The following is a 113,381-nucleotide window of genomic DNA, read 5'->3' as shown; positions in this document are numbered from 1 at the left end:
CAAATTGCTGCTCCAGTTCTGATTGCTGCTTGCGCGTATCGTTCACCAGTTGGTTCAGCTCCATAAACAGCTTCGACTCCTCAGACCCTTCCACTTTTGCCGTTCCGTTAAGGTCTTTGGCGTCGGCCTCTACGGCGATCTTGCCTTCCTCCAGCACCAGCATCAAGCCGTTCTGCTGGTCCAGTGCTATGCGGTAGAACGTCGGCTCCTCCACCTTACCCGAGAAGGTAAAGGTCCCCTCGTCGCTCAGTTCGGCGGTGTCGCGTGGCTCAAAGCTCTGCTCCCCCAGCTCAAAAAGGTATATCTGCCCGGGTGTGGCGTTGTTGAGCTTGCCCTGTATGGTATAACTGCCTTCGCCGTTTGTGGCAGGCTTGTTTCCCTGGCAACTGGCAAGTATAACAGCAGCGGAAGCTACTGCCAACATGTTCTTTAACTTCATGGTTAGCTATTTTAGGCGTTCAGTTTCTCTCTTAACAATTGGTTTGTCACTTTCGGGTCGGCCTTTCCCTTGGTCTTCTTCATGATCTCCCCCATAAACATCCCGATCAGCGACTGCTTGCCGGCTTTGTACTCCTCCACTTTGGCGGGGTTCTCAGTCAGCACCTGCTGCACAATCTGTGCCAGCTCGTCAGTATCGGATTCCTGCAACAGGTTCTGCTCCTCGGCTACACGTTGCGCTGAATACTCCGGGTGCTCCAGCATGAAAGGGAATACTTTCTTGGCTGCCACCGAGTGACTTACCTTGTTCTCATCTACTAAAGCAATAAGCTCCGCGATTTGTTCCGGCTTCAGCGGGAAGTCCCTGATGTGCAGCTGCAGCTCGTTCAGGTATGACTTTATAGGGCCCATCACCCAGTTAGAAGCCGCTTTATAGTTTTTGGTGTGCTTGGCCAGTTGCTCAAAGTATAAAGCGATCTCCTTGGCGTCAGTCAGCACGGCGGCATCGTACTCCGGCAGGCCGAACTCGGACACAAAACGCTTATACAACTCCTGCGGCAGGCTTGGCATCGCCGCCTTCACAGACTCCAGCCACTCCTGCTCAATCACCAGCGGCGGAAGGTCCGGCTCCGGGAAGTAGCGGTAATCGTTCAGCGTTTCCTTGGAGCGCATGGCCGTGGTGGAACCGGTGTTGGCATCGAAGTTACGCGTTTCGCCGTCTACCTTACCGCCGTTCTCCAGCACCATGATCTGGCGCTCGATCTCGTGCTCGATGGCACGCTGCACGTTGCGGAAGGAGTTCATGTTCTTCACCTCCACCTTGGTTCCCCAAAGCGGTGAGTCCTTCAGCATTACCGAGATGTTAGCGTCGCAGCGAAGCGAGCCTTCCTCCATGTTGCCGTCGCAGATATCCAGGTAACGAACCAGGCGCTTGATCTCGATCAGGTAATTATAGGCTTCCTCCGAATCACGGATATCCGGCTCCGACACGATCTCGATGAGCGGCACGCCGGCGCGGTTAAAGTCCACCAGCGTCTCCACCTCACCCGGCAGGTGCATCGACTTACCGGCGTCTTCCTCCATGTGGATGCGGGTAATGCCGATCTTTTTCTCTTCGCCGGCAGCATCTTTAATCAAGAGGTGGCCGTGGGTACAAATCGGGGTTTTGTCCTGCGTGATCTGGTAGCCCTTCGGAAGGTCCGGATAGAAATAGTTTTTGCGGGCGTACACGTTATACTTCGTGATCTCGCAATTCGTAGCCAAACCCATTTTCACGGCCATCTCCACCACGCGCTTGTTCACGCGCGGCAGGGTGCCCGGGTGGCCCAGCGTGATCTCGCTCAGGTTGGTGTTGGGCAGCATGCCGTATTCTGTCGAGTCGGAGGAATAGGCTTTGCTATCGGTTAACAGCTGCGCGTGTACTTCTAAACCTATAATGGCTTGATACTTATCTCTTATCGCTTTATCCATTTCTTTATAATGATTAATGAAGAATGAAGAATGACTAATTTATCACTCTCCATTATTCATTATTAATTAACCATTAATCATTGTTTTTATAAGTTCAACCGCTTTAGCAGGCACGGCACTCAGGCCAGCGGCATCTTTACCTCCCGCTGTGGCATAGAAGGGTTGTCCGCCGCCGCCGCCCTTAATTTCCTTGGCCAGTTCGCGCACCAGCTGGCTCGCGTTCAGATTCCTGTCCTGCACCAGGTTATCCGATAGCATCACCGCGATCTGAGGCTTGCCATCGATTTCGGCGGCAAGTATAAGCACGAGGTTCTCCACGACCTGGCGCATGTCGAAAGCCAGCTTTTTGAGGTAGTCGGCAGAGCTCAGGTCCACGCGCTCGGTGATCAGGTTAATTCCATCCAGCTGCTGCGCTTTCTGCGCCAGTGTTTCCTTCAGTCCGCTCAGTTGCTTCAACTCAAAGGCCTCCAGCTGCTTTTGCATGGCTTTTAGGTCGTCCTGCATCTTCTGTACCGCACCCGATACGTTGCTCTGCGTATTCAGCACCTCGCGCACCGCATTCAGCTCGTTCAGTTGCTGCTGCATGTATTCTTCCGCTGCCTCGGCTGTAGTGGCCTCTATACGGCGCACGCCCGCGGCCACAGAGCTTTCCGAAATGATCTTAAAGTAACCAATGTTGCCGGTGTTGTGCACGTGCGTGCCGCCGCAAAGCTCTACAGAGTAATCGCTGCCGAAGGTAATCACACGAACAAAGTCGCCATACTTCTCTCCGAACAAAGCGGTGGCGCCCATGTTTTTGGCTTCGTCAATCGGCACGTTGCGACGCTCATCCAACGGAATAGATTGGCGCACGCGCTCGTTCACGATGTGCTCGATTTCACGAAGCTCTGCCTCCTCTACCTTCGCAAAGTGCGAGAAGTCGAAACGTAGTATTTTCTCGTTTACCAGCGAGCCGCGCTGCTGCACGTGGTCGCCTAAAACTTTTCTTAAGGCAGCATGCAGCAAGTGCGTAGCCGAGTGGTTTTTACGGATCATATTGCGGCGCTCCGCATCGATCTCCGCTCTAAAGCCAGCCACCAAATTTTGGGGTAGTTTGCTGGTGATATGCAGGATAAGGTCGTTCTCTTTCTTCGTGTCGAGTACCTCCACGCGTTCGCCGTCCGCTAGCAGGTAACCCACGTCGCCTACCTGTCCGCCGCTTTCAGCATAGAAAGGCGTCTTGTCCAGCACCAGGTGGAACTCGCTCTTGTTCTTGGCTTTCACCTGGCGGTAACGCACAATGTGGGAGTCTGTCGTGTCGCAGTCGTAGCCCACGAACTCGTTGACTACGTCCGGCTGCAGAATCACCCAGTCGCTTTGCTCGGTGGCGGAGGCGTTGCGGGAGCGATTTTTCTGCTGCTCCATCTCTTTGCCAAAGCCTTGCTCATCTACTTTCAACCCCTTCTCGCGGGCGATCAAAGCGGTCAGGTCCAGCGGGAAGCCGAAGGTGTCGTATAGTTCAAAGGCGGTTTTGCCGTCGATGGTGTTGTTGTGCTGCTTGAAAGTCTCCTCCAGTGCATCGAGACGCTTCAGGCCGTTCTCCAGCGTGCGGAGGAACGCATTCTCCTCTTCTTCAATCACGCGCTGCACAAAGCCCAGCTGCTGCTTGAGTTCCGGGAACACGTGCGCGGTCTGCTCGGCCAGCACCTCAGTCAGCTTGTATAAAAATGGCTTCTTGAAATCCAGGAAAGTGAAACCGTAGCGCACCGCACGACGCAGAATACGGCGGATCACATAACCAGCCTTGTTGTTAGACGGCAGCTGCCCGTCGGCAATCGTGAAAGAAATAGCCCGGATGTGGTCGGCAATTACGCGGATGGCAACGTCTGTCTTCTCGTCCTGGCCATACGTTACGTCGGCTTCTTTGGCAATAAACTGGATCAGCGGCTGGAATACGTCCGTATCGTAGTTGGAGCGCTTGCCCTGGATGGCCATGCACAGGCGCTCAAAGCCCATGCCGGTATCTACGTGCTGGGCAGGCAGTTTAACCAGCGTGCCATCAGCCAGGCGATTGAACTCCATGAATACGTTGTTCCAGATCTCCACCACCTGCGGATGGTCTGCGTTGACCAGTGTTTTGCCGTCTACGCTCGCGCGTTCCTCATCAGAACGCAGATCGATGTGGATTTCCGAGCAGGGACCGCAGGGGCCGGTATCGCCCATCTCCCAGAAGTTGTCCTTTTTGTTGCCCATCAGGATGCGGTCTTCTGCGATCATGGTCTTCCAGATGTCATAGGCCTCCTGGTCCATCGGCAGGTTCTCCGACGCGTCGCCCTGAAACACGGAAACGTATAGCCTGTCCTTTGGCAGCTTGTATACTTCCGTCAGTAACTCCCACGACCACTCGAGCCCCTCTTTTTTGAAGTAGTCACCAAACGACCAGTTGCCCAGCATTTCGAACATGGTGTGGTGGTAGGTGTCGTAGCCTACCTCTTCCAGGTCGTTGTGCTTACCACTCACCCGAAGGCACTTCTGCGTATCGGCCACACGCTTAGAGGGTGCGGGCTTGTTGCCCAGAAAATAGTCTTTAAAAGGCGCCATGCCCGAGTTGATAAACATCAGGGTGGGGTCATCCTTTACCACGATAGGCGCAGAAGGCACGATCTGGTGCTGTTTGGAAGCGAAGAAGTCCAGGAACTTTTGTCTAATCTCAGCTGAGTTCATGTATGATTGTTAAGCCTTTAGATACTTAGTGCTATACTTGTTGTTTAAGAGCGAAAAATATCTAATTTTTGCCAAACGGTAATACCTCTTTAACAGCGGTTACCAACAAGCACAATAAGGGCAAAAGTAGCATATTTAGCCGTAATCAGGAACTATTGCACAAAAATTACGCCTGCTTTGCCCGATTAACCATACAGGATTATGCCATACAAGGAAAAAGAGATAGAGAAGCAGTATTATACCATCGGGGAGGTGGCCGCCATGTTCGACGTTGCCCCCTCGCTGATTCGTTTCTGGGAAACCGAGTTTGAGCAGCTGAAGCCCAAAAAGAATAAGAAAGGCAACCGCCAGTACACGCAGAAGGACATTGAGACGCTGCGCACCGTGTACCACCTGGTAAAGGAGCGCGGCTATACCATACAGGGCGCCCGCGAGGTGATGAAAAACAAGCCGGTACAGGCCAAGGACAAGATGGAGATCGTGGAATCCCTGGAGAAGGTGAAGGCGTTTTTGCAAGGCATCAAGGAACAACTGAACACCAAAGCCTAAAAGCTGCGTAGTTCTTTACCTATGGTAGAGGAACAGAATATTTACGAGCTTGCCATCACCCGCCTGCCCGGCGTAGGGGCGCAGCTGACGCGGCAGCTGGTGAGCTACTGCGGATCGCCCAAAGCTGTTTTTGAGGCTCCCCCGGTTAGGTTGCAGAAGATTCCGGGCGTTGGCCCGAAACTCATCCAAAGTATAAAGGAGAACGCCAGAGGCACCTTGCTGCAGGCGGAGGAATGGGTAAAACGGGCCGAGGCAGAGGAGGTGCAACTGCTGTTCTATACTTCGCCCAGGTTCCCGGACCGGCTCAAGCAGATCCCGGACGCGCCCACACTTTTATACTTCCGGGGCAATGCCAACCTCAACCAGCACCGCATCATCAGCATGGTAGGCACCAGGCAGATAACCAGTTATGGCCAAGCGGTAACCGAGCGGATTGTGGAAGAACTGAAGCCTTTTAACGTCATGATCGTGAGCGGACTGGCCTATGGGGTGGATGTGGTGGCGCACCGGGCCGCGCTGCAGGCCGGTCTGCCCACTGTTGGGGTGATGGCCAGCGGGCCCGAAACCGTTTACCCGGCCGTGCACCGCAAGTATGCCGAGCGCATGCTCTCGCAGGGAGGCTTGCTTACTGAGAACCCTTTTGGCACCAAGCCTGACGCTCCGCGCTTTCCGGCCCGTAACCGTATCATTGCCGGTATGAGCGACTGCACCATCGTGGTGGAGGCCGCCATGAGAAGCGGCACGCTCATCACCGCTGACATTGCCCACAGCTACGACAAGGAAGTCATGGCGGTGCCCGGTAACATCACCTCCCCTGTCTCAGAAGGCACCAACCACCTGATAAAGTCCCTGAAAGCCGTGGCCTATACCTCGGTGCAGGACCTGGTGGAACTATTGAACTGGGACCTGGAAGACGAAGCTGCACAAAAAAAGAAAGTCTCCGCTCCTGCTTTTGACCCCGCTGAATTTAATACCGATGAGTTGAAAGTGCTGCAGGTACTGCAGCAAACCCGTGAGGAGCACATGGATAACCTGAGCTGGAAAGCGCAGGTGCCGGTTAGTCTTTTAGCCTCGGTCCTTTTAGGACTGGAGTTTAAAGGAATGGTGAAAGCGTTGCCGGGCAAGCGGTTTATGCTGCTCTGATTTAGTTACTCGTTATTTGAGTTGTGAGCATCTGAGGAAGGACAGGTTGCGCCGGCTCAAATCGTGTTCGGTCAATTCAGCCACTTAACTATTTATTCATCAATCACCCTTTCAGCTCCCGGTATACCTGCTCATACTGTGGCACAGGCACGCCATACTTCGCTGCCTCCCGCACTACATAGCCGGTCAGGTTTTCCAGTTCTGTCTCTTTACCCTGTGCAAAATCGCGCTCCATCGAGGAGGTGACATGCTGCTGCATACGCTCCACCACCGCCAGATTTTGCTTCACCAGTTCAGCTGGCAGAATCACACCTTTGGCTCTGGCGACCTCCATTAGCTCGAGCGTCAGTTCCTGAAACTGCGCTCTCAGGGCAGGCTGCTCCACGATCTGCCCCATCGGCTGGTGCGTAAGCGACGTGAGGCTGGCTACCGGCGAGATGAAAGAGAACTTCTCCCATACTTTCTCTTCCACTTCCTGTTCGTAGTGCTCGTGGTTGATGCCGGCTTCATCAAACAGGCGCTTCACCTGCTGCAGCTTTTGCTGTGGAAGCCTCGGATTCCCCCAGATCAGGCGGTTATATTTGCCCTGCACCTGTACCACGCCAGGTTCTTTTATACTTGAGATGATGTATACGCAGCCCCACAGCACCTGCGCCTCCGGAAACCGTTGCTGCAGGTATGCTATACTTTCCACGCCGTTGAGCAAAGGAAGTATAACCGTATCAGGACCTATAGTTTCAGCTAGCTGCTCGGCCACCTGTGCCAGCCCGTAGCTTTTGACGCAGAAAAGTATAAGGTCAAGCTTCCCAAGGCTCGATGGATCAGCAGTTACCCGGTCAGGATGCACCGTCTGCACCTCTTCATCCAGCTCCAACCGCAGGCCTTCCTGCTCCAGCTTCTCTTTATGCGCTCCGCGGGCTATAAAGCTGATTTCATACTTTTCATCGCCGGCAAAGCGCTGTGCAAACTTGCCACCATAGTAGCCTCCTACACCGCCTATGCCGACAACGGCTATTTTATACTTTTCCATAGTCTTTATTATTCTAACCCGTGCTTACGGTCTGCTATCACTTTCTCGAAATCCCACTCCACCCGCTCCTGGAACTGCTGACGGCGCACGTTGCATCCATCTTTGGTGCAAATGGCGCAGGAGGTCTCAATACAAGGGTCGGTATGAATAAAAAGCTCGATGCTGGGATCTATCTTTTCGCGTACCACGTCGGCCACTGCCTCTACCTCGTCGTGCGCCTCCTGCACGTTCAGGTACCAGGGCAGCGTGAGATGGCAGTCGATGTGGAGGGTAGAACCATACTTGATGACGCGCAAGTTGTGGATGTCTATCCAGTTGGGGCGGCGATTCTGGTTCAGCACCTGCACAATGCGCTGCAGCAGCTCATAATCGGCCTCATCCATAATGCCGGCGATGGAGGAACGCAAAATGCGGTAGCCGGTGTACCCGATCATCAATCCAAAGAGAATCGCCACTGCACTATCGAGCCACACCATGCCGGTGAGGTAAATGAGCAGCAGTCCGATCAGTATACCCGCCGTGGAGTAGGCATCGGTTTTCAGGTGTTTGCCGCCCGCGGCCAGCACCAGCGAGTTGTTTTGCAGGCCCTTTCGCTCTGTGATGTAGCCCACCGCATAGTTTACCACGCCAGAGGCTGCTATCAGCAGGATACCGATGTCGAGCTGGTGCAGCGGGATCGGCTTAATCAAATTAAGAATGGATTTAACGATGATGGCGCCACCGGCCACCAGGATAAGTGCCCCCTCCAGCGTGGCGGCCACAAACTCGATCTTGCCGTGGCCGTAGGGGTGGTTTTCGTCGCGCGGGCGGGCGGAAAGTACCAGACTGTAAAGTGAGAAAGCGCCTGCCACCACGTTGATGATCGACTCCAGCGCATCGGTCAGGATGGCGTTGGAGTTGGTTAGGATAAACGCCAGGAACTTAGCAGCCAGCAGCACCACTCCCACCAGCACCACAAACAACTGCAGCCGTATGTTCTCGCCCAGGCTATGGATTTTTTTTCTCAAAAGTGCGCTTACTTTTTGTCAGGGAAGCTTGAACCCCGAAAGCCGGGGCTGCTGTAAAGGTACGAATATAGGGCGCCAATGCCTATTGGCTGGATTTATACTTTAAAAACGGCAAAAGCATTCAGCAGCCGTTACTCCTCCAAGTAGCGGCAAAGGCACTGCGCTAAAATGTACGTTAATCGTCCAGCGTGTCGCTCAGGTCCAGCCAGTTCGGGTTCATCGACTCGATCAGGTAAATGGTCGCGTCTTTGCTCTCCCCCTTTAGCTGCTGCTCCCTGCTCAGAGCCTCGTCCTCTACCTGGTAGTGCTCGTAATACACCAGCTTGGCCGGCTGGAGCGTGGGGCTTGCGTCAGGAGCAGGCGCAGCCTTGGCAAGCGAGAGCTTTTGCAGGTCTCCTGCTACGCCTATTTCAACATTCGCGCGCGGTTGATCGCCAAATATGTATACAAAGTAATGTGGCTCCTGTGCTTGCATAACTGTACCTCCTTTTCGTTCTAAATATACGGTGCGCTGGCGGCGGCGTTGATGCCGGAGCAGCCTTTTCTGCCTAAAAATTACTAACGCTGATTTGGGGGATATCTTATAAGCGGCACCCGTTTTCCGATCCTCCCGTAAGTATAAGTTTATGCTACCCTTGGGTGCATTCTTTTCGCCTATGGATATTCTGAGAAGGGACTTTGCAACAGTGACTGTTTACCGGGAAGGGAGCCTGCTAGAGGTAACATGGCACCGCCAGACCACCGACGAGGAATTTAAGGAAGCTTATTCGCTGAGCCTGCAAACTGCTCTGCAAGAGGAGCTGCGTTATTTCCTTTCGGATAACTCGGCTGGGGTAAACCTGGTGATGGCCATGCAGCACTGGGTATCGGCCTATGCTTCCGGCATCATTGAAAACCTTAAGATAGAGCGCTACGCCCGCGTAGTACCGCCCGATGCCTTCCAGGAGGTCGTATCCTATAAGATGTACGAATGCATCAACCAGCTAAAACAGAACCAGCTGGAGTTTCGGGTGTTTTATAGCAAAGACGAAGCCTATAAATGGTTGTTGAACGGAGCGCAGCAGCGCGCTTAAATAATGGAAACGACGTATGGCCCTCAATCCAAAGCTGGAGAAGATCTTAGAGAAAGTATATGAGCCAAGGCAGCGCTACGACCAGCACTATGCAGGAAAGGATATCACTTACATCACCAATGAGCTGGGGGAGCCGGTCACGCTGTTTATCGGCAGGCGCAATGAGGACGGAAGTATAGCCGGGGAGCGCTACGTGCGCAGGATTGTGCGGCAGCCGCAGGGCAACATCATCCTGAAAAGCCACTGGGAGAAGAAAGGGAGCGTAAGCCGCAGCTGAGGGCTACAGCTCCTCCAGGTCAAAGTCCCTGCCCTTGCCATACTTGAGCAGGTCGTTGAGCAGGTATTTCTCCAGGGTCAGCAGGTCTTTTACACGGTACTCGTTCTCCTCCGGCATGTCCACCACCTGGAACTCAAAAGTTTCCCCGTAGTTCGTTAGCCTGTACTTCTTGCCCCTGCGGAGATTGTCTATGGAAATGGCCATGTGCTGCTGTTTCTGCGGATAGTAATGTCGGCAAAGATACGAGCCGCGCCAGCAAATCCCTTACCGGCACCAAAATAAACGGCTCCCGCTGCCACTTTATACTTTAACGTATAGCCGAAGCCGCCCTACAGCCGCCATAACGTATGGTTTGCCTATCTTTGCAGAAAACAAGGATACTGTGTTAGAGATAATTTATGAGGATGCGCATTATGTGGCTATTAACAAGCCGAATGGTTTGCTGGTGCACCGCACGCGCATAGCCGAAGAACAGAAGGCGTTTGCCCTGCAGCTGCTGCGCGACCAACTAGGCTATCACCTGTACCCGGTGCACCGCCTCGACCGAGGGACCTCCGGCGTGTTGCTCTTTGCCAAAGCACCGGAGGCGGCAACGCCGGTGGTGCAGGCCTTTGAGGCCCGCGAGCCCGATAAGACCTACTTTGCCATCGTGCGCGGCTACACACCCGAGGCCGCCACCATCGACAACCCCATCCGCCCCGATAAAGACCATAAGCACAAAGCGCCGCAGGATGCCGTGACGCATTACGAGCGACTGGCTACCGTAGAGTTGCCGATACCGGTTGGCCGCTACCAGACCTCTCGTTATAGTTTGGTAAGAATAAAGCCTGAAACTGGCCGTATGCACCAGATTCGCAAGCATTTTGCGCACATCCGGCACTACATTGTGGGCGATAAGCGCCATGGCGACTGGCGGCATAACAAAATGTTTTTGGAGGAGTTACAAAGCCCGTACATGCTGCTGCACGCCGCAGAGCTATACTTTAAGCACCCCTTCACGGGCGAGGCGGTAAGTATAAAAGCGCAGCTGCCGCACAACACGCTACGCCTCTGCCAGCAGTTTGGCTGGAGCCAGGTGCTGGCAGCGCAGCAAGCACTGCCGCAGCCGCTGCCACAGTTTACGGAGTGTTAAGAAAGCGGCGCACCATCTCTATCTGCGTACGGGCCACCAGGTCGCTTTTGGAATCAGCATTCAGCACCGTCAGCATGTAGGCCATCGGCGAGAGGCGCCAGTCCTGCACCACCTCCCCATTTTGGGAGCGATACACCGGCTTGAAATTCTCGTTGAGGGGCAAATGCATGCTGGTACATACTTCCGTGGCGCGCCTTACGGCATGGCTCAGTTCATCCATACTTCCGCAACCGTGCTGCTGCAACAGGTCTGTGGCATAGCAGGTCAGTTCCTTATCGGCAAGGCTATCCAGGAAATTCTCCAGCGGCGTGTAGGTCCGGGTTTGTTCAATGGTCACTAACATAGCTAAGTATGGCTATAAGATGGTACGCAACAACACTACGCTGCCTTGGCTTTCCGCAGGTCGCGGAGGCGCTCCAGCAGGTCGCGCTCCTCGGCGCTCAGGCTGGTAGGCAGCGTTACCTCTATTCTTACGTAAAGATCCCCGTGTTGGCTGGCGTGCCCGTAGCGCGGCATGCCCTTGCCCCGCAGCCGCAGCGTTTTGCTGCTTTGGGTCCCCGCCGGGATCTTCAGCTTCAGGGTACCGCTCATGGTGTTTACCTGGGCCTCGCCGCCAAGTATAGCGGTATACATATCCACGGGTAGCGATACGGTTAGGTCATCCCCGTTACGCTCAAAGCGGCGGTCAGGCAGCACATGTACGTTAATATATAAATCGCCGGGATCTCCTCCTGCCGGGCCGGGCGCCCCTTTCCCCTTGATGCGCAGCACCTGCCCATCGGCCACGCCGGGCTTGGTAGTTATCCGGAGCTGCTGCTCGTTCACATTCAGGAGGCGGCTGGTGCCGGTAAAGGCCTCCTGCAGCGTAATTTCCATGTCGGCCTGGTAATCCTGGCCTTTCCGGGCTCGCTGGCCGCCACCAAAGCCGCCGCGCGCACCGCCGCCGAAAAACTGCTCAAAGAAGTCCGAGAAGCCACCTCCTCCTCCACCGCCTCCGAACATATCGCTGAAGTCACCGCCCCGGAAGCCGCCACCAGGCCGTCCGCCATAGGGCTGCCCGGCGGGCCCACCCTGCTGGAACTGCCGCCAGTTGGCGCCCAGCTGGTCGTACTGCTTCCGCTTCTCCTCGTCGCCCAGCACTTCATACGCCTCACTAATGTCTTTGAACCGCTCCTCAGCCTGCGGATTGTCCTTGTTCTTGTCAGGGTGATACTTCTTGGCCAGCGCACGATAGGCCTTCTTTATATCTGCCTGCGGTGCATTTTTCTGTACGCCCAGAATCTTATAGTAGTCCTTGTATTCCATTTTACTCAACGGTTTCTATATCATACGTCATCTGTGCTGCAGGTAGTTCTTCCTGTGCCAATGGGAGGAAGTATAAACCTGCGTAGCTCACTGCAGTTGTATGTTCATGGGTATCAACACAGGTGATGTGGCACCCATCCCTTACGATTGATACATAAAACGTTATACCTCTAAACCTAGTAAAGAGGTGCAAACGCAATCTATCATGATCGACAAGATTCAAGGTGAAATATTTGAAAAGCTGATCTCCCAGACAAACAGAGTCGTTTTTTCTTATGATGTGGAGGCGGGTGCCATTACGTACCTGAACAAGGCATTCAGCTACGTTTGGCGGCGCACCCCGGAAAGCGTGTACAGCAACCCGGGTATTGTCTTCAACCTCGTTCATCCGGAGGACAGGGAATTCCTGGTGCAGGAATACCACGAACTGCTGCAGGGAATCATCAAGAATAACCTGGAGTTCAGAATCATACTTCCCGATAAATCCATAAAATGGCTACAGTTGTTCCCTGAGCTGCTGGTTTTAGCGGATGGCAAAAAGTATGTAGCCGGTTTTCTGGATGATGTTACGGTAGCCCGGGATAACATAGGTACCCTGGAGAAGTTTGGGGCCAAGAAAAATTCAATCCTGGAGATCCTGTCCCACGACCTGGCGGGTCCGCTGGCCAATATCCAGGCCCTGTCAGACGTGCTTGCGCAAAGTACAGGACAGTATCAGAATGCGGAGGTGAGCAAGGTGATCCGCATCATCCGGGAAAGCAGCGAGCGAAGCGTGCGCCTGATCCGTGACTTTGTGCAGCAGGAATTCCTGGAGTCCTCCCATTCCGGACTGCTCAAGAAAAGGATAAACCTCGTTTCCAAAGTAGACAACATCATCGAGCAGTACAAGGAAGGTGAGAAGCACATTCAGAAGGACATCCGGTTCACCTACTCGGGCACCAGGTTTTATGCCTTGATAGATGAAAACAAGTTTATGCAGGTCATCAACAACCTCTTCTCCAACGCCATTAAGTTTACCCCCGACAACGGCGTCATCTCCATCGACCTGAGCGAGAAAGAAGCCACTATACTGATAACGGTAAAGGATACCGGCATTGGCATCCCCGAACGCTACCATGGGGAGTTGTTCGATAAATTTACCAAGGCCAGGCGGGAAGGGCTACGGGGAGAACCATCCACAGGGCTGGGAATGTCTATCATCAAAACCATTGTGGGGTGGCACAACGGCCGCATCTGGTTTGAGAGCAAGGAAAATGTGGGAACTACCTTCTACATAGAACTACCGAAGGACTAAGCCGAAGGCTTCAGAGGCGTCCAATCCATGGATTTCCTGCCAGAGCTCCTGCATGCAGCTTTCGTTTGAAGGCCTGGTGCAGCTGCTCTCGAAGTCATTCACCATGCTGAAAACCTGCATGCAGCTTTCGTTTGAAGGCCTGGTGCAGCAGTATAAGCAAAAAAAAGAAGCACCACTTGCATGGTGCTTCTCCTGTTTAGGTATTGCTTGTACGTTAGATCGTGTCTGTTACCACTAGCAGGGCGTGAATGATACCCGGGAGCACGAACAGCAGCGTCAGGATAATGTTGATCCAGAACGAAGTGCCGATACCGTCGTGCAGGAACACAGCCAGCGGCGGAAGTATGATGGCAAGTATAATCTCCACTACCGAGGTGCGCGACCCGCCTTGGCGCATCATTTCCTTCACCTCCTTCTTCAGTTCCTTTTTCTCCGCTTTGGTCATGTCGGCCAGGCGCTCTTTGGCCATGGCCAGCGCCTCGGCTTCTGCTACGGTCATCTCGCGCTCTTCCAGTTTTACCTCTTCTTTGGCGGCAGGGGTCTCTACCACAGCTGCAGATTTGCGTGGGGCAACCGCAGGAGCTGGCTTGGTGGTGGCCTCCAGCACTGGCTCAGCGGCGGCGGCCTCTTTCTCCTCGGCAGCGGCAAGGGCAATCTCAGCAACAGACGGGGCCACGGGCTCCACCTCGGCAACCTCCGGAGCCGGGGCCGGCTTCTCTTTTACCGTGCTATAGGCCTCCGGCTTACCCGGTGAAAACTTATAGTATTCTGCTGAGCTACAGGAAAAGAGGAATTGCCCTAATGCCAGTACCACAACCAAATGGAGTAAATTCTTAATTCTCATAGTCTTTCTTTCAAGTTAAACATTTACGAAATGTGTATAATAGCCTCTTGTGCAGGAGCATGGAAGGTTGATCATACTTTAAATACTACAAATGAAGATATTTTGTTTTCCTTATACTGGATTTTCATCCTCCCTCCTCAGCTTTATACGCTGAGATTATACTTTTCAGGCTGCGCAGGATCGTTTGCTGCACCTGCTCCCACTGCCTGCCGCCCCTTTCCGGGAACTTCTGGTTTACCTCCAGCTCCACGCCCGCGTACTGCTCCTCCGTGAACCTGCGGCGCAGGTAAGTCGGGAAGCCATCGGCAATGCCAAGGTACGGATAGTTGAAACGCACCACAAGCTCCGGTCCCTGCTCCTTCAGCGCTTTTTTCCAGGAGCGGCAAAAATCGCGTTCGCGCCTGCGCCTCGGGTCGTAGAGCAAGCCGATGTCTGCCTGCCGCTCCTCCCCGTCCAGCACCGGGGTAAAGCTGTGCACCGAAATATGCAGCACCTGGTGCCCTACCATCGTCAGGTCTTCTATCAATTCCTCCACCCGCTCGCGGTAGGGTTGGTAGTGCTCCTTCAGAATCTGCTCCTTCTCTCGCTGAGGAAGGCCCCGGCTGATAGCTGAGAAGAGGCTTTTGTGGTGCGGGGAGCGGTTCAGTTCCACCAGCAGCCGCGAGGTGGTGGAGTGAAACGTTTTATCGGCTACTACTTTCAAGGTTTCCAGGAGTTGCAGCGCGCCCTTATCATATCCTCTGTGCGACTGCAGTAGCTCCTGCTCTGCGGTAAAAAGTCCTGCATAAGCCGGCGGGATATCGTTGCCGCCGTGCTCGCAGGTAATTAAAACTTTTAGCATGGTGTATCAGGTAAGAAAACGCTCCCTTTCTGCAGGCACTCCGCCAGCTGACGGTACACCTCCCGGATCTTTTCTTCTGAAGGCGCATCGCCTACAGCGTCCAGTATCCGCTTGGAAAGGTTGCCACGGGAAACAATAACATGTAAGGCATTGGCCACCTCCGGCTGGTCCTCCAACACCAGGACCTCCTGCACCAGGTGCTTCCAGAGCTCCCCAACAGTGCAGCTCTCCTGACATTCGAGGCCAAACAGGCGGATGTAACCCGGATCAGTCAGTATGGCTTCCTGGCCTTTGGCAATCACTTCTAAAAATATAGCGGAGAGCCGGTCCTCGTGCCAGGCTTTCAGGTCGTGCAGCGGCACCCAGCGTTCGGCTATGAGCGTCTGCAGCACCGTCACCACAGCCTGCAGCACCGCCATGTCCGCCACCGGGCACTCCTGTATATCCAGCAGGCGGATCTCAATCGTGTTGCGCCCGAAGCGGGCGATGGCGCCCCGCGAGTTGAGGAACTCCTCCTGCAACGTGCCCTCCGGGTCGTGCGGGGCCACCTCGCGGTACATGGGCTGCAGCACCTGCTCCTCGTAGTCAGCTTTCGTGAAGACAGCCTCCGGGATCACTTTGCCTGTGATGCGGGGCAACTTCCGCTGGTTCTGTCGGTATACTTCCAGCCGTGCGTCGGCCAGCCCTGTCACTGCGGCATCCAGGATAGGCGTGGAGGCGCTGAGCGCCGGCATGATAGGCAGCAGCACCCGGATAGCGGCATGCAGTTTTTCAAACTCGGCATCATCGTAAAAAGGCAGGTTCAGGTGCGTGCTTTGCAGGTTGGCCCAGCCATGGCCCCGACAGTCGAAGATACGGTTATAGGCTTCGTACACGGCATTGTGCTCGTGCGGCCACAGCTTGGTGTCGGTGTAGGGGTTCATGAGCGGGTGCGCACCGGTGGGCAGCAGCATAGCGTCATACTTCTCCAGCATCCGGTTTATCTTGTGCACGTGCGCCTGAAACTTCTCCTGCAGCCGCGCCAGGCTTTGCACGGGGCCCTGCGTCTTCAGTTCCACCACGTGCAGCACCAGCTCGTTGCTCCAGGCAATATCGCCGAATTCCACGTCCGATAGGTATTCGCCCACCTCGTCGTAAATCAGCTTATCCGTAATGGGCAGCACCTGCAGGCTGCCCTGCTGCACGATCATGTACTCCAGTTCCACCCCGAATCCCTCGAAGAGGTGCAGTGTCTTTTTGGTGCTATCCTTCGGTTCTGCCGTTTCCATTCTTGTGGTTGTCTATGCGTTGCTTTATTGATTTGATGATGGCGGTATAAAGCTCCTTTTTCAGGATCTTATCCTCTACCCCGGCATCTATACTAGGGTTGTCGTTCACCTCAATTACGTAGGCCTTGCCGTCTATCTCTTTCACATCCACACCGTAAAGCCCGTTCCCGATCAGGTTGGCCGCTTTCAGGGCCGTGTGCAGCACATGAAACGGCACCTGCTCAAAGGGGATCACCTCGCCGTCGCCCTCCTCGTCCTGCTTCTTGCCATTCCAGTTGTAGATCTGCCAGTGCCCTTTGGCCATGTAGTACTTGCAGGCATAAAGCGGCTGCTTGTCCAGCACCCCGATGCGCCAGTCGAAGTCGGTGGGCGTGTACTCCTGCCCTATGATCAACTCCGAGGTCTCCAGCATCTTGTTCAGTTCCTCCTTCAGCTCCTCTTTATTCTTGGCCTTCACCACGCCCTGCGAGAAGGAGCTGTCGGGCAGTTTGAGCACGCAGGGCAGCCCCAGCTCATCCTCTACCTGCTTGCGGTTATCCTTGTGGATGATCATGGTTTTTGGAATAGGAACTTTTGCCTTCGCCAGCAACTCGGCCAGGTATACCTTGTTGGTGCACCGCAGGATGGATACCGGGTCATCGATCACCACCAGCCCGTCGGCGAAGGCTTTTCGGGCAAAGCGATAGGTATGGTGGTTCACAGCCGTCGTCTCCCGGATAAAGAGCGCGTCGAACTCCGGCAGGCGGCGGTAATCGTCCTTGGTGATCAGCTCGGTGTAAAAGCCCATGCTATCGGCGGCGTCCACGAAGTGCTGAATGGCCCGCTCGTTCGATGGCGGCGCTTTTTCCTGTGGATCTATTAGTATAGCCAGATCATAGGCTTTGCGGTTGATGCGGGCACCGGAGAAACGCTGGCGCGCAAAGTAAGCCTTGGCGTAGCTCTTCAGGTATTTGCGGTGCTCCTCCTGCACCTCGTTGATCGGCACCTGCGAGATGCTCTGCAGCACCCAGTTATCCTTGTAGACAAACTGCGCCCGCAGCAGCGGCGCCTGGAAGTGGTCGTGTAGGGCCTTGCACAGCTTCTCATACTTCTGGGCCAGGTTCTGACCGAAGTAGATGCTCAGCGTAAAGCTATCGGAGCGCAGCCCGGAGAGGCTCTTTTGGATCAGGTCCTCCATCTCCACGGTAATGGCGCGCACAATGGTGGGGCTTTTCAGGTCCTGCATAGTGGTAACACTGGGGATGGGCTTGTGGCCCCGCGCCTCGGCCAGCAGCGACACGTAATACCCGGCGCTCTGGTAGCGGTGCGAGCGGCACAGGTTAAAGATGCGCGCGCTGCGAATATCGGTGTAAGTAGAACTGGTAAGGTAGGTCTGGGCATCGACTACCTCGGTATCTTCTATCGCCTCCTCCCAGTCCTTGGGATAGTCGACTATAATTATTTTTCGCATGATTTAATCTTCGAGGGGTTCATAGTGCGCGGGAAGTATAGCCAGCAGGTTAGCATCGTAGGTGGCCATACCCAGCATAATGGAGTTGACAAGGTGCGTACCCTTCACTTCGTAGTAGTTGTCTCCAAAGTAGGGGTTCTCCCGGTAAGGGTCTGCCACTACAATGCTTTTCTGGTCCTCCCCAAAGCCGCACAGCACCACAAAATGCCCCATCGGGTAACCCTGCACATCATCGTAAATAGAGTTTCCCTGTTCATCGGCGAACTCGCGGGCGCTTTGGTAGAGGTAAGTGGCGCTTAGTCCTGTGAGGAGCGGGATGTTTGCGTCGAAGTATCTTTTTAGCAACTGCTTGTTCAAGTCGCGGCAGCGCAGCTCGCCGCCCAGCCGCAGAAACTCGATGTAAGCCTGCGTGGCGCGGTGCAGCTTCGGGCTCTTTTTATACTTTAGCTGCTCCTCCAGTTTAAGTATGATTTCCTCGTTGCTCAGCCCGATCCAGGAGGGATCGAACACGAACATGTTGTAAGTATAAATGCGGACGCGGTATCCCCGCTTAAGCGCGTGGCAAGCCAGCAAAACTTCGAGCGTGCCCCCCTCGTCCAGCGAGGGCACCTCCTTTATGACATCGGCCAGTGAGATCGGATCTTTAAAGTAACGGTACACGGCGTGCAGGCTTGTGGGGCCGCAGGTGGAGTCGTCGGGTTGGGTGTGGATTTTTATCGGGATCACTTAAAAACTTCTGGCTTAAAAATGGCACAACAATGTGTCTTTTATACGCTGCAGCAACCATAAGTTTTTGAATATATTAAAGATAATACGTGTTAAAGCAAAGGTGCCCTGCTACAAAGACGCGGCCGAAAATTGGCATTCCCCGATAGATAGTTTATATTAAGGTGAAAATGCGTCTGATACTATGAGTTGGAGCTTCAGAATAGGCAACCGTAACCGTATTGCCCTTGCCTTGGGGATTGTATTCCTGATCATTTTACTGGCCAATTGGTTTGTGAGCTACAGCATGACCAAAGTGAGCGGGCAGTTTAAGTCCGTTTATGCCGACAGGCTGGTGCCGGCGCTGGATATCTCGGCGATGCAGGAGCGCTATTACCAGAACCGGCTGCTGCTGGAGGAGCACCTGCTGGCCACCTCGCCGGAGGAGGAGCAGCGCATTATGGCGGAAATAGAACGACACGAGGCCGAGCTGGACTCCCTGCTGCGCAAGTTCCAGGCCACCTACCTCACCACGCAGGAGAGCCAGGACCTGCAGGCTTACCTGGAGGCGGATAGAAACTATGCGAAGACCCAGCAAACCATTCTTGTAAAAAGCCACACCGGCGATAAAGCAGCGGCCATGGCCCTGTTTCGGCACGAGGGAATGGCGGCGTTCCAGAAGCTGCTGCAGCCCCTGCATGCACTCAGCCAGCTGCAGGAGCAGGTGGGCCAGGAGCTGTATGAAGACGCCGAACGCCAGATGAAAACGCTAAAGGTGCTCTCCTACCTTGTGATTGCACTGGCCGTTATACTTGCCTTACTGGTGGGCACACTGCTGCAGTCCTCCCGCAAACTCAACAACATAAAACCGCAGAAATACCACCTGAACTAAAAAGCAAGTGGCTGAGGGAATCTGTTAGGATTTCCTCAGCCACCGGCTTTACTCGTTTGGCATACTGCGCTAAAAGCCAGTATCCTATTCCTCAGTGAGCTTCTCGTAGGCCTGCTGCACGCGCGCAAAATTGAAGGCCTCTACCAGTTGCTGCATCTGCCCGGCTATCTGGTCGTTACACAAGTTGCCGATGCTGCCTTCGTGGGTATGGGTGGCCTCCGCCGGAGCCTCAAAAGTGCCGGCCTCGATCTGCTCGCCCACCGCTTTATAGGCATCCCGGAAAGGCATTCCCTGCAGCACCAGTTCGTTCACGGCATCCACGCTGAAGAGGTATTTATACTTCTCGTCCTGCAGGATATTGTCCCGCACCTGCAGCTGCTCGGCCATGTAGGCCATCATCTGCAGACAGCTCCTGAGCTCCTGGAAAGCCGGGAACAGGCTCTCCTTCAGCAGCTGCATCTCGCGGTGGTAGCCTGAGGGCAGGTTGATGAGCAACATGCTGATGTCGGTGGGCAGGGCCTGCAGCTTGTTGCATTTGCCGCGCAGCAGCTCGAACACGTCCGGGTTCTTTTTGTGCGGCATGATGCTGGAGCCGGTGGTCAGGTGGTCAGGGAGCGTAACAAAGCTGAAGTTCTGGCTCATGTACAGGCACAGGTCCATGCTCATGCGGGCCAGAGTGGCGGCCACGGCTGCCAGGGCTACCGCCACCGTGCGTTCGGTTTTGCCACGGCCCATCTGCGCGTACACCACGTTATAGTTCATACTTTCAAAGCCCAGCAGATCGGTGGTCAGTTGGCGGTTGAGCGGGAAGGAGGAGCCGTAGCCAGCCGCAGAGCCCAGCGGGTTTTTGTCGGCTATCTTATAAGCGGCCAGCAGCAGCTGCATGTCGTCCACCAAGCTCTCGGCATAGGCGCCAAACCACAGGCCAAAGGACGAGGGCATCGCCACCTGCAGGTGGGTGTAGCCCGGCAACAGCACGTGTTTATACTTCTCGCTCTGGGCCTGCAGCACCTCAAACAAAGCCTGTACCTCCTGCACCACCTCCTGTAGCTGGTGGCGGAAGTACAGCTTAAGGTCTACCAGCACCTGGTCGTTGCGTGAGCGGCCGCTGTGGATCTTTTTGCCCGCCTCACCCACTCTTCTGGTCAACTCCAGCTCTACCTGCGAGTGAATGTCCTCCACGCCGGTCTCAATGGCAAACTCACCTGCTTCTATACTTTTGTAAATGTTCTTCAGCTCTGCCTGCAGCACCTGTAGCTCCTCTGCCGTGAGCAGGCCGATACGTTGCAGCATCTGCGTGTGCGCCAGCGAGCCCAGCACATCGAAGCGCGCCAGCTCCATGTCCAGCTCCGCATCGCGGCCAACGGTAAATTTCTCTATCTCAGCGGCTACCGCCGTGTTTTTCTGCCAAAGCTTCATACTTTTCAATTTTGAATGCGTGATTGAGTGGATGAGTGAATTAATAAGTATTGGATGAATGATGAAAGAATAAAAGCTTTAAGTATGGCTTATTCAGATTATCTGCATCAATAATTATTCATTAATCACTCGTCATTAAGAAATTACTTTCTCCAGCAACTCGATGTAAAGATTTATACCTTCCTCTATCTCCTGAAGGTAAATAAATTCATCGGCCATGTGGGAACGGCCGGAGAAGCCCGGACCCATTTTGAGCGATGGAATCGGCAGCAGGGCCTGATCGGAGGTGGTGGGTGAGCCGTAGGTTTTGCGGCCCAATTGTATACCCGTTTGCACCAGTGGGTGCTCCATCGGAATGCTGGAAGGCTTGAGGCGCATGGAGCGCGGCTTTACCTCCGCTTTTACATTTTGCTGTATCGTTTCAAGCACTTCCTCCAGGGTGTAAGCGTCCGTCAGGCGCACGTCCACGGTAAAGGAGCAGGTGTCGGGCACCACGTTATGCTGCGTACCGGCCTGTACTACCGTTACGCTCATCTTTACCGGACCCAGGTGCTCCGATACCTCCGGGAACGTATAGCTCTGAAACCACTGAATATCCGGAAGCGCTGCGTAAATGGCGTTGATACCTTCCTCACGGGCGGCGTGCCCGGCTTTGCCCTGGGCAATGCAATCAAGTACCATCAGTCCTTTCTCGGCGACGGCCAGGTGCATTTCGGTGGGCTCTCCTACAATAGCTGCCTCCAGGGGACCAAGTTGCGCAAGTATGCTTTCGATGCCGTTTCGCCCGCTGATCTCCTCTTCTGCCGTGGCCGCCAGCGCTAGGTTATACGTTAAATCCTTACGGTTGTAGAAGTATAAAAACGCAGCTACTAGCGACACCAGACAGCCTCCGGCATCGTTACTGCCCAGGCCATAAAGCTTTCCATTCTCTATACTTGCCTCAAATGGATAGCGCGTGTAGCCGGCATTGGGCTTTACCGTATCGTGGTGCGAGTTGAGGAGCAGCGTGGGCAGCTCTGGGTTATAATATCGGTTAAAGGCCCAGACGTTGTTCTGCTCGCGGTGTACGTTCGCTACCCCATGCCTTTTCAGAAACTGCTCAATCAGAGCAGCCGTCTTGTCTTCTTCCCGGCTAAGAGAAGGGGTTTGAATCAATGATTTAAGAAGTTCTACAGCCTCGTTGTAGAGGTTTCCGTCAGTCATGCTTTGGTGTTGTAATTATTCGTTTTTATAAAGCTGCTCGGCTTTATGAGAGGATGTTTTAATGCCCTTGATCATGGCAGAGCTAAAGCCGTGGTGCTCCATTTCGTTGAGTCCGGCAATGGTGCATCCCTTCGGAGAAGTAACCTTGTCGATCTCGTTTTCGGGATGGCTCTGGAAATGAAGCAGCAAGGATGCTGCACCTTTTGCCGTTTGTGCTGCCATGCGCAGCGCATCCCCGGCATGGAAGCCGATTTCGGTGCCCCCCTGCGTTGCCGCGCGTATGGAGCGGAGGAAGAAAGCAATGCCGCAGGCACAAAGCGCGGTGGCAGAAGTCATCAGCTCCTCCTCTATCTCCACCGTCTCCCCAACGGCCTGGAAGATTTGCCGCACCAGCGCCTGATTCTCCTCTGTCGCCTGACTTCCGGCAATACAGGTCATCGACTCACGGATGGCAATGGCCGTGTTGGGCATGGCTCGGATCACCTGTACCTCTTTACCCACACGCTGCACAATATCGGCCACCTTCACCCCGGTCACAATGGAAACGAACAGGTGGCGCTGCGGATCAACTACAGCGGCAATAGCATCGAGCACACCGTTGAGCTGTTGCGGCAGGATGCTCAGTATGATGATATCGGCTGCCGCCACTGCCGCCTCGTTATGGCTGGTTACCTGGTAACCTTCCTGCGCCAGGCTTTCGAGTGAGCGAAGGTTGCGGCGGGTAAGAGTGATGTCGCTTGCCTGGTGCAGACCAGAGGCAACGATTCCCTTAGCCAGGGCCACACCCATGTTGCCGCCGCCTATGATGGCTATTTTCTTGCTTTCTGTCGATTTACTTGTCATTGCTGCTGTTTTAGAAAAGGGCACTTTGCCATAATAGCAATATAAGCAATTTTAGCATGCCATGTAGCAACCCGGCGTGACACAGCTAATTGAGCTACAGCGTAATCAATGTTCCTGCCTGTCCTCCTCCGGCTGCCATCTGCGCGATAGCTGCAGCGTCGCCAATCTGTACCGCGTGTACTCCCTGTGCCAGCGCGGCAAAGGCATTATCGAGTTTTGGTACCATACCGGCACTTACCACACCCTCTTCTTTCAGCGTTTTATACTTTTCAGCAGTGATGTGCGGAATAACAGACTCCTCATCCTCGGCATTCTGCAGCACGCCTTTTTTCTCGAAGCAGTACATCAGTTGTACTTTATACTTCGTCGCCAGTGCCGTAGCCAGCACAGAGGCAATGGTATCGGCGTTCGTGTTGAGCATATTGCCCTGGGTATCATGGGTGAGTGGGGCAAAGACAGGTGTAAGCCCTGCCTCTATCATGGCCTCCAGCGCGGGCACGTTTATACTTTCCGGGCCAGACACATCGCCTACAAAACCATAATCAATTGTTTTAACAGGCCGCTTTTGTGCCGGAATAATGTTGCCGTCAGCGCCGGTAAGGCCAATGGCGTTGCAGCCAAGTGCCTGCAGCTTGGCCACCACCTGCTTGTTCACCAAGCCGCCATACACCATCGTTACCAGCTCCAGCGTTTCGGCATCCGTAATGCGGCGTCCTTCCACCATTTTAGGCGTAATGCCCAGTCGCTGGCCAAAGGCAGAAGCAATTTTGCCACCGCCATGTACCAGCAGTTTTGGACCCGGCAAAGCGGCGAAGTCCGCCAGAAACAACTGCAGCCGCTCCGGGCTGTCCAGGATGTTGCCGCCTATCTTTACTATGATCATTATTATTGACAAAAGACTGTTTGACAAAGGACAAAGATGATAAAAGAAATTATGACAAAGGACAGCCATATAGGATTGACTGGTCTTTTGTCACAAACTCCTTTGTCTATTGTCTCTTATAAAGCTTCCAGCATGCGCTTGAGCACGGCCTGGGCCGCGAAGGTGCGGTTATTGGCCTGCTCGAGTACCAGCGAGTTTGGCCCGTCCAGAATCTCATCGCTCAGCTCCACGTTGCGGCGCACCGGCAGGCAGTGCATCACTTTGGCATTGTTGGTTGCCTGCAGCTTCTCGTTCGTCAGCATCCAGCCTTCGCCGTCCGTGAGCACCTGCCCATACTCAGAATAGCTCGACCAGTTCTTTACGTACACGAAATCGGCATCCTGCAGCGCCTCCTGTTGGTTGGTCGTCACAGTGGCGTTTTGGGTGAACTCCTCAGCCAGCTCATAGCCTTCCGGGTGCGTGATCACCAGGTCTACGTCGGCCTGCCCCATCCACTCGGCAAATGAGTTGGCCACGCACTGCGGGATTGGCTTGATATGCGGTGCCCAGCTCAGCACTACTTTCGGGCGCTTGCCGGCAGCGGCATTTTCTTTGATGGTCAGCAGGTCGGCCAGGCTTTGCAGTGGGTGGCGGGTGGCAGATTCTAAACTCACGATAGGCTTTTGGCTATACTTAATGAACTGCTGCAGTAGCTCTTCGTTATAGTCCTCATCGCGGTTCTGCAGTTTCGGGAAAGAGCGGATACCGATGATGTCGCAATACGCACCCATCACGGCGGCGGCTTCTTTGATGTGCTCCACCGTGGTGCCGTTCATCACGGCTCCCTCCCGCGTCTCCAGCGCCCAACCTTCCTTGTCCAGGTTCATCACGATCACATTCATGCCCAGGTTCTGGCCGGCTTTCTGCGTGCTCAGGCGCGTGCGCAGGCTTGGGTTCAGGAAAATAAGGCCCAGCGTCTTGTTCTCGCCGAGGACTTTATACTTGTAGGGGTTTTCTTTCAGGTGCTGCGCTTCCTCCACCAGCTGGTTCAGGTCGGCCACATCGTGCACAGAAGTATACTTTCTCATTAGATGGATTGTGGTTCGGTTTGATAAAGGATAGCCTCGAAAGCCTCCAGGAATTTCTCTACTTCGCGCAGGCCAATGCCCAGCGGAGGCAACAGGCGCAGCGTATTCTTATCAGACGAGGAGCCAGTGAAGATCTGGTATTCCTCCAGCAGCTGCTTGCGGATAGGGGCGCATGGCTTGTCGAGTTCCACACCGATCATAAGTCCCTGGCCGCGCACGTCTTTAACACCTGAAAACTGGCGCAGCTCGTTCATCAGGCGCTGCCCAATGTGTTGCGCGTTTTCCATCAGGTTCTCCTCCTTTATCACTTCCACTACGGCCAGGGCTGCGGCACAGGCCAGGTAATTGCCGCCAAACGTAGTGCCCAGCATCCCATGCTTGGCCTCAATTTCCGGGTGAATCAACACACCGGCCACCGGGAAGCCATTGCCCATTCCTTTGGCCATCGTGATCAGGTGCGGCTTGATATCCGCGTGTTGGTGGGCAAAGAACTTGCCCGAGCGTCCGTAGCCCGATTGCACCTCGTCCAGGATCAGCAGCGCGCCCACTTTCTCACAACCTGCCGCAAGCGCTTTGAGGAAGGCCGGCTCCGGCAGTTGCACGCCACCCACACCCTGTATACCCTCCACAATCACGGCGGCCAGTTCGGGGCCATGTTCCTGCAGAGCCGAACAGAAGGCCGAAATATCGTTCAGGGGTAGAAAAATGATGTTATCCGTCTTGTTGATCGGCGCCTGAATCTTGGCGTCGTCGGTGGCGGCCACGGCGGCAGAGGTACGGCCATGGAAAGCGCCTTTAAAAGAAATGACTTTTTTACGACCTGTCTGGAATGAGGCCAGCTTCAGGGCGTTCTCATTGGCCTCGGCACCTGAGTTGCACAGGAAAAGGCTGTAATCTTCGTAGCCGCTGAGTTGGCCCAGTTTCTCAGCCAACTCCTGTTGCATCGGTATCTGCACCGAGTTAGAATAAAAACCAATATCGTAGAGTTGGCGCGCGATGCGCTTTACATAGTGCGGATGGCTGTGACCGATGGAGATAACGGCATGACCGCCGTATAGGTCGAGGTAACGCGTGCCTTTGTCGTCCCAGACGTAGGCGCCTTGTGCCCGAACGGGCGTGATATCGAAGAGCGGATAAACATCAAATACGTTCATGCTGTGAAGTATGATTTAGAGGTAAGAGGTTAAACAATAAAGGAAATACTCGACGTACATATATTTAATTGTTGATGGTTGTATTGTTAAACTGTTGTTCAGGTCTATAAGCTGAATCGAATAACTAATAACGAGCAACGCATAACGATCTTAAAAGGCCGATGCCTTCAGCCTTAGCCCCGCCTGCTCGTTTAGCCCGAACAGCAGGTTCATGTTCTGCACGGCCTGGCCGGAGGCTCCTTTCAGCAGGTTATCGATCAGGCTGGTGATGACCAGGTAATCGCCTTCCTTCTGCAGGTGCAGCAGGCATTTGTTTGTGTTCACTACCTGCTTCAGGTCCGGGGTGCTTTGGCTGATGCTCACGAACGGATGGGTACTGTAAAAGCTAAGGTAAAGTTGTTCTGCCTCTTCCTGGCTTAGCCCGCAGCGGGTATAACTGGTGCAAAGTATGCCACGGGTAAAAGGGCCACGGTACGGCACAAAGTTTATACCTGGCAATGCATTGGTTTGCATCCCCTGCAGGGTACGGCGGATCTCGTGCAGGTGCTGGTGGTTGAGGACTTTATAGTTGGAGATGTTGCCGCTGCGCCAGCTGTAGTGCGAGGTGGCACTCAGGCTCTGGCCAGCACCGGTACTACCCGTGATGCCACTTACGTGCACTTCCTCGGTCAGCAGGTTTTGCTGCGCCAGCGGCAGCAGCGCCAGTTGAATAGCGGTGGCAAAGCAGCCGGGGTTGGCGATGCTGTGCGCCTGCTTTATACTTTCGCGCTGCAGTTCCGGCAGCCCATATACAAAATCTCTCTCACAGCCACTTACTACCGCTTCCTTCAAGCTTTCATTCCAGCGGAAGTCCTGGCTCAGGTCGATGATTTTTACACTTGCTGGCAATTGCGCAGCCTCTAAAAACTGCTTTGCCGCCCCATGCCCTACACACAAAAACAGCACATCCACGCCCTGCTGCAACTCGTCAGTAAAGTATAAGTCTGTATCCCCGAACAGGTCTTGGTGCGTATCATATACCGGCTTGCCGGCCTGGCTGTTGCTGTGCACAAAGGCAATTTCTACATTGGGGTGGTGGAGGAGCAGGCGCAGCAGTTCGCCGCCGGTATAGCCTGCGCCGCCTACAATGCCTGCTTTTATACTTAATCCGCCCATTCCGCTGTGTTGTTTACTGTGTGGTACATTTTGGTTTGGTTGCCGAAGATCTTGGCAAAGCCTTTCACGTCGTCGGAGGTCCAGGCGCGGTTCATCTCGCCGTAGCTGCCAAACTTATCGCTCATCAGGTCGTGTGCGCTCTCAATGCCCTGCACCTGGAAGTGGTAAGGCGCTAGCTGCACAAACACTTTTCCTGTTACGTTTTGCTGGGTGCTCTCCAGGAAAGCCTCGATGTCGCGCATGGTCGGGTCGAGCAGCTGCCCCTCGTGTAGCCAGTTGCCGTACCAGGCCGACAGCTGGTCTTTCCAGTAGAGCTGCCACTTGGTAAGCACATGCTTCTCCAGCAAGTGGTGCGCCTTGATGATGACCATCGGGGCGGCCGCCTCAAAGCCCACACGGCCTTTAATGCCGATGATGGTATCGCCTACGTGCATGTCGCGGCCAATGGCAAAGGGCGCGGCCAGCTCCTGCAGGTACTGGATGGCCTGTACCGGGTGCTCAAACGATTTATCATTAACGCCTTTCAGTTCGCCCTTCTCAAAGTGTAAGGTCACGCGCTCCGGCTCGGTTTTGCTCAGTTGTGTAGGATAGGCCTCCTCCGGCAGCGGCAGGTGCGAGGTCAGGGTTTCCTTGCCTCCCACGGATGTTCCCCAGATGCCCTTGTTGATCGAATACTGCGCCTTCTGGAAGTCCATCTCCACGCCATGCTCTTTCAGGTAGGTGATCTCCTCTTCGCGCGAGAGTCGCTTATCGCGGATCGGGGTGATGATCTCCACCTCAGGAATCAGCGCTTGGAATACCATGTCGAAGCGCACCTGGTCGTTGCCGGCACCGGTACTGCCGTGAGCCACATAGTCGGCTCCTATACTTTTCGCATGGTTGGCAATGGCGATGGCCTGTGTTACGCGCTCGGCGCTCACGCTCAAGGGGTAGGTGTTGTTCTTGAGGATGTTGCCGTACACCAGGAAGCGGATGCAGCTGTTATAAAAGTGCTCTGTCTCGTTGAGGTGGGTGTGCTGTTTTACGCCCATCGCGTAGGCCCTGCGCTCAATTTCTTTCAGCTCCTCTTCCGAGAAACCGCCGGTGTCTACAATGGCTGAGTATACTTCCAGGCCGAGCTCCTGTGCCAGGTAAATGGCGCAGTAGGAGGTGTCGAGGCCGCCGCTAAAGGCTAAAACTACTTTCTTCATTTCTATGTTTATACTTGCTGATGATGCGAATTTATACTTTTAGAGTGCTCATTTCAGGGTTATGAAGACCCGACTGCTGCTGTCCTGGCTTCTGGCGGTGGCGCAACCAGCGCTCGTTCACACTACTTTGCTTGGGCGCGGGCTTTTTCTCCACCACCGGCAGGGCCATAAAATCCTTCTCTTTGGTCGGATCATAGAGCATGGCGGTGCAGAGGCAGTTTGTGCGGTTCTTGCTCTGCAGGATCTCGAAGTTTACGCAGCTGCGGCAGCCCTTCCAGAACTCCTCATCGTCGGTCAGCTCGGAATACGTAACAGGCGTGTAGCCGAGGCTGGAGTTGATGCGCATCACGGCCAGGGCCGTGGTCAGGCCGAAGATCTTGGCATCGGGATACTTGGTGCGCGACAGCTCGAATATCTTCTTCTTGATCTGGCGCGCCAGCCCGCTCTTGCGCAGCTCCGGCGACACGATCAGGCCCGAGTTGGCCACATACTTGCCGTGGCCCCAGGTTTCGATGTAGCAGAAACCGGCCCAGCTGCCATCGGGGTGCAGCGCGATCACGGCTTTTCCTTCCAGCATTTTCTGGGCAATGTAATCCGGGGAGCGCTTGGCAATGCCGGTGCCGCGCGCCTTAGCCGAAGACTCCATCTCGGTGCAGATTTGCAGCGCATGGATAATATGTTGCCCTTGGGCAACCGTCACGATGAATGCAGGTTGATCCATTCTTATCTAAACTATAGCCATGCTGCCAGGGAGCACAGCTCATTCAGCTTTAAAAAATTAAACCGGAATTAAATAAATGCATCGGCAAAACGGGCAAAAGCCGGAAAGCCATAAAACGTGATGCAGGAAAATTGTGGATGGATGACTACCGCATAGGCAGTCGGGAAAAACGCAGGCTACCGCCTGTAGCGGACCGCAGGATTGATAGCCCTCAAAACTACCCTTTCGGAAAAGGCAGAAAAAGTCGCACCCACCGTGTCTGGAGAGTGTTTTATCATGTCAGATGATAAAAGCGCCTTTTTTTTCATTTCGTTTCTAGAGAATAGTGGGTCGTTGTTATACCCTAATTAGCAATGCAAATGTTTCGTAATAGAAATGGCAATTGCAACTAACGGCGTAAGATTGTTTAAAAATTTATACTTCAGCAGACATTAACAACAATCCTATACTTTAAAAGCTGCTCCCTCTATACATTCGGAACGCTATTAAAGTTCGGGCGCCATACTTCTAAGGCAAAAAATGTAAATTGCGGCCGCAATAGCCCCTGCGGGTTAGACGCACTTAAACGTTGCTGGCATGAAAAACCTCTCTATCAGAGTTATCATTGGTATCCTCTTCTCGGCCATCGGCCTGGTGTCGCTGTTCTTTACCCGGGATGCGCTGATGGCGGCTATCTGGTTGAGCTTTGGCAACGGGCTTATACTTTCGGACCTCCGGTTTACCGGTGTGGATGAGCGGGGGAACGAATATGTGAAGCCAATCCCCAGGGTGCGCACCTATGCCGCCATCCTGCTCATCGTATTTGCCGTGCTGCTGCTTATCTTCCAGATCTTCCTGGACCTCCAGCAGCCGGGAGCGGCCGCAGCGCTATAAACTCAGATGCGGCTCTGCAGGACAAAGTCCACATTTATGATCTGCTGCTCCCGCTTTAGCCGAAGCTTAAGCTTACGCCCGGGCTTGCTGTCGAGCATGTTCAGCAGCTCCTGCAGCTGCAGTTCCTGACAGTCTCTGCCGTTTATGAGTAGGATCTGGTCGCCCGGCTGCATGCCCACCATCTTAGCCGGTGAGTCCTCCACCACATTGGAAACCACGTAAAAATTGGCCCCTGGCAGCGGCGTGCTGATCTCAAACCCTGCCATGTTATAGTTGAAGGGCTCCTTAAACCTGCGGTTAGGGAGGAGTGTGATGCGCTGGTGCGGGTAATCGAAGATGACCGTGAAGCGTTTGAGGATGGCGGACCCCAGGTTTCCGTTACGGCCGGCAATGTTGAGTGCCAGCTTCACCGCCTCCTCGTCAGGGTAAGAGGCGGTCAGGTTCTCCAGTTTATACTTGCCCAGGCTGAAGCCCTCCAGTCTCCCTATTTTACCATTTATATCCCCCCCCAGGCCCCTGCCCAGGTAGGCCTGCATCACCTTTGGGGGTAGCGTCAGTCGCTCGTTGGTGGGCAGGTAAAGCGAGAGGCTGTGGCTGGCGCCAGTATCCACGATCAGCTTCACGTCCAGCGAATCGCCATTGTGCTGCCTCACCGAGCCATACAGGTAGGGTTTAGAATCCTCGATGTGCAGGGGGTATTCCTCCGCCCTTCGTTTCTTCTTTAACTTAACATCAGGCCTGTAGAGGGTTATGGTCTCGCTGCTATAGTTTATCTTCACGATAAAGTTCTTGAAGATATCGTAGCCGATGATGCCGTGCACGGGCATCCCCATCCGCATGGAAAGGTCAAAGACATCCTCCAGCAGCACATACACCGTATGGTTATCGCCCCTCACCCCGGGCATGTACATGTTGTTGCCGGTACTGTGCAGCGCCTCCACGGTGTAGCCCTCCCCCAAGCCCCTGATCTTGATCCGGTTGAACTCGTTCAGGTCAAGGGAGTCAGAAAAATACAACTGCGTGATCAGTGTGTTGCGCACCCCGGAATCCAGGATGAAGTTGAGGGGCCGGGAGTTGTTGATCCGCACCGGAAGCACGATGAGGTTGTGCACCAATTTGAAGGGCAACACAATCTTGCTACGGTTCGAGGTAAAGTAAACCGTATCGGGCTGCTCCGGTTGCTGCGCCTGTACCTTGGTAGCGGGCATCAAGAGAAACAGGCAGGTTAGGAAAATCGCAAAGAAACCGGCTTTTCTCATAGGCTGGAGATTGGTTTGTAAAACCTTCCGTTCATTTCCTTATTATACGGTTAAGTCCGCAAAGCGGGGATGGCTTTACTCCCTGAAGTATAAGATGTTACGACTTTATTTCCTAAGGCGCAGGCGAAGGTACAACGGTAGGTGAGATGGGCTCCCTCCCCGCCAGCTAATTCCAGGCTTGCAGGCTCAGAAAGACTTCCATCCCCTGCTTCCCGCAGAATTGAACTCAGCTAATAAAGTATAGCTTACCGGCTATACCTGCATCCTTTCCTCCCACGGCCCTGCATCAACTGATTTGCATAAATCCCATCCCAAAAAACTATAGGCAAGGCTTACCTCAGGCGCTTTTAGCCATTTTCACGTGAATTTGGCTCAAAAAAATAGTACCTTAAGGTATCACCTCATCTGACACTATAGCATAAACTTATACTTTTCTAATACATGCACTACATCGACCTTTCTATTTTCGTGCTATACATGGTAGCCATGCTGGGGGTGGGTTTCTACTTCCTGCGGAAAAACAAAGGGGCCGAGGATTATTATGTGGGTGGGCGGAGCATGAGCAGCAGCCACATCGGCCTGTCGGTGGTAGCCACAGACGTGGGCGGCGGCTTCTCCATCGGACTGGGCGGTCTTGGCTTTGCCATGGGCCTCTCGGGCTCCTGGATGCTGTTCACGGGTTTGCTGGGGGCCTGGCTGGCGGCGGTTTTCCTAATCCCGAAAGTAAAGAGCAACCCGGCTTTTGCCAATTTCTTCACCTTCCCGCAGATCTTCGGCTATTACTTTAACGCGCGGGTGGCGCTGCTGGCGGGCATTATCTCGGCCATTGGCTACACCGGCTTCACCAGCTCCCAAATCCTGGCGGGCGCCAAACTGGCCAGCGGCACCTTCATCAACCTCGACCTGAACACAGCCCTGCTGATCATGGGCATCATAGCCGTGGTGTATACTGTGATGGGTGGCATGAAGGCTGTTATTTACACCGATACCATCCAGTGGATCATCCTGATGGGCGGGCTCATCTTTATCGGCATACCGGTGTCTTTCCTGGCTGTGGGAGGTATAGAAACACTTGACTTCTCCCGTCTCCTTAGCCCCACTTACCTGGCCGAGCAGGGAGGCAGAAGTATGGCGGCTATTCGGGCCACCCTCCCGCCTGAGTTTCTGAGCCTGACCAGCATCACCTGGCAGCAGATCGTAAACTGGGGCATCACCATCATCCCGATCTGGTTTGTGGGCATGACGCTATACCAGCGCATATATGCCTGCCGGGATGAGAAAACGGCCAGGCGCGCCTGGTTCATCGCCGGGCTTTTCGAATGGCCTATTATGGCGTTCATGGGCGTTGGGCTGGGCATGCTCTCGAGGGTGGCCGCCGAGCAGGGGATGTTCGATGCCCTGGGCGCCGGTGCCGTGCTGGACCCTGAGTCCGGACTGCCGATGCTGCTGCGCACAGTGCTGCCGGTGGGTTTGATGGGCCTGATGCTGTCGGCCTACTTCTCTGCCATCCTTTCCACCGCCGACAGCTGCCTGATGGCTTCGTCGGGAAACATTGTGACGGATGTGCTGAGCCACTTCTTCAAGATCGACCCGGACTCCCCCAAAACATTGCGGCTCTCGCAGTTGGTGACGCTGCTGGTGGGCTGCTTTGCGCTATGGCTGGCCACGATGATGACCAATGTGCTTGACCTGATGCTCTACTCCTACGCCTTTATGGTGTCGGGGCTGTTTGTGCCGGTGCTGGGGGCGCTGTTCTGGAAAAGGCGCAGCAGCGTGGCTGCGTTCTGGGCTATGCTGATCGGCGGCGTGGTAACGGTCACGCTCCAGGTAAGCACCCTGGCCTCTCCCGCCCCGGATGCCGACCTCACCGGCCTGGCCCATACCTTACACCCCTACTTTCCGTCTGAGGTGAGCCAGAGCTGGCTGAGCTTAAGCGGGTTTGAGCTGCGCGAGTTGGTGCAGCGAACACTTTCTGCCCACAGCATCGTACATATCTCGTGGCTGGGCCTCACATTTGCCCTGCCCTTTCACCTCGACCCGAACCTGTTTGGCCTGACGGCCTCGCTTATAGTTTACATCACACTAACATTTTTGTATCCTGACAAAAAGAACAACACACCATGGCAAACAACAACGGCATCAGCTACCAATACTATACTCCGGCAAACCACGCAGCCCTGAACCAGGACGAAGTGCTCGATTTCCTTTTTGAGCACCTGGATGAGTATGGCGACAAGCGGGAGGATATTGCCAAATGTATGGAATATGCCCTTTCGGAAGCGGAAGGCAAAGGCGGATCGGTGTTGGTAGCCCGTGAGAACGACCACGTAGTGGGCGCCCTGATCCTGAACAACACCGGCATGAGCGGCTATATACCCGAAAACATATTGGTGTACGTGGCGGTGCACGGCAGCACGCGCGGAAAAGGCGTGGGCAAAGGACTGGTGCAACTGGCTATAGACAACACCCAGGGCAGCATTGCGCTACACGTGGAGCCGCAGAACCCGGCACGTCACCTGTACGAGAAGCTTGGTTTCTCAAATAAGTATTTGGAGTATAGACTAACGAGATAATATGGCAGTTCTGAAGCTGTACCACAACAAACTACAACACAACTACAACCACCTCGATGAGGTTTTCCGGGAGCACGGCATCGACTGGGGCATTGTCACCAAACTGCTGTGTGGCCACGAGAAATTCCTAAAAGAGGTGCTGGCCCTGGGCGTGAAAGAGGTGCACGACTCGCGGGTGACAAACCTTAAAGTAATCAAACGGATGGACCCCAGTGTACAGACCGTGTACATCAAGCCGGCCCCCAAGCAAAGTATACCGGACATCATCCAATACGCCGACGTGAGCTTTCAGACGGAGCTGGAGATTATCCGGCTGCTCTCGGAGGAGGCGGTGCGGCAGCAAAAGCTGCACAAGATCATCATCATGATCGAGATGGGCGACCTGCGGGAGGGCGTGATGGGCGAAGAACTGGTAGATTTTTACGAGAGTGTGTTTGAGCTGCCCGGCATCTCGGTGATCGGGCTGGGCGCCAATTTTAACTGCCTGCACGGCGTTATGCCCACGCAGGACAAGCTCATACAGCTGTGCCTGTACAAGCAGATCATCGAGGCCAAGTTTAACCGCGAGATCCAGTGGGTGTCGGGAGGCACCTCGGTTACCATTCCCTTGCTCTTCAACCACCTGCTGCCAAAGGGCGTGAACCACTTCCGCATTGGCGAGGCGCTGTTCTTTGGCCTGAACCTGTTTACCAACGAGACCTTTGAAGGGATGCACGACGACGTGTTTGAGCTGGTGACAGAGATTATTGAGCTCACCGAGAAACCGATGATCCCGAGCGGGGTACTGGCCGAGAACCCCAGCGGCGAGAGCTTTGAGGTGGATGAGAGCCTCTACGGCAAAACCTCGCACCGCGCCATACTCGATGTGGGCCTGCTCGACATCAACCCCAAGTTCCTGATTCCGAAGGAAGAGAACATCAGCGTGATCGGGGCCAGCTCAGACATGCTGATCGTAGAGCTGGGCGAGAATGCGCAGAACTTTAAGGTAGGCGATGTGCTGCGCTTTAACCTGCGCTACATGGGTGCCCTGAGCGTGCTCAATTCGCGCTACATCGAGAAGGAAGTCGTACGATAGATTGCGTCGCTTTCACTCTTGCCGGAGGCCGCTGCTCCTACTTTAAGCAGTGGCTTCCGGCATTTTATACATTTGGCCAATCCGATCAGCGCCATGCCCCACAGCCCCCGACAAGGCATCACACAACATTTATATTGCCTGTAACGTCTTAATCAACAAGTATAACTAACGCCTCCCTGCTTTGAACGAGACCGCTACCACCAAACCGAAGCTATACCACCGCATCATTTACCCGCTCCTGGATTTTATCCGGGCGGAGTCCTTCAGCGGCATACTTTTGCTGTTCGTCACCCTTGTGGCCCTTGCCTGGGCCAATTCCCCCTGGGCGGAAACTTATGAGCAAGTATGGAATACACCTTTCACTATTGCTTTAGGAGATTATGGTTTAACCAAAGCTGCCATCCTTTGGATAAACGACGGCCTGATGGCCATTTTCTTCTTCGTGGTGGGGCTGGAGATAAAGCGTGAAGTGATGGTGGGCGAGCTCTCCTCTTTCCGAACGGCCGCTTTTCCGGTGATGGCGGCGCTAGGCGGTATGCTGGTTCCGGCAGGCTTTTTCGTGCTCCTGAACCTGGGCGGAGAGGGCATTTCCGGCTGGGGCATCCCCATGGCCACCGATATCGCCTTTGCTTTGGGCATACTGACACTGCTGGGCCGGCACGCGCCGCTATCGCTCAAGCTTTTCCTCATCGCCTACGCCATCGTGGATGACATCGGAGCTGTGCTGGTGATTGCGCTGTTTTATACTGCTGAAGTTAATTTCCTGAGCCTCTGGGTCGGTTTCCTGTTGTTCGGGCTGCTGCTGGTGGGCAATGCCCTTAAAATGCGCAACATCTGGATCTATTCGCTAGCAGGCGTGGTGATGTGGGTGGCCTTCCTGCTGTCCGGGGTGCATGCTACCATTGCCGGTATACTGCTAGCCATCACCATTCCGGGCCGCTCTAAAATCACGGAGCAGGAGTTTATAACGAGTACCGGCGAGATCGTGGAGGACCTTCATACCTCGCACCTGGCTGAAACAAGTGACCCGGACCAAAGGCCAAGTCGCGAAGCCTACCAGGGCGCTGTCTACACCATCGAGGCCAACTGCGAGGAAGCGCTCTCGCCGATGCATCGCCTGGAGCACTCGCTCCACCCCTTCGTCGCTTTCCTGATCATGCCCATTTTTGCGCTGGCGAACGCGGGCATTTTTATCAACGCCGATCTGGTGAACAGCTTAACTGCTTCCGTTCCGCTGGGCATCATACTTGGCCTGGTGCTGGGTAAGCCGCTCGGGATTCTTTTCTTTGCCTGGTTGGCCTCCGCCACGGGTATAGCCGCCAAACCAAAGGCTTTTAGCTGGATGCAGTTGTTTGGCGTAGGCCTGTTGGGTGGCGTGGGCTTTACCATGTCTATCTTTATCGCCAATCTGGCCTTCGCCGGGTCAACCATACTGCCACTGGCGAAGCTGGCCATACTTTGCGCTTCTGTGGTGGCGGGTGTAGTGGCCTACCTGCTACTTCGTTTTTCTGGCAGGAAGGCAATGATGGATGATGTGAATGTATAACTTCTGTTGCTGGATGATCTGGGTGAACAGAAGGGAGGGAGTCTGTTCTGTATTCACGTCTCCCCCCTGCTGTACCTTCCCCTTTATGCGGTTGCGAGGCCTGAAAAATAAATTAGTTTAACACCATAGGTGCCTAAAACGAATAATCAGCAGCCCGCAAGTATAGCCGGAAAGCAGCAGCAAGTATATTCGTGACTAAACCAAACAGCCTGCCTTGGATTCAAGACAGGCTGTTTGGACATATTCCTTATAAGTTGGAGATTAAGGGGACAGCAAAGCATCCAGAAAGCCCATGTCTTCATCCTTCTTCTTAAATACCAGCAACGGTATATCCAGGTCATGGCGCAGGATCTTCTCAGTTACGCTGCCCAGCACAAAAAGCGCCGCCGCCGACATACCCTTTGCCCCGATCACGAGCAGGTCGGCACGGTTACGTTTAGCCTCCACCACCACCAGCTCCCCGATATCGTCTTCGTCCTCCTGGCGCACCAGCGCAAGCTCCGTCCTGCCGCCCATTTGCGGGAAGCGCTGGGTCAGCTTTTCATACTTCCCCTGGGCAAAACCACGCATGCGCTCATCAAAAGATTCGTAACTCATGCCCAGGGTGCGGTAACCGGTAGGCACCTGGTATGCGTGCAGCAGCACCACCCGGATGTCCGTCTTCTCGTTGGCCACCTGCAACACGCGCTCCACGGCCATTACACTGTAGTCCGAGAAGTCGGTGCTCACCACCACGTTACGTAGCCTCGGCTCAGTGTTCTCCGGCACAAACAGCACGCTTATCCTGCCGGTGCGCAGCACTTTCTGGGCCAGCACGCCTGTGCCACGCAGGCGCAGCTTCCGGCCCATCAGCAGCAGGTCTATCTCTTTTACCTTGGCCCAGTGCAACAGCTCCTTTAAAGGTGTCCCCTCCTCCACCAGCACCTCTACATGCACCTGCGGCAGCTGCTGGAAGGCAGGCCCTACCTTTGTCATGATCATCTCCCGGATGCCCTCATCGGCCGGCAGCCCCGAGCGCTCCAGGCCATGCAGCAGTTCACTTGGCACCTCCAGGCTTTTCTCCACATGGATGAAGTATACGGTTCCTATATGCAGTTCCCGGCTAATAAAGGCTGCGTAGTGCACCATGGAGTCGTCCATGGCAGTGAGGTCGAGCCCCACCATCAGTCGGTTGATTCTATTCATAGTAGTAATCGTTGTTGGTTGTAGTTCGCAAAAAGCATACAATACCAGCCTGAGCCAGCCCTTATCTGTAACATTATAGGCGCTTCCTGGTAAGTATGCTTATACTTCATACGTCAACAGACACAAAACATATTCAAAAACCCGAATCTCATGCTGTACGCCATCCTTTTGGGTCTCTTCATGGCTGCCGTCGCCCCCCTGCTGCACCGGCTTCTGGGGCGTTGGGTGGCAGTACCGATGGTGTTGGTGCCGCTGCTGCTTCTCGGTTTGTACCTCTCCTTGATGCCAGAGGTGCTGCAGGGGCAGGCGGTGGTGCAGCAGTACGCCTGGGTGCCTGAGCTTGGCGTTAACCTGCAGTTCCGGCTCGATGGGCTGAGCCTGCTGTTCGCGCTGCTCATTTCCTTCTTCGGGGCGCTGGTGATGTTCTACGCCAGCGGCTACCTGGAGGGGGACCCGCTGCTGGGCCGCTTCTACCTTTACCTCACCCTGTTCATGACAGCCATGCTGGGGCTGGTAACCTCGGATAACATCTTCGGGCTATTTCTATTCTGGGAACTTACCAGCATCAGCTCTTACCTGCTTATCGGGTATAAGCAAGCCGAGAAAGAGGCGCGGGTGGCGGCGTGGCAGGCGTTGCTGGTAACCGGCCTTGGTGGCCTGGCCCTGATGGCCGGCCTGATACTGATCAGCCTGGCGGCGGGCAGCTATACGTTCAGCGGGTTGCTCGAGCAGCGGCCCGAGGTGCTGGGGCACCCGTTCTACCTGCCAGCAGTCATCCTCATCCTTATTGGATGCTTCACCAAGTCGGCGCAGTTCCCCTTCCATTTCTGGTTGCCCAACGCCATGGCGGCCCCTACCCCAGTGAGTGCGTACCTGCACTCGGCCACCATGGTGAAGGCCGGAATTTTCCTGCTGGCCAGGCTCTCCCCGGTTCTTTCGGGCCCGGATGTATGGCAATTCTCACTGATGGCGGCAGGCGGCATTACGGCCCTGCTGGGGGCTATACTGGCGCTGCAGCACACAGATCTGAAAGCTATACTTGCCTACACAACCATCAGTGCGCTGGGGCTGCTGGTAACCATGCTGGGCATCGGCACGGATGAGGCCATCAAGGGGATGCTGGTTTTTTTGCTGGCACATGCCCTCTACAAAGGCACGCTATTCCTGGTAGCCGGCGGCGTCGACCACAGTACCGGCACCCGCGACCTGAACAAGCTCCACAGCCTGGGCAAACAGATGAGGTACACCGGCACGGCGGCATCGCTGGCAGGGCTCTCCATGGCCGGCGTTATACCGTTCCTGGGCTTTGTGGGCAAGGAGCTGCTTTATGAGGCCTCCCTGGAGAATTACCTCATGCTGGGGATAAGTTTGGTAACAGGTGTGGCCTTTGTAGCTGTGGCCATTCTCATGGGCTACCGGATCTTCTGGCGCAAAGGGGAGAAAAAAAACCAGGTGCCCCCCCATGCCAGCTTCCGGTTATACTTCCCGCCGCTGGTTTTGGCCACTGGAGGACTGCTGCTGGGGCTGCTGGTTAGCTCGGTACCGCTGACGCTGCTGCAGCAGGGCGTGCGGGCGATCTCCGCTGACCCTACGCTGGAACTCAAACTGAGCCTGTGGCATGGCTTCACGCCGGTGCTGGGGCTGAGCATCCTCACGCTGCTGCTTGGCTTGGCCCTGTACCTGTACTTGCCCAGGCTGCGGTACCGCGCCACGGCGCTGCAGCCCCTGTACCGTTTTGGCCCCAACGCTATCTACCACAGGCTTTTCGAGCAATTCCTGCACGGCTCAAAGTCTTTCATACTCTGGCTTCAGGACGGGCGCCTGCGCAGTTACGTGATGTATATCATGTTCTTTTTCTGTGGTCTGCTGCTCTACGTACTCTGGCGCGACACCCCGGGGATTGATTTCAGAGAAAGGGTCTACCAGCTGCACGAGGTACGGCTGTATGAGCTGGTGGTGCTGTTCCTGGTCATCTCGGCGCTGGTGTACCTGCTGGGCACCCGGTCAAGGCTCACCTCCATTGTGGTGATGGGTTTGATCGGGTACTCTGCCGCCCTGTTCTACATCCTTTTCGGAGCGCCTGATGTGGCTGCCACACAGTTCCTCATCGAAACGCTGACGGTGGTGATCTTTGTACTGCTGCTGCACAAGCTGCCGGCCTTCATCTACCTCTCGCACCAGTTCATGAAGTATAAGTTCATTGCCATCTCCGTTGTTTTCGGGGCACTGATGACCTACGTAATGCTGCTGGTGCAGCAGCAGGCCGTCGACTCAGAGCTAAAGGAATACTATGGCAAGGCCAGTTACCTGGAGGCACACGGCCGCAACATTGTCAACGTGATCTTAGTAGACTTCAGGGGGCTGGACACGCTGGGGGAGATCACGGTGCTGGCTGTGGCGGCGCTCGGCATCTTCTCGCTGCTGCGCCTTAACCCGGAGAAAGGAGGCAAACCATGAGAACCATCATCTTCGCCACGGCCATACGCTACCTCACGCCGCTCTTCCTGCTCTTCTCGGTCTACATCCTGTTCCGGGGGCACAACCATCCGGGCGGCGGGTTTATTGGTGGTCTGATCGGCTCGATCGCCTTCGTGTTCCACGCATTGGCGCATGGCTCCGACCGCACCGTGAACACTTACTTCCGGATGAGAGTCTACAGCCAGGGCAAGCAGCCGGAGCATGACACGCCCCAGTATATGTGGGATCTGGTGCGCGCCAATACCTGGAGGAGGTCTGAGGAAGTAACCCCTTCCAATTGGCGCTACTACATCATCCGGGTAAGGCCGGCGTACATGATGGCCCTGGGCTTGTTCATGGCAGCCACCAGTGGGGTGCTGGGGCTCCTGCAGGGAAAGCCTTATATGTCCGCCATTTGGTTGGAGGGGAAGCTCCCGATTATCGGGACGCTGGGCACCCCGACCCTGTTCGATGCCGGGGTGTACCTGCTGGTGCTCGGCATGGTCCTGAAAATGGTTTTTACAATGTCTAAAGAATAGAGAAGAATGGAAACGCTGCTTCCGTTGATGGTAGGAACGCTCTTTGCCGTGGGTTTATACTTTATCCTGCACCGGCACCTGTTCAAGGTGATACTGGGCCTCATCCTTTTCGGGCTGGCCACCAACCTGTTCCTGTTCGTGATCGGGGGGCTTAGCCGGGGCGGCAGCGCCATCATTAACGAGGAGCACACCATTGCTACCGAGCCCTACGCCGACCCGGTGCCGCAGGCGCTCCTGCTCACCGCCATCGTGATCGGCTTCGGGATACAGGCTTTCTCCATCGTGCTCATCCGCCGGGTATACATGACCTTTAAATCTAACAACCTCGACGAGCTTCAGAAAGAGAATGAGGCGCAGTAGGCAGTGCCGCCGCCTTTATCCGGAAGGCATCCTTCCGAAACGCCCCTGCGTTTACGCAACAGAATTATTACGCTAACCACACTTTATGCCATCAGACTTATTGCTCGTATTGCCTTTGCTGATTCCGCTTTATGGTGCCCTGCTTTGCCTGGCATTCTGGCAGCGGGAGCAGTGGATGGCTGTAATGGCTGGGTTGGCGCAGATGGTGTGGCTGCTATCTACGGTGTTTCTGATGCAGCGGGTGCTGGCGCAGGAAGTGATCGCTACCCAGGTGGGTAACTGGCCCGCCCCCTACGGCATCACCCTGGCAGCAGATGTTTTCAGCGCGCTGATGCTGGTAGCTGCCGCCGTGATCGGCCTGTCGGTGTACCTCTTCTCCCTGCAGGGGCTGGATGTAACGCGCAGGCGCTTTGGCTATTACCCGTTGCTGCTGCTGCTACAGATGGGCGTGAGCGGCGTTTGCCTTACCGGTGACCTGTTCAACCTGTACGTGTGGTTCGAGGTGCTGCTGATCTGCTGTTTTGCGCTGCTGAGCCTGGGCGGCAGTAAAGGGCAACTGGAGGGGGCCATCAAGTATGTGACGATCAATTTCCTGGCATCGGGGCTGCTGCTCTCAGGGGTGGGCATCACCTACAGCCTCTTCGGCTCGCTGAACCTGGCAGAACTGGCCCTGCTGGTGCGGCAGCCGGAGCACCCCAACCTGCCTCTGCTAAGTATGGCCAGCGTCTTTTTCCTGGTTGGCTTCGGCGTGAAAGCCGCTATTTTCCCGCTTTTTTTCTGGCTGCCTGCCTCCTACCACACGCCGCCGATCGCTATCTCCTCATTTATTGCCGGGCTTATCACCAAGGTAGGCATGTATACGCTGATCAGGCTGTTCACGCTCCTCTTCATCAGCGACCTGGGGTTTGTGCTCCCGCTGCTGGCCCTGCTTGCCGGCTTCACTATGCTGATCGGGGTTATTGGCGCGGCGGCCCAGACCGATTTTAAGAAGATTCTCTCCTTCCACATCATCAGCCAGATTGGGTACATGCTGATGGGGCTTGCCATTTACACGCCGTTGGCTATTGCCGGAAGCATCTTCTTCATCATCCATAACATCTTCGTAAAGACCAACCTGTTCCTGATCAGCGGGGTGGTGGCGCAGCGTTACCGCACTTTCTCACTCAAAAAACTGGGGGGCGTGTACCTGCTGCAGCCGGTGCTGTCGGTCCTGTTCCTGCTCTCGGCCCTTAGCCTGGCGGGCACGCCGCCGCTCTCCGGCTTTTGGGGCAAGCTGATGCTGGCCCGGGCTGGCCTGGAAGCTGGTAACTATACCTTGGTGGGTGTTTCGCTCTGCGTCAGCCTCATCACCCTCTTCTCCATGACCAAGATCTGGAACGAGGTTTTCTGGAAACCCAGGCCGTTGGCCGTCAAAAAAGACACTATTATGGCGCCTGTTAACCCGATCCGGCTCTGGCAGCTGTACCTGCCCATTGTGCTGCTGCTGGCTTTTATACTTTTTATAGGTCTGTATGCACGGCCGCTGGTGCGGCTCTCGGAGCGGGCGGCAGACGGGCTGCTGCACATCGATACGTATACAAATACAGTACTCTCTAATAACAAAGTAAAATGATTGCTCAGTCATGAAGCTACTTCTCCTACATATTGTGCTGGCGGCCATGGTGGTGTACGTTTACTTTCAGTACCCCGACCCGCAGGTGCCCTACACCGCCCTGAGCACGACCCTGCTGTTCATGGTGCTGTTCCTCTTGCTCTGGCTGAGCTCGTACTTTTACCGCCGCTCCTACTTCCGGAAAGTACCGAAGCTGGTATACTTTATCCTGTTCTTCTTAAAGGAGCTTCTCATAGCCAACCTGAGAATCGCTTATGACATCATGACGCCGAACTACCGCTTGCAGCCAACGGTGATGGCGTTTCCCCTCAAAGCCCAAACCGATCTGGAGATTTCCATTCTGGCAAACATCATCGGGCTGACGCCCGGCACGATCAGTCTGGACGTGAGCGAAGACCGCAAAACGTTGTATGTGCATACGTTATACCTGAAGCATGGCGACGTAGAGCAGCTGAAACTGCATATTAAGAATGGTTTCGAACGAATGATCTTAGAACTGACCGCATGAGCTTTTTCCATATAACGCTAATTATTGCCATGATCATGCTGAGCGTCTGCCTGCTGCTCACTGCCATCCGTTTTGCCATTGGCCCCACCCTGCCCGACCGTGTAACGGCCTTCGACCTGTTTGTGGCCAACGTGATCGGCATCATTGTGATCTACACGGAGCTTACCCGCAACGAGGATTTTATAGACGTGGCCATGATCCTGTCGCTGTTCGGGTTCCTGGGATCCATCTCGTTTGCGTATTACATCATGAGGATAACAAAATAAACGATGGAAGAAAGTATAGACTGGGTACTGGTAAAGGAGATTATAAGCTGCGTGTTTATACTTGTGGGCGTGGGATTCATGCTCATCGCCTCCATAGGGCTGCTGCGCTTCCCCGACTTTTACATCCGCATGTCCGCTATTACCAAGGGCTCCACGTTGGGTGTAGGCCTGATCATGATGGGCATGGCGATTTACTTTAACCAGCCCGGCGTGCTGCTGAAAGTGCTGGCCATCATCGTGTTCACTTCCATAACGGCACCTGTGGCAGCCCACGTAATAGGGCGCACCGCCGTGCAGAACAGGATTCCGTTCTGGGAGAAGACCAACCTGGAGGAGTTTAAGGCATACCTGGTAAAAGCGCACCTGGAGCAGCTGGTTAGCCACGATAAGTATCTGGAGGAGAAGGCTAAGATGGAGAAGGAGATGGGTGATGCTGCTGGTGATAACGTATAAACGGCCTGACAGACTCGGCATACGTATGGTGCGACTCCACGGAGGTAAGGATATGGTCGGGATAAGTTAGCGCCGTCAGCCGCCCCCCGAACACGCAACCGGTATCAATGTTAATGGTATTGTTGCGCCAGCTTGGCTCGTGCACCGGTGTATGGCCGTATACCACGATCGCTTTCCCGCAATATTCAGCGGCCCAGTCCAGGCGGATAGGCAGCCCTTTGTCGTCAGTTTCGCCGGTGGTGGGGCCGTAGAGGCAGAGCTCCCGTACGCCTTTGGTGTTGCGTCCGTGAAGGCGCTCCTCCAGCCCGGCATGCGCGACAACCAGCCGCCCCTCGTCCAGTATCACATGGTGCGGCAAAGTGCTCAAGAAATGCTTTACCCGCTCCCGGAACACCGCGTCGTACGACTCCAGCTGCGCCTTTGTCAGCTCCAGCCCGTGCCTTACCTGCACGTTGCGGCCCAGCAGCAGGCGCAGCAGCTTGTCATCATGGTTCCCGCTTACGCAGTAGGCGATCCCCTGCTCCGCCATGTCCATCACCAGGCGCAATACCTCTGGCGAGTTAGGTCCGCGGTCTACCAGGTCGCCTACAAAAACAGCTTTGGCTCCCATGGGTGGCACCACCTCATACTTGGACTCCACCTTATCAAAATGCACCTGGTAGCCCAATTGCCGTAGTAGCTCCATCAGCTCGTTAAAGCAGCCATGCACATCCCCTATCACATGGAAAGGCCCATGCTCCTCCGTAAGTTCTAGATTAAAAAAAGGATGATCCACCCCTTTGCCCATACACACTTTGTTACGTTAAACATACGCGCTGTAAGCAGCGCCTCTATATTAACAGCGAAAGCCCGCCTGAGGTTAGCCCCGGGCAAACATTTTTCAAAAAAGGCCTGATTAAAAGAGTGCAAAAATAAATTGGCCTTCGCTACGGGTCTTCCTACTTTTGCAGGGATATAGACCAAACACTTTCAGGTAGTTCCGCACATAATGCCCTCTTCCTACAAAAAATCTAAAATACCGCTGCTGTGGCTGCGCCGCCATACCTCCGACCGCGAGTTCATGCTTATCTCGAGCGTACTGGTGGGCCTGACGGCCGGCGTGGCTGCGGTCATCCTGAAGTCGCTGGTGCACTATATACAGCTGTTGCTGGCCTACGGCAACCGCCTGCTCGACCAACCTTACTGGCTTGTGGTGTTCCCATTCATAGGCATCCTGCTCACCGTGCTTATCGTCAGGGTATTCTTTAAGGGTAGCATCGGGCGCGGCACGGCAAATATTCTGTTCAATATCTCACAGAAATCAAGCCTGGTGGAGCGGCACAAAATGTTCTCGCATGTGTTGACCAGCGCCGTTACGGCCGGCTTTGGCGGATCGGCTGGCCTGGAGTCGCCCATCGTGGTCACGGGCTCCGCCATTGGCTCCAACTATGGCCGCGAGTACCACCTCAACTACCGCGACCGCACCCTGCTGCTGGCCTCAGGAGCCGCTGCCGGTATCGCCGCCGTGTTCAACGCGCCCATTGCCGGTGTGCTGTTCGCCATTGAGGTGCTGCTGACCGACATCAGCATCTCCGCCTTTATCCCGTTAATCATCGCGGCGGTGGTAGGTGCCCTCAGCTCCAAAATCATCCTGGAGGAAGACATCCTCTTCAACATCAGCAAAACCGAATTTTTTGCCGCAGAGCATGTGCCGTTTTATGTGCTGCTGGGCATACTTTGCGGAATGGTCTCGGTGTACTACACCCGGATGGCGTTGCGTGTGGAGGAAATTTTCGAAGATTACCGGGCCTCCGCCTTTAAACGCGCCATCATCGGAGGAGCTTTGCTGGGCCTGCTCATCATGCTGTTCCCGCCACTCTTCGGGGAGGGGTACGACAGCATCCGGCTGCTGGAGCGCGGGCAGGCGCAACTGCTGCTGCAGGACAGTTGGCTGGCTTTTTTCGGCACCAACGAGTGGCTTTTACTAAGCTTTGTGGGGGCGCTGGCGCTGGTAAAAGTCTTTGCCACCACCATCACCATCGCCTCGGGCGGTAACGGCGGCAACTTTGCCCCGTCGATGTTTGTGGGGGCCAGTACGGGTTATTTTTTCTCGCGCATCATCAACATGCTCCACATCAGCAACCTGCCCACCAGTAGCTTCTCGATGGTGGGCATGGCCGGCATACTGAGCGGGGTGATGCACGCCCCGCTTACCGCCGTCTTCCTGATCGCGGAGATAACGGGAGGCTATACCTTGATGATCCCGCTGATGATAGTGGCGGCCAGCTCGTTTGCCTTGGTAAAGTATTTTGAGCCTTATTCCCTCGATACGAAGAAACTGGCGCAGAAAGGCCAACTGCTCACCCACAACAAGGACCGCACAATCCTGCGCATCATGAAGATACAGCACCTCATCGAGACGGACTTTCAACCGATTTCGCCCGAGGCCACACTAGGCGAGTTCGTGGAGGTGATCGCCCATTCGCGCCGTAACCTCTTCCCGGTGGTAACAGCAGACGGCAGACTGGACGGCGTGATCCTGCTGGAGAACGTGCGCGAGATCATGTTCAAGACGGAGAAGTATGACACGGTGAAGGTAAAGGAGCTGATGATCAAGCCGCCCGCCATTGTGCAGTACGATGATAGCATGGCCGACGTGATGAAGAAATTCGATGAGTCCGGCGCCTGGAACCTGCCCGTGCTACAGGGTGGCATTTATCTTGGCTTTGTCTCCAAATCCAGCATCTTCACCAAATATAGAAAGCTGCTGATCAAGACGACGAATGTGAATTAATTTTGAAGGAGCGGATGAGCGAATGACTTTAGATAGATACTATTCACTCCTAAACTCCTTCTCTCATTGAGATTTCCCTTTCCGCCACAGCTCCCCATGCCTGATCTGCAGCGGTGAGGGGATGTTGTTGTGGTAGAGTTGCCCGGTTCCCAGCCCCTGGGGTAGGGTGATGCCATACTGCGCCGTGAACTGGGCAATCGCGTTGAGGCCGATGTTGGATTCAAGCGCGGAGGTCATCCACCAGCCGATCCCAAGCTCCCCGGCCATGCGTATCCACTCGGCGCTGGCGGCCAGGCCTCCCACCAAAGTTGGCTTCAGGATAATGTACTGCGGCTTTATACGTTCCAGCAAGGCCGCTTTTGCCTGCGGCTCCTGCACCCCGATCAACTCCTCGTCCAGGGCGATGGGCAGGGGCGTGTAGGCGCAGAGCTGCGCCATCTCCTGCAGCTGGCCCTGCTTTATAGGTTGCTCGATAGAATGTAGTTCATACTTTGCCAGGCGCTCCAGCTTTTTAAATGCCTCCTGTGGCGAGAAGGCGCCGTTGGCATCCACGCGCACCGTCAGGCGGTCCGCCCCTGCTACCTCTCTTATACTTTGCAAAATCTCCAGCTCTGTGGTAAAGTCCAGGCTGCCGATCTTCAGCTTCAGGCATGTATACCCCGACTCCAGCTTCTGCGCTATCTGCTGCTGCATAAAGCTCCGGTCGCCCATCCACACCAGTCCGTTTATCGGGATGCCCTCCTCACCACGGCTGAAGGCATTGTCGTAGAGCAGGCCCTTGCCGCCGTTTCCCAGATCCAACAGCGCAGTTTCCAGCGCGAAGCGCAGCGCGGGCCACTCCTGCAGCCCCAATTCCTGCGGCAATTCTGCCTCCATACCAAACTCCACCTGCCGGTTATTCACCAGCTCGGCTACCTGCTGGAGCTTGTGTGCTATCTCGGGTCGGAAATCTATACTTAGCCCTGCCAGGGGAGCGCACTCGCCGGTGCCATGTACTTCTGACGTTTGTGCGTCCCACACCTTGACAAAGTATACTTTGTGCTCCGATATGGCGCCGCGGCTGGTGCGGGCATCGAACTTAAACTGTAGCGTATGCGGGGAAAAGCTTAGTTGCAGGTTCATGTTATGGTGCTGTTTAAGGGGGTAAGATAAACCATAATCACGGGATTTACCGTAAATGAACAACAAAGAACCACTATGAAAGATTTGGCCTGCAGCTGTTGTACTGACGCAAACATATGAAGGACGACCTTCTTAGCAGCCTAATCCATTTATGCCCACACATCATTCCGCATCAAAAACCAGCACCATGAGCATACTAGCCGCCTCCGCCACGCAAGAAGTGCTACGCGCGCGTTTCAATAAAATCCGGCAGCGCACCGAGTTAATCTGCAGCCCCCTGGAGCCGGAGGACACGGTGGTGCAGCCCATTGTGGACGTGAGTCCGCCCAAGTGGCACATAGCCCATACCAGCTGGTTTTTCGAGACGCTCATACTTCAGGAGCACCTGCCAACGTATAAAATCTTCCACCCCCAGTACGCCTTCCTGTTCAACTCGTATTACAACAGCCTCGGCAGCCGCGTGCTGCGGCACCAGCGCAGCACCATTACCCGCCCGCCCCTGCGCGATGTGCTGGCCTACCGCTCATACGTGAATGAGCACATGAACGAGCTACTGCAGGAGCTGCCGGAGGAGAAGATCATAAAGCTCCTGCCGCTACTGGAGCTGGGCCTGCAGCACGAGCAGCAGCACCAGGAGCTGCTCATGACCGACATCAAGTATATCCTGGGCACAAACCCCATGCTGCCCGCCTACCTGCCGCCGCCAGAGCCCCAGGAGCAAAGCATAAAAACCGAGGCCAGGTTTCTGGAAGTGCCGGGCGGGAAGTATAAAATAGGCTACCAGGGCGACGGCTTTTGCTTCGACAACGAGCTGGGCGTGCACGAGGTGCAGGTAGAGGATTTTGAGATCATGAACCGGCTGGTCACCAACGGCGAATACCTGGCGTTTATGCAGGACGGCGGCTACGGCGATTTCAGGCACTGGCTGGATGAAGGCTTCGCCATGGTGAAGGAGCAGCAGCTGGAGGCCCCACTGTATTGGGTAAAGCAGGGGGATGCATGGCACCGCTTCACGCTGCATGGCCTGCAGCCAGTAGACTTGAACGAGCCGGTATGCCACCTGAGCTTCTACGAGGCCAACGCCTTTGCCAACTGGGCGGGCAGGCGCCTTTTAACGGAGTTTGAATGGGAGGCCGCCACCCAAGTATACCCGCCGCAAAACGGCAACTTTGTGGAGAGCGGGCTGCTGGAGCCTGCTGCGGCAGACCCGGCGGCAGATGGCGTGCAGCAGCTCTACGGCGATTTGTGGGAATGGACCTACAGCGCCTACCACCCGTACCCCGGCTTCTCCAAAGCTCCCGGGGCCGTGGGCGAGTACAACGGCAAGTTCATGATCAACCAGATGGTGCTGCGCGGCGGCTCCTGCGCCACCCCCGAGAGCCACATCCGGACCAGCTACCGTAATTTTTTTCACCCCGACAAGCGCTGGCAGTACAACGGCATCAGGCTGGCCGGCAAAAAATAAACACATGTATATCACCACAACCTCTTCCCCGATGGTAGAACTCAGCCGCCAGCAGGATGGCTCCCACGACTTAACCGCCTTTGCCCGCGATGTGGCCGAAGGTTTACGCCAGCCACGAAAGACGCTTCCCTCCCGCTATTTTTACGATGGCACTGGCAGCAGGCTTTTCCAGCAGATCATGGAGCTGCCCGAATACTACCTAACCCGCAGCGAGCTGGAGGTGCTCACGCAGAACAAGTATGAGATGGCACAGCAATTCTCCCGGCAGGGTTTTTTTCACCTCATCGACCTGGGCGCCGGCGATGCTCTCAAGACCAAAATCCTGTTAAAGGAGCTCTCCAACCAGCAAAGCGAATTTGATTATGTGCCGGTGGATATTTCCGGGGACGCCATGCGGCAGCTTTCGGGGAGCCTGCGCCAGGAGCTGCCTCAGCTGCGAGTAGAAGCCGTGGTGGGCGAGTACTTCCAGGCGCTGGAGTGGCTCCAGGAGCACAAGTCGGAGCGCAAGGTGGTGCTGTTCCTGGGCTCCAACATCGGCAACTTCAGGCCGCGGGAAAGTATAAATTTCCTGTCCAGCATCCGAAGCTACCTTCGCCCCGGCGACCAGTTGCTGATGGGCGTGGACCTGCGCAAAAATCCTGAAGTGATATTAAAAGCCTACAGCGATGCCAGCGGCGTGACCGCGGCCTTCAACCTGAACCTGCTGCACCGCATCAACCGGGAGCTGGGAGCTGATTTCAACGTGGATCAGTTCTGCCACCACGCCCTGTATGACCCGCAGGAAGGCGTGATGCGCAGCTTCCTGGTCAGCAAAACCAATCAGGAGGTGCATATACAAAAGGCTGGTGTAACCGTGCATTTTGATGCCTGGGAGGCCATTCATACCGAGAATTCCTGCAAGTACACCATCCCGCAGGTAGAGGAACTGGGGCGGCAGTGCGGCTTTAAACCAGCATCCGTTTTCTACGACAGCCGGAAAGGCTTTGCAGATGTGCTCTTCAGCATAGACTAAAAAAGCTATACTTTTAGAGACACAAAGTATGTGGCTTTAAACTCCCAAAATCTCTAATTTCTAAATTCTCTAACTTAAACCATGGAGGTCATTTCGCTAGCTGCCGGCAGCAGTTACTTCAGGAGCCCGGAGGCGGCCACTGAGGCAGCCATTGCGGCGCTGCAGAACGGTAAAACATCTTATGGCCCCACTGCGGGCACGCCGTCTCTGCGCAAAACCATCAGCCAAAAGTATAAAGCCGATGGAATAGTGGTGCACCCGGAACAGGTGCTGGTAACGCCCGGGGCGAAACAGGCTCTTTACAACCTATTCACGGTGCTGCTGAAAGAAGGTGATGAGGTAGTGGTACCCACGCCGGCCTGGTTCGGCTTTCAGGAATTGCTCAGGTATAGCCCCGCTACTGGTATAGCTTTGCCAACCAGTATCTCCGAAGGATATAAACTGACCCCTGACATGCTACGCAGCACGCTCACGCACCGCACCCGCATCCTGCTGCTCACCAACCCCGGCAACCCAACCGGACGTATGTATACAAAGCCGGAGCTCGAAGCGCTGCTGGAGGTGGTAAATGAATTCCCGAACCTATACCTTATTTCCGATGAAATATATGACCTTGTTACTTACGGCAGGCCTTTTACTTCTATCCTTTCCTGCCAGGGGGCAAAAGCGGCAAGAACCATCGTCGTAAATGGTTTCTCTAAGTCTTTTGCCATGTCGGGCTGGCGGCTCGGTTTTATACTTGGCCCGGAAAGCGTGCTAAGGAGATGCATTGATTTCCAGCAGGCCACCCTCTCTGGGGTAAGCGTTTTTGTACAGGATGCTGCCGAGGCAGCCCTTAAGGCACGTGCGCGAGAGCTGCCGCCAATGCAGGAGGTGCTGGCAAAGAACCGCGAGATCATGCAGAAAGGCCTGGATGCGATTCCGCACGTGAGCTACTACCTCCCCGACGGCGCCTACTACTTCTTTCCGGACCTCAGCTACTACCTTAACTACACCAGCATCACCGGCGAAGTGCTTAAAACCACGCCTGACCTCTGCCGCTACCTCCGTGGCTGCTATAACCTCGAGCTTGCCCCCGGCGACAACTTCGGGGCTCCCGGCCACGTGCGCATGTCCTTTGCCATTGAGCCAAACCGCCTGCAGGAAGCCATGCAGCGCCTCCGGCAGGGACTGGCTCTTCTGATTTCGGATGACAAGGAACGGTAATGCGTGGTTTACTACACGGGATAGATCCTTACATGGCGGTGTCAGCAATAAGTGGCCACCTGGAAGAGTGCTAAAGTATAAAATGAGAGTGCATTTAGGCCGATTCTGAGGCTCAAACAACCTTCATGATCGGTGAAATCCTACGTGAGCAAGCGCTAAAGTCGGTTATTTACACTAATTTTGCGGCCTTATTCGTAACCTCATTGCCGCATGGATATTCCTGAATACAAGCAACACTTCTCTAAAAACTTTACCCTCGCCTACCCGGTGGTGCTGAGCCAGTTGGGCCATATTATGGTGAGCGTTATCGATAGTTTGATGGTGGGCCAGACAGGAACAATGCCGCTGGCGGCTGCCTCGCTGGGCAACAGCATTTTTACCATCACCATGGTTTTTGGCCTAGGGGTGTCCTACAGCATCACACCGCTCATTGCCGCCGCCGACGGCCGCCGCAACTATACCCGTATCTCGCTGCTACTGCTCAACGGGCTTATATCCAACGTGCTGCTGGGCATCCTGCTTTTTATTGCCGGCTATTTCCTCTCGCCGCACATTACCATACTTGGCCAACCGCCGCAAGTAGTGGAGCTGGCTATTCCCTACATCAACGTGCTGTTCCTCTCCATGGTGCCGCTCATGGTGTTTCAGGCCTTCCGGCAGTTTGCAGAGGGGCTCTCGCTTACGAAGCAGGCCATGTATATCTCCATCCTTGCCAACGGCCTCAATGTTATCCTGAACTACATCCTAATTTTCGGCAAGCTGGGTTTTGAGCCGATGGGCCTTTTAGGCGCAGGCTGGGCAACGCTTATCTCGCGCGTCGTAATGGCCTTTGCCATGGCCGGCTGGGTTATGTATGCCAAACGGTTCGAGGTGTTCCGGCACTTCCTGCGGCTGCGCCACCTGTCCTTGATCCACATGTACCGCATCTTTAGGCTGGGCCTGCCTATCTCAGGCCAGATGATCTTCGAGATGGGCGCCTTCAGTTTCTCTGCGATCATGATCGGGTGGCTGGGAGCCAATGAGCTGGCCGCGCACCAGATCGCCATTAACGTAGCCGCCGTTACCTACATGATGGCCAGTGGCATAGCCGCCGCGGCCACCATACGCGTGGGCAACCAGAAAGGACTCGGAAACTTCAGCGCCATGCGTATGGCCGGCTACAGTAACCTGATGATGGGCGTGGTCTTTATGATCGGCAGCGGCCTGCTGATGGTTCTCTTCAATGAGCTTATCCCCATGCTGTACATTGATGACCCGGAGGTGATTCAGCTGGCCTCTGGCCTGCTGGTCATCGCGGCGCTGTTCCAGATCTCGGACGGCGTGCAGGTGGTGGGGCTCGGCGCGCTCCGCGGGCTGGAGGATGTACGAATCCCGAGCCTCATCTCGTTACTAGCTTACTGGGTGGTAGGGCTGCCCGTGGGCTACTACCTGTGCTTTAAGGCCGGCTTTGGTGCCGAAGGGGTTTGGATGGGGCTGCTGTCCGGGCTATCGGTAGCCGCTGTACTGCTCACGTTGCGGTTTAGGAAATTAAGTAACCACCTGACACTCAGCTAAAGTACAAATTTCGGGCACTTTTTGCCTTTGACGGCTGTTGCCGTTCCAGAAACAGTATCAACTTTTAGCCAAAGTCCTACATGTTTACCTTTACCCTGTTCCTGTCATTCTGGGCAAGAATACTGCTGCTACTGCTTTCCCCGGGAGCATCTGCAGCAGCGCCGCCAGCTACAAGTATAGCTGCAACTCCTCCTATAGAAAGTGCTACAAGCGAGCATGTTGTGTGGTCTACCGGTCGCCGATTGAACTGGGAGGATTTTAAGGGCCAGCCCGATGACTCTAACCCTCATCATGCGCTCACGGCAGCCAACCTGGCCGTGAGCGCCAGCTGCAAAAACAACCAGTATACCTACACGGTTAAATGCGTTTTCCTGCCACAGCAATCCTGGTCCAAGAAAAAAAACTCCGAGAAGCTGCTGGCACACGAGCAGCTACACTTCGACCTGACAGAGGTGCATGCCCGCCAACTGCGCCACGACCTGCAGCAGATCAGCTGCGCCAACCTCAAGACAAAGTTGAGCCTGGTGGTGAACGAGGCCTTTAAAAGGTGGAAAGCAGAGCAGGATCTGTTTGATGAGGCATCCCGCCACGGGCTGGACAAGGAGGAGCAGCGGGTATGGGCTGCCAGGATCGAGACCCGCCTGAAAAAACTGGAGGCTTACCAATAGTATCACCGGTAAGCCTCCAAAGTATAAACGTATAGAATCAGCTCTTGGTAATTAACTGGCCGGACCTAGGTTCGCGCTGGCAGGACCTGTTATTACGTTGCCGAACGGATCGAAGCGCGAGCCGTGGCAGGGGCAGTCCCAGGAGCTTTCCACGCTGTTCCAGCTGACCACGCAGCCCATGTGCGGGCACACGGCCGAGCATTGGTGCCGTACGCCCTCCTGGTCGCAGTACACGGCTACCTTTTGCGCCCCCTTGCGCATAATGCGGCCCGTACCGGGCAGCACGTCCATCTGGTCCTCCACCTCACCGGGCGTAACGTAGTCTTTATACTGCGCTGCCACGTTAATATTCTCCTTTAGGAACTCTCCCGCTGATTTAAGGCTCGTGCGAGCCGGATCGTATAGTTTGGCCCATGGGTTTGGCCGTTCCATGATCAGGTCAGTGAGGAGCATGCCGGCAATAGTTCCGTGCGTCATGCCGTGGCCGGAGTCGCCGGTGGCAATATACACATTGTCCTCATCGCCGGGGTTGCGGCCAATAAAGGCCAGGCCATCCACCGGTTCGTACACCTGCCCCGACCACACGTATTTTACTTGCTCGGCCATCGGAAACTTCAGTCGCGTCCAGTCCTCCAGTCTTCTGAAGCACGCTGCCGGATCGTGGTTCTGGCCCGTCTTATGGTCCTCGCCTCCTACTATCAGAATATCAGAACCTGCATCACCCACCGAATCTTTTTGTAGACGAATGTAGTGATAGGGGTCTTTCATGTCCCAGTACAGGGCGTCCGGAACAGAGTCTTTCGGCACCTGCACCCCAATGGCATACGTGCGGTAGGGCGCCTGTTTGGTATGGATAGTCAGCTTGTCGTTCACCGGCGTATTGGTGGCCACCACCAGATGGTTGGCCGAAACAGCATAATCGCTGACAGTGACCGCCATGGCCACGGGTCCGGACCTGAACTCCTTTACATGAGAGTTTGTGAAGATCATCCCGCCATTGTCAATGATCGCGTTGGCAAGGCCGTTGAGGTACTTCATGATGTGGAAACGCCCCTGGTTCGGATAGTGCAGGCAGGGGAAGGTGGTTAAGGTATCCACGGGGCAGTGCTTGCGCAGCACCACATCATGCCAGCCGATCTGCTGCAAAGCCTCCAGCTCCTGCATTAGTTGCTGCTCTTCCTCCTTTGTGGTGGCAAACAGAAAGCCGTCTACCCTGGTAAAATCGCAGTCAATCTTCTCATTACTGGAAATTTCTTCAATCTTATCGATTGCCTGTCCGTGGCTCTGCGCGGCAAGGCGGGCGCCCTCTTTCCCGAAAAGCTTGATGAGGTTATAGAACTGCTCGTCCAGCGCGTTGGAGAGGTGCGCCGTGGTACGGCTCGTCTCCCCGCTCCCGATATCCTTCGACTCGAGCACCACTACCTTTTTCCCTTCCTTGGCTAGCAGGTAGGCCGTGGTGAGCCCGGCAATGCCCGCACCCACCACGCACACATCGCACGTTACATTCTCGGCCAGCACCTGCGTGGCTGGCAGTTGCACCTGGTTCATCCAAACGGACATAGTGGCTCCGGATTCCTTTTTCATAGTTCTTATTTTGTACGAATGGCAGTTTTAACAGGCCTTGCCAAAGAGGAAAGGCCGGTTGCATAGGAGTACGAAGCAGGTCCGCTTATGTTGCTAACATGCGTTTACAGGCCGCTATTGCATGCAATTTGCAACGGCAAGCGTACTTTAAGGCTGGTATAACTGGACAGGTTCGTAACTTATCCTTATCTTGAGCAGCATCAACTAAAAAGAAGAATACATGCACGCACCCGCACAAACGATGGAGCAGATAAGCTGGCAGGAATTCGAGAAAACAGATATTCGCGTAGGCACGATCGTGGCGGCGGAGGAATTTCCGGAGGCACGTAAACCCGCCTATAAGGTACAGGTAGACCTGGGGCCGCTGGGTGTTAAGAAATCAAGTGCGCAGATAACCAAGCTGTATAAGCCGGAGGAACTGATAGGCATGCAGGTGCTGTGCGTCACCAATTTGGGCAAAAAGCAGATCGGGAGCTTTATGTCGGAGGTGCTGGTAACGGGTTTTGCTGATGAGAACGGCGATATTGTGCTGGCACGGCCGGCTGGCAAAGTGCCGAACGGCAGTAAACTGATGTAGCCTACTGCGCCTGTAGCTGCTCCCTATCCTTCTCCGGTATATTGCGCCCTGGTTTGCCTTTGACGGCCTGTGCCTTCGACTCACGCATACTCAGGGTATCCACCACAATTTCGTAGAGCACGTCCATCTCGCGTAGGTTCCGGAGGTAGTAGTTATAGGTATCCTTAAACTGCTCCTGCGTAACATTGTACTGCTCAAGTATTTTCTCCTGCTCCTGGTTATACGTCATCAGGGCCGTATCAGGGTATATTACGCTAGACTCGATGAGCGCTTCCGCTGTGTGGATATCGGCCAGGATACGCACCAGCTTCTCCTGAGGGATCATGTCCTTCGGTTTCTGGTTGTCCTGGGGCTGGCAGCCGAGCAGGCTGAGGCAAAAAAGTATAGAGAAAAGTCTTTTCACGGATGCATATTACGAGTTTATCGCTTAATTTTAAAATCAGACTGCAGCTTACCTTCTCATGAGAGAGCTTGTAAAGAAGCTACGAAAGTACGAGATCCGCATCCGCAAAGCGATTACCACGCAAATGCAGGGCGATTTCCAATCTGTGTTTAAAGGCACGGGGCTGGAGTTTGACGACGTGCGCGCCTACCAGTACGGCGACGATGTGCGCTCCATCGACTGGAACGTATCGGCCAAGGGGCACGGCACTTTCGTGAAAACCTACCGGGAAGAGAAAGAGCAATCAGTTTTTCTGATGCTGGACGTGAGCGCTTCGCAGCGGATCGGCACCGGCCTGCAACAGAAGCTGGACGTGGGCAAGGAGATCTGCGGCGTGCTAGCCTTATCAGCAGCGCGGCAGCAGAGCCAGATCGGCATTATCTGCATCTCCGACAGGAAAGAGAAGTACCTGAAGCCCGCCAAAGGCATAGAGCAAGCCTACTCCATCATAAAAGCTCTGGACGAGCTGGTGCCCAAATCGGCCAAGACAAACCTGGCCGCAGGTATAAAACTGACGCTAGACATCATCAAGCGCCGCAGCATCATCCTGCTTCTCTCCGACTTTATCGACATCAACTATGAAAAAGAGCTGAGCATGCTGGCCCGCCGCCACGACCTGATTGTGCTCCACCTGCGCGATGTGCGGGAGCAGCAACTGCCGGCCATGGGCATCGTGCCGATACTGGATAAAGAAACCGGCCGCACGCTGTGGCTCAACACCTCGGGCAAGGAGTTTCAGGAGCGTTACCTGGCACAGTATCAGGAAAACCAGGAGCAGCTCATGCGCCTCTGCCAGAAATACCAGGCCAATTACCTGGCCATCAACACCAACGATGATTACGTGCCACAACTGGTAAACCTGTTCAGGCTCCGGAATAAGTCTACAAAGAAAAGTGCGTAAACTGATCCTCCTTCTGCTCCTGCCCCTCTGGCAGCTGGCCGCGCAGGCACAACAGCCGCTTACCCCCGAAGGCCGCTTCAACCGCGACACCATCCGCCTGGGTGAGCTGGTGCAGTATACGCTGGTACTCCGCCATCCCGACACGCTGGAGGTTATACTTCCGGCCGCCAACTACGACTTCGCCCCTTTTGAGCTGGTAAGCAATACCTATTACCCGACCACCACCCGCGCCGGCATCAGCACCGACAGCGCCGTTTATACGCTGAGAACCTTTGAAACGGATACAATACAGCAGCTGGCGCTGCCGGTTTACATGCTGCGCCAGCAGGACACCCTGGAGCTTTTCTCGCCTGCCAACGCCGTGTACCTGCATCAGTTGGTGCAAACGGTGCAAGAGCCGCTGCAGGTAAAGACCGACACGGAGCTGGCCCCGGTGCAAGAGCGCTTTAACTGGCCGGTGATGGTGCTCTGGGTGACGACAGTTATCGCGTTCGTGGCGCTCATCTGGCTTATCTTCGGACAGTCCATCAAGAAAAGGTACAAACTCTACCGCCTCCGTAAAGACCACGCATACTATACCTCCCGCTTCAACTCGCACAAAGACCGCTTTCAAAAGTCCGGGGTGCAGTCGAGCCTGGAGAAGGCGGTGACGCTCTGGAAGAACTATCTCACTAAGCTGGAACGCAGCGGTATCAACTCGTTTACCACCAAGGAGATTGTGGAGTTCTACGGGAACGATGAGGAGATAAACACGGCCCTGCGCATCTGTGACAAAGCTATTTACGGGCACCTGCAAACGGAGTCGGAAGGAGAGACGAATTTGGCTCTGGGCATGTTGCGCCGCTTCTCGAAAGAGCGCTATAAACTACACCGCGAACTGATCAGAAATGCTAGAAGTAACTAAGGACCTGTGGGACTGGCTGAGCCTGGAGTGGTTTACCTTTAGCACCCTCCGCTCCTTTGAATGGGTGTACCCGATGGTGCTGTACGCCCTGCCGGTTGTTCCGTTGCTGTTCCTGCTGAAGTCTGTGCTGCGGCGCAACACCCGCCTGAAGCTCGACATGGCCCTGTTTGAGGGGCGCGTGGGCTGGCAGTGGAGCAGCCTGCTGCGCTTTTTGCCAAGGCTGGTGTTTATGCTCTTCACCATGCTGGTTGTGGTGGCGCTGGCACGACCGCAGAAGGTTAATGAGCAGTTGGAGCTCACCTCCGAGGGCATCGACATCGTGCTGGTGCTGGATGTGTCGGGATCTATGGAGCTGCAGGACATTAAACCCAACCGCCTGGAGGCCGCCAAGGACATGGCACTGAGTTTTATTAACGGCCGCGTCCAGGACCGCATCGGCATGGTCGTATTCGCTGGGGATGCCTATTCCCTCGCCCCTCTCACCACCGACTACGACCTGCTGCGCGAAAGTATAAACTCCATTGGGTTTAAGATGATACAGAACGACGGCACGGCCATCGGCAGTGCGCTGGCCGTGGCCATTAACCGCATGCGCGACTCCAACGCCAAGAGCAAGGTGATCATACTTATAAGCGATGGCGAGAACACCGCCGGTAGCCTGGACCCGGAGCTGGCAGCGCAACTGGCCTATGGCTATGGCATAAAACTTTATACCATCGGGATTGGTAAAGATGGGCAGGTGCCTTACGATGTGGATGGCTCTGGGCAGATGCTGTACGTGGAAACGCAGATGGATGAGAGCAACCTGCGCCAGATCGCGCAGATTGGGGAGGGACAGTTCTTCCGGGCTGACTCGAGAAACACATTGCAGCAGGTCTTCCGGCAGATTAATCAGATGGAGAAAACCGAGGTAACCGAAAAGCGCTTCCGCGACACCCAGGACTACTACCAGGTATACCTGAAATGGGCGCTGCTGCTGCTGCTGGTCTGGATGCTGCTGAAAAACACCTTTATCGCCAACGTGCTGGAAGACTGAGGGAAGTTAGAAAGTTAGAGAGTTAGAAAGGTAACAGATACTTATTCACGCATCCACTCAATCACTCATTCAGAATTATACTATAGAACTATGAGCATAAAAGAGAACATTTTATACTTTGATGAACAGCTGCGTCCTACACCCTGCCGGCTGGTGGCTGTATCTAAAACGCACCCGGTGGAGGTGATAAAGGAAGCCTATGACGCAGGTCACCGCCTGTTCGGGGAGAACAAGGTGCAGGAGCTGGTAGATAAGTATGCGCTGCTGCCCCACGACATTGCCTGGCACCTGATCGGGCACCTGCAGACAAACAAAGTAAAGTATATCGCTGAGTTTATCGATACCATACAGTCGGTCGACAGCCTGAAGCTGCTGGTGGAGATAAACAAGCGCGCCGAGATGTATGGCCGCACCCTGCCCATCAACTGCATGCTACAAATCGCCATTGCCGATGAGGAGACAAAATATGGCATGACTAGCGAGGAGGCAGAGGCGCTGTTGCAAACAGAGGAGTACCGCCAGATGAAGTATATCCGAATTACGGGCGTGATGGGCATTGCCACCAACACCGACGATGAACAGAAGCTGCGCCAGGAGTTCAGCCACCTGCGCCACTGCTTTAACCGCCTGAAGGAAACCTTCTTTACGGGCAACGATGACTTCAAGGAAATCTCTATGGGTATGACCTCCGACTGGAGAATCGCGCTGGAGGAAGGCAGCACCATGATCCGCGTGGGAAGCGGCATCTTCGGGGCTAGGGATTACGCTAAAAAGTAGCGGTTCCGGCAGGCAGCAAAGTATAAACAGGGCAGGTAACGATGAATTCTCCCGCTTTAGCTACCTGTTAAGTATAGCAAGGTAGATTATTAGGCTGCCGCAGTACCCCCTTTTAGCGCGCCACGTTAACTAAGAAAGATGAAAATCATACTTTATACTTTACTTGCGGCCTCTATACTCTTAACCGCCTGTACTTCCGGAAACATGACGCATACGCCACCTCCCGCTTCATCTCCCCCGCTACCTTCGTTCGACCTGGAGGGGCATCGGGGCGCTCGTGGCCTGCTGCCCGAAAACACTGTTCCGGCAATGCTGAAGGCGCTGGAACTGGGGGTGACCACGCTGGAGATGGACGCGCACATCAGCCAGGACGGTGAGGTGCTCCTTTCTCACGACCCGTTCATAAACCATGAGCATGAACTGCTGCCGGACGGTGAGGAAATACCCAAGGAGGACGCTCGAAAATATGTGCTTTACCAGATGCCTTACAGCCAGATTCGCCAATTCGATGTAGGCTCTAAGTTCTACGGCAAGTTCCCGGATCAGCAACTCATGAAAGCATACAAGCCGCTACTCTCGGAGGTGATTGACTCGGCGCAGGCTTACCTTAAAATGCACGGGCTGCCGCAGGTGTTCTATAACATCGAGACCAAGTCCAAGCCCAGCGGAGACGGCAAGTACCACCCGGCTCCGGAGGAATTTGTGGACCGGCTGGTAGCAGTGATCAACGCGAAAAACATCCGCCCGTATGCTATCATCCAGTCGTTCGACCCGCGCACGCTGCAGGTGCTGCACCGTAAGCACCCCGACATCAAAACGTCGCTGCTGGTGGAAAACACGAAGGGGCTGGAGAAGAACCTCGACCTGCTTGGCTTTACGCCCCACATTTACAGTCCCTACTACAAACTCGTTTCGCCCGCTCTCGTAGAGGCAACACATGGGCATGGCATGAAACTGGTGCCCTGGACGGTGAACAGCCTGGAGGAGATGCAAAGGCTAAAAAAGCTCGGCGTAGATGGCCTGATCTCGGACTACCCCAACCTGTATAAAGAGCTATCGCTTTAAGCCCTGGCAGAAGTAAACAGATTTTTTGTATTTTGCTCTGGAAATCAATTCTAAACCTAAATAACACGACGTATGACACAGCATGCCATCAACATCGAGCACACGTATCAGGACTTCATCAAGCATGTTGTGCAGACGGAAGAAGTCTGGGGCCTGACCAAAGATGAGACCTGGGCTACCTCCAGCTCTTCGGAGTATGAGGAGACCGAGGTGATTCTGTTCTGGTCGAAAAAAGAAGGCGCTGCGGCCTGCACCGAGGACGAGTGGTCGGATTACACGCCGGAGCCTATCTCGCTGGTGGAGTTCCTGGAGAACTGGTGCGTGGGCATGTACGGCGACGAGTTGCTGGTAGGTGCCGACTGGAACAGCGACCTGGTAGGGAAAGAGGCTGAGCCGCTGGTGATAGCCCTGGATGTGGTAACGCAGCTGAAAGCCGTGGGCAAAACGCTGGACTTTACGCAATACGACAGCCAGGAAGAGTTTGAGGAACAGCTGATCGAGGCACTGGAGTCTGAGTAAGGTAGAGCAGGAGCTGCTTTTTATACTTTGCTGTCGTACCTTTGCGGCATACCTGCCTCTGCCAGCAGGCTCACTCTAACTTTAAATCCGTGACGCAGAAAATTATACTCCTGATTGCCAGTGCACTAGGCGCTTTAACCGTGGCCATTGGCGCCTTTGGGGCGCATGCCCTGGCCCCCATGCTGCAGGCTACCAACCGGGTAGATACCTTTGAGACGGCCGTGAAATACCAGATGTACCATACCTTGGCGCTGCTGGCTGTGGGCTTGCTCCTGTTCCAGGTGCAGCAGCCGGCACTGCAAGTGGCTGCCTGGTGCTTTTTCCTGGGCATCCTGATTTTCTCCGGCTCGCTCTATGTACTGATTTTAACAGGCGTAACCTGGCTTGGGGCCATCACTCCTATCGGCGGCACACTTTTAATCGTAGGTTGGGGCGCCCTTTTCTATGCCGTGATGAAGGCGCTGTAGATTGAATCCTATCATAGTCGTAAGCAAGGCAAAGTATGGGGCACCTATACTTTGCCTTGCTTTTTCATGCTGCAGAGCTTTTTCTTTCTTAAAGTTCCAGCTTTACCCTTCCGGTTTAACTCTAGGATTTCGTATATGTAGTGAGCGAGGCGCAGCTAAGCTTTATTCATTTTCCGTGTAGTAAGCAGTCCTCATATTTTCTTTAGTAATTAAAGATAGTAATTTACATAAGTAGGCGTTTTCACTTTCAAAATCCTTCCTCATATTCCATTCTTGTAAAATAACAGCAACAACCTTTTGCTCGGGCACTATAAGAATGTGTTGCCCGCCTTTGCCTCTTGCCGTGTAAATCAGGTTACCATTGTGCTTTAACAGCCACCATGAGAAACCATAGCCTACTTCCTCATAGCAGCCTAAGGTGCGGAAAGCTTTACTTTCACTGGTGTAGTTTGTGAAACTCTTTTCCACCCAAGAGGAATCCAGGAGCTGTACCCCATTGATCTTTCCTCTGTTAAGGTACAATTCTCCAAATCTGGCAAGATCCCTGGCTGTGAAATAAGTCTCATCTCCACCAGCATAGTAGCCATCCACTTTCCGCCAGAAGCCACACTGAATTCCAAGTGGTTTGAATAATTTCTCTTGAGCAAATTCTTTTGTTGAAGTTTTAGTAGCTTTTGTGATCATAGCAGAAAGAACCATCTGTGAGCCTGTGAAATATTTAAACTCCTGCCCCAGTTTACTCTCAGATACTTCTTCGTTCAACATTACTTGTTCCACATTCTGTGGCCCGTCCCATCCGGTAAATCCTCCCCTCATCGACAACAAATGAGCTACTGTTAATTTTCCCTTGGAAGGATTCAGCGCACGATCCTGGTACTCTGAGAAGTAGGGTAAAATAAATTCGTTTTCGGATCTTAAATAGCTTTCCTGAACGGTTAAGCCAGTCAAGGCGGATAAGATACTTTTCGTAACAGAATGGACGTTAAAGGCACTGTATTTGGTGGCACCTTTCTGGTACTTCTCCACCACTAACTTACCGTCTTTAATTATTACCAGACCTCTTAGTCGTTCCCAGTCATCAATTTCTTCCAGGTATTGCTCTATATCTTGCTGATTATAACCAGCACTTACCGGCGAGGCAGTTTGCCATGTGTACGGCTCGTGTCCGACTTCAAAAGATTGTGACTCTGTAAAGGGCAGCGACAGGTTAAGCGGGTGCCATTCAAAGATGTAGTTCATACAATTGACCACTAATAACAAGCTGGCTGTTGAGGCCAAGCCAAGAGCCACTTTCTTTTGCCGATGCTTTTTCCAAACTAGAAGTACAGTGGTAAACAGCATGAGAAGGAAAGCTAACACATATTCAATGGCATTAGGGTAAGGTAGGTAAAAGTAATCGTCCTTTATTTTGTACGAGATGGCAATGAAGAGTCCGGTAAGTAGTGAATATGTGATGTAAAACTTTCTCATTTGTTTTGGGGATCACTTATAACGGATTGGTAGAGCAGTTTGCGGGGCGTTAGCAAGTCTTACTGCCATACTTGGTTAGGCGCTGATTTATTTAGTTCTGTTATTGGCAACCGCTTCTTCTATCTCCTTTACTGCTTTCCTTGTCATTTCAACAAGTGTCTTGGCCTTAGTACTTTGATTTTGCTTGTAGTAGATGTTTGGCTTTCCATCATCGAAGGTCTCAAGATACAATGCATAACTGCTTATTACTTTCTCCGCCGAGCTGTCTTGACTGAGAAAACTAAATTTATGGAAATAAGAGTGACTTACCTTATATGATAATTCTTCAGTTCTACTTCCTTTAGCTTTGATTAACTTAGTTGGAGCTTCTATTTTCTCCTTCTCTATTCTTAATCTGTTAGAAGCATAGAAATTAAGAGGACTGACACCAGTTAGCTCTACGGGCTCATGACTACTGCACTTGTCAAACTTCTTGACAAACGCCTGTTTAGCTGAACCCCAAAACAAGTACTGGCTTTCTTCTGAATCGCAGGGATTGATAGCTGGCGGTCTTCCAGAACTATAATAGGTATAGATCAGAAAAGTCTCAATACCGTTGGCTTTCAGACTGTCAACATAGCTTTTTAGCTTCCCTTCCACCACTTGTCCAATTGAGGGTGTGGTTAGCAAAGCAAAGAGCATGACTATAAATGCAACACGTATCATTTCTTTTCTACTTTCTTACCTTTTTCATAATTACAATTGCCGCCTAACGGTCTGGGCTTTGCGGTGGCGTAGCTACCGTAAAGGTGTGGTTATGCAGCGTTATTCTTTCCTACTCTACCATTCTTCAAATTCATGATACTTTATCTCTTTCCCTTTTAGAGACTGCTCATATGCTCTGATTTCCTTGTATGTCTCCTCAACGATACCTTTAGTTTCATACCAGATATCATCTGCTGGATAGTAACAAATTCCATTTGTTAATTCAGTTAAAATCGCGCTGGTTAGTGAAGCGAACCTTAACTCAAAGCTATCACCTGCGTGCCAAACGAAGGTAATAACCTTATCATAATTTTTGAGTCTATCTTCAATTTCAGGGCTTGCAAATGGAATTTCTATAGTTTTTTTACCTTTTAATTTGTCAATAAAGCTAAGCTTTGGTTTTAGCTTTTCCTTCTCCTCTTGCAGATTAAAGTCGTCAATATAGAGTTCAAACCCACTTATTAATGCCTTGTCATTGAGAACATCAAGGGGAGGATTTGTTAATCGGAATTTGAATGGAAGAAACCCTGTCTGGTCATCAAAGGAAAAGTCGGGATGTACTTCAACAACCATTTCATAGTCATTTAGCCTTTTGACAATTTGAGGTATTATGTTGTCCGATAAGTTTTTTGTGTAGACGTTTATATCTAAACTCATATTTTATTTCTTATCATAAATGCTGCATAACTGCCTGCTAAACGGAAGTCTATTCGGCTTATCTGCATTATGTGTGGAGTAGCTTTTTTATCTAGCACAGCAGAGGCTACTCCCATTATATTTTATACTTCTAATATACTATGCTTTTATAAACTATAAAGTATAATTTATCAGGCAGTTGCGCAAATTGTCTCAAGTATAAGGGCTTACAAGCGTTTACACCTCTCTTGTCTCTTACTGCTCCGGCAACGCACAGTGGGTGTATGTGTCTTAAATCCACCATTTGCCTCATACTTGCTGGCTTCGATTTACGCGAGATTTGAGCTTGGAGTATAAAAAAAGAGCCATCCTGAAAAGGATGGCTCTTTATACTTTAAAAAAGCAACAGCTTAGTTCTTGGCAGAAGTCTTGGCTGCGCTAGCGTTGGTTTTTTCCTTGATGTTCGCTACGATATAGATATATTTGGCACCGTCGGCGGCGTTAGAGTGCACCACAATTGCTTTCTTCTGCTGGCCCAGTCTTCCGGCGCTGTTATACTTGGCGGTGATAAAACCAGTCTTGCCAGGCATTACCGGCTCTTTTGTCCAGGCTGGGGTCGTGCAACCGCAGGTAACGTCTACGCGCTCCAGTACCAGGGGCTGCGTGCCGGTGTTCTTAAACTCGAAGGTGTGCTCCACCACATCACCTTGCGTGATCTCGCCAAAATTATGCTCTGTCTCCGTGAAAGCTAGTGCAGGGCCGTTGGTTGCTTGCTCCTGCGGGGCAGTAGCCTTTGGTTTCTCCTGAGCCACAGCGCCACCCACAAACAGTGCGGCAAACGCAAAAGAAAGGATTACTTTTTTCATCTTATGTAGAGGGTTAAAGTGTATGCGATAAGCTATATACTTGTTCAGCATCAAAAACGATGCAAAATAAGATTTTCTTTTGTTAGTCAACTAATAATTGCTCGTTAAAGTTCAGCAAATAAAGCTCTTCAGAGGAGCGGGTAAGCGCGGTATAGAGCCAGCGGGCAAACTCCTCGTTCACCATATCCTCCTTCAGAAAGCCCTGGTCCACGAAAACGGCCTGCCACTGCCCCCCCTGCGCCTTGTGGCAGGTAAGCGCATAAGCAAACTTCACCTGCAGCGCGTTCAGGTAGGAGTTTTTCTTCAGCTCCTTGTAGCGTTCCTTTTTAGTGGGGATGTCCATGTAATCCTGCAGTACCTCCTCGTAGAGCTTCTTGTTCTGGTCGGATGGTAGTGCCGGAGTATCGGTATAAAGTGTGTCCAGCATGATCTTCACCTCCTCCTCCTGCGCATTGGGATAATCCACGAAGCGGATGCGGATGTCGGCGAAGCGGAAGCCGTACATGTCCTCATAGCGGATGATCTTGGTGACCTCCACAAAGTCGCCGTTGGCCATGAAACCGATATCGGAGTCCTTTTCGAGCCAGAAGTAGTTGTTGCGCACGATCATCAGGTAATCTCCCACACCGAGCTCGTCTTCGGCAAAGAAAATGCGGCGCCGGATGTGTTGATTATACAGGTTCGCGTTCTTGTTGGATCGGCAGATGACGATGGTGTTCTCAATCCCGAACTTATCATAGGCATAGCGCAACCCATCCTCCAGCTTCTCGCCCGTCATGCGGTAAATATCGCGCCAGCCCTTGGTAAAGAGCTTAATGTCCAGTTTCTCCTGCTTCATGCGGTCGCGCAGCTGCGTGGCGTTCATGAGAATGCCCGATGCCTCGGCCTGGCGCATAACCTGGCGCAGCTCCAGTTGCTGCACCTGGCACCGGAAGTTCTGCTTCATGTACTCGGCATCCAGAGATGGACTCAGGGTCTGCCCCACCGGCGGGAGCTGGGCCGTGTCGCCGATCAGCAGCAGCTTGTTATTCTTTTTATCGAACACGTACTGCAGCAGGTCCTGCAGCAGGCCATTCTCACCAAAGCCACTCTCATCCGAGATCATCGAGGCCTCGTCCACAATGTACACGGTGTTGTCTGCTTTGTTAGGTTGGCGGGTGAAGGATAGCCCTTCGGAGAACGGGTTGGCGGTTTGGCGGTAGATCTTCTTATGGATGGTAAAGGCAGGCCGGCCGCTGTAGCTCGACATTACCTTGGCGGCCCGGCCTGTGGGGGCGAGCAGTACATACTTGTACCCGAAGGAGTTCAGGATCTTCACCAGGGAAGTAACCACCGTGGTTTTACCGGTACCCGCGTAGCCTTTCAGTAGGAACACCTGCCGCTCACCGGCTTTATCAAGTATAAACTCATCGAGTTTGGCAAAGAGCTTCGCCTGGTCCTCTGTCGGTTCAAACGGGAAACTGTTTCGTAAGGCTTCTACCGGGCGCATGGTATGAGTTAGAAAGTTAAAGAGTTAGAGAGTTTAGGAGTTAGAGAGTTTGGGAGTCAGGGAATAGAAGTATAAAGCTGCTACGTCTGGCGCCGGTATCTAACCGATGCCGCCTGGTGCGTGCGAGTCTCCGGACTCGCTTTTATACTTTGTTGCTGTTATCATCCTCCATCAGTTTTACTTTGGCTAGAAAGTATGAATACTTTATAAGAAGTATGAAAGCATAACAAAAGAGAGGATTAAAAGAGTCAGAAGAAGTATACTTTATACTTTCCGGAAAGTATAAAACTCTAACTCCTAAACTCTTTAATTCTCTAACTCTCTAACTCTCAAAATGTCCTCCGGCGAGATATTAGCCATACTTGCACTGGCTTTGGCGATGAGCAGCGGCGGCTCCTCTCCTTTCACGGCGTATACTTCCGCCTCACAGAAGTTAAGCTTGCGCCCCTGCTTCAGCACATACCCTTTGGCCAGCAGCTTATCCCCCAAGCCGGGATGAAAGTAGGACACTTTGATTTCAGCTGTCACTACATGATGGTCTTTGGGCACCAGGCTCACGGCGGCAAAGCCGGCCACGATATCGGCCAGCGTGGCGATAACGCCGCCGTGGGCAAAGCCTTTGTGCTGCCGGTGCTTTTGCTCCAGGTTTAATTCGCCTTCTACCCTGCCTTCTTCTATCTTTGTAACCGTAAAGCCCATGAGCTTCATAAATTCCTGTCGCTCGAGCTTTTCGCGTATGTCTTGTTCGTAATCGGGATTATGCGTTTTAATCATATTGTAAATTTACGACCAAATCACCCGTAAACCAACCATGCCTGACCTAAACCCCGCCGCCGCTACCTACGCCGACAAACTGCGCGTACGCGTATGCGGCATCTGTATCCAAGATGATAAATTGCTCTTAGTACGCCACGGCAAAACCATTGGCAACAGCGCCTTCTGGGCCCCGCCTGGCGGCGGCCTGCAGTACGGCGAAAGTATGCAGGAGTGCCTGAAACGCGAGTTTGAGGAGGAAACCGGCCTGCAGGTGAAAGTAAAGCGGTTCCTGTTCGTGAACGAGTTTCTGCAGGTGCCGCTGCACGCCGTGGAGTTCTACTTTGAGGTAATTATAACTGGAGGAAGTATAAATACCGGCTCAGATCCGGAGGCTGACGCTGACAACCAATTAATCGAGCACCTGCAGTGGCTGACGGTAAAGGAGATACAGGGAATACCTTTGGCGGACAAACATCGTTCGCTGCAGCTGTTGCTCTCCCTGGACGACTTGCTGGGCCTGCCGCATAATTTTATACCGTAGCCCTGGTGTCGCTGCCATTTGCCATAATTTTTTTATACTTGCAGTAGGGCGGCTTTACCCGCTACAGCTTACACCGGACGACAGTATACTTTGAACACCATCAACACACACTACAGGCTTTCTCACCGCATTCAGGATGAGGCTTTTTCGCTGGAGCAGGCGGGGCAGTGCAATTTATACATCGCACTTAGTCAAAAGGCCATCCGCCTGGCGGTAGCAAACGCGGAACGCAACAAGTTTGTGGTGCTGGAGGATTATGAGCTGATCACCGTTTTCTCGCCGGTACAGGTAGCCGAGCAACTGCGCCTGATAGGGCAGGAAAACGAGCTGCTGCAGGAACAGAATTGGAACCTGGTGCGCGTATCGGTAAGTAATCCGCACTTTACCCTGGTGCCCGAAACGCTTTACGACCCGGCTTATCAGCAGGAATACCTTAAACTACACTCCGATTTTAACCCCGCGCAGGACAAAGTGCTGAGCTACCGCCACAGTGGGCTGGAAGCCATGAATATCTTTGCCATGGATGGCGCTTTGTACCAGGCGCTGAAAGCCCTTTACCCTGAGCGGCCAACGCAGGTGGTGCACCTCACCAGTACCCTGATCCGCAGCATGCTGCACCAGACGCCTCGAACCAACCTGCGCAGCATGTATGCCTTTATAGAGCGCAACTATGTTACGCTGCTGGTAATTGGGCCTGGCGGGCTGGAGTTCTGCAACATCTTCCACTATGTAAGCCCGGAGGATTTTATCTACTACATCATCTTTATCATGCAGGAGCAGAAGATGAACCCGGAGCAGGAAACCATTACCGTTTGGGGAGATATCACGCATGATTCATCCCTGTTCCACATTCTGCAAAAGTATATTCGCCAGATCAGACTAGGGAAGAAGCCTGCAGACACAGAGTACAGCTACAAGTTCCACGACATGTTCGAACACCGGTATTTTGAGCTCTACAGCCTGCACCTGTGTGAATAGGCTACTTTTAGGCCAAAATCAAGTATAAAGAATAGATTACGCGTTCACCCACTCATTCAAAATTGACATGAAGCGAATTGCCCTGTTCCCCGGCTCTTTTGACCCTTTTACCAACGGCCATTATGATGTGGTGATGCGGGGGGCAAAACTGTTTGATGAAGTGGTAGTGGCCATCGGGAACAACAGCAGCAAGCAGCGCTACATCCCCGTGGATAGGATGTTTGAGGTGATGACGCGGCTGTTCGCCGACCACGCTAATATTAAGGTAACGACGTTTAAGGGATTGACAGCCGAGTATGCGCGCGAGATTGGTGCCCAATTCCTGCTGCGCGGGCTACGCAACACCACAGACTTTGAGTACGAAAACACCATTGCTCAAGCCAACCGCCACGTAAACCACGACCTGGAAAGCGTCTTCCTAATCACCTCACCGCACCTTGCCGCCATCAGCTCCTCCATCATCCGAGAGATTCACCGGTTTGGCGGCAACGTGGATGAGTTTATACCTTTCCGGTTTTCAGAGATTGCAGATAGTGTCGGATAACGAAAGCGATCGAGGTATAAGCCTTTGGCAGCACCTCCTCCACTTCTTCCGGCGTCATCCAGCGCACTTCTTCAATAAACTCCTCGGCCTGTGGCTTCATCAGGTTGTCGTCGGTGCAGTCCATGAGGAACCAGCTGGTCTTCTTTAGGATCTTTTTGCCCTTGAAGGCATATGAGTGCCAGGTTTTCGGCAGCTTCTCCACCACCTCCACTTTTATATTGCACTCCTCCTCTACCTCGCGCATGGCACCCTCGCGCACCTTCTCTTTCTTCTCCAGTTTTCCTTTGGGCAGATCCCACACCCCGAGGCGGTAGATCATCAGGATTTTGCCATCCTTCAGCACCAAGCCTCCGGCTGCCTTCACGATCTTGAACTGATCCTTCAGGTGCTCGATCAGCTTTTTCTTTTTATCGGCCACCAGCGTCAGCGAGTTCAGCTTCTTTAGCCTCTTCACCTCCATCAGGCGCACCAGGCGGTCTATCAGTTGTGGGTCTGCCTCCTTTATCAGCACATCCCCCACCAGATCTTTGGATGTAAAGTGGTCCGAGGCTTTCAGAATGAGGTCATACTCATGCTTATACACCTTATCGGTGGCTTTTTTAAGGATAAGCGGGATGTCGTTAATAAAAACGTTCATGCAGTTTGGGTGCTCCAGTGGAAGCGTAATTTACACAAAACAAAAAATAAATCGGCGCAATCAAAATACACAGCCTTAAAAAGGAAGATTATTTCTGTAATTTCGGGTCATGGATTCTACGACAACAGCACATCAGGTGGCCTCGTTCCTGCTCGAGACAGAGGCCGTGAAGTTAAGACCGGAGCAGCCATTTAAGTGGAGCAGCGGCTGGAACTCCCCTATCTATTGCGATAACCGCGTCACGCTCTCTTTCCCCTATATCCGCAGCTACATCAAGCAGCAACTGGCGGAGCTGGTGAAGCAGCACTACCCCGAGGCCGAGGCCATTGCGGGCGTAGCCACGGCAGGCATAGCCCAGGGTGCCCTGGTGGCGGAACTGCTGGAGATGCCTTTTTTGTACGTGCGCCCCGAGCCCAAGAAGCACGGCATGGGCAACCAGATTGAAGGACGCCTGCTGGAGGGACAGAAAGTGGTGCTGATAGAAGACCTGATCTCTACGGGCGGGAGCTCGCTGAAAGCAGCAGAGGCCGTGAAAGCAGCCGGCGCCGAGGTAATGGGGATGGCCGCCATTTTTACCTATGGCTTTGCCGTGGCTGAGGAGAACTTTAAGAAAGCCGGGATACCGCTGCACTGCCTTAGCAACTACAACGCGCTGGTAGAGGCTGCCGCTGAACAAGGCTACATACAGGAGTCTGCTATGGAAACGCTGGCCGAGTGGCGCCAGTCGCCGCAGACGTGGGGCGTTTAAACGTTAAGGTGACGATAAAAGGAAAGGGAGGCAAAATTTATACTTTGCCTCCCTTTATACTTTCATACTCTACAGCACGCGCATCTCGATGCGCCGGTTCAGTTGGCGGTTTTCTTCTGAAGTGTTCGGCTTAACAGGCTTTGTTTCGCCATAGCCCTTGTAGCGGATGCGGTCTTTGCTGATACCGTTGCTGGCCAGGTAATCTACCACCGACTTGGCGCGTCGCTCTGATAGCACCTGATTAGCCTTGTCCGAGCCCACATCATCCGTGTGGCCTGAGATCTCTATTCTTACCTGCGGGTTCTGCTGCATGAAGCTAATCAGCTTGTCGAGCTCCGTTTTCGATTTTTTCTCCAGGTGATACTTGCCGGTGTCGAAGAACAGGTTGCTGAGCACCATCGCGGCTCCTGACTTGATCGGGTCGAGGTGCACATCCAACGCCACCGGCGAATGCGCCTTAGAGGAAGTATAATCGAAGCTGCGGCTGTTCATCAGGTACTTCGGCGCGGAAACGTAAAGCGCATACTGCTTGCCCTGCGTCAGCACCACCGTATACTCACCCGAAACTCTGTCGGAGGCTACTTGCTGCACCAGCGAGTCGGCCTCCAGATCGTAGAGCTGCACCTGCGCAGCGAGCGGCTTTTTGGTGTCAGCATCAAACACGCGGCCCTGGGCATAGGTGCTCGTCACGCGGCTACGCCACTCGGCAGGGACATCAAAACGGTACAGCTGTATGCCCGGCAAACCGGCATCCGTGCTCACCTGGCGGGAGTAATAGCCAATCTCACTATCAGGCGTGATGAAAAGCGACCCCTCATCAGCAAAAGTGTTCAGTGGGTAGCCCAGGTTCTGCGGCGCAGACCACTTGCCGTTCTCGCTCTTATCCGATTTGAAAACATCCAACCCACCCATGCCGATGTGGCCATCGCTCACAAAGTATAAAGTGGAGCCGCTCATGTGTATGGAGGGCGCCATGTCGCGGCCCGTGGAGTTGATCTCTTTCCCAAGATTAACAGGCTTTACCCAGGAGCCATCATCGTTGCGGTACGTTACCCAGATATCCTCCTTGCCAACGCCGCCCCCGCGCGTGGAGGTAAAGTATAAGGTGCGTCCGTCGGCCGAGAGGCTCGGCTGCGAGTCCCAGGCTTTGGAATTGACGGTGTTACCCATATTTTGCGGCTTACTCCACTCACTGCCGGTACGGAAGGAAATATACAGATCGCAGTCGCCCTGGGTGTCGGGCCGGTTACAGGAGGTAAAAACGAGCGTCTTGCCATCACCTGAAATCGTAGCGGCACCCTCGTTAGCCGGTGTGTTGATGTTCTCGGAGATGGATACCGGCGCCTGCCATTGCCCGTTCTTAAACTGGCTCACGTAGATGTTCTCGTCGTGGTCCGGGCGGCCGCTCTCGCGTGCCGTGTAGATGAAATAGCGCTGATCGGCAGTGGTGTAGGGGAAGTACTGCAGCCCGAACCGGTTGAGCGAGCCGGGCAGCTGCTCCGGGTTAAACGGCACCGGCTTTTGCATAGCCTCCTGTGCAAAAGCAGCCGTCTTCAGCTGCCGCCGCGCCCACTCCACCTGCCTGGCGTTGTTGGCGCCTGTTTTCAGGTAGGTCTCATACCACTCACTTGCCGACTTGTAATCGCCTTTATCAAAGTATAACTCAGCCAGTTCGAAGTAGTTGTTGGCCTGCCCTTTGGTGAAAGGCAACAGCTTCAGGCCTTTTTCCATGTACTCGAAGGCCTTGGCCTTGTTGCCCATCATTTTGTGCAGGCTGGCGGCGCGCAGGTAAGCATCGGCAAAATTCGGATCTTTCTCAATGGCCTCGTCCAACGCCTGCAGGGCCCGGCTGAAGTCGCGCGCCCGTGCGTAGCTGTCGGCTTTTTCGTATAAACGCTCCGCTTTGGCCGAGTTGGTACTGAGTTTATGGTTTTGCGCCATGGAGGCCGAGGCAGAACCCAGTACCAAAAGGGCGGCGATCAGCAGCTGTTTATACTTCATAAGGGGTTAGGGAATGTCCATGTACTTATGCGTCTGCAACGACACACGCCATTTCGGGTTGTTTTTGACGTACTCAACGATAAGCGGTGTCATTTCACTGGCCTTACTCCACTCCGGCTGCAAGTATAATTTGCAGTGCTCCCCAACTTTTGCCGCGTGCTCTTCGGCCCACTTAAAGTCACTCTTGTTAAAGATAATCACTTTTAACTCATGCGCAAAAGGGTAAACGGAGGCTTCGGGCTGTTTAAACTTTTTAGGGGACAGGCAGATCCAGTCCCACTTGCCGCTCACCGGGTATGCGCCGGAGGTTTCGATGTAGGTTTTGATGCCGCGCGCCTGTAGCTGCTCGGTGAGCGGCTGCAGGTTGTAGAGCAGCGGTTCGCCGCCCGTGATCACCACGGCCTTGCCCGGATAGGCGGCGGCCGTCTCCACGATATCCTCCACCGCAGTCAGCGGGTGTGCCTCAGCATCCCAGCTTTCCTTCACGTCGCACCAGTGGCAACCCACATCGCAGCCGCCTAAACGGATAAAGTATGCCGCCGTGCCGGTGTTGCCGCCTTCGCCCTGTATCGTATAAAAAGCCTCCATCAACGGTAGTCTGCTGCCGTCTTTCGGCACCTGGTGTATGGAGGCTGTCTTGTATGCTTTTACTTCTTCCAATGCTATTTCTCCTCAGGCCATACGTAGGCACAGCCATTTATACTTGCGTTACTGCCTGGCAGGAGTATATAATATACTTCTGCCAGAACTTGCAATTTAGTTAAAATTGCAACAACGACAGCAGGGCAACTGTTCCGGGCACCACCTTATGCATCCGCTTATACTTTTAATAAAGCTCCCGCTTCGGCTCAAACGTATAAAACCTCACAGTATCCTGTATAGGACAACATGAGGTTTTATACTTGAGGCAGCAGTTATACTTAGCCGTATACTTCTTTTTTGGCTGCCCGCAGCGTATTCGTCATTAGCATGGCAATGGTGAGCGGGCCTACGCCACCCGGAACCGGCGTAATGAAGCTGCACTTCTCTGCCACGCTGTCAAAATCAACGTCCCCGCATAACCTGAAACCCGACTTGCGGCTAGCATCCGGCACGCGCGTCGTTCCAACGTCTATCACCACGGCACCTTCTTTCACCATGTCCGCTGTGATCAGGCCTGGTTGCCCCACGGCCACAATGATGATATCGGCCTGGCGGGTATGGTAAGCCAGGTCGGCAGTATGGCGGTGGCAAAGCGTAACGGTGCAGTTGCCCGGGTAAGCCGATTTAGACATCAGGATGCTCATGGGCGTTCCTACAATATTACTGCGGCCAATCACGACACAATGCTTGCCTTTTGTCTCAATCTCATAGCGCATGAGCAGTTGCAGGATACCGGCGGGCGTGGCGGGCAGGTACGCAGGCAAACCGGCTACCATGCGGCCCACATTTGTCGGGTGGAAACCGTCCACGTCCTTCTTCGGATCGATTGCCTCGATCACCTTCTCCGTATCTATATGCCTGGGTAAAGGCAACTGCACAATAAACCCGTCTACTTCCTCATCCTCATTCAGCTCTTTAATCTTGTTGAGCAGTTCTTCTTCGGTAACGGTGTCTTCGTAACGGATAAGCGAGGAGCCAAAGCCGATGCGCTCACAGGTAGCCACTTTATTCGTAACATAAGTAATAGAGCCGCCATCGTTTCCGACAAGTACAGCAGCCAGGTGCGGCACCTTGCCACCTTTGGCTTTAATGGCAGCTACTTCAGCAGCTATCTCGTTCTGAATGGCTTCGGATGTTTTTTTTCCGTCGAGCAGGGTCATGTTATTAATGTATGAGTTAGGAGATACTTGGAATGTGTGACAAAAGACTGGTTGACAAAGGACAAAAGAAACGTTGATTTTGGAGAAGCCTTCTGTCCATCACCCTTATACTTTAAGCAAAGCTTTTTACAGGTTTAAAAGCGAAAAACCCCGACGCGCAGGGGCACGTCGGGGCTCGTTTATACTTTAGTCAAGTTTGAGCACGGCTAAGAAGGCTTCTTGCGGAATTTCCACGTTGCCTACCTGGCGCATGCGTTTCTTGCCTTTCTTCTGTTTCTCGAGGAGCTTGCGCTTACGCGATATGTCACCGCCGTAGCACTTGGCCAGTACGTTCTTGCGCATAGCCTTCACGGTTTCGCGGGAGATGATCTTCTGCCCGATGGCCGCTTGTATGGCGATCTCGAACATCTGGCGTGGCAACAGCTCGCGGAGCTTCTCGCAGAGGCGCTTACCCCAGTCGTAGGCTTTGTCGCGGTGCACGATGGCGCTCAGCGCGTCCACCTTCTCTCCGTTCAGCATAATGTCCAGCTTCACCATGTTGGATGGGCGGAACCCGATCAGTTCGTAATCCAGGGAGGCATAGCCCCGGGAAATGGTCTTCAGCTTATCGAAGAAGTCGAACACAATCTCAGCCAACGGCATCTCAAAGGTCATCTCCACGCGGTCACTGGTCAAGTAGGTCTGGTTCTTCAGGATACCGCGCTTGTCCATACACAGCGTGATGATGGGGCCCACGTAATCGGACTTGGAAATGATTTGCGCCTTAATGAACGGCTCCTCGATGTGGTCGATATAGTTCGGATCCGGCATCTCGGAAGGGGCATTTACCTTCACCATTTTGTCTTTGGTTGTATAGGCATGGAACTGCACCGACGGCACTGTGGTAATCACCGTCATGTCGAACTCCCGCTCCAGGCGCTCCTGCACGATCTCCATGTGCAGCATCCCCAGGAAGCCGCAACGGAAACCAAAACCAAGGGCGGCGGAAGTCTCCGGCTCCCACACCAGCGAGGCGTCGTTGAGCTGCAACTTCTCCATGGAAGCGCGCAGTTCCTCGTATTCGCTCGTCTCTACCGGGTAAATGCCGGCAAAAACCATCGGCTTCACATCCTCAAAGCCCTGGATTCCCTGGGCCGGACGCTCCACATGCGTAATGGTATCGCCCACTTTTACCTCTTTGGCATTCTTGATACCCGAGATCAGGTAGCCCACGTTGCCGGCAGCCATTTCCTGGCGCGGCTCCTGGTTCAGTTTCAGCACACCAATCTCGTCGGCCTCGTAAGTTTTACCGGTGTTGATGAATTTCACCTTCTCCCCTTTCCTGAGGGTACCGTTGAAGATACGGAAGTATACTTCGATGCCGCGGTAGGAGTTAAAAACCGAGTCGAATATCAATGCCTGCAGTGGGGCGGCCGGATCACCCTTCGGGGCCGGAATTCGATCGCAAATAGCATTCAGTATCTCTTCGATTCCGATACCGGCTTTACCGGAGGCATGTATGATGTCTTCCCGTTCGCAGCCGATGAGCTCGATGATCTGGTCCGACACCTCCTCTGGCATGGCATGCGGCAGGTCGATCTTGTTCAGCACCGGGATGATCTCCAAATCGTTGCCGATCGCTAAGTATAAGTTAGAGATGGTCTGGGCTTCTATGCCCTGCGAAGAGTCCACGATCAGTAGTGCGCCCTCGCAGGCGGCAATGGAGCGGGACACCTCGTAGGAAAAGTCTACGTGACCAGGCGTATCAATCAGGTTGAGCACGTAATCCTCGCCCTTATACTGGTAGTTCATCTGGATGGCGTGGCTCTTAATCGTAATGCCGCGCTCACGCTCCAGGTCCATGTTATCGAGCAGCTGGTTTTGCATCTCGCGCTCCGCAACAGTAGAGGTAAACTCCAGCAGGCGGTCAGCCAGGGTACTCTTACCGTGGTCGATGTGGGCGATGATGCAGAAATTGCGAATGTTCTTCATAAATATCTATACGAAAAACAAAGTTAAGAAGAATGTGCGTTTGTTGCTGCCTTACGGCTAAGATTTATATAAGGGGACAAGTATAGATTGTTGTGTTGCCTGAGGCACGACGAAAGACATCTGCTATCCACCGGGCAAATCCTGCCATTGCGGCAATCCTATAAATCTTAGCCTAAAAATGCCTATATTCGCATCAAATCTGGAAAAAAACTTGTTTATCTAAGTATGCAACTTACTACAGTAGAACCATATAAGCCGGTCAACCATATCCGTATCGTGACAGCGGCTTCCTTGTTCGACGGCCACGACGCAGCGATCAACATCATGCGGCGCATCATCCAGGCTTCGGGCGCCGAAGTGATACACCTGGGCCACAACCGTTCGGTACAGGAAATTGTGGATTGCGCTATACAGGAAGACGCACAGGCCATTGCCATCACTTCTTACCAGGGCGGCCACCTGGAGTACTTCAAGTACATGTACGACCTGCTCAACGAGCGCGGCTGCGGCCACATCCGCGTATTCGGTGGTGGCGGCGGTGTTATACTTCCTTCTGAGATCGAAGAACTGCACGGCTACGGCATCGCCCGCATTTACTCCCCTGACGACGGACGCGCCATGGGTTTACAGGGCATGATCAACGACATGCTGCAAAAGTGCGACTTTCCGACAGGCCAGAACCTGAACGGCGAACTAAAGCACCTGCGCGATAAAGACCCGAAAGCCATTGCCCGCCTGATATCTGCTGCCGAGAATTTCCCGGAAGAAGCCAGAGCCATACTGGATGAAGTAAAAGAGCAGGCGAAAGAAGTAAAGACGCCGGTGTTGGGTATCACGGGTACAGGTGGTGCAGGTAAGTCATCGCTGGTAGACGAGCTGGTACGCCGCTTCCTGCTGGACTTCCCGGAGAAGAAAATTGCCATCATTTCGGTAGACCCTTCGAAACGCAAAACCGGTGGCGCCTTATTGGGTGACCGCATCCGTATGAACTCGATCTCGAACGAGCGCGTGTACATGCGTTCGTTGGCTACCCGCCAAAGCAACCTGGCCCTGAGCAAGTACGTGCAGGACGCTGTGGACATCGTGAAAGCTGCTGATTTCGACCTGATCATCCTCGAAACATCCGGTATTGGACAATCTGACACCGAGATCATCGAGCACTCAGACATGAGCCTGTATGTGATGACGCCGGAGTACGGTGCCGCCACCCAGCTCGAAAAGATCGACATGCTCGACTTTGCCGACGTGATCGCCCTGAATAAATTCGACAAACGCGGTGCCCTCGATGCCATCCGTGATGTGAAGAAACAATACAAGCGCAACCACCAGCTGTGGGACACGAGCGACGAGGAAATTCCGGTTTTCGGTACCATTGCTTCTCAATTCAACGACCCGGGCATGAACCGCCTCTACCGTGCCATAATGTCCAGGATCACGGAGAAGACAGGTGTGGAATTCGACTCTAACCTGCATACTTCGCAGGAAATGTCGGAGAAAGTGTACATCATCCCCCCTGCCCGTACGCGCTACCTGTCTGAAATCTCCGAAACCATCCGCAGCTACGACAAGTGGAGCAAAGACCAGGCGGAAGTAGCGCAGAAACTATACGGCATCAAGAAGTCTATCGAAGCAGTTCAAAGTATAGAAATTGGCGATAAAGACCGCTTGGTGAAGCAACTGGAAGAAGCTTACGCTGAAGTAGAACTGAGCCTGGACGGACAGAACAAGAAGATCCTGGAAAACTGGAAAGACAAAGTTCAGGCCTACAAAAACGAGTTCTACGTGTTCAAGGTGCGTGACAAAGAGCTGAAGATAAAGACGCACACCGAGTCACTTTCTCACCTGCAAATTCCGAAAGTTTCTACGCCGCGCTACGAGGCCTGGGGTGATTTGCTCAAGTGGAACCTGCAGGAGAACGTGCCGGGCGAATTCCCCTACACAGCGGGTGTGTTCCCGTTCAAGCGCGAAGGCGAAGACCCAACCCGTATGTTTGCCGGCGAAGGCGGACCGGAGCGTACGAACCGACGCTTCCACTACGTGAGCCTGGGGATGCCGGCCAAGCGCCTTTCTACGGCCTTTGACTCTGTAACCCTGTACGGCGAAGATCCTGATTTCAGACCCGACATTTACGGCAAGATCGGTAATTCGGGCGTAAGCATTTGCTGCCTGGACGACGCCAAAAAACTGTACTCCGGCTTTAACCTGGCCGATCCGATGACGTCGGTTTCCATGACCATCAACGGCCCGGCGGCCATCCTGACCGGCTTCTTTATGAACGCCGCCATAGACCAGCAATGCGAGCTCTACATCAAAGAGCATGGCCTCGAAGAGGAAGTAAACCGAAAGATCGAAGCCATTTATAAAGAGAAAGGCACGGAGCGCCCAAGTTACCAGGGCGAGCTGCCCAAAGGGAACGATGGCCTGGGTCTGATGCTGCTGGGCGTTACCGGCGATCAGGTACTGCCGGCTGAAGTATACGAGCCGATCAAAACCCGTACCCTGGCGGCCGTACGCGGCACCGTACAGGCCGATATCCTGAAAGAAGACCAGGCACAGAATACTTGCATCTTCTCCACGGAGTTCTCGCTACGTTTGATGGGTGATGTACAAGCCTACTTCATTGACAAGAATGTGCGTAACTTCTACTCGGTGTCTATCTCCGGTTACCACATTGCCGAAGCGGGTGCCAACCCGATTTCGCAGCTGGCCTTCACGCTGGCAAACGGCTTTACGTTTGTGGAGTACTATGTGAGCCGCGGCATGGACATCAACAAGTTTGCGCCGAACTTGAGTTTCTTCTTCTCCAACGGCATCGATCCGGAGTACGCGGTCATTGGCCGTGTGGCCAGAAGAATCTGGGCGAAGGCGATGAAACACAAGTATGGCGCGGATGCCCGTTCGCAGATGCTCAAGTACCACATCCAGACGTCCGGCCGTTCGCTGCACGCGCAGGAAATCGATTTCAACGACATCCGCACCACGCTGCAGGCGCTGTACGCCATCTACGACAACTGTAACTCGCTGCATACCAATGCATACGACGAGGCCATTACCACACCCACCGAGGCTTCGGTACGCCGCGCGATGGCCATTCAGCTGATCATCAACCGAGAGCTGGGACTGGCCAAGAACGAGAACCCGCTGCAGGGCTCGTTCATCATCGAAGAACTGACCGACCTGGTAGAAGAGGCTGTACTGACAGAGTTCGACCGCATCACAGAGCGTGGCGGTGTGCTGGGCGCCATGGAAACCATGTACCAGCGCGGTAAAATTCAGGAGGAGAGTTTGTACTACGAAACCCTCAAGCATACCGGCGAATACCCGATCATCGGCGTAAACACCTTCCTTTCTTCTACAGGCTCTCCTACCGTGCTGCCGACCGAAGTAATCCGTGCCACGGAGGAGGAAAAGCAGTACCAGATAGCCATGCTGCAGTCGCTGCAAAAAGGTAACGAAGATAGATCTGGCGAAATGCTCAAGCGTATTCAGCAGGTAGCCATTAACAACGGTAACATCTTCGAGGAGATGATGGAGACGGTGAAGTTCTGCTCGCTGGGGCAGATCACCAACGCGTTGTTTGAGGTGGGTGGTCAGTACCGCAGAAACATGTAAATCATACTTTCAAAGTATAAAGTATAAAGCCGGGCCCCATGGTCCGGCTTTTCTTTTTAGGTGTGCGTTGCGTGAAATTAACGGCTCCGTAACATCCGCATCGGCTGTCTTCCGTAGATATAAGCTTAAAACCTCATGCTTATACTTATGAATAAACCTGATACTGCTCCGCTGATGCTTTTACTGGGTACCGTACTTCTGATCGGTGCAGCAGCCTACCTGCTGGTAAATAACAGCTTCGATGAGAAGGACTTTGAGTTTGATACCTACGACGAAGACAGCGAAGATTACCTCTAAGCGCTTTTCCTAGACTTTATACTTTACTTTAACATGAAAGAGCCCGCTGCACTCCAGGTACAGCGGGCTCTTTGCGTAAAGAGATAAAGGGTTTACAAATTATAGTTGCCGGAAGCTTCCGGCTGATAGGTAACCTTCTCAATTTTATAGTTGATGGTGCCCGATGGAACCGGCCACTCCACCACGTCTCCTTCCTTACAGCCTAGAATAGCCGTGCCCACCGGGGCGAAAATGGATATCTTGCGGGCATTGATATCGGCATCCTTCGGGTACACCAGCGTTATTTCCAGCTCTTTGCCGCCCTGCAGGTCCTTCAGCAGCACACGGGAGTTCATCGTGATGACATTCGCCGGGATTTCCTCGGAAGGTACACGCTTGGCGCGCTTCAGTTCCTCCCCCAATTTGCCAATGTTTGCAGCAGGTGCATTACCCTGCCGATGCGCCTGAATCAGGTCTATAAGACGCTTATAATCAAGCTCCGTTAGATAAATTATGTTTTCCATATCAGTTTAATACATAGTTTCTAGTGATGTTGCTGGCCGCCTGGCTCTTTGGAAAGTATAACTCTTTAAAGCTCATGTTTCTGCCCTGCTCCACGCGCCGGAAGATTTTGTCTGGCGTAATGCTGTTGATACTATTAAAACCGCAGGCCTCCATTACCTCTATCGTAGACTTGATAGTGTTGCCATGGAAGTTGGCCACGCGCACGCGCTTATCCGCCACATCCAGTCCCTGGTATAGGTTCTTGTCCTGCGTGGCGATACCCACCGGGCAGCGGCCAGAGTCGCACTGCAGCGCCTGGATGCAGCCTAAGGCGAACATCATCCCCCTTGCGCTGTAGCAGATATCTGCCCCCAGCGACACAGCTTTGATGATATCCACGCCTGTAATGATCTTTCCGGCAGCGACCAGCTTGATCTCCTCACGCAGGCCATACTTGCGGAGCGTGCTCTGGGCAAAGGCCAAGGCATCGTAGAGCGGCATGCCCAGGCTATCGGTAAACTCCAGCGGTGCGGCTCCCGTGCCCCCTTCCGCCCCATCGATGGTGATGAAGTCCGGGTAGATGCGGTTGTGCATCATCTCCTGGCACAGGCGCTCAAACTCCTGCTTATTACCAATACATAGTTTTATTCCGATAGGTTTTCCCTCCGAGAGCACGCGCAGTTTCTCGATGTAAAGTAACAAAGTAAATTGATCTTTGAAAGCGGAATGCGAAGGAGGCGAGGCGACCGTTGTATACGGCTCCACTTTCCGGATGGCCGCTATCTCAGGCGTGTTCTTGGCGGCTGGCAGTATACCGCCGTGCCCCGGCTTGGCGCCCTGCGACAGCTTTATCTCCACCATCTTTATATGCGGATGCGCCACCTGCTCCCGGAACAAGTCCTCCGAGAAATTGCCGTTTTTGTCGCGGCAGCCGAAGTAGCCCGTGCCAATCTGCCAGATCAGGTCGCCGCCCCCTTCTATGTGGAACGGGCTAACGCCGCCCTCGCCGGTGTTGTGGGCAAAGCCGCCCAGTTTGGCGCCTGCGCTTAGGGCCGTCACGGCGGTCTTGCTCAGGGAGCCGTAGCTCATGGCCGAAATGTTATAGATGCTGGCGCTGTAGGGTTGCTTACAGCGACTGCTGCCCACGGTTACACGCAGGTCCTCCACCTTTACGTGCACCGGGAACATGGTATGGGCAATCCATTCGTAGCCTACCTCCAGGCTGTTGCTGTGCATTCCGAACGGCACCGTCTGCCGCTGGTTCTTGGCGCGCTGGTACACGATGGACCGCTGGCGCCGGCTAAAAGGCTTGCCGTCGGTGTCGGACTCAAAAAAATACTGCCGGAACTCCGGCCGAATACTTTCGAAGAAGTAGCGCAGGTACCCCACCAGCGGGTAGTTGCGCAGCAGAGTGTGCTTTGCCTGCCGGATGTTATACAGGTACACCAGGTGCAGCGGCCCCAGTAACAGCAGCAGCCAGAGCATTTGCCTATCGAAAATGGATAAAAAAAGCGTAACTAAGTAAGCACTTACTAACACGTATGAAAACGTGCGCCTGACGCTAATAGTCGTTGCCATAAAATATAAGGAATAGGATACTGATGTTAGAACTATTGGGAGAAGACTAAGGCATGGGGTCCAGCGTTACAGGGAAAAAGGCAAGGCGGCAACGCTGGGCAGATCAGCTAAAGTCTTTGGGGGTTGTGTAAAAATGCAGACAGTAACCGTTGAGTTTATCGCACAGCGAGAGATGGTGCGAAGCCGACACCATACCGGCACGCAAAGCGCAGGTACTAAAAGGGCGAATATGTAGTCGCAGTGGATGCATTTTGTGTTTCAGGTTGCAAAGTTATGCGAATCTTTTCAATAAAAGCCAGCTAATGCTGCACAGATATTTCTGGGCAAGCTCTCCCCGACGCATGCGGAAAGAAATAATTTATATTTTACCAAGGCCACCTGGTATACTTCTATTTCAAATTAAGATCCTTTTTCCTGCCAAAAATCGTGTTAACAGAAGCATAACAAACTACTAATGTATAAGTTATCCAGCAGGGTAACCTTAACGGCAGAAACGCGTTTCTAGAAGCAAGTCTAACCCTTTACCTCCTTACTATTATGAGACAGTTCGCATCCATTTCGTCGGTGCTTCTGCTGAGCACCTCGGTAGCGCTAGTTCTGAGAAACTGGCTTACTTCGGCAGACATTCGTCTTGATATGAAAGACGAAGATTATCATATGTACTTGTAACCATATCATATGTACCTGTAACCACTTGTAATAAAACAACAGGGCTACTTCCTAATAAGAGGTAGCCCTGTTCGTCTATAAGCGTGGCCGGGTAAGCTAACCGCCGCTGCTTTTGGCATCGGGCCGAAAAACAGTAGCTTTGTACCACAAGCCCGGAAGGGCTAAACTTTCATACTAAACCGCACCAGTGGGTGCAAAACCGCATACTATGGATTTAAAAGAAAAAATCAGCTACATCATTGGCCGCGACATGGCTACCAACCTGAAGAAACAAGGCATTGAGGTGGAGGCCGAGTCGTTTATGAAAGGGCTGAAAGATGTGCAGGCTGGCACCCCTTCCGCGCTGTCGCAGCAGGAGGTACAGGAGGCTATGATGGCGCTGCAGCAGGAAATGTCGCAGAAGCAGAACGCATCGGGCACTGCCAACAAGCAGGCCGGCGAACAGTTTCTGGCTGATAACAAGAACAAGGAAGGTGTACAGACGCTGCCAAGCGGCCTGCAATACATGGTGCTGAAGGAAGGAACGGGCAAATCTCCGTCGGCCTCCGATACAGTTACCACCCATTACCATGGCACTTTGATCGACGGCACCACCTTCGACTCGTCTTATGAGCGCGGGCAGCCGGCCACTTTCCCGGTAAACGGCGTGATAGCGGGCTGGACAGAGGCGCTGCAGAAAATGAAGGAAGGCGCCAAGTGGAGACTCTTTATACCGGCAGAGCTGGCATACGGAGCGCAAGGCGCCGGCGACGTAATCGGGCCAAACTCTACGCTGATCTTCGACGTGGAGCTACTGCAGGTGAAATAACCTCGGCAAGCCCTAAAGTATAAAGGCCCGTGCTGTAGCTACAGCACGGGCCTTTATACTTTAGGGCTGATTTTATACGTTAGAACCGGTCTTGATCTGGTACATTTCGTTTAGCCAGCGTTGGGCCTGTTCGGGGTACATAAAGTGCTGCATGATCAGGAAGTTCCCCTCCTGCATCAGCTCATCGCCGTTCAACTCGCTCACCAGGTCGTGCATCAGGAACACGGGCAGCACCACGGCCACAAAAACATCGTCGTTAACAATAGCCAACACTTCCGGGAATACATGCTCAAAGATCCAACGCTGGTCCTCGCGCTTTATCGTACCGCGTTTCTGCAGGTCCAACTGCCACTTTACAGGTTTCAGCCTTCGTACCAGCTCAATTATTTGGTTATACCCCTCCCTCAGCTCCTGCGAGCTTACATCCCCCTGCCAGGTGATTCGTAGCGTCTGCTCCTGCCTCTCATAAGTCACACGTAATTTCTCCGTCTGCGGCAGGGGCATGTTCAATGCATGTTTCTTTGCCAAAGTATCCACTCCGTTAATTCTATCTATAAGTATAAGTCCAGGTACTAAGGGAAACTAAAGAGAAAGCAGCAGGTGCATCCCTGGCGTGGTTACGCATCAGGTTCAGTGGCTGCTATTGTAATGATAGCGATGTAAATTTGATCATTTTAAAGTTTACAAACAAGTATATAAAATTTATTTAATATATAATATAACGTTTTATAACAACCTGACTTTTCTAACTTATTCTATACCAAGCGCAATACCTTCCCCGGAAATACCCGAAAAAGCGTCTCAGAGAACAAATACTTTCCTGCCACGTTCTTAAATCAGCAAATCATCATCCCATAAAAGAACACTTGTATGGCAAATTCACCTAACGAAGGCAAAAAATTCTTAGACAGTGTCCATCAATATTTCGACCACGCTGCCAGCTACTCCCGGCTCAGCCCCGGCATCCTGGCGCAGATCAAAGCGACGAACAGCGTGTACAAAGTATCGTTCCCGGTTGAGATAGACGGCCATATTGAGGTAATTGAAGGAATTCGGGTACAGCACAGCCACCATAAGCTCCCGTCTAAAGGCGGCATCCGTTTTAGCATGCAGGTAGACGAGGACGAGGTAAAGGCGCTGGCCACCCTGATGACGTTTAAATGCGCCGTGGTGGACGTGCCCTTTGGCGGTGCCAAAGGAGGTGTGAAGATCAACCCCAGAACCAGCTCGGTTAAGACGCTGGAGAGGGTAACCCGCCGCTACGCTGCCGAGCTGATCAAGAAAAACCTGATAGGCCCGGGTATGGATGTGCCTGCTCCCGACTACGGCACCGGCAGCCGCGAGATGGCCTGGATTGCCGACACCTACCAGGCGCTGAAGTATGGCGAGACCAATGCGCTGGGTTGCGTTACGGGCAAGCCCGTGGGTCAGGGAGGCATCAGGGGCCGCGCGGAGGCTACTGGCCTGGGCATTTACTTTGGCCTGCGCGAGCTGCTGGCCGATACAGAGATGCTGAAAGGCAAAGGCCTGACCGGCAACTCCATGGAAGGCAAGCGCCTGATTGTGCAGGGCTTGGGCAACGTGGGATACCACGCAGCCTTCTTCTGCCAGCAGGACGGAGCCATCATTACAGGTATAGCTGAGCGCGAGGGAGGTATTTACAACGAGAATGGCATCGACGTAAAGGAGGCTTTTAAGCATCGCAGCGAGAACGGCTCAATCCTCAACTTCAAAGACTGCAAAAACTTCGAGAACTCGGAGGAAATGCTGGAACTGGAGTGTGATATTCTGCTTCCGGCCGCGCTGGAAAACGTGATACATAGCGGCAACGCGGGCAGGATTAAAGCAAAGATCGTGGCAGAGGGCGCCAACGGGCCCGTAACCCGGGAGGCGGAGGATATCATGCTCAAAAACGGCATTGTTGTCCTGCCAGACCTGTACCTGAACGCGGGCGGTGTAACGGTTTCATACTTTGAGTGGCTCAAGAACCTGTCGAACGTGCGCTTTGGCAGGATGGGCAAGCGTGCGGAAGAGGCCAGCTACCGCCGCCTTGTGAATGCCATCGAGACGAGTTCCGGCAAAAGTATGTCTTCGCAGGAAAGGGCCTTCCTGACACAGGGAGCGGACGAGATAGGCCTGGTTCGATCAGGCCTGGAGGACACCATGATCAATGCGTACCACGAAATAAGGGAGGTGATGGTGCAGAAAAAAACACCCGGGCTGCGCTCAGCGGCCTTCCTGACGGCTATTGAGAAGATTGGTGTGAGCTACGAGGCGCTGGGTATTTTCCCTTGATGCGGCCCCAGTAGTAAAGAGAAGTATAAAAGGTCAGTTTGTGGGCGAGATAATAGCCACATCCTGGCCTTTTTTCACATCGGAGAGCCACTGCAGCGCCTCCTGCTGTTTGGTAAAATAGTTGAACTGGATAAAGTGCCGCTGCGGCAAGGTTGCCGGCACCTGGTAATTGGTAACGATAGCCTTGAAATGGGCATTAGAGAAAACGACGGCCGCGTAAATTTCATCCTGGATGCACGCGTACACCTCAGGGTAATACTCCTGGTTCAGCCAGGCTTCCTGTTCCCTGTCCAGGGGTCCGATCAGCGTCTGATCGGTACAGAAATAGTACGTCTGCCGGTTTTCGCAGACAAACTGGAGCGCACGTAGGTAAGCTTCCATCAGCAGTTCCATGTTTGGCTTCTTAAGCCAATGGATCAGCAGCAGCTTCTCCTGTTCCTGAAAAGTAATATTAACGCCCGGGGTATTAAATATCACCATACGAGTGCAAACTTAGCGCGTAATGAAAACGAAATTTACATAGCTATAAATTAATAAACAAGTACTTACCGTGCAACTTTTATAGCCTGCATTTTAACCAGTCATGCTGGCAAGGCCTATAACGAAGCAAGGGACTATTTAGAAAAGTACAAATAATTTAATTTATACTATATTCATATTTCCTTACGTTTATAGGCCATGAACCGAAATCACCTCCTGCTCCCATCCCTCGTGCTTGGCATCAGCCTGATCGTTTGCGCCGTTTTACTGTCGCAGGTCTTCAGGTTCCGCGACCAGGCAAACCAGACCATCAACGTTACCGGCTCCGCCAAGCGGGAGATTACCTCTGACCTAGGCATTCTGCGCAGCAGCATTCAGGCGGAGGCCCCCACCGCTGAGGCAGCCTACCGGCGCCTGCTGGAACAACGCCCCGGTGTGCTGAATTACCTCAAGGAAAAAGGCTTTAACGATGCCGATGTAGAGCTCCAAACAATCAACCTGAACCCGATTTACGAAGTAACCAGCCAAGGCTACAGCACCAACCGCATCATACAGTATAATGCCAACCAAATGGTACAGGTGACCTCCAAGGATGTGCAGCAGATAAAGGCCGTTTCGCTGGACATGACCTCGCTGGTGCGCCAGGGAATCAACATCATGGTGATGCCGCCCGAGTACTACTACACCAAGCTGGCCGACCTGAAGATTGAGATACAGGCGGATGCCGCCAAGGATGCGCTGAACCGAGCCCGCAAGATAGCCGAAGCCACCGGCAGCGACCTCGGCTCCATCACCAATGCCCGTATGGGTGTTATACAGATCACGCCGGTTAACTCTAACATGATTGCGGATTACGGCATTAACGACGCCACTTCCATAGAAAAAGAAATTACGGCGGTGGTGAGCGCTTCTTTCCGACTGGATTAGAAGGTATAGATAAAAACCTATGTTGTGATGTATATGGAAGTGGAAGTGTAACTTATAACAGGCCCTTTCATGGTCCAAATCTTCAGACTTGTGTCCTATTATGGCGTCGGGTTTGCAACCCGACCGGCTTGAAAAGCCATACTTATACTTGAACTATACTTTATACTTCTCTGGCGCAAGCGTCCGCTTGTGCCGTTTATACTTTGGCTATACTTTATACCTTCATAGCTACCTTCCGCTGGCGCGGGCTTGCAGCCCGTGTCCTTTTTTTCGTTGGGTTTTCAACCCGACTGGCGCACAGAGCCATACTTGCTTTAGCCATACTTTATACTTGCTTCCGCTCTTCCGGATTTGAAATCCGGAAGTATAATAGCCTCGGATTTGTAATCCGCGCGAGCCATGATTTCTTAGTTTTTCCGCTGGCGCAAGAGTCTGCTTGTGTCCCGCGCTGTTCCGGACATCCTTGCCTGGAATTAATGCTGCTGCGGATTTCCAAATCCGCGTAGGCCAAACATTTATACTTCAGCCATACTTCCACAAGCCGCCGTTTCCTGTTACTTGATACAAGCTATACTTTGGCTATGCTTTATATTTCAGCTATACTTCATACTTCTCTGGCGCAAGCGTCCGCTTGTGCCTTCCATGAGCCTCTACTTGCCGCAACCTGAGCCAAGTTATCCTTTCTAGCTTCCGTTCATCCTGTAGATTTACATATCTATCGTTTCACCTCATACTTTCTGCTCTCAAGCCCGAGAGGGCTCGTCCTTTGGCATCGCGCTGTGTTCCCTCCTGCGCCAAGGCGCTGCCCTTACAGGGCACCGGATCTCACAAGGCGCTCAACCCAAGGACTGGGTATCAGATACAATAGCCGCGGCTTTAGCGTTGCCACAAGTATAAATATGAGAAGTAGAAGTGATTTTATCCTTTGGCAGATAGACATTCGTCCGGAATCCCTGTTTGCTCCTTTAAAGGTAGGTGCGGTGTAACCGCACCGGGGGTATAAAGTATAAAAACAAAGGCCGACGATTAAGCGCCGGCCTTTGCAGTTTAAAGTATATACTTTATACTTAGCTGTTGCTGATGTTCAGCCAGGTGTTGAAGATCTTCTCCTGTGTTGGCGTGGGGTTGTCCACGCGGATGAACTGGTAGCGCACGTTGTTGTCCTGCAGCATCTTCACCTCCAGCGTCTGCAGCCTGCCGTCACGGGAGATGAGCACCTCGGCCGTATCTCCGATGCTCATACTTGCTATCTGGCTTTCCAGGTTATCGCTGGCACGGTAGCCGTTAAAGGCAATGATCTCGTCGTTCGCGTTCAGCCCGGCCTCCCAGGCACTGCTGCCACGGCTAACGCCACGCACCATCAGCTTGCCCCCCGACATGTAGGTGGAGGCTCCCCAGTTGATAGCCTTGCTGCCCTCGTTTGTATTCACCAGCTGCAGGCCCGCCGCGTCAAAATACGTGTTGTAATCCGGCGATTCGGTGCCGTGCACAAAGCTGCGGAAAAAGGCATCCATATTACGGCCGGATACTTTCTCGATGGCCTCCTTGAACTCAGCCTCAGTAAAGGCGCGGTCCAACTTTTTGTAGTAGCGCTCATACATATAGCGCATCACGTCGTCCAGGCTCTTTTCGCCATTCGTGGCCTCCATGATCTCCATATTCAGCAGGTGGCCCAGCACGCCGCCCTTGGTGTAGTAAGACACCTCCGCATTGCTCGAGTTCTCGTTGCGGCGGTAATACTTGATCCAGGCATCGAAGCTCGATTCAGCCACCGTCTGAATTTTATTGCCTGGGGTGTTCTCCACCGAGTTGATGCTCCCGGCCACAATGCCCAGGTAGCGGTCCGGCGAGTAGAACCCAGCACGGCGCACCAGCAGGTCATCGTAGTAGCTGGTGATGCCCTCCGACACCCACAGCAGGCGCGTATAGTTCTCGTTGTTGTAATCAAAAGGGCCAAGCGGTGCGGGGCGCAGGCGCTTCACGTTCCAGAGGTGGAAGTACTCATGGGCCACCAGCGCCAGAAAACCATGGTAGCTGCTCTCGTTGCCATAGTTCCAGCGGGAGGTTTGCAACGTGGTAGAGTTCAGGTGCTCCAGTCCGCCGCCGCCGCGCTCCAGGTTGTGTACAATAAATACGTAGCGGTCTACTGGCAGCTCGCCCATCAGCTTTACAGCCTCCTCAATCACCCTGGTCATGTCGGCCATCAGCTTCTTTGGCTCATAGTTGCCACCGCCGTACATAGCCAGTTCGTGCGGCACGCCTGCGGCCGTAAACTCGTATACCTCATGCGTACCGATCTCCAGCGGAGAGTCCGCGAGGATGTCATAGTTCGGGAAAGTATAGGTGAACTTACCGGTGCTTTTCAGTCCGGTGGAAACTTTATCCCAGCCAGTAAAGGGTTTTACCACCAGCGTGCCCTGCTGCTTCTCATACCCTTCCGGATACATAAAGATGCTAGTGCCGTTCACATAACCGTGCGAGGCGTCCAGGAAACTTGTGCGCACGCTCATCTCATAAGCATACACATCGTACTTAGCGCGCACCACACGGGCTTTGTTGCTGTACACGCGCCAGGTGTTCTTGTCAATTTTCTCGCTTCGCAGTGCCTTTCCGTTTCCGTCGGTGGCCTCGAAGCTTTCCACGTTTTTGGCAAACTCGCGCACCAGGTAAGAGCCCGGCGCCCATACGGGCATGGTAAAATCGATGTATTTATTGCGGGCGCCACTCAGCTCCGCCTCCACTTCAAAGTAGTGCGTGTGTGGCTCGGGCATGGAGAGGGTATAACGCAGCTCTGCCGCCAGGGCCGCCGCCGCATTCCCCAGACTCAGGAATAGAACAATTAAGAGTGGTAGTTTAAATCGGTTGTGTTTGAGCATGTTTGTATAAGGGATGTATTTTGTTAAACAGGCATTTTACGACAATTACCCTGTTTTTCAAAATCCCTGTACAAACAACTGATGCCGTGATTGACGCTAGGCCGCGTGCGGGGGCTTAGTATCGAGCCAACGGATCGCATCTTGTATCTGGCAGAAGTTTTTAATAATGATGACCTCGTTATAGCTCTGCAACCCATACTTGCCAGCCTCGTGGAGCAGCATAGTATAGCATTTCTCCGACAAAACCATGGCCACGTAATTGCCTGTGCCAAGTTTTGCCATCATGCTGGGGAAGAAATACCGTTGCAGCCATCCTTCCTCCTCCTCATCCAACTCCCCTATCTCCCGCAGGTCCAGCAGCCACTGCTTAATATGGTGCATCTCCGCACAGTGCAGCGCCTCCAGCAGCCCCTCTCTAAACTCCTTGGTACTGAGCCGTTCCAGACACCTCAGAAAAAGGCGCTTCCGTGTCTCGTCGCAAAATACTTCCACAGAGACTGTCTTGTATAGTTCCATCTGATTATAGCTAAGCTACTGTTCCAAGGCTTCATTTCTATATTTATTAGTCGTATTATTATACTATACTCTTGCCATTCCGGACACCATACTTTGTGAATGATCGGATTTCGCTTATTAAGGCTGGCTGATGGTTGGTAGAACTTTTAAGCAGGTGACTGATGTTATAGCTAAGGCGTTCTTACTAACAGCCTATAGCTAAAGAATTTGGTGCAAAACCTGGCACGAAGTTTTCTTTAGTATCACTACCGAACCAAACACACCACACTATGAAAAAGACTTTGCTCATCATGATCTCCCCGGTTGCACTACTGGCCCTGCTCCTGCTCTTTATGCCGCAGCACTTTGCCAGTTCCAACTCGAACTATACTGATGCTTCCGAAGCAAGGCCTGCGGTGGCACACAACTACCCTGCCGCTTCTGCCAGAAAAGCTGCCGATAAGCCTACAGTTACAGCCAACCTAAGGGAAAATGCTTCCGCGGATGAGACCCAGGAATTGGTAAATTATGCGCTGACATTAATGGGAACGCCATACGTTTGGGCCGGTGAGACACCGGAAGGTTTTGACTGCTCCGGTTTTATTACGCACGTGTATGACCGGTATGACGTGGCGTTGCCTCATTCCTCGTGCATGCAGGCCGAGGAGGGTGAGCAGGTAACACGGCAGGAGGCTGGCCCGGGTGACCTGGTGATCTTTACCGGCACGAACCCGCAGGTGCGTGAGCCCGGCCACGTGGGCATTGTCATCTCCCAGCCCGGCGATACCATTGAGTTCGTGCATTCCTCGTCGAACGGGGGCGTGAAGTTAAGCCAAGTGGAAGGTAGCGGCTATGAGGTGCGTTTTCTGCAGGTGCGCCGTGTACTGTAAGCAAGTATAACACTTCCGCGTTTTTTCGTACAAGCAACCATAGCAGGGCCGCGGTGGCCCTACCGGGTAAATCTCTTAGCTATGGTACACCCTTATCTTATTAATACCCTGAATGCGCTGGTACTTATCGTGGCCGGCCTGATTTTATACTTCACCCATCCGGCGAGGCCGCCTATGGCACTTCTCGCCCCATTCCTAGGCATTCTGCTGCTGGCTTGCACCTACCACCTGCGCAAGCACAACCGCTTTGTGTTTAACACGGTTACGGCACTCACGCTGCTGGCAGGCCTGTTGATGATCTGGCAAATAGAACCGGAGAGCTTTGAGTGGAACCTGTACCATGTCCTGTTGCTGCTGATGGGGCTCAGCAGTTTTGCGTCCGTGGCCTTTTACGTGGGCTCTTTTGTGCAGGAAAGGCGCATGCGTAACAACAGCATCTACAAAGACGACCTGTAGGTTTTATACGTTAGGGCAGGCATAAAAAAGAAACACCTGATGTAGCCCGTCAAGTTACACCAGGTGTTTCAGGAATCCTTCAATTTCTCAGTAAGCGGCGCCCTGTGTTTCAGTTTACCATCTTGTAAGAAGACCAAAGGTAAATCGCTATCTGCGTAAGCAGTAGCCAGTACTGCTTACTAAGCCAGCTCACCTTTTACGTGAGCATTATTACCTTGGCTTACTAAGACGACCGATGGATTAGACATAGCACCTCCTTTCTCTTTAGTCCGACATAAACCTTAAGCCGCTGCTGCGCTTTTACAAGCAACCTGTGGCTTAAAGGCCGTGGCACCCGCCACTCACTTGTGTATAAAGGTAAAAAAACGGCGAATAGTTCACAATGTTTCCGTGTTTGTTTTCATCCTTTCCCCAAGTGCCTCAGCCCCTGCCGTTATACTTCAAAGGCCAACCGTCGTCTCCTGCGGCTAGCATATTCGTAACCACCTGGAAAGCAAAACCCTATAAGACAAAAATGAATACTACCCCTGCTCTACCAGGCCTTCCTGCTCGAGCTAAAAACAATTAATAACCTGGCCCGAATTTTGGAACTGGCACAAATGGTAATTGATTTTTTTTCTTAAATTACATAGTAAACAAACATCTAATCTAACCCCATGAAAAAGCACCTCTTACCCCTTTTAATGCTCATGCTATTTACATCAGCCGCCTGGGCCCAGAACATGTCACCGATCGGGCTTTGGACGAATGAAGAGGGCAAGGCCAAGTTTGAGATCTACAAGTGCGGAGACAAGCTGTGCGGTAAGATCGTATCGCTAAAGGAGCCCCTGCGCAACGGCAAGCCCAAGCTGGACGATAACAACCCGGATAAGAAACTGCGCAGCAGACCATTGATAGGCATGCGGTTTATGGATGGCTTTGAGTATGACGGCAACAATAAGTGGGATGATGGCACCATTTACGATCCGGAGAGCGGCAAAACCTACAGCTGCTACATGAAGATGACCGGCAAAGACAAAATGGAGGTGAAAGGGTACATTGGCATCTCGCTGATTGGCCGCACGCAGTACTGGACGAGGGTAGAGTAAGCCTCAGAAAGTATATAAAAGCAAAGGGGTTAGCTGATTACAGCTAACCCCTTTTATTAACCCTTTACCAACCTTTTAACTCAAAACTGGTCCCGTGGGTTTTTAATGTTTGGGTAAAAATCTCAGATTCTAAAATACTTGCAATATCTTATAGCTTTTGTCTCTAAATTCAAACGTTTCTCCCGTTGTTTTGCCCATCATGGCTTTAAACAACGGCGACAGGCCAGAAATAGCATAATAGCTCTCCCCATCCAAAACTATCTGCCCCAGGCTCACGCCAATGAAGTAGTTCTGCAGTTCCGTATGCACCACCGCTCCTAATGATACATCGTGGTTCAGCTTGGTGGCATTGATGCGGCGCAGCACGCTCTGAGTGGTCATCAATTCGTCCAGCTGTCGGGCATACATGTCGCGCTGTATTTGGCAGTTCTCCCGGAACGACTCAAATTTGTCCTCCATGGCTCCCTGATGATCGTTTGCGCTTTCCTGGGCCTCGTCCATAGCATCTTTGGCAGCCTTTATTTGCGCGTTCAGCAGCCTGTTACTCTCCTGTAGCAGCCGCTTCTTAGTCTCGAGTTCTTGTGTCAGTATTTCCATTCGGTTTCAGGGTTTGCAGCAGCGGGGCAGCAGCCGTTTATACTTCCGGCCCACAATGCGCAGCTGGCGCTTGATCGTTAAATTAAACTCAGATTCTTTAAAAGCACTTTTCGTAAAACACCACCCAAGTATGGCTGGCCAGAGGTATAGCTTAAAAACTATTTTGGGCAAAGTATGTTTATCAGGTAAATAATCAGATGCCATTTAACGATTTTTTCAAGCGATTGTTGGGCTATAGAAAGAATTTGCCCACCTGCAGCGTTACAAAGCGCTCGGCAAAGTTTATGCACGCCTACCAAGCGTGGCTCTCTAACCAGACGTACCTGCACTGGACGGGGCCGTTTTTTACCGCCTATCATTATAAAAAGGCTGATTTACCTGCCCGGTACCGGGTGCAGGTGATCTCGGAGGAGCACCTGAGAGGCGCTATTTTCTTTTATGACCCAAGTATAGGAGCTGAGAATTTTAACTTTTTTCTCCAGCTTCTGAAAGACCGCGTGCAGCAGCAGGGCTACACTTTACATAGCGGCAACAGCCTGCAGGTGCGGCACGAGCGGTACACCGAGGAAATAGAGAAGCTGCTGCTGACACCTCCCGCCTCCGACCTGCCCGGCTCCAGCCTCTGCAACCAGCTCTATGGCAACGTGCTGCTCGATTACATAAAAGTAAACAAGCGACCCGGTTTTATCCGCTTTGCCGCCAACAGCTACCAGGATGCCTACTTCTCCAAACCGCTGCCCTTTGAGGAACTCCTGGAGAAAACGCTGCAGCCGCACGAGCTGCCCCGCAAATAAACCTGCCTGAAAGAACAACAGCAGCCACAGCAGTATAGTATAATCTTCTTAGAAACTGTTTAATTATCCGCAGGTTCTGCTATATTTAAGTCAGAATTTTACCTTAACACCCTGGCTACGCTATGCTGCAACGTTTACTCCTCCTGACTTTCCTGATGTGCACCAGCTTTTATGCCGCGCGTGCCACGCATATTGTGGGCGGCGAGTTTGAGATGCAACACCTGAGCGGATATAACTACAAGCTAAGCCTGAACCTTTACTTTGATGTGGTAAATGGAAGCATCGGCGCGAAAGACCCCTATGTCTCTGCCAACATCTTCAGCAAGGCAACCAACAGGAACGTTGGCCGTGTCACCCTGAACCAGTCCAGCACCACCCGGGTGCCTTATACCAATATTGCCTGCACGGTGGGTGAGCTGGTGACGGACAAGATCATTTATACTTCCAACATCTACCTGGACCCGAACATCTACAACGAGCCAGACGGCTATTATATAACCTGGGAGCGCTGCTGCCGCAACCGCACCATCAACAACATTGTAAGGCCGGAGGACGCCGCGCAGGTGTTTTACATGGAGTTTCCGCCGGTTATCAAGAGCGGCCAATTCTTCGAGAACTCCTCTCCTATCCTTTTCCCGCCCCTGAGCGACTACGCCTGCGTGGATGAACTGTTCTATTTCGAGTTTAACGGCACCGACCCGGACGGAGACTCACTGGTTTACGACATGGTCACCCCCCTCAACGGCTATACCTATCCAGACGAGCCGGCCTACTACAACATCACCTACCCGCCCAGCTATATCAGGGCCCCGATGCCAGCCCCTTACCCGCTCATCCAGTGGCTGCCGGGCTACAACACCTCCACCCAGATACAGGGCTCACCAGCCTTGAACATAGACCAGAACAGCGGCATGCTGACGATGCGTCCGGATCGCAAAGGCCTCTTCGTATTTGGTATCCGGGTGCAGGAGTACCGCAACGGAGCGAAAATAGGCGAGGTAAGGCGCGATTTCCAGGTGTTGGTGCTGGACTGCCCCCGCAACCAGACGCCCCAGGTGATCGCTCAGCAGAAAGGCAAAAAGAATCTCTACCAGGAGGGGGAAGTGCTGCGAATCAGTTCCTCCAGTACCGAACGCTGCCTGAACGTGTTCTTCACCGACCCGGATATGAGCGAGTACGTGGAGCTGCGGGCGCGGCCGGTTAACTTCTCTAACGCAAGTTATACTTTTACCGGCGACACCAGGGGCATTATCAACCAGGGCACAAGCCAGGACACGTTAAGTGCCACCGTTTGCTTTGATGAATGCTTCAGTACCGAGGGCAAGGTCTATCAGATGGATTTCATTGTGAAGGACGATGGCTGCAGCCTGCCCCGGCAGGACACGGTGCGGGTAAGCTTTGTGATCGACCCATTGCCCGACGCGCCGCCAGCCGTAACGCTCTCCACCAGCAAGCGCGTATTCGAGGTGCGGGAGGGCGACCGTATTGATTTTAACGTGCTGGGCCTGGACCCAGACAAAGACGAGGTCTTGCTCTCCGCCGCAGGCAGAGACTTTGATATAGCAACTGAGCAGATAAGCTTCGAGAACAGAAGCGGCCCCGGAGAGGTTACCTCCCCCTTCACCTGGGACATCACCTGCGAGACGATGAAGAAAGAGCAGTATACGCTGGATTTTACCGTCAGGAGCACGGCCTGTAACGAGGAGAAGACCCGGACCGAGACGATTGAGGTAAGGACGATCTCCAATAACCATGAGCCTACCATCGGCTCAGACCAGGAGATCACCACGATAGAGTTGGAGGTGGGGCAGCCTTTTAGCGCCAACATCTTTGGTCGCGATGTGGACCAGGACATGCTCTCGCTCCTGGCCAGCATAGAAGGCTCCTCGCTGGAGCAGTATGGCATGCAGTTCAGCAGCACGGGTGGAGCCGGCGCGGCAGACGGCGTATTTACCTGGACCCCCACCTGCGAGGCATACCAGCAAGACAACCTGCGTGTGAAATTCAGCCTGGCCGAGGAAGCCTGCGACTCCTCGCCGGATAAGGAACTGACGCTGGAGTTTGTGTTAAAGGCGCCCAACAACGCGCCCACCCTTACCTCAGACCAAAGCACGTCTACCTTTGCCCTGAAGCTGGACGATGCCTTTGAGGCCAACTTTGAAGGGCTGGACCTGGACCTAAACAACCTGATTCTTTCGGCAGAGGGGGAAGGCTTCAACCTGGCAGACTACGGCATGGCGTTCTCGGCTACGGGCGCCGCCGGGGAGGCCAAGGGCAAGTTCACCTGGGTGGCCAACTGCCCTGCCGCCCAACAAGAGGTGCTGCGCGTCAACTTTATACTGCAGGAGGATGCCTGCGATCCGCAGCCCCAGCGCCTGACGATGGAGTTCCGGGTAGAGGCACCCAAGATCGCCGACTACGTGCCGGCCAACATCTTCACCCCCAACGGCGATGGCAAGAACGATTTCTTCTACATCCCGAACCTGCCCCCTGAGTTCTGTACCGCCACCTTCACCAGCATCAAGGTCTACAATCGCTGGGGGCGCGAAGTATACCGCAGCACCGACAGCAGCTTCAGGTGGGACGGCAGCGAGGTCAACGACGGCGTATATTTTTACGTGATCGACTACGGCACCACTACCTACAAAGGCAGCGTTACTATTGTCCGGTAGCGGAAGAAAAAATCCAGAAACAGGAATCCCCGCCAAGGCTTTATACTTTGGCGGGGATTCCTGCTTATACTTTAGGAGGAGCGGAAAGCACATAACTATCCTCAACAAGAGGTTATACTTTGCTTACCCAATCAATTTACACTTAGGCAATAAAGAGCAGCACTAGGTACAGGCCCAGCCACAGAAAATCGAGAAAATGCCAGTAACTGTTGAGCATGGAAAGCTGCAGACGGCGGAAAGGGTCACGGATAAAGACAAGGCTGCGCACGGCGTCGCTATTCACATAGATCGTCTTAAACACCATAAACGACAGAAAAATAATACCACCCAACAGGTGCAGGATGTGCAGCGCCGAAATCAGGTACAGGTAGGTGCCGGAAGATTTGTCGGAAAAGTACACGCCCGTTTTCGTCATTTCGTTCCAGCCGATGAGCTGTGCCCCGATAAACAGAAGCCCGAGGCCAAGTGTAGCGCCCAGGTAGCGCGCCATTTTCTTTAACTTTTCCTGCTTATAAAAGCGAGGCACCTTGGAGATGGTATAGCTGCTAAAAAGCAGAATAATGGTACTGATGCTGAAGAACTTCGGAAGATCGAATTGCCCTGGCGGAAATCCCCCGGTACGGGCAAAAGCCACCACCAGCACAAAGAACAGCACCCCAATGCCTACCATGCTCAGGTACAGCAGCATCCTGATCGGGTGCATCCGCTCGATCCGCTTAAAGGCTGACCGCTGCTTTGGGTTTACTTGGTTCTTTTTATCCTGGTTCATCCTCTGCTCCGTTATCCTGTGCGCTGAAGGCGGGCTCCGCTCTTGCACCTGCTGCACCTATATACGTGTAGTAATTTATACTTTTGCAGCCTTGTTATAGTTTTGCAAAAGCCTCTTTTATTTAGGATTCGCCACCCCCTCACCCATTAAGCTGAGCAGAATCTTTTTGTTGTACTGATTTCTGCCGGAAAAGTATAGCCCTGCCCCTATCCATTTGCGTTAGAAGGAGTAAAACAAACCTCACCGCCCCCATGCTACCTATGAAGAGAAATCTACACCTGCTATACCTCTTGTTATTGCTCCCGCTGCTGCTTTCCGCTACAGATGCCGCAGCCCAGCGAACCCGCACGCCCTACACAGGCAGCAACCGGGTGCTGCTCACCTTGGATGGGCACACCAGCCCCTACGAGTTCATGTCGGACCAGTTGCTGGTGCGCTACAACAAGGACCTGCAACAGCTGGAGTGCATCCTCCCCGTAGAGACCCTGGTTCCGCTCCAGGACACCATCCCGCAGAACATGGCTTACGACGTGCTTTTTGGGGCGCGATACCCGCAGCTTTACATCACAATAGCGGCGCCGGAGCAGCAGATCAACGCTGGTAACCTCAGCCCCGAGACCATCAGGCGCAAGATCGCCGTGCAGCTGCAAAACACGACCCAGGACATGGTTGTGCCCATCAGTTTTTCACCTGAGAGCGCTTCGCTATACTTCTCCACCTCCCTGGAGCTGAGGTTATCCGACTTTCAGGCTTCGGTCCCAACGAGTTACCTGCCGCTGCTCACCGGCCGCATCACCATTACCATAGACCGCGCCCGCTGGGTAAGCCTGACCGCCCGATAAAGTATAAATACTTGGTGCTTTGCACCATAACATCCTTAGCAGAAAGAAACGAATGAAGGGAAGCGCCTGATTTATACACAGTGTACGATAGCTCCTGCCATACCTTTCTACTGAGGCGCAGGTCTTGCAACGGAGCGGTAATTTGCTATTTTTGTTGATCTTTCACCTCAAACACCAAACATGAAAAAAGCTACACTCCTGCTGTTCCTTGCAGCTATGGCTTACGGCTGTAACCAAAACCAACCTGCAACTGAAACCGCAGGGGAATCGCTATCGGCGGAGGCGGGCACAGCGTTTGGCGCTGCGTTTACCGAGGAAAACGTGATACCAGCCACTGCCTTAGCGGCCGTCGTGGCAGGGAAGGACTCGGTACAGGCTACCGTATCCGCTGAAATAAAGCAAAGTTGCCAGAAGAAGGGCTGCTGGATGGATGTAAAACTGAGCGATGACAGCGACATGAAAGTAACCTTCCGGGAGTACGGCTTCTTTGTACCGACCGAAAACCTGGAAGGGCGGCAGGTTGTGTTTACCGGCACGGCCAAACGGGAGCTTGTGTCTGTGGAGGACCTGCGCCACTTTGCCGAGGATGCCGGCAAGTCGGAGGCGGAAGTAGCCGCCATTACTCAACCAAGGGAAGAGCTGCGCTTTGTGGCGGATGGCGTGCTACTGAAGTAAGCTTCCTATCCTTTATACTTGAAGCAGGCTGCCGGAAACGGTGGCCTGCTTCTTTTTTTGGCGGCATATCTCCCTCAAGTATAAAGATACCGGCCCGGAAGGGATAAAATCATACTTTAAGAACTATGTAAGTATATACAGGGAATCGCTCCCGCTATACTTATAACCGCATAAAGCCCATGCAACGGAAAAAACTACTCCTGCTTTCGCTCCTGCTCACCCTGCTTTACTCGGCAGCCTTTGCCCAGCAACTGCGGGTAGAGCCCGCCTTTTGGTGGGCCGGCATGAAAGACACCAGCCTGCAACTGCTGCTGCACGGCGACAACATCAGCAACCTGACTCCTGAACTAAACCAGGCGGGCGTGGAGCTTAAAGACGTGATCAAAGTAAAAAACCCTAATTACCTCTTCCTCAACCTGGACCTGCAACACGCAAAGCCTGGCAAGTTTACCCTGCAACTGAAGCAAGGCAACAAAACCGTGCACCGCTATACCTATGAACTGCGGCAGCGCGCGGCCAACTCCGCCAGCCGCCAGGGCTTTACCCCCGCCGACGTCATCTACCTCATCACCCCGGACCGCTTCGCCAACGGCAACCTTAAAAATGACAACGTGAAAGGGATGACCGAGCAACTGAACCGACCCGACAAAAGCGGCCGGCACGGCGGGGATATCACCGGCATCATCCAAAACCTGGACTACATCAGGGACATGGGCTTTACCGCCCTGTGGGTGAACCCGGTGCTGGAAAATAATCAAAATAGAACCTCCTACCACGGCTACTCCACCACCGATTACTACAAGGTGGACCCGCGCTTCGGCTCTAACAAGGAGTATGTAGCGCTGTCGCAGCAGGCGAAGGAGCGCGGCATCAAACTGGTGATGGATATGATCCTGAACCACATCGGCTCGGAGCACTGGTGGATGAATGATTTACCGACCGAGGACTGGCTCAACTTCCAGGGCGACTTTAAAACCACCAACCACCGCCGCGAAGCCCTACAGGACCCCTACGCCTCGGCCTACGACCGCAAGCTGCACACCGACGGCTGGTTTGTGGAGTCGATGCCGGACCTGAACCAACGGAACAAGCTACTGGCCACTTACCTGATCCAGAACACGCTCTGGTGGATAGAGTATGCCGATTTGGGGGGCATTCGAATGGACACCTATTCTTACCCTGACCCGGCATTTATGAGCGAGTGGACGCGCCGCGTGATGGAGGAATATCCGAACTTTAACGTGGTGGGCGAAGAATGGTCATTGAACCCGGCCATCATCGCCTACTGGCAGCGCGGCAAGCAGAACCCGAACGGCTATACGTCTTACCTGCCCAGCCTGATGGACTTCCCGATACAGGATGCCCTGACCAAGGCTCTGCGGGATGATGAGAGCGGCTGGGACACAGGCTGGCTGCACCTCTACAATGTACTGGCCACAGATTTCCTCTATGCCAACCCGCAGAACCTGGTGGTATTTCCAGACAACCACGACATGGACCGCATCTACACCCAATTGAACAAGGATGCCGACCTGACGAAACTGGCGCTGGCTTATATCCTGACAACGCGCGGCATTCCGCAAGTATACTATGGCACCGAGATCCTCATGCACAACGAGGAAAAAGGCGACCACGGCATTATCCGCACCGATTTCCCAGGTGGATGGGCTAGCGATAAAACAAACGCTTTTACCGGCAAGGGCCTTTCAGAAGAACAGCTGCAGATGCAGCAGTTTACGAAAAAGCTGCTGAACTGGCGCAAAAACGCTGAAGTGGTACATAAGGGTAAGCTGACACATTATGCCCCTTACGAAGGCGTATATGTTTACTTCCGCGAGCTGGAGGATAAAAAGCTCATGGTCATCCTGAACAAAAATGAACAGCCATATGCGTTGGAGCTGCAGAAATTCGCACCTCAATTACAAAGTATAAAGCAAAGCACTGATGTGGTCACCGGCAAAACCTACAACTTGGGCCAGCCTAAAATTAGCCTCCCTAGTAAGGCACCGTTGATACTGGAGCTGAGATAAGGGCATTTGAAATAAGAAAGGGGCAGCGATGAAAACATCGCTGCCCCTTTCTGCTTTTGGGAACTATGTATGCCTATAAGGCTGCGTCATACTTCAGGATGGCGCCATTTCCTTTTTTGCTGCCCTCGGTGGCGATGTATACTTCTCCTTTCGGTCCGAAGGCCAATCCTTCCGGCTGTCGCATCAGGTTCTTGTCCAATGGGGCCATTTTGCTGATCTTCCCATCCTTTTCCAGCACCATGATGCGCTGGTTGACGGCGTCCAGCATGTAATATGCGCCGGTCTGAGGGTGTATCTCCAGCGAAGAGGGCTGCAGCACATCGTATCCATCCTTTGCCTTTTTCTTATCCCCGGCCGGTGCCTGCAGCGGCTCCTGCGCCAACGGAATCGAGATCACAGGCTCGGGATTCATTTTCCCGGTACGCAGGTCCAGCTCATAGATGCCCTTGTTATTGCCCAGCTTCCTGTCATGCCCCTTGCAGGCAATCAGCAGGCGGTTATTGACTTTATCCAGCGCCAGGCCCTCGGTGTTCTGGCTGCCCGCCAGCACGGACTTATGCTGCTTCACACTTGGTTTGGCGCTCATGAAATTATTTACCTCGAAGACCGTTCCGTCGCTTCGCAGGATATAAGCAGTCTTACCGTCCACGGCAATGGCCTCGTAGTCACCAGACTCGCCAAAGGGATACTCCTCTTCCAGGGTCTTAGATGCCAGGTTGTAAATGAAGATAGTCCCTTTCTCATCCTGGATGCAGGCCATGCGCCCGTCGGGCAGCAGGGCGATGCCAGATACCTCGCGCAACTCAGAAGGCAGCTCCCAGGAGGCTGCCGGCTTGGTGAATGCGTTTACAGGGGAGGCCGCCAAACCCAGCGCACCCGCCAGCGACGCCTCCTGCAGTTGCGGTGCGGTTATACCTGTTCCACCCCCTGTCTGCTCCAGCAGTTGCCCGCTTTGGTCAAAGGTGAGCTCCACCTCCTCATTGCGGTGTTCCAGATCCACTTCGTAGCTGATCTTCTCGCCTACCTTCAGCAGGCTCGTCTCGTCAAGGGTATACTTATCGAAATGCTGCTGCACGTACGCCAGCACCTGCGGAGGCAGGCTGTTGGCTGCAATCTCCTCCTCTACCTGCAGCAGCTGCCCCCCTGGGCTGAACAGCACGTTTCGCTCCCTTCCGCCCAGCTCAAACTCGGCCTCAAAGCCTTCCGGCTCCTCCTCCCAATCCGCATTGGATACGCTTGGGTACAGGGCAGTAAATTGTGTTTTCACAGCCTCCGGCACCTCTACCTTATTCCATAGTTCGCCGCACGAGGCAGCCCCCCACATGATCCCCAACCCCAGAAAGGAGTTGGTTAAAAACCTCATATTCATATGCTTATTCCTTAAATCGTTTCCTATACACAAGTATACTAGCTGATTTTGAAGACAATTTGAAGAAACAGGCAGCCGGGCTGCTATTTTGTAAAATAAATACAGAGGCTATGCTCGCCATTAGTATAATTATACTTGGGTATATGGCCGTAGAGGTCGCATATCTTTTTCACCAGCGCCAGTCCTATCCCCAGCGACCCCACGGCATCATGGCCGGTCTGGAAGCGGCCGAAGAGTTTCTCCGGCTGGTCCTGCGGCGCATCTCCTGTGTTCCGGATGCAGAGCTTCTGGCTGTTGAGCAGCACTTTTATACTTCCGCCTGGCTTGTTGTGCTTGATGGCATTGTTGAGCAGGTTCTGCAGCAGTACGTCGGCCAGGCCGCTGCTCATGTGCAGGTATACCTCCTCCAGTTCCTCCTGCTGCAGCTCCAGCCCGCGCATGGCGATAATCTCCTGCAGATGCGCCAACTGCTCCTGCAGCAGCCTGTGCAGCGGCACCTGCTCCTCCACGCTGAACTCGCGGTTTTCGATGCGGGTGAGCAGGATCAGGGACTTGTTGAGGCGGGCCAGACGGTTGAGGGCACCATACATATCCGAGAGCAGCAGCGCCTGCTCCTCCGTGATGTTCTCAGACTGCATGAACAGCTCCAGCTTACTGCTCACGATGGCCAGCGGTGTCTGTATCTCGTGCGACACGTTCTCGGTAAACTCTTTCAGGTTCAGGAAATCGCTGTGGATCTTGCCGGTCATACTTTGGAGTACCTGGTTCAACTCCTCAAACTCGCGGGTATTGCTCTTCCGTAAGGCCAGCGGCTGGTGCTGGCTCAGGGTATAGCCCTTGATCTTGGCCAAGGTATCGTAGAAATGGCGCCAGGTATACTTGTTGGTGTAGTAGTTCACGAACACCAGACCCACCAGCAACAGCAGGAAGATCCAGACCATGGCCAGCACCGTGCTTTCCGTCAGGTCCTCGAAATCCATGATAGACTTGTAGATAGTGTACTCGTAGGGCTGCCCCTGGCGGTAGGCCGTGAAGGTGAGCTGCCGGAACGGGATAAACTCCTCGTCGTAGGAACTGAAGATGAGGGTATCCTTTAACTGCTCCATCACCAGATTTGCCGGATCGGCCTGCTTCACATGGATGGCCTCCGAGATGCCGGAGGTAACGTTGGGCAGGCGGTCGTACTGGCGGATATAGGCGATGATGTTCTCCTTGTCGGTAAACAGCTGGTCATCCACCTCATCGTAGATCTCCTCGCGCAGGGTGAGGTAAAACACCGTGCCGCCCACCGCAAACACCACCAGCGACACCAGCAGATAGTATAAACTGGTTTTGGTGAGAACTCTCATGGGCTCATGAACTTATAGCCCAGCCCGTACACCGTCTGAATGTAATCCTGGCCACCGGCTTCTATGATCTTGCGGCGCAGGTTCTTGATGTGCGTGTACACAAAGTCAAGCGAGTCCAGCATCTCGATATGATCGCCCCACAGGTACTCAGCAATAGACTCTTTGGTGAGCACGCGGTTGCGGTTGGAGACAAAGTACAGGAGCAGTTCATACTCCTTGCGGGTGAGGGTAAGGGGCTTGCCTGCCACCGAGGCCTCGGCCGCCTCCGGCTGCACCTCCACCTCGCCTACGCGCAGCACCTTCTGCCCGTTGAAATTACGCCGCCGCAGCACCGACTTCAGCCGCGCATTCAGCTCCGACAGGTGAAAAGGCTTGGTCAGGTAATCATCGGCCCCCACCTCCAGCCCCGTGATCTTATCATCCAGGGCATTTTTAGCGGAGATGATGATGATGCCCGTATCCGTGTGGTTCTCCTTGAGCGAGCGCACGATGTTAAGCCCGCTGCCGCCCGGAAGCGTCAGGTCTACCACCACGCAGGCATAGGTATGGGAGGCAGTTTTAAGGAGCGCACTGCGGTAATCGGTGGCCTCATCGCACATATACCCCTCCTGCTTCAGGTACGCCACAATGGAGTCCTTCAGGGCTGCCTCGTCTTCTATTACAAGTATCTTCATAGGTTCTTCAGAAACGGTAAATTAAACAAGAAGTCTGAAGGAAATCTGAGCTAGAAGTATAAAAAAAGCCCGCCACAAGATATGGCAGGCCTTGATATCTGTTGTTTTGTGGAGGAGCTGCTTAACGAATAACCCTCTCCCGGACTTCTTTAGAAGTATAAAACCGCTTCCGCAGCCACTGCGCCACGTTAACCAGCAGTATAAGCGCCGGCACCTCCACCAGCGGCCCCACCACCCCCACAAAAGCCTGGCCCGAGTTGATGCCAAACACCCCGATAGCCACAGCAATAGCCAGCTCAAAATTGTTTCCGGCTGCCGTAAACGAGATAGCCGCATTCTGAGAGTAATCTGCGCCCATCAGCTTACCGGCAAAGAAGCTCACCAGGAACATCACGGCAAAGTAGATCATCAACGGAACGGCAAGCAGCAGTACGTCGAAAGGAATGCTTACGATAGTGTTCCCTTTCAGGCTGAACATCACCACGATAGTAAAAAGCAGGGCAATAAGGGTGATAGGGCTGATGGCCGGGATGAACTTCTGCTCGAACCACGCCTCGCCCTTCACCCGTGTCAGCACCAGCCTGGAGAGCAGGGCGGCGGCAAACGGGACACCCAGGTAAACGGCCACACTCTCGGCCACCTCGCCCATGCTTATGCTGACCACCTCGCCCTTGATGCCAAAGTATGGCGGCAGCACCGTGATGAACAGGTAGGCGAAGACGCTGTAGAGCAGCACCTGAAAAATGCTGTTAAGGGCCACCAGTCCGGCAGCATACTCCCTATCTCCCTCGGCCAGCTCGTTCCAAACGATCACCATGGCGATGCAGCGGGCCAGGCCGATCATGATCAGGCCGACCATGTACTCGGGGTAGTCGCGCAGGAAAAGGATGGCCAGCAGGAACATGAGCACCGGCCCCACCAGCCAGTTCAGCACCAGTGACACCGACAGCACTCTGACGTTACGGAATACCTTGCCCAGCTGCTCGTAGCGCACCTTGGCCAGCGGTGGGTACATCATCAGGATCAGGCCCAAGGCAATGGGCACATTGGTAGTGCCACGCTGGAAGGAGTTGATAAAACCTTCCATGCCCGGCACCAGGTATCCTAAGCCCACGCCCAGCCCCATCGCCAGGAAGATCCAGAGGGTGAGGTAGCGGTCGAGGAAGGATAGGCGCTGGCGTTTATATGTTGGATTGCAGGTTGCCATTTAATTTATAGGTATACTTTAAGTTAGGAAGTATAATTAGCTATATTTTATACTTTAATAAGCCTTGCGAAGCATATCGGCAAACTCGTTTGGCAGCGGGCTTTCCTCCACGGCGCGGGCGGCCTGCTCCACATCGTATGGCACGCGCACGAATTCCACTTTTATACTTTTAACCACGGCGGCAGTGCTATGCTCATCTAGCTCCAGCAGCACATAGCAGGCGCGCGGGTCGCCGTCTTTCGGCTTGCCCACCGAGCCCAGGTTAATGGCATGTTTATATTTTCCGTCCGACTCCAACTGTCGGTGATACGGCTTATGCGTGTGGCCAAACAGCATCACGTCAGCCCCGGCCTCTTCCAGCAGCCGCACCAGGCTGCTTTCCGGACGGTCCTCAAACAGGTACTCGTTTATTTTGCGCGGGCTGCCGTGCACCATCAGGATTTGTAGCTTCTCTCCCTCCCTCGGCTGAAACTCCAGCCGGAGGTGGCGCGGCAGCTCGCGCAGGTACTTCCTGTTCCCGCTGCTGATGATCTGGTTCGTATAATCGATGGACTGGTTGCCGCGGGCTTTATCGTCCTCAGTTTTGTAGGCGCAGCCGCAGTCGTCGCTGTGCAGGCCCACGCCCTCGTCGTAGTTGCCGGCGATGGTGGGAATGCGGTGCCGGCGGATAAGTTCCACCACTTCGTTGGCCCATATGTTATACCCTACCAGGTCGCCAAGGCAATAGACCATGTCCGGTTGTTTCTCCTCTAGGTCCTGCAGCACAGCCTCCAAGGCAGGAAGGTTCGCGTGAATGTCGCTGAAAAAGGCAATTTTCATCTTTTAATGTTGGTTTAACTAGCAATATACAAGTACCATCAAGCATGAACTTTATACTTGCTAGCGCAGTATCATTTATACTTTATAACTCAAGTTGCGATTAACCCACCCCTAAGAGCTGCGCTCGCTAACTCAAAACTCGCGTTGTGGCTAGTCCAGAGGAGGGGAATTTCGCAAAAGAGTAGGTGATTCCCCTCCTCGGAGGGGTTAGGGGTGGATTTACACCTGCACATCATGAGTAAATCGCGACTTGGGTTTTATACTTAGCAGCAGCCACTGCCGGGTGTGCAGGACTCGCCTTCAACATCAGATATAAAGCTAATGTCGGTAAGCTGCACCTTTGGCTTTTGCTCCCCAGCCGGCGGCATACAGCAGGCGCTAGCATCGGCCATCTCGTAGTGCGGGTCGTTGAACTCAGCGTCTTCGTGGAAGTAGTATACCTCCCACTGCACCCCATCCGGATCCTCCACCCAGAACTTGTCCTGCACGGCATAGCAGCAGGCGGTGCCGATCTCCTCCTTCGAGGCAAGGCCCTGGCTTTTGGCCACCTCCAGGCGCTGCTCCAGTTCCTGCTGCGTCTCCACCTGGAAGCCCAGATGGCCGAAGTGCTGCTGCACCCGCTCCGGGTTCTCTACAAAAGAGATGATGAGGGAGGGTTTATCCAGCACATACTTGGCATAGTGCGGTTTTACCTTAGCCGGCTCCTGGCCAAAGAAGGAAGTATAAAAATCGGTGGTCTTGCGGATATCCGCCACGTAAAGGCTCACGTGCATGCGCGGGAATATGGTTGCGTTCATAAGTTTATACTTTACTGAGTTGACTTTTTATGTTTAACAATTACAGCTGTTGTCGCAGCACGTGCTCTTGATAGCCGCGAGCATGGTTTCGAGTAAGTACCTGGCCCGGTCGTACTGCTCCTGGTCGATGCAGTAGCACACCGTAAGGCCGTCTATCTCTCCTTTAATCAGGCCGGCGTTCTTCAGTTCCGTGAGGTGCTGCGACACGGTGGTGCGGCTAAGCGGCAGAGCACTGGAAATATCGCCGGAGATGCAGGTCTTGGTTTCGGCTAAATGCTGCAGGATGGCAATGCGCGCCGGATGCGAGAGCACTTTGGCGATACGTGCTACCTCCTGCTGCTCCTGGCTGAACTGCGTGGCTTTGGTGTAGGTCATGCTTTCCTTGTGAAGTATGACGTAAACATACGACATAGATTACAGGATGTCAACCATCGCGTAAAAAATTTGTTCAAAAAGACCCGTCAGATAGCACTACTGGAAGTATGGCCGCTGAAACAGTGCAATAAAGCAGGTATGTGGCGAATGCAGATGCGCCAGAAAGCGAAGGGATGAGGCAAAAAAAAGCCGCAGCTCCTGCCGCGGCCTTTTCTCAGATGGAAATTTAATACAATGTACAGCTCCTTATACGGAAAGGTTACATGAAAGTATACCTTATCTATTGTAGCCTCCAAAATAGCCGTAATAGCCGCTGTTGGTGCGGTCGTGGCGGCCATAATGGTCATTCCCAAAGTCCCTGAACTCGTCTTCGTTGCCGTAGGAAGCATCGTGTCGGTAGCCGTGGTTGCCCCGGCTGTCGAAGTTACGGTAACGGTCCCCCTCCTCCGGATTGTCATAGTTTGGGTTATAGTTGGTGTTGTAGCTGTAATGCCGGGGCTGCCGGCTGTATGGTCCTTCAGCGTACGGGAAGCGCTCCACGGTATCCAGGTCATTCTCGGCGCTGCGCGGCAAACCGTAGTCATGCGACCTGGGCTGGTCGGTATAGTTGGAGATGTCGTACATCTCATTATAATAATCCTCACGACTTCCGGCGTCTCCTCCCCTGCGGCCATATTCCTGGCTGTGCTGGAGGCGGTAGTGTTGTCCCGGTTCGTGGCGTGTATCACCCAGGTGGGCCCGCTCCTGGCCATGAAAGCGCCAGTGGCGGTCGTTATCGTGCCCCTCCCGCCGGTAAGATCGGCTAAAGTCGCCATAATGCATATCTCGTTCGTCTCTCATTATCTTAAAGTATGAGCAACACAAGTTTTACCCTGCGCCGCTTCGGTTATACATAGTTATACTTGAAGTTTATTTATACTTGGTGCTGAGGGTTAGCGACGGTCGCGGTCGCGCAGGTAGCCCTCGCGGTCTGCCTCACGCTGTCCCTGCCGGTTTTCCATGTCGCTGTAACGCTGGCCTTCGCCGTAGTGCTGCTCGCCACGGGCATAGTTGCGTCCACTGAAGCCTCCGCTATAGTCGTTGTCGTAGTTGCGGTTGCCCTGCTCGTAGCGGCGGAAGGACTCGTAGTCGCCGCGCTGCCCGCGTGCCCAACTGCCGCTGTTGTCGCCCCGGCGCACGTCGTGGCCGAAACGCTCATCGGCCATGCCATAGCGGTAATCCGACTGGCCCTGGCGGCGCAGGTCTTCATAATCCCTGTCGGAGTAATCGGCCTGCGGATCGTAATGTCGGCCGGAGTTGTGGTCGTCATCCGGCACGTAGGTCATGCCATAAGGGTTATCGCTGCCGCTGCTGCCGCGAGCATAGTCCTGCCCGCTGTAGTGTGCGCCTCCTGCCTGGAAACGCCCTTCGGGGTACATCTGCCACTGGTCTGCATTGCTGTTAAAGCTGCGGGTATCACCATACTGGCTGGCCCTGTTGGTGCCGTAGCCACGGTTAAACTGCGTGTCCACCGTATAGTTGCCCCTGTCAGAGTTCTGGCCCTGATGGTGGTCATGCAGCCAGCGTGCGTCCCTGTCTTCCTGGTAGTTTTCCTGTCTTCTGTAGTTGCCATTTCTCTCGTCTCTCATAGCTTGTAAGTTTTGTTATGTGAATGTTCTACTCTACCCGTTCTACGGTACAGCACCGCCCTTGGGTTAAGCCAACCCTAAACCCAAGGGCCTGGCATCCGTTAAAATGGATACATCAACAAAACGTGAGTAACTATGGAATCAAACTATTGGAACAGGGATAAGCATAGAGACAGAGGCGAGCGCTACCGCAACCAGGACCAGGACCGTCGCCGTGTGGACGAGGACAGCTACCGTGGCGCCTACCGCCTAGACACCACCAGCGACCACCGCAACGAGACCACCTGGGACGGCTACGGCAGCACAGAGAGAGACCGCCGGCGCGACAACGACTACAACCAGAACTACAACCGCGATTATAACAGAAGCTACAACAGCGACTATAACCGCAACTACAACGAGGACAGCCGTAACCGAGGCTACGACCACGACAATTACAACACGGACAGCCGCTACCGCGATCAGGGCGAGAAGCACTACCGCAGCAGCAACTACGCCGACTGGAACGACAGGGACCGCTATCGCAGCGATGACTACGGCAACACGGAAGGAAGCCGCCAGCACCGAAGCGTTCACGACCGCATTGAGGACCGCGACGTGTATGGCAGCAGCAACTTTCAGGCAAGCTATGGCCCCGACCACTACGGCCAGGGCGGCGGCCAGAACTACGGTAACCAGGCCGGCTCCCTCAGCTATGGATACGATGGCGGCAGCAACTATGATCCCGACTGGAACCGCCACTACGACCCGCAGAGCGGCAGACGCCAGAGCTACCACGGCAATTACACCAGCCGCAACCCGCGGCAAGACCAATACGGTTCCCGCTCCGACAGGAGTGAGCGCCACTAAAGTATAGAAATATAAAGGAGACCAGAAGCCTCCACCCCGATTGTTAATTTAAAAGAAAAGAAAGATGAACACGAACGATAAGAAGAAAGACAAGCTAAAGAACGAAGATGTTAACAAGACGATGAACGAAGGCAACAAGGTGCCCAACATTAACCCGACCGGCCAAAGCAGGGACATCGATAACGAGGCTGCCAAAAAGGGCAAAGTAGGTGGTATTCCATCGCAGAAAAGCGGTAGCCGGGGCAGCTCCGACGTACAAGACGGCGGTACCGATGTGGGCAGCAGCGCCGGAAGTCACTAACCTTGATCTATAAAAACAGCAAAAGCCACCCGATCGGGTGGCTTTTGTTGTTTCAGAAGTATACTAATAAAGTAAATGCTGTCTTACTGCAGTTCCTCTTGCTCCATGTACTCCCACATGGCGTCTTCACTGGCACCGCTCTTGGCTGCGTAGATGAGCATGGTCGTGTACACGCCAATCAGCAGGAAGCTCAGGGGAATGGAGAAAACAAACGATACAATCAAGGTTTTAACTGGGTCCGGCTTGGATCTCATTTTAGTTGAGGCATACCAAAAGAACAGCACGTTGAAAATACCGGAGAATGCAATTAGGTTGATGATGTCTAGCATTGGCTAAAAGTTAGATTTTTATTGACGCTGCGCGGTACTCTTTTGTAGTAAAGATGCACTTTATCAGCATTGTTTTTAATTCGTTTACTAACTGTCGTCGGTTATTTTGTATTTCCCGGCTAGCTTTTTCCGGAACTGCTTGTTGCAATTTAGAAGACTGCCTTTAAAAATACAAGTATATGCGAGATAAAATTTAAAGGATTGTCACATTTATAAAAATATATTTTTCACTATATATCAAGGCTTTAATCCTTTAAAAGCAGCACCGCATACCTTTGTTCCGGGCAAAGGGCATGGCTTATTAATGCAATTACCCTTTCAAAAGTTTCCTGCCCGAAGGCCAGAACCCCAGCCGCTGCTCGTGTCCTGTGGTGCCAGCCGGATGCGGCAGGGTGGGAAATACACCACAAAATCCTCCTGCAGGTTATGCGTTAATGTATATATTTGCGAACCTACTCCTAGGCAATCGTTTCTTTAGGGGCGGGAAGACGAACAAGACATCAACTCTCTGATTATACTATGGAGGCTCAGGATAACCCGCGCGACAGAATACTGGCCGAAGCCAAGGCCATGTTCTTTACCCAGGGCTACAGCAAAGTGCTGATGGCGGAGCTTGCAAAGCGCCTGGGCATGAGCAAGAAGACGTTGTACCAATACTTCTCCGGTAAGGAGGAGTTGCTGAGCGTGATCATCCGGCAGCACGGGCAGGACATACAGCAGGAGGTGGAGCGTACCCTGGCAGACGACAGCCTGCCTTTCCCAGATAAGACCCGGCGCATTTTCGGCTATGTGGGCACCAAGCTGCACGACATCAACCCGGATTTTGTGGTGGATATCAAGAAAAACGCCCCTGCGGCCTGGCTGCACCTGCAGAAGCACAAAACCGACGCCGCTTTCCTGCGTTTTAACGCACTGCTCGACGAAGGCTACCAGAAGGGCTATGTTCGTGCGGACGTGAACCGAACCATGGCCGTGCTGCTTTACGCCAGCGCCCTGGAGACGATCCTGAACCCGGACTTCACCGAGCAGGTACCCCAGGAGCTAATGCATGGGCTGCCTAAGACCCCCGGAGAGGTTTTCGACGGGCTGGTGAAGATTATTTTCAAGGGCATCCTAAAGCAGGATCAGCAAGTATAACAGATGGCAAAAGCAACATAGGCCGGCAAGTATAAAAAAAGCCGCTGCAAGGGTAGCTGCAGCGGCTTTTTTTATAGGTTATTCTTATACGTTACAGGCTCAGCAGGAGGATTTCTTTCACATCCTGAATTTGAATATCGGCGCGTTCCCCCAGGTCCTTCACCCCACGCTCCTCAAAGCGGGAGATGATGGTGTGG

At 53.6% G+C, this 113,381-nt stretch carries 112 protein-coding genes (2 of these 112 running past the window's edge); 53 read left to right on the top strand and 59 right to left on the bottom strand.

Annotated elements, in window-relative coordinates:
• The 3 genes from OH144_RS06530 to alaS form a co-directional block, all read right to left on the bottom strand.
• On the bottom strand, window positions 1-439 hold the start of the coding sequence (locus OH144_RS06530; RefSeq protein ID WP_266205496.1) for a TlpA disulfide reductase family protein. It extends 686 nt beyond the left edge of the window; the window shows 439 of its 1,125 coding nt (coding positions 1-439); it begins with the start codon at window positions 437-439; its stop codon lies off the left edge, out of view.
• Between the two features lie 11 nt (window positions 440-450).
• On the bottom strand, window positions 451-1,908 hold the full coding sequence (gatB, locus tag OH144_RS06525; protein ID WP_266205495.1) for an Asp-tRNA(Asn)/Glu-tRNA(Gln) amidotransferase subunit GatB: 1,458 nt from the start codon (window positions 1,906-1,908) through the stop codon (window positions 451-453).
• Window positions 1,909-1,974: 66 nt separating this feature from the next.
• Window positions 1,975-4,611 (bottom strand): alanine--tRNA ligase, encoded by a 2,637-nt coding sequence (gene alaS, locus OH144_RS06520; RefSeq protein WP_266205494.1) that lies wholly within the window; start codon window positions 4,609-4,611, stop codon window positions 1,975-1,977.
• 201 nt (window positions 4,612-4,812) lie between these two features.
• Here alaS and OH144_RS06515 point away from each other — a divergent pair, with 201 nt between their 5' ends.
• Together OH144_RS06515 and dprA are read left to right on the top strand one after the other, a co-directional pair.
• Window positions 4,813-5,160 (top strand): MerR family transcriptional regulator, encoded by a 348-nt coding sequence (locus OH144_RS06515; protein WP_073851009.1) that lies wholly within the window; start codon window positions 4,813-4,815, stop codon window positions 5,158-5,160.
• A gap of 21 nt (window positions 5,161-5,181) precedes the next feature.
• Window positions 5,182-6,303, top strand: coding sequence for a DNA-processing protein DprA (gene dprA, locus OH144_RS06510; RefSeq protein WP_266205493.1), 1,122 nt, complete (start codon window positions 5,182-5,184; stop codon window positions 6,301-6,303).
• Between the two features lie 103 nt (window positions 6,304-6,406).
• On the opposite strand, the gene OH144_RS06505 is transcribed toward dprA, so the two are convergent.
• From OH144_RS06505 to OH144_RS06495, 3 genes are all read right to left on the bottom strand, one after another.
• Window positions 6,407-7,333, bottom strand: a complete 927-nt coding sequence (locus tag OH144_RS06505; RefSeq protein ID WP_266205492.1) for a ketopantoate reductase family protein — start codon at window positions 7,331-7,333, stop codon at window positions 6,407-6,409.
• A gap of 8 nt (window positions 7,334-7,341) precedes the next feature.
• Window positions 7,342-8,340 (bottom strand): cation diffusion facilitator family transporter, encoded by a 999-nt coding sequence (locus OH144_RS06500; protein ID WP_266205491.1) that lies wholly within the window; start codon window positions 8,338-8,340, stop codon window positions 7,342-7,344.
• A gap of 175 nt (window positions 8,341-8,515) precedes the next feature.
• Window positions 8,516-8,815 (bottom strand): GIY-YIG nuclease family protein, encoded by a 300-nt coding sequence (locus OH144_RS06495; protein ID WP_266205490.1) that lies wholly within the window; start codon window positions 8,813-8,815, stop codon window positions 8,516-8,518.
• Between the two features lie 181 nt (window positions 8,816-8,996).
• On the opposite strand from OH144_RS06495, the gene OH144_RS06490 reads away from it, so the two are divergent.
• Together OH144_RS06490 and OH144_RS06485 are read left to right on the top strand one after the other, a co-directional pair.
• Complete coding sequence (locus OH144_RS06490) at window positions 8,997-9,413, top strand: STAS/SEC14 domain-containing protein (protein ID WP_266205489.1); 417 nt, start codon at window positions 8,997-8,999, stop codon at window positions 9,411-9,413.
• A gap of 16 nt (window positions 9,414-9,429) precedes the next feature.
• Window positions 9,430-9,690 (top strand): hypothetical protein, encoded by a 261-nt coding sequence (locus OH144_RS06485; RefSeq protein ID WP_266205488.1) that lies wholly within the window; start codon window positions 9,430-9,432, stop codon window positions 9,688-9,690.
• Window positions 9,691-9,693: 3 nt separating this feature from the next.
• Here the strand turns inward: OH144_RS06485 and OH144_RS06480 are convergent, their stop codons facing one another.
• On the bottom strand, window positions 9,694-9,894 hold the full coding sequence (locus OH144_RS06480) for a hypothetical protein (RefSeq protein ID WP_073851015.1): 201 nt from the start codon (window positions 9,892-9,894) through the stop codon (window positions 9,694-9,696).
• Window positions 9,895-10,072: 178 nt separating this feature from the next.
• Here OH144_RS06480 and OH144_RS06475 point away from each other — a divergent pair, with 178 nt between their 5' ends.
• Entirely contained in the window at window positions 10,073-10,822 is a 750-nt protein-coding gene (locus OH144_RS06475; RefSeq protein WP_266205487.1) for a pseudouridine synthase, read from the top strand.
• On the opposite strand, the gene OH144_RS06470 is transcribed toward OH144_RS06475, so the two are convergent.
• The gene (locus OH144_RS06470; protein ID WP_266205486.1) at window positions 10,809-11,165 is read right to left on the bottom strand and encodes a hypothetical protein; all 357 of its coding nucleotides are present in this window, start codon (window positions 11,163-11,165) and stop codon (window positions 10,809-10,811) included. The two genes, OH144_RS06475 and OH144_RS06470, sit on opposite strands and share 14 nt — an antisense overlap.
• A 35-nt stretch (window positions 11,166-11,200) precedes the next feature.
• Window positions 11,201-12,127, bottom strand: a complete 927-nt coding sequence (locus tag OH144_RS06465; protein ID WP_266205485.1) for a J domain-containing protein — start codon at window positions 12,125-12,127, stop codon at window positions 11,201-11,203.
• Window positions 12,128-12,314: 187 nt separating this feature from the next.
• Between OH144_RS06465 and OH144_RS06460 the strand changes: the two genes are divergently transcribed.
• The gene (locus tag OH144_RS06460; RefSeq protein WP_266205484.1) at window positions 12,315-13,421 is read left to right on the top strand and encodes a PAS domain-containing sensor histidine kinase; all 1,107 of its coding nucleotides are present in this window, start codon (window positions 12,315-12,317) and stop codon (window positions 13,419-13,421) included.
• A gap of 214 nt (window positions 13,422-13,635) precedes the next feature.
• On the opposite strand, the gene OH144_RS21515 is transcribed toward OH144_RS06460, so the two are convergent.
• The 5 genes from OH144_RS21515 to OH144_RS06435 form a co-directional block, all read right to left on the bottom strand.
• A complete protein-coding gene (locus OH144_RS21515; protein ID WP_323134780.1) occupies window positions 13,636-14,265 on the bottom strand; it encodes a YqaE/Pmp3 family membrane protein in 630 nt (209 codons plus the stop codon).
• 124 nt (window positions 14,266-14,389) lie between these two features.
• On the bottom strand, window positions 14,390-15,106 hold the full coding sequence (locus OH144_RS06450; protein ID WP_266205483.1) for an N-formylglutamate amidohydrolase: 717 nt from the start codon (window positions 15,104-15,106) through the stop codon (window positions 14,390-14,392).
• Window positions 15,100-16,374 carry a carboxylate-amine ligase gene (locus OH144_RS06445; RefSeq protein ID WP_266205482.1) on the bottom strand — a complete coding sequence of 425 codons (1,275 nt, stop codon included), beginning with the start codon at window positions 16,372-16,374 and terminating at the stop codon, window positions 15,100-15,102. Before OH144_RS06445 ends, OH144_RS06450 begins: the two co-directional genes overlap by 7 nt.
• Window positions 16,349-17,824, bottom strand: a complete 1,476-nt coding sequence (locus OH144_RS06440) for a RimK family protein (protein WP_266205481.1) — start codon at window positions 17,822-17,824, stop codon at window positions 16,349-16,351. Before OH144_RS06440 ends, OH144_RS06445 begins: the two co-directional genes overlap by 26 nt.
• 3 nt (window positions 17,825-17,827) lie before the next feature.
• Window positions 17,828-18,550, bottom strand: a complete 723-nt coding sequence (locus OH144_RS06435; RefSeq protein ID WP_266205480.1) for a C39 family peptidase — start codon at window positions 18,548-18,550, stop codon at window positions 17,828-17,830.
• Window positions 18,551-18,734: 184 nt separating this feature from the next.
• On the opposite strand from OH144_RS06435, the gene OH144_RS06430 reads away from it, so the two are divergent.
• Window positions 18,735-19,421, top strand: coding sequence for an MCP four helix bundle domain-containing protein (locus OH144_RS06430; protein ID WP_266205479.1), 687 nt, complete (start codon window positions 18,735-18,737; stop codon window positions 19,419-19,421).
• A gap of 84 nt (window positions 19,422-19,505) precedes the next feature.
• On the opposite strand, the gene argH is transcribed toward OH144_RS06430, so the two are convergent.
• The 9 genes from argH to OH144_RS06385 all read right to left on the bottom strand — a co-directional run bounded on the left by argH (window position 19,506) and on the right by OH144_RS06385 (window position 29,056).
• Window positions 19,506-20,840, bottom strand: a complete 1,335-nt coding sequence (argH, locus tag OH144_RS06425; RefSeq protein ID WP_266205478.1) for an argininosuccinate lyase — start codon at window positions 20,838-20,840, stop codon at window positions 19,506-19,508.
• 135 nt (window positions 20,841-20,975) lie between these two features.
• Window positions 20,976-22,043 (bottom strand): M20 family metallo-hydrolase, encoded by a 1,068-nt coding sequence (locus OH144_RS06420; RefSeq protein ID WP_266205477.1) that lies wholly within the window; start codon window positions 22,041-22,043, stop codon window positions 20,976-20,978.
• Window positions 22,044-22,058: 15 nt separating this feature from the next.
• Complete coding sequence (gene proC, locus OH144_RS06415) at window positions 22,059-22,886, bottom strand: pyrroline-5-carboxylate reductase (RefSeq protein ID WP_266205476.1); 828 nt, start codon at window positions 22,884-22,886, stop codon at window positions 22,059-22,061.
• A 94-nt stretch (window positions 22,887-22,980) separates the two neighbouring features.
• Entirely contained in the window at window positions 22,981-23,769 is a 789-nt protein-coding gene (gene argB, locus OH144_RS06410) for an acetylglutamate kinase (protein WP_266205475.1), read from the bottom strand.
• Window positions 23,770-23,885: 116 nt separating this feature from the next.
• The gene (locus OH144_RS06405) at window positions 23,886-24,836 is read right to left on the bottom strand and encodes an N-acetylornithine carbamoyltransferase (protein ID WP_266205474.1); all 951 of its coding nucleotides are present in this window, start codon (window positions 24,834-24,836) and stop codon (window positions 23,886-23,888) included.
• On the bottom strand, window positions 24,836-25,990 hold the full coding sequence (locus tag OH144_RS06400) for an aspartate aminotransferase family protein (protein WP_266205473.1): 1,155 nt from the start codon (window positions 25,988-25,990) through the stop codon (window positions 24,836-24,838). The genes OH144_RS06405 and OH144_RS06400 overlap by 1 nt, the downstream gene beginning before the upstream one ends.
• A gap of 150 nt (window positions 25,991-26,140) precedes the next feature.
• Window positions 26,141-27,145 (bottom strand): N-acetyl-gamma-glutamyl-phosphate reductase, encoded by a 1,005-nt coding sequence (argC, locus tag OH144_RS06395; RefSeq protein ID WP_266205472.1) that lies wholly within the window; start codon window positions 27,143-27,145, stop codon window positions 26,141-26,143.
• Window positions 27,133-28,335, bottom strand: a complete 1,203-nt coding sequence (locus OH144_RS06390) for an argininosuccinate synthase (RefSeq protein WP_266205471.1) — start codon at window positions 28,333-28,335, stop codon at window positions 27,133-27,135. The genes argC and OH144_RS06390 overlap by 13 nt, the downstream gene beginning before the upstream one ends.
• Before the next feature lie 31 nt (window positions 28,336-28,366).
• Window positions 28,367-29,056, bottom strand: coding sequence for a GNAT family N-acetyltransferase (locus OH144_RS06385; protein WP_266205470.1), 690 nt, complete (start codon window positions 29,054-29,056; stop codon window positions 28,367-28,369).
• Window positions 29,057-29,632: 576 nt separating this feature from the next.
• Here OH144_RS06385 and OH144_RS06380 point away from each other — a divergent pair.
• Window positions 29,633-29,929 carry a hypothetical protein gene (locus OH144_RS06380; RefSeq protein ID WP_266205469.1) on the top strand — a complete coding sequence of 99 codons (297 nt, stop codon included), beginning with the start codon at window positions 29,633-29,635 and terminating at the stop codon, window positions 29,927-29,929.
• Between the two features lie 2 nt (window positions 29,930-29,931).
• Here the strand turns inward: OH144_RS06380 and OH144_RS06375 are convergent, their stop codons facing one another.
• Window positions 29,932-31,188, bottom strand: coding sequence for a retropepsin-like aspartic protease (locus OH144_RS06375; RefSeq protein WP_266205468.1), 1,257 nt, complete (start codon window positions 31,186-31,188; stop codon window positions 29,932-29,934).
• Between the two features lie 441 nt (window positions 31,189-31,629).
• On the opposite strand from OH144_RS06375, the gene OH144_RS06370 reads away from it, so the two are divergent.
• The 4 genes from OH144_RS06370 to nhaA all read left to right on the top strand — a co-directional run bounded on the left by OH144_RS06370 (window position 31,630) and on the right by nhaA (window position 36,382).
• Window positions 31,630-33,369: a sodium:solute symporter family protein gene (locus OH144_RS06370; protein ID WP_266205467.1), complete on the top strand. Its 1,740-nt coding sequence runs from the start codon at window positions 31,630-31,632 to the stop codon at window positions 33,367-33,369.
• Window positions 33,309-33,761, top strand: coding sequence for a GNAT family N-acetyltransferase (locus OH144_RS06365; RefSeq protein WP_266205466.1), 453 nt, complete (start codon window positions 33,309-33,311; stop codon window positions 33,759-33,761). Before OH144_RS06370 ends, OH144_RS06365 begins: the two co-directional genes overlap by 61 nt.
• Before the next feature lies 1 nt (window position 33,762).
• Window positions 33,763-34,836 (top strand): alanine/ornithine racemase family PLP-dependent enzyme, encoded by a 1,074-nt coding sequence (locus OH144_RS06360; RefSeq protein WP_266205465.1) that lies wholly within the window; start codon window positions 33,763-33,765, stop codon window positions 34,834-34,836.
• A gap of 181 nt (window positions 34,837-35,017) precedes the next feature.
• Window positions 35,018-36,382 carry a Na+/H+ antiporter NhaA gene (gene nhaA / locus OH144_RS06355; RefSeq protein ID WP_266205464.1) on the top strand — a complete coding sequence of 455 codons (1,365 nt, stop codon included), beginning with the start codon at window positions 35,018-35,020 and terminating at the stop codon, window positions 36,380-36,382.
• 261 nt (window positions 36,383-36,643) lie between these two features.
• Here nhaA and OH144_RS06350 read toward each other — a convergent pair whose 3' ends face one another.
• Entirely contained in the window at window positions 36,644-37,567 is a 924-nt protein-coding gene (locus tag OH144_RS06350) for a universal stress protein (protein ID WP_266205463.1), read from the bottom strand.
• A gap of 150 nt (window positions 37,568-37,717) precedes the next feature.
• Here OH144_RS06350 and mbhE point away from each other — a divergent pair, with 150 nt between their 5' ends.
• The 7 genes from mbhE (at window position 37,718) to mnhG (ending at window position 43,762) form a co-directional block, all read left to right on the top strand.
• Window positions 37,718-40,024 (top strand): hydrogen gas-evolving membrane-bound hydrogenase subunit E, encoded by a 2,307-nt coding sequence (gene mbhE / locus OH144_RS06345; RefSeq protein WP_266205462.1) that lies wholly within the window; start codon window positions 37,718-37,720, stop codon window positions 40,022-40,024.
• Window positions 40,021-40,563 carry an MnhB domain-containing protein gene (locus OH144_RS06340; protein WP_266205461.1) on the top strand — a complete coding sequence of 181 codons (543 nt, stop codon included), beginning with the start codon at window positions 40,021-40,023 and terminating at the stop codon, window positions 40,561-40,563. Before mbhE ends, OH144_RS06340 begins: the two co-directional genes overlap by 4 nt.
• A gap of 6 nt (window positions 40,564-40,569) precedes the next feature.
• Entirely contained in the window at window positions 40,570-40,923 is a 354-nt protein-coding gene (locus tag OH144_RS06335) for a Na+/H+ antiporter subunit C (RefSeq protein ID WP_266205460.1), read from the top strand.
• 85 nt (window positions 40,924-41,008) lie between these two features.
• A complete protein-coding gene (locus OH144_RS06330; protein ID WP_266205459.1) occupies window positions 41,009-42,535 on the top strand; it encodes a proton-conducting transporter transmembrane domain-containing protein in 1,527 nt (508 codons plus the stop codon).
• Between the two features lie 10 nt (window positions 42,536-42,545).
• On the top strand, window positions 42,546-43,043 hold the full coding sequence (locus tag OH144_RS06325) for a Na+/H+ antiporter subunit E (RefSeq protein WP_266205458.1): 498 nt from the start codon (window positions 42,546-42,548) through the stop codon (window positions 43,041-43,043).
• Complete coding sequence (locus OH144_RS06320; RefSeq protein ID WP_266205457.1) at window positions 43,040-43,309, top strand: monovalent cation/H+ antiporter complex subunit F; 270 nt, start codon at window positions 43,040-43,042, stop codon at window positions 43,307-43,309. The genes OH144_RS06325 and OH144_RS06320 overlap by 4 nt, the downstream gene beginning before the upstream one ends.
• 3 nt (window positions 43,310-43,312) lie before the next feature.
• The gene (gene mnhG / locus OH144_RS06315; RefSeq protein ID WP_266205456.1) at window positions 43,313-43,762 is read left to right on the top strand and encodes a monovalent cation/H(+) antiporter subunit G; all 450 of its coding nucleotides are present in this window, start codon (window positions 43,313-43,315) and stop codon (window positions 43,760-43,762) included.
• Here mnhG and OH144_RS06310 read toward each other — a convergent pair.
• Complete coding sequence (locus OH144_RS06310) at window positions 43,716-44,549, bottom strand: metallophosphoesterase (protein WP_266205455.1); 834 nt, start codon at window positions 44,547-44,549, stop codon at window positions 43,716-43,718. The genes mnhG and OH144_RS06310 overlap by 47 nt on opposite strands.
• A 201-nt stretch (window positions 44,550-44,750) precedes the next feature.
• Here OH144_RS06310 and OH144_RS06305 point away from each other — a divergent pair, with 201 nt between their 5' ends.
• A complete protein-coding gene (locus OH144_RS06305) occupies window positions 44,751-46,535 on the top strand; it encodes a chloride channel protein (protein WP_266205454.1) in 1,785 nt (594 codons plus the stop codon).
• Window positions 46,536-46,598: 63 nt separating this feature from the next.
• On the opposite strand, the gene OH144_RS06300 is transcribed toward OH144_RS06305, so the two are convergent.
• Window positions 46,599-47,657 carry an o-succinylbenzoate synthase gene (locus OH144_RS06300; protein WP_266205453.1) on the bottom strand — a complete coding sequence of 353 codons (1,059 nt, stop codon included), beginning with the start codon at window positions 47,655-47,657 and terminating at the stop codon, window positions 46,599-46,601.
• A gap of 187 nt (window positions 47,658-47,844) precedes the next feature.
• On the opposite strand from OH144_RS06300, the gene egtB reads away from it, so the two are divergent.
• The 5 genes from egtB to OH144_RS06275 all read left to right on the top strand — a co-directional run bounded on the left by egtB (window position 47,845) and on the right by OH144_RS06275 (window position 53,562).
• Window positions 47,845-49,122 carry an ergothioneine biosynthesis protein EgtB gene (egtB, locus tag OH144_RS06295; RefSeq protein WP_266205452.1) on the top strand — a complete coding sequence of 426 codons (1,278 nt, stop codon included), beginning with the start codon at window positions 47,845-47,847 and terminating at the stop codon, window positions 49,120-49,122.
• A 4-nt stretch (window positions 49,123-49,126) separates the two neighbouring features.
• The gene (egtD, locus tag OH144_RS06290) at window positions 49,127-50,134 is read left to right on the top strand and encodes an L-histidine N(alpha)-methyltransferase (protein WP_266205451.1); all 1,008 of its coding nucleotides are present in this window, start codon (window positions 49,127-49,129) and stop codon (window positions 50,132-50,134) included.
• 81 nt (window positions 50,135-50,215) lie between these two features.
• Complete coding sequence (locus tag OH144_RS06285) at window positions 50,216-51,340, top strand: pyridoxal phosphate-dependent aminotransferase (protein ID WP_266205450.1); 1,125 nt, start codon at window positions 50,216-50,218, stop codon at window positions 51,338-51,340.
• Between the two features lie 210 nt (window positions 51,341-51,550).
• On the top strand, window positions 51,551-52,894 hold the full coding sequence (locus OH144_RS06280; RefSeq protein WP_266205449.1) for an MATE family efflux transporter: 1,344 nt from the start codon (window positions 51,551-51,553) through the stop codon (window positions 52,892-52,894).
• 80 nt (window positions 52,895-52,974) lie between these two features.
• Window positions 52,975-53,562, top strand: a complete 588-nt coding sequence (locus OH144_RS06275) for a DUF922 domain-containing protein (RefSeq protein ID WP_266205448.1) — start codon at window positions 52,975-52,977, stop codon at window positions 53,560-53,562.
• 51 nt (window positions 53,563-53,613) lie between these two features.
• Here the strand turns inward: OH144_RS06275 and OH144_RS06270 are convergent, their stop codons facing one another.
• Window positions 53,614-55,146 carry an FAD-dependent oxidoreductase gene (locus OH144_RS06270; protein WP_266205447.1) on the bottom strand — a complete coding sequence of 511 codons (1,533 nt, stop codon included), beginning with the start codon at window positions 55,144-55,146 and terminating at the stop codon, window positions 53,614-53,616.
• 220 nt (window positions 55,147-55,366) lie between these two features.
• On the opposite strand from OH144_RS06270, the gene OH144_RS06265 reads away from it, so the two are divergent.
• Window positions 55,367-55,723, top strand: a complete 357-nt coding sequence (locus OH144_RS06265; RefSeq protein ID WP_266205446.1) for a tRNA-binding protein — start codon at window positions 55,367-55,369, stop codon at window positions 55,721-55,723.
• Window position 55,724: 1 nt separating this feature from the next.
• Here OH144_RS06265 and OH144_RS06260 read toward each other — a convergent pair whose 3' ends face one another.
• Window positions 55,725-56,126: a DUF4296 domain-containing protein gene (locus OH144_RS06260; protein WP_266205445.1), complete on the bottom strand. Its 402-nt coding sequence runs from the start codon at window positions 56,124-56,126 to the stop codon at window positions 55,725-55,727.
• A gap of 58 nt (window positions 56,127-56,184) precedes the next feature.
• On the opposite strand from OH144_RS06260, the gene OH144_RS06255 reads away from it, so the two are divergent.
• The 7 genes from OH144_RS06255 (at window position 56,185) to OH144_RS06225 (ending at window position 61,834) form a co-directional block, all read left to right on the top strand.
• Window positions 56,185-57,066: a DUF58 domain-containing protein gene (locus tag OH144_RS06255; RefSeq protein WP_266205444.1), complete on the top strand. Its 882-nt coding sequence runs from the start codon at window positions 56,185-56,187 to the stop codon at window positions 57,064-57,066.
• Entirely contained in the window at window positions 57,059-57,970 is a 912-nt protein-coding gene (locus OH144_RS06250; RefSeq protein WP_266205443.1) for a hypothetical protein, read from the top strand. The genes OH144_RS06255 and OH144_RS06250 overlap by 8 nt, the downstream gene beginning before the upstream one ends.
• A complete protein-coding gene (locus tag OH144_RS06245; RefSeq protein ID WP_266205442.1) occupies window positions 57,954-59,006 on the top strand; it encodes a vWA domain-containing protein in 1,053 nt (350 codons plus the stop codon). The genes OH144_RS06250 and OH144_RS06245 overlap by 17 nt, the downstream gene beginning before the upstream one ends.
• Window positions 59,007-59,096: 90 nt before the next feature.
• The gene (locus OH144_RS06240) at window positions 59,097-59,783 is read left to right on the top strand and encodes a YggS family pyridoxal phosphate-dependent enzyme (RefSeq protein ID WP_266205441.1); all 687 of its coding nucleotides are present in this window, start codon (window positions 59,097-59,099) and stop codon (window positions 59,781-59,783) included.
• 138 nt (window positions 59,784-59,921) lie between these two features.
• Window positions 59,922-60,848 carry a glycerophosphodiester phosphodiesterase gene (locus OH144_RS06235; RefSeq protein WP_266205440.1) on the top strand — a complete coding sequence of 309 codons (927 nt, stop codon included), beginning with the start codon at window positions 59,922-59,924 and terminating at the stop codon, window positions 60,846-60,848.
• Window positions 60,849-60,920: 72 nt separating this feature from the next.
• Entirely contained in the window at window positions 60,921-61,367 is a 447-nt protein-coding gene (locus tag OH144_RS06230; RefSeq protein WP_266205439.1) for a DUF2750 domain-containing protein, read from the top strand.
• 89 nt (window positions 61,368-61,456) lie between these two features.
• Entirely contained in the window at window positions 61,457-61,834 is a 378-nt protein-coding gene (locus OH144_RS06225; protein WP_266205438.1) for a DUF423 domain-containing protein, read from the top strand.
• Window positions 61,835-61,996: 162 nt separating this feature from the next.
• Here OH144_RS06225 and OH144_RS06220 read toward each other — a convergent pair whose 3' ends face one another.
• From OH144_RS06220 to OH144_RS06195, 6 genes are all read right to left on the bottom strand, one after another.
• Window positions 61,997-63,304 (bottom strand): serine hydrolase domain-containing protein, encoded by a 1,308-nt coding sequence (locus tag OH144_RS06220; protein ID WP_266205437.1) that lies wholly within the window; start codon window positions 63,302-63,304, stop codon window positions 61,997-61,999.
• Between the two features lie 87 nt (window positions 63,305-63,391).
• Window positions 63,392-64,009 carry a hypothetical protein gene (locus OH144_RS06215; protein WP_266205436.1) on the bottom strand — a complete coding sequence of 206 codons (618 nt, stop codon included), beginning with the start codon at window positions 64,007-64,009 and terminating at the stop codon, window positions 63,392-63,394.
• A 114-nt stretch (window positions 64,010-64,123) separates the two neighbouring features.
• Window positions 64,124-64,705: a hypothetical protein gene (locus tag OH144_RS06210; RefSeq protein ID WP_266205435.1), complete on the bottom strand. Its 582-nt coding sequence runs from the start codon at window positions 64,703-64,705 to the stop codon at window positions 64,124-64,126.
• 389 nt (window positions 64,706-65,094) lie between these two features.
• On the bottom strand, window positions 65,095-65,550 hold the full coding sequence (locus tag OH144_RS06205; RefSeq protein WP_266205434.1) for a DUF1573 domain-containing protein: 456 nt from the start codon (window positions 65,548-65,550) through the stop codon (window positions 65,095-65,097).
• Between the two features lie 82 nt (window positions 65,551-65,632).
• Window positions 65,633-67,039: an ATP-dependent DNA helicase gene (locus OH144_RS06200; protein WP_266205433.1), complete on the bottom strand. Its 1,407-nt coding sequence runs from the start codon at window positions 67,037-67,039 to the stop codon at window positions 65,633-65,635.
• A gap of 306 nt (window positions 67,040-67,345) precedes the next feature.
• Window positions 67,346-67,813 (bottom strand): PaaI family thioesterase, encoded by a 468-nt coding sequence (locus tag OH144_RS06195; protein ID WP_266205432.1) that lies wholly within the window; start codon window positions 67,811-67,813, stop codon window positions 67,346-67,348.
• Window positions 67,814-67,850: 37 nt separating this feature from the next.
• Here OH144_RS06195 and OH144_RS06190 point away from each other — a divergent pair, with 37 nt between their 5' ends.
• The 3 genes from OH144_RS06190 to coaD all read left to right on the top strand — a co-directional run bounded on the left by OH144_RS06190 (window position 67,851) and on the right by coaD (window position 69,858).
• The gene (locus OH144_RS06190) at window positions 67,851-68,336 is read left to right on the top strand and encodes an NUDIX domain-containing protein (RefSeq protein ID WP_266205431.1); all 486 of its coding nucleotides are present in this window, start codon (window positions 67,851-67,853) and stop codon (window positions 68,334-68,336) included.
• Window positions 68,337-68,426: 90 nt separating this feature from the next.
• Window positions 68,427-69,314 (top strand): DUF3822 family protein, encoded by an 888-nt coding sequence (locus OH144_RS06185; protein ID WP_266205430.1) that lies wholly within the window; start codon window positions 68,427-68,429, stop codon window positions 69,312-69,314.
• A 67-nt stretch (window positions 69,315-69,381) separates the two neighbouring features.
• Window positions 69,382-69,858: a pantetheine-phosphate adenylyltransferase gene (coaD, locus tag OH144_RS06180; RefSeq protein ID WP_266205429.1), complete on the top strand. Its 477-nt coding sequence runs from the start codon at window positions 69,382-69,384 to the stop codon at window positions 69,856-69,858.
• Here the strand turns inward: coaD and OH144_RS06175 are convergent.
• On the bottom strand, window positions 69,815-70,495 hold the full coding sequence (locus OH144_RS06175; protein ID WP_266205428.1) for an NUDIX hydrolase: 681 nt from the start codon (window positions 70,493-70,495) through the stop codon (window positions 69,815-69,817). The genes coaD and OH144_RS06175 overlap by 44 nt on opposite strands.
• Before the next feature lie 109 nt (window positions 70,496-70,604).
• Between OH144_RS06175 and pyrE the strand changes: the two genes are divergently transcribed.
• A complete protein-coding gene (pyrE, locus tag OH144_RS06170) occupies window positions 70,605-71,243 on the top strand; it encodes an orotate phosphoribosyltransferase (protein WP_266205427.1) in 639 nt (212 codons plus the stop codon).
• Between the two features lie 69 nt (window positions 71,244-71,312).
• On the opposite strand, the gene OH144_RS06165 is transcribed toward pyrE, so the two are convergent.
• From OH144_RS06165 to lepA, 4 genes are all read right to left on the bottom strand, one after another.
• A complete protein-coding gene (locus OH144_RS06165; protein ID WP_266205426.1) occupies window positions 71,313-73,244 on the bottom strand; it encodes an OmpA family protein in 1,932 nt (643 codons plus the stop codon).
• 6 nt (window positions 73,245-73,250) lie between these two features.
• Window positions 73,251-73,904: a 7-carboxy-7-deazaguanine synthase QueE gene (locus OH144_RS06160; protein WP_266205425.1), complete on the bottom strand. Its 654-nt coding sequence runs from the start codon at window positions 73,902-73,904 to the stop codon at window positions 73,251-73,253.
• A gap of 260 nt (window positions 73,905-74,164) precedes the next feature.
• Window positions 74,165-75,046, bottom strand: coding sequence for a bifunctional 5,10-methylenetetrahydrofolate dehydrogenase/5,10-methenyltetrahydrofolate cyclohydrolase (locus OH144_RS06155; RefSeq protein WP_266205424.1), 882 nt, complete (start codon window positions 75,044-75,046; stop codon window positions 74,165-74,167).
• Window positions 75,047-75,232: 186 nt separating this feature from the next.
• Window positions 75,233-77,017, bottom strand: a complete 1,785-nt coding sequence (gene lepA / locus OH144_RS06150) for a translation elongation factor 4 (protein ID WP_266205423.1) — start codon at window positions 77,015-77,017, stop codon at window positions 75,233-75,235.
• 225 nt (window positions 77,018-77,242) lie between these two features.
• Here lepA and OH144_RS06145 point away from each other — a divergent pair, with 225 nt between their 5' ends.
• Both OH144_RS06145 and OH144_RS06140 read left to right on the top strand, forming a co-directional pair.
• The gene (locus OH144_RS06145) at window positions 77,243-80,629 is read left to right on the top strand and encodes a methylmalonyl-CoA mutase family protein (RefSeq protein ID WP_266205422.1); all 3,387 of its coding nucleotides are present in this window, start codon (window positions 77,243-77,245) and stop codon (window positions 80,627-80,629) included.
• Between the two features lie 147 nt (window positions 80,630-80,776).
• The gene (locus OH144_RS06140; RefSeq protein ID WP_266205421.1) at window positions 80,777-80,926 is read left to right on the top strand and encodes a hypothetical protein; all 150 of its coding nucleotides are present in this window, start codon (window positions 80,777-80,779) and stop codon (window positions 80,924-80,926) included.
• Between the two features lie 92 nt (window positions 80,927-81,018).
• Here OH144_RS06140 and rnk read toward each other — a convergent pair whose 3' ends face one another.
• Both rnk and OH144_RS06130 read right to left on the bottom strand, forming a co-directional pair.
• Window positions 81,019-81,429: a nucleoside diphosphate kinase regulator gene (rnk, locus tag OH144_RS06135; RefSeq protein WP_266205420.1), complete on the bottom strand. Its 411-nt coding sequence runs from the start codon at window positions 81,427-81,429 to the stop codon at window positions 81,019-81,021.
• 1 nt (window position 81,430) lies between these two features.
• Complete coding sequence (locus OH144_RS06130; RefSeq protein ID WP_266205419.1) at window positions 81,431-82,987, bottom strand: FMN-binding glutamate synthase family protein; 1,557 nt, start codon at window positions 82,985-82,987, stop codon at window positions 81,431-81,433.
• 877 nt (window positions 82,988-83,864) lie between these two features.
• Here OH144_RS06130 and OH144_RS06125 point away from each other — a divergent pair.
• The gene (locus OH144_RS06125) at window positions 83,865-84,464 is read left to right on the top strand and encodes an FKBP-type peptidyl-prolyl cis-trans isomerase (RefSeq protein ID WP_266205418.1); all 600 of its coding nucleotides are present in this window, start codon (window positions 83,865-83,867) and stop codon (window positions 84,462-84,464) included.
• Window positions 84,465-84,536: 72 nt separating this feature from the next.
• On the opposite strand, the gene OH144_RS06120 is transcribed toward OH144_RS06125, so the two are convergent.
• Complete coding sequence (locus OH144_RS06120; RefSeq protein WP_266205417.1) at window positions 84,537-84,992, bottom strand: hypothetical protein; 456 nt, start codon at window positions 84,990-84,992, stop codon at window positions 84,537-84,539.
• 342 nt (window positions 84,993-85,334) lie between these two features.
• On the opposite strand from OH144_RS06120, the gene OH144_RS06115 reads away from it, so the two are divergent.
• A complete protein-coding gene (locus tag OH144_RS06115) occupies window positions 85,335-86,759 on the top strand; it encodes a Glu/Leu/Phe/Val family dehydrogenase (protein WP_266205416.1) in 1,425 nt (474 codons plus the stop codon).
• A gap of 33 nt (window positions 86,760-86,792) precedes the next feature.
• Here OH144_RS06115 and OH144_RS06110 read toward each other — a convergent pair whose 3' ends face one another.
• Window positions 86,793-87,239 carry a hypothetical protein gene (locus tag OH144_RS06110; RefSeq protein WP_266205415.1) on the bottom strand — a complete coding sequence of 149 codons (447 nt, stop codon included), beginning with the start codon at window positions 87,237-87,239 and terminating at the stop codon, window positions 86,793-86,795.
• A 198-nt stretch (window positions 87,240-87,437) separates the two neighbouring features.
• Between OH144_RS06110 and OH144_RS06105 the strand changes: the two genes are divergently transcribed.
• Window positions 87,438-88,166: an SIMPL domain-containing protein gene (locus tag OH144_RS06105; RefSeq protein ID WP_266205414.1), complete on the top strand. Its 729-nt coding sequence runs from the start codon at window positions 87,438-87,440 to the stop codon at window positions 88,164-88,166.
• Window positions 88,167-89,233: 1,067 nt separating this feature from the next.
• On the opposite strand, the gene OH144_RS06100 is transcribed toward OH144_RS06105, so the two are convergent.
• On the bottom strand, window positions 89,234-91,042 hold the full coding sequence (locus tag OH144_RS06100) for a M61 family metallopeptidase (protein ID WP_266205413.1): 1,809 nt from the start codon (window positions 91,040-91,042) through the stop codon (window positions 89,234-89,236).
• 96 nt (window positions 91,043-91,138) lie between these two features.
• Window positions 91,139-91,558 carry a hypothetical protein gene (locus OH144_RS06095; protein WP_266205412.1) on the bottom strand — a complete coding sequence of 140 codons (420 nt, stop codon included), beginning with the start codon at window positions 91,556-91,558 and terminating at the stop codon, window positions 91,139-91,141.
• A gap of 269 nt (window positions 91,559-91,827) precedes the next feature.
• Between OH144_RS06095 and OH144_RS06090 the strand changes: the two genes are divergently transcribed.
• The 3 genes from OH144_RS06090 to OH144_RS06080 all read left to right on the top strand — a co-directional run bounded on the left by OH144_RS06090 (window position 91,828) and on the right by OH144_RS06080 (window position 93,971).
• Window positions 91,828-92,427 (top strand): C40 family peptidase, encoded by a 600-nt coding sequence (locus tag OH144_RS06090; RefSeq protein WP_266205411.1) that lies wholly within the window; start codon window positions 91,828-91,830, stop codon window positions 92,425-92,427.
• 81 nt (window positions 92,428-92,508) lie between these two features.
• Window positions 92,509-92,883: a hypothetical protein gene (locus OH144_RS06085; RefSeq protein ID WP_266205410.1), complete on the top strand. Its 375-nt coding sequence runs from the start codon at window positions 92,509-92,511 to the stop codon at window positions 92,881-92,883.
• A 656-nt stretch (window positions 92,884-93,539) separates the two neighbouring features.
• Window positions 93,540-93,971: a DUF2147 domain-containing protein gene (locus OH144_RS06080; RefSeq protein ID WP_266205409.1), complete on the top strand. Its 432-nt coding sequence runs from the start codon at window positions 93,540-93,542 to the stop codon at window positions 93,969-93,971.
• 129 nt (window positions 93,972-94,100) lie between these two features.
• Here the strand turns inward: OH144_RS06080 and OH144_RS06075 are convergent, their stop codons facing one another.
• Window positions 94,101-94,568: a hypothetical protein gene (locus OH144_RS06075; protein ID WP_073851088.1), complete on the bottom strand. Its 468-nt coding sequence runs from the start codon at window positions 94,566-94,568 to the stop codon at window positions 94,101-94,103.
• Between the two features lie 284 nt (window positions 94,569-94,852).
• Here OH144_RS06075 and OH144_RS06070 point away from each other — a divergent pair, with 284 nt between their 5' ends.
• A complete protein-coding gene (locus OH144_RS06070; RefSeq protein ID WP_266205408.1) occupies window positions 94,853-95,362 on the top strand; it encodes a hypothetical protein in 510 nt (169 codons plus the stop codon).
• Between the two features lie 122 nt (window positions 95,363-95,484).
• Entirely contained in the window at window positions 95,485-98,034 is a 2,550-nt protein-coding gene (locus tag OH144_RS06065) for a gliding motility-associated C-terminal domain-containing protein (protein WP_266205407.1), read from the top strand.
• Between the two features lie 142 nt (window positions 98,035-98,176).
• On the opposite strand, the gene OH144_RS06060 is transcribed toward OH144_RS06065, so the two are convergent.
• Entirely contained in the window at window positions 98,177-98,803 is a 627-nt protein-coding gene (locus OH144_RS06060; protein ID WP_266205406.1) for a cytochrome c oxidase subunit 3, read from the bottom strand.
• Between the two features lie 260 nt (window positions 98,804-99,063).
• On the opposite strand from OH144_RS06060, the gene OH144_RS06055 reads away from it, so the two are divergent.
• The 3 genes from OH144_RS06055 to OH144_RS06045 all read left to right on the top strand — a co-directional run bounded on the left by OH144_RS06055 (window position 99,064) and on the right by OH144_RS06045 (window position 102,350).
• Entirely contained in the window at window positions 99,064-99,645 is a 582-nt protein-coding gene (locus OH144_RS06055) for a hypothetical protein (RefSeq protein ID WP_266205405.1), read from the top strand.
• Window positions 99,646-99,825: 180 nt separating this feature from the next.
• Window positions 99,826-100,320 carry a DUF4920 domain-containing protein gene (locus OH144_RS06050; protein WP_266205404.1) on the top strand — a complete coding sequence of 165 codons (495 nt, stop codon included), beginning with the start codon at window positions 99,826-99,828 and terminating at the stop codon, window positions 100,318-100,320.
• Window positions 100,321-100,499: 179 nt separating this feature from the next.
• Window positions 100,500-102,350, top strand: coding sequence for a glycoside hydrolase family 13 protein (locus OH144_RS06045; RefSeq protein WP_266205403.1), 1,851 nt, complete (start codon window positions 100,500-100,502; stop codon window positions 102,348-102,350).
• Window positions 102,351-102,423: 73 nt separating this feature from the next.
• Here OH144_RS06045 and OH144_RS06040 read toward each other — a convergent pair whose 3' ends face one another.
• From OH144_RS06040 to OH144_RS06000, 9 genes are all read right to left on the bottom strand, one after another.
• Window positions 102,424-103,719 (bottom strand): PepSY-like domain-containing protein, encoded by a 1,296-nt coding sequence (locus OH144_RS06040; RefSeq protein WP_266205402.1) that lies wholly within the window; start codon window positions 103,717-103,719, stop codon window positions 102,424-102,426.
• An 83-nt stretch (window positions 103,720-103,802) separates the two neighbouring features.
• On the bottom strand, window positions 103,803-105,068 hold the full coding sequence (locus tag OH144_RS06035) for a sensor histidine kinase (RefSeq protein ID WP_266205401.1): 1,266 nt from the start codon (window positions 105,066-105,068) through the stop codon (window positions 103,803-103,805).
• Window positions 105,065-105,742, bottom strand: coding sequence for a response regulator transcription factor (locus OH144_RS06030; protein WP_266205400.1), 678 nt, complete (start codon window positions 105,740-105,742; stop codon window positions 105,065-105,067). The genes OH144_RS06035 and OH144_RS06030 overlap by 4 nt, the downstream gene beginning before the upstream one ends.
• A 121-nt stretch (window positions 105,743-105,863) precedes the next feature.
• On the bottom strand, window positions 105,864-106,949 hold the full coding sequence (arsB, locus tag OH144_RS06025) for an ACR3 family arsenite efflux transporter (RefSeq protein WP_266205399.1): 1,086 nt from the start codon (window positions 106,947-106,949) through the stop codon (window positions 105,864-105,866).
• Window positions 106,950-107,003: 54 nt separating this feature from the next.
• Window positions 107,004-107,768, bottom strand: a complete 765-nt coding sequence (locus OH144_RS06020) for a metallophosphoesterase family protein (protein ID WP_266205398.1) — start codon at window positions 107,766-107,768, stop codon at window positions 107,004-107,006.
• A gap of 263 nt (window positions 107,769-108,031) precedes the next feature.
• Window positions 108,032-108,565: an ArsI/CadI family heavy metal resistance metalloenzyme gene (locus OH144_RS06015; RefSeq protein WP_266205397.1), complete on the bottom strand. Its 534-nt coding sequence runs from the start codon at window positions 108,563-108,565 to the stop codon at window positions 108,032-108,034.
• Between the two features lie 33 nt (window positions 108,566-108,598).
• Entirely contained in the window at window positions 108,599-108,976 is a 378-nt protein-coding gene (locus OH144_RS06010) for an ArsR/SmtB family transcription factor (protein ID WP_266205396.1), read from the bottom strand.
• A 240-nt stretch (window positions 108,977-109,216) separates the two neighbouring features.
• Window positions 109,217-109,780 carry a hypothetical protein gene (locus OH144_RS06005; RefSeq protein WP_266205395.1) on the bottom strand — a complete coding sequence of 188 codons (564 nt, stop codon included), beginning with the start codon at window positions 109,778-109,780 and terminating at the stop codon, window positions 109,217-109,219.
• Between the two features lie 92 nt (window positions 109,781-109,872).
• The gene (locus tag OH144_RS06000; RefSeq protein ID WP_266205394.1) at window positions 109,873-110,568 is read right to left on the bottom strand and encodes a hypothetical protein; all 696 of its coding nucleotides are present in this window, start codon (window positions 110,566-110,568) and stop codon (window positions 109,873-109,875) included.
• Window positions 110,569-110,703: 135 nt separating this feature from the next.
• On the opposite strand from OH144_RS06000, the gene OH144_RS05995 reads away from it, so the two are divergent.
• Together OH144_RS05995 and OH144_RS05990 are read left to right on the top strand one after the other, a co-directional pair.
• Window positions 110,704-111,417, top strand: a complete 714-nt coding sequence (locus OH144_RS05995; protein WP_266205393.1) for a hypothetical protein — start codon at window positions 110,704-110,706, stop codon at window positions 111,415-111,417.
• 64 nt (window positions 111,418-111,481) lie between these two features.
• Window positions 111,482-111,718 (top strand): hypothetical protein, encoded by a 237-nt coding sequence (locus OH144_RS05990; protein WP_266205392.1) that lies wholly within the window; start codon window positions 111,482-111,484, stop codon window positions 111,716-111,718.
• Window positions 111,719-111,801: 83 nt separating this feature from the next.
• Here OH144_RS05990 and OH144_RS05985 read toward each other — a convergent pair whose 3' ends face one another.
• A complete protein-coding gene (locus OH144_RS05985) occupies window positions 111,802-112,047 on the bottom strand; it encodes a hypothetical protein (protein ID WP_266205391.1) in 246 nt (81 codons plus the stop codon).
• Window positions 112,048-112,566: 519 nt separating this feature from the next.
• Between OH144_RS05985 and OH144_RS05980 the strand changes: the two genes are divergently transcribed.
• Window positions 112,567-113,184: a TetR/AcrR family transcriptional regulator gene (locus tag OH144_RS05980; RefSeq protein ID WP_266205390.1), complete on the top strand. Its 618-nt coding sequence runs from the start codon at window positions 112,567-112,569 to the stop codon at window positions 113,182-113,184.
• Window positions 113,185-113,275: 91 nt separating this feature from the next.
• On the opposite strand, the gene OH144_RS05975 is transcribed toward OH144_RS05980, so the two are convergent.
• Window positions 113,276-113,381, bottom strand: the 3' portion of a protein-coding gene (locus OH144_RS05975; protein WP_266205389.1) for an iron-containing alcohol dehydrogenase. 1,052 nt of this gene lie beyond the right edge of the window; 106 of the gene's 1,158 nt are visible here — the last part of the coding sequence; its start codon lies beyond the right edge, outside the window; the stop codon is at window positions 113,276-113,278.

The organism is Pontibacter kalidii, assembly GCF_026278245.1.
GTDB lineage: Bacteria > Bacteroidota > Bacteroidia > Cytophagales > Hymenobacteraceae > Pontibacter > Pontibacter kalidii.
This window is presented reverse-complemented; position numbering and strand designations above follow the sequence as displayed.

Excerpts from the sequence above, each read along its gene's own strand:
- OH144_RS06140 (WP_266205421.1), top strand. The coding sequence starts at position 80,777 with ATGAATAAACCTGATACTGCTCCGCTGATGCTTTTACTGGGTACCGTA.
- OH144_RS06490 (WP_266205489.1), top strand. The coding sequence starts at position 8,997 with ATGGATATTCTGAGAAGGGACTTTGCAACAGTGACTGTTTACCGGGAA.
- OH144_RS05980 (WP_266205390.1), top strand. The coding sequence starts at position 112,567 with ATGGAGGCTCAGGATAACCCGCGCGACAGAATACTGGCCGAAGCCAAG.
- OH144_RS06030 (WP_266205400.1), bottom strand. The coding sequence starts at position 105,742 with ATGAAGATACTTGTAATAGAAGACGAGGCAGCCCTGAAGGACTCCATT.
- alaS (WP_266205494.1), bottom strand. The coding sequence starts at position 4,611 with ATGAACTCAGCTGAGATTAGACAAAAGTTCCTGGACTTCTTCGCTTCC.
- OH144_RS06450 (WP_266205483.1), bottom strand. The coding sequence starts at position 15,106 with ATGCTAAAAGTTTTAATTACCTGCGAGCACGGCGGCAACGATATCCCG.
- OH144_RS05995 (WP_266205393.1), top strand. The coding sequence starts at position 110,704 with ATGGAATCAAACTATTGGAACAGGGATAAGCATAGAGACAGAGGCGAG.
- OH144_RS06005 (WP_266205395.1), bottom strand. The coding sequence starts at position 109,780 with ATGAGAGACGAACGAGATATGCATTATGGCGACTTTAGCCGATCTTAC.
- OH144_RS06465 (WP_266205485.1), bottom strand. The coding sequence starts at position 12,127 with ATGGAATACAAGGACTACTATAAGATTCTGGGCGTACAGAAAAATGCA.
- OH144_RS05990 (WP_266205392.1), top strand. The coding sequence starts at position 111,482 with ATGAACACGAACGATAAGAAGAAAGACAAGCTAAAGAACGAAGATGTT.
- pyrE (WP_266205427.1), top strand. The coding sequence starts at position 70,605 with ATGGATTCTACGACAACAGCACATCAGGTGGCCTCGTTCCTGCTCGAG.
- proC (WP_266205476.1), bottom strand. The coding sequence starts at position 22,886 with ATGACAAGTAAATCGACAGAAAGCAAGAAAATAGCCATCATAGGCGGC.
- argB (WP_266205475.1), bottom strand. The coding sequence starts at position 23,769 with ATGATCATAGTAAAGATAGGCGGCAACATCCTGGACAGCCCGGAGCGG.
- OH144_RS06385 (WP_266205470.1), bottom strand. The coding sequence starts at position 29,056 with ATGGATCAACCTGCATTCATCGTGACGGTTGCCCAAGGGCAACATATT.
- OH144_RS06195 (WP_266205432.1), bottom strand. The coding sequence starts at position 67,813 with ATGATTAAAACGCATAATCCCGATTACGAACAAGACATACGCGAAAAG.
- OH144_RS06270 (WP_266205447.1), bottom strand. The coding sequence starts at position 55,146 with ATGAAAAAGGAATCCGGAGCCACTATGTCCGTTTGGATGAACCAGGTG.
- OH144_RS06050 (WP_266205404.1), top strand. The coding sequence starts at position 99,826 with ATGAAAAAAGCTACACTCCTGCTGTTCCTTGCAGCTATGGCTTACGGC.
- OH144_RS06010 (WP_266205396.1), bottom strand. The coding sequence starts at position 108,976 with ATGTCGTATGTTTACGTCATACTTCACAAGGAAAGCATGACCTACACC.
- OH144_RS06340 (WP_266205461.1), top strand. The coding sequence starts at position 40,021 with ATGAGAACCATCATCTTCGCCACGGCCATACGCTACCTCACGCCGCTC.
- OH144_RS06205 (WP_266205434.1), bottom strand. The coding sequence starts at position 65,550 with ATGAAAAAAGTAATCCTTTCTTTTGCGTTTGCCGCACTGTTTGTGGGT.
- OH144_RS06215 (WP_266205436.1), bottom strand. The coding sequence starts at position 64,009 with ATGATACGTGTTGCATTTATAGTCATGCTCTTTGCTTTGCTAACCACA.
- OH144_RS06230 (WP_266205439.1), top strand. The coding sequence starts at position 60,921 with ATGACACAGCATGCCATCAACATCGAGCACACGTATCAGGACTTCATC.
- OH144_RS06400 (WP_266205473.1), bottom strand. The coding sequence starts at position 25,990 with ATGAACGTATTTGATGTTTATCCGCTCTTCGATATCACGCCCGTTCGG.
- OH144_RS06090 (WP_266205411.1), top strand. The coding sequence starts at position 91,828 with ATGAAAAAGACTTTGCTCATCATGATCTCCCCGGTTGCACTACTGGCC.
- mbhE (WP_266205462.1), top strand. The coding sequence starts at position 37,718 with ATGCTGTACGCCATCCTTTTGGGTCTCTTCATGGCTGCCGTCGCCCCC.
- egtD (WP_266205451.1), top strand. The coding sequence starts at position 49,127 with ATGTATATCACCACAACCTCTTCCCCGATGGTAGAACTCAGCCGCCAG.
- OH144_RS06310 (WP_266205455.1), bottom strand. The coding sequence starts at position 44,549 with ATGGGCAAAGGGGTGGATCATCCTTTTTTTAATCTAGAACTTACGGAG.
- OH144_RS06320 (WP_266205457.1), top strand. The coding sequence starts at position 43,040 with ATGAGCTTTTTCCATATAACGCTAATTATTGCCATGATCATGCTGAGC.
- OH144_RS06200 (WP_266205433.1), bottom strand. The coding sequence starts at position 67,039 with ATGCGCCCGGTAGAAGCCTTACGAAACAGTTTCCCGTTTGAACCGACA.
- OH144_RS06375 (WP_266205468.1), bottom strand. The coding sequence starts at position 31,188 with ATGAGAAAAGCCGGTTTCTTTGCGATTTTCCTAACCTGCCTGTTTCTC.
- OH144_RS06000 (WP_266205394.1), bottom strand. The coding sequence starts at position 110,568 with ATGAGAGACGAGAGAAATGGCAACTACAGAAGACAGGAAAACTACCAG.
- OH144_RS06265 (WP_266205446.1), top strand. The coding sequence starts at position 55,367 with ATGCACGCACCCGCACAAACGATGGAGCAGATAAGCTGGCAGGAATTC.
- OH144_RS06255 (WP_266205444.1), top strand. The coding sequence starts at position 56,185 with ATGAGAGAGCTTGTAAAGAAGCTACGAAAGTACGAGATCCGCATCCGC.
- OH144_RS06105 (WP_266205414.1), top strand. The coding sequence starts at position 87,438 with ATGAACCGAAATCACCTCCTGCTCCCATCCCTCGTGCTTGGCATCAGC.
- OH144_RS06430 (WP_266205479.1), top strand. The coding sequence starts at position 18,735 with ATGAGTTGGAGCTTCAGAATAGGCAACCGTAACCGTATTGCCCTTGCC.
- OH144_RS06285 (WP_266205450.1), top strand. The coding sequence starts at position 50,216 with ATGGAGGTCATTTCGCTAGCTGCCGGCAGCAGTTACTTCAGGAGCCCG.
- OH144_RS05985 (WP_266205391.1), bottom strand. The coding sequence starts at position 112,047 with ATGCTAGACATCATCAACCTAATTGCATTCTCCGGTATTTTCAACGTG.
- OH144_RS06445 (WP_266205482.1), bottom strand. The coding sequence starts at position 16,374 with ATGGAAACGGCAGAACCGAAGGATAGCACCAAAAAGACACTGCACCTC.
- OH144_RS06370 (WP_266205467.1), top strand. The coding sequence starts at position 31,630 with ATGCACTACATCGACCTTTCTATTTTCGTGCTATACATGGTAGCCATG.
- coaD (WP_266205429.1), top strand. The coding sequence starts at position 69,382 with ATGAAGCGAATTGCCCTGTTCCCCGGCTCTTTTGACCCTTTTACCAAC.
- OH144_RS06110 (WP_266205415.1), bottom strand. The coding sequence starts at position 87,239 with ATGGTGATATTTAATACCCCGGGCGTTAATATTACTTTTCAGGAACAG.
- OH144_RS06060 (WP_266205406.1), bottom strand. The coding sequence starts at position 98,803 with ATGAACCAGGATAAAAAGAACCAAGTAAACCCAAAGCAGCGGTCAGCC.
- argH (WP_266205478.1), bottom strand. The coding sequence starts at position 20,840 with ATGAAGCTTTGGCAGAAAAACACGGCGGTAGCCGCTGAGATAGAGAAA.
- OH144_RS06240 (WP_266205441.1), top strand. The coding sequence starts at position 59,097 with ATGAGCATAAAAGAGAACATTTTATACTTTGATGAACAGCTGCGTCCT.
- OH144_RS06245 (WP_266205442.1), top strand. The coding sequence starts at position 57,954 with ATGCTAGAAGTAACTAAGGACCTGTGGGACTGGCTGAGCCTGGAGTGG.
- OH144_RS06405 (WP_266205474.1), bottom strand. The coding sequence starts at position 24,836 with ATGAGAAAGTATACTTCTGTGCACGATGTGGCCGACCTGAACCAGCTG.
- OH144_RS06125 (WP_266205418.1), top strand. The coding sequence starts at position 83,865 with ATGGATTTAAAAGAAAAAATCAGCTACATCATTGGCCGCGACATGGCT.
- OH144_RS06440 (WP_266205481.1), bottom strand. The coding sequence starts at position 17,824 with ATGCGAAAAATAATTATAGTCGACTATCCCAAGGACTGGGAGGAGGCG.
- OH144_RS06065 (WP_266205407.1), top strand. The coding sequence starts at position 95,485 with ATGCTGCAACGTTTACTCCTCCTGACTTTCCTGATGTGCACCAGCTTT.
- OH144_RS06190 (WP_266205431.1), top strand. The coding sequence starts at position 67,851 with ATGCCTGACCTAAACCCCGCCGCCGCTACCTACGCCGACAAACTGCGC.
- argC (WP_266205472.1), bottom strand. The coding sequence starts at position 27,145 with ATGGGCGGATTAAGTATAAAAGCAGGCATTGTAGGCGGCGCAGGCTAT.
- OH144_RS06175 (WP_266205428.1), bottom strand. The coding sequence starts at position 70,495 with ATGAACGTTTTTATTAACGACATCCCGCTTATCCTTAAAAAAGCCACC.
- OH144_RS06095 (WP_266205412.1), bottom strand. The coding sequence starts at position 91,558 with ATGGAACTATACAAGACAGTCTCTGTGGAAGTATTTTGCGACGAGACA.
- dprA (WP_266205493.1), top strand. The coding sequence starts at position 5,182 with ATGGTAGAGGAACAGAATATTTACGAGCTTGCCATCACCCGCCTGCCC.
- OH144_RS06515 (WP_073851009.1), top strand. The coding sequence starts at position 4,813 with ATGCCATACAAGGAAAAAGAGATAGAGAAGCAGTATTATACCATCGGG.
- OH144_RS06470 (WP_266205486.1), bottom strand. The coding sequence starts at position 11,165 with ATGTTAGTGACCATTGAACAAACCCGGACCTACACGCCGCTGGAGAAT.
- gatB (WP_266205495.1), bottom strand. The coding sequence starts at position 1,908 with ATGGATAAAGCGATAAGAGATAAGTATCAAGCCATTATAGGTTTAGAA.
- OH144_RS06305 (WP_266205454.1), top strand. The coding sequence starts at position 44,751 with ATGCCCTCTTCCTACAAAAAATCTAAAATACCGCTGCTGTGGCTGCGC.
- OH144_RS06100 (WP_266205413.1), bottom strand. The coding sequence starts at position 91,042 with ATGCTCAAACACAACCGATTTAAACTACCACTCTTAATTGTTCTATTC.
- egtB (WP_266205452.1), top strand. The coding sequence starts at position 47,845 with ATGAGCATACTAGCCGCCTCCGCCACGCAAGAAGTGCTACGCGCGCGT.
- OH144_RS06210 (WP_266205435.1), bottom strand. The coding sequence starts at position 64,705 with ATGAGTTTAGATATAAACGTCTACACAAAAAACTTATCGGACAACATA.
- OH144_RS06495 (WP_266205490.1), bottom strand. The coding sequence starts at position 8,815 with ATGCAAGCACAGGAGCCACATTACTTTGTATACATATTTGGCGATCAA.
- rnk (WP_266205420.1), bottom strand. The coding sequence starts at position 81,429 with ATGGAAAACATAATTTATCTAACGGAGCTTGATTATAAGCGTCTTATA.
- OH144_RS06075 (WP_073851088.1), bottom strand. The coding sequence starts at position 94,568 with ATGGAAATACTGACACAAGAACTCGAGACTAAGAAGCGGCTGCTACAG.
- OH144_RS06360 (WP_266205465.1), top strand. The coding sequence starts at position 33,763 with ATGGCAGTTCTGAAGCTGTACCACAACAAACTACAACACAACTACAAC.
- OH144_RS06280 (WP_266205449.1), top strand. The coding sequence starts at position 51,551 with ATGGATATTCCTGAATACAAGCAACACTTCTCTAAAAACTTTACCCTC.
- OH144_RS06365 (WP_266205466.1), top strand. The coding sequence starts at position 33,309 with ATGGCAAACAACAACGGCATCAGCTACCAATACTATACTCCGGCAAAC.
- OH144_RS06020 (WP_266205398.1), bottom strand. The coding sequence starts at position 107,768 with ATGAAAATTGCCTTTTTCAGCGACATTCACGCGAACCTTCCTGCCTTG.
- OH144_RS06330 (WP_266205459.1), top strand. The coding sequence starts at position 41,009 with ATGCCATCAGACTTATTGCTCGTATTGCCTTTGCTGATTCCGCTTTAT.
- OH144_RS06070 (WP_266205408.1), top strand. The coding sequence starts at position 94,853 with ATGCACGCCTACCAAGCGTGGCTCTCTAACCAGACGTACCTGCACTGG.
- OH144_RS06040 (WP_266205402.1), bottom strand. The coding sequence starts at position 103,719 with ATGAATATGAGGTTTTTAACCAACTCCTTTCTGGGGTTGGGGATCATG.
- OH144_RS06335 (WP_266205460.1), top strand. The coding sequence starts at position 40,570 with ATGGAAACGCTGCTTCCGTTGATGGTAGGAACGCTCTTTGCCGTGGGT.
- mnhG (WP_266205456.1), top strand. The coding sequence starts at position 43,313 with ATGGAAGAAAGTATAGACTGGGTACTGGTAAAGGAGATTATAAGCTGC.
- OH144_RS06300 (WP_266205453.1), bottom strand. The coding sequence starts at position 47,657 with ATGAACCTGCAACTAAGCTTTTCCCCGCATACGCTACAGTTTAAGTTC.
- OH144_RS06390 (WP_266205471.1), bottom strand. The coding sequence starts at position 28,335 with ATGAAGAAAGTAGTTTTAGCCTTTAGCGGCGGCCTCGACACCTCCTAC.
- OH144_RS06420 (WP_266205477.1), bottom strand. The coding sequence starts at position 22,043 with ATGACTGACGGAAACCTCTACAACGAGGCTGTAGAACTTCTTAAATCA.
- OH144_RS06130 (WP_266205419.1), bottom strand. The coding sequence starts at position 82,987 with ATGGCAACGACTATTAGCGTCAGGCGCACGTTTTCATACGTGTTAGTA.
- OH144_RS06080 (WP_266205409.1), top strand. The coding sequence starts at position 93,540 with ATGAAAAAGCACCTCTTACCCCTTTTAATGCTCATGCTATTTACATCA.
- OH144_RS06220 (WP_266205437.1), bottom strand. The coding sequence starts at position 63,304 with ATGAGAAAGTTTTACATCACATATTCACTACTTACCGGACTCTTCATT.
- OH144_RS06235 (WP_266205440.1), top strand. The coding sequence starts at position 59,922 with ATGAAAATCATACTTTATACTTTACTTGCGGCCTCTATACTCTTAACC.
- OH144_RS06480 (WP_073851015.1), bottom strand. The coding sequence starts at position 9,894 with ATGGCCATTTCCATAGACAATCTCCGCAGGGGCAAGAAGTACAGGCTA.
- OH144_RS06045 (WP_266205403.1), top strand. The coding sequence starts at position 100,500 with ATGCAACGGAAAAAACTACTCCTGCTTTCGCTCCTGCTCACCCTGCTT.
- OH144_RS06325 (WP_266205458.1), top strand. The coding sequence starts at position 42,546 with ATGAAGCTACTTCTCCTACATATTGTGCTGGCGGCCATGGTGGTGTAC.
- lepA (WP_266205423.1), bottom strand. The coding sequence starts at position 77,017 with ATGAAGAACATTCGCAATTTCTGCATCATCGCCCACATCGACCACGGT.
- OH144_RS06155 (WP_266205424.1), bottom strand. The coding sequence starts at position 75,046 with ATGACCCTGCTCGACGGAAAAAAAACATCCGAAGCCATTCAGAACGAG.
- OH144_RS06505 (WP_266205492.1), bottom strand. The coding sequence starts at position 7,333 with ATGGAAAAGTATAAAATAGCCGTTGTCGGCATAGGCGGTGTAGGAGGC.
- OH144_RS21515 (WP_323134780.1), bottom strand. The coding sequence starts at position 14,265 with ATGAGAATTAAGAATTTACTCCATTTGGTTGTGGTACTGGCATTAGGG.
- OH144_RS06275 (WP_266205448.1), top strand. The coding sequence starts at position 52,975 with ATGTTTACCTTTACCCTGTTCCTGTCATTCTGGGCAAGAATACTGCTG.
- OH144_RS06145 (WP_266205422.1), top strand. The coding sequence starts at position 77,243 with ATGCAACTTACTACAGTAGAACCATATAAGCCGGTCAACCATATCCGT.
- OH144_RS06485 (WP_266205488.1), top strand. The coding sequence starts at position 9,430 with ATGGCCCTCAATCCAAAGCTGGAGAAGATCTTAGAGAAAGTATATGAG.
- OH144_RS06350 (WP_266205463.1), bottom strand. The coding sequence starts at position 37,567 with ATGAATAGAATCAACCGACTGATGGTGGGGCTCGACCTCACTGCCATG.
- OH144_RS06085 (WP_266205410.1), top strand. The coding sequence starts at position 92,509 with ATGGTACACCCTTATCTTATTAATACCCTGAATGCGCTGGTACTTATC.
- OH144_RS06015 (WP_266205397.1), bottom strand. The coding sequence starts at position 108,565 with ATGAACGCAACCATATTCCCGCGCATGCACGTGAGCCTTTACGTGGCG.
- OH144_RS06035 (WP_266205401.1), bottom strand. The coding sequence starts at position 105,068 with ATGAGAGTTCTCACCAAAACCAGTTTATACTATCTGCTGGTGTCGCTG.
- OH144_RS06115 (WP_266205416.1), top strand. The coding sequence starts at position 85,335 with ATGGCAAATTCACCTAACGAAGGCAAAAAATTCTTAGACAGTGTCCAT.
- OH144_RS06055 (WP_266205405.1), top strand. The coding sequence starts at position 99,064 with ATGAAGAGAAATCTACACCTGCTATACCTCTTGTTATTGCTCCCGCTG.
- arsB (WP_266205399.1), bottom strand. The coding sequence starts at position 106,949 with ATGGCAACCTGCAATCCAACATATAAACGCCAGCGCCTATCCTTCCTC.
- OH144_RS06380 (WP_266205469.1), top strand. The coding sequence starts at position 29,633 with ATGAAAAACCTCTCTATCAGAGTTATCATTGGTATCCTCTTCTCGGCC.
- OH144_RS06165 (WP_266205426.1), bottom strand. The coding sequence starts at position 73,244 with ATGAAGTATAAACAGCTGCTGATCGCCGCCCTTTTGGTACTGGGTTCT.